Genomic DNA, 115343 nt, shown 5'->3' with positions numbered 1-115343 from the left:
AAATTAATTTGTCCATCTGCAACCGCTGTAAACGCACGTGGTTCAAATATTACTCCTGATGCTGTATTTGGAAATGTTGGACTATTGATTCGGTTAATAACAACTGCAGCAACAGCAACTTGACCAACATATGGTTCACCACGCGCTTCACCATATACCGCTTGTGCCATTATTTGAATATCATTATCAGAATAACCAGCTGGGACATTAGTCGCCTTATGAATATCTGCTTCATTATCTTGCTCGTCTGGTTCCTCAGCATAAGGTACAGGTTCTTCTGCAGGTTGCGGTTGTTCTGCTGGTGCTGCTCCCTCACCCGCTCCTGGTTGCGGTTGTTCTGGTGCTGCTCCCTCACCCGCTCCTGGTTGTGGTTGTTCTGGTGCTGCTCCCTCACCCGCTCCTGGTTGTGGTTGTTCTGGTGCTGCTCCCTCACCCGTTCCTGGTTGTGGTTGTTCTGGTGCTGCTCCCTCACCCGCTCCTGGTTGTGGCTGCTGTGGCGCTTGTCCTTGTCCAGCTTGTGGTTGCCCTTCCCCTTTTGGCGCCCCGTCCCGGCTACCTTTTTCCCCTTTTTGTATTTCTTTTGGTGTTCCACCATAATGTGTAAATTCACGCCCTTCATTAAGTGCCTTTTTCACAAATTCTTCATTATAATTCGTGGAACGGTTCAACATATCTTTCATTTGCGGTCCGACAAGACCATCAACGTCTAAACCAAATTCATCTTGATAATTCCGAACTGCCCAATACGTTCCCCACCCATATACTCCATCAATGGTTCCATTATAAAAACCGATATACTGGAGTCGTGCTTGTAATTCTACAACATCATCACCAGTTGCACCTTTTTGAATCACTTGATCGGAAAATGCGTAAGTTGGTGATGTATTCATCAACAACCCAATACAAACTAACGTCATGATAAGTGGAATTTTTAACTTAAACAGATTACGTTTCATGTTGCCAGTGACCTCCTTGTGTTCATGTTATCTGTTTCATGACACATCAGTCATGATTGATATGGATAGTGTTTGTTGCCGAGCTATTTTTATACAATTTCTAACCAAATACTTACCATAAATCTTCCTAAACCTCCCTATAGAAAAACGCAATGAGGTCTTTTCTATCAAAAAAAGGTTGCCGAGAAATAATCTTCTCAACAACCTCATTTATTATCCAACCATTACCCTAATACGTTAAAGTATCGTCCTTCTGGATGGGCAAATACCATCGCTGTAACAGATGCTTCCGGTTCCATCATATAACCTTCTGTCAATTGAATCCCTATTTTTTCAGGCTTCAACAACTTAAATAATTTTTCTTGGTCCTCTAAATTCGGACAAGCAGGATATCCAAAAGAAACACGTACCCCTTGATATTTAGCTGAGAACCTTTCATCCATCGTCATATCAGCAGAATCAGGGAATCCCATTCGGTCCCGCATTTGCTGGTGAACACGCTCTGCAAACCCTTCAGCGATTTCTAATGCTGCAGCTTGAATTAAATGACTGTATAAATAATCGCCATCACGCTTTGCTTGATCAGCAAGCTCTCGCACCCCATGACCTGCCGTTACTGCAAGGAACCCAACATAATCCATTTCTCCACTCGACACTGGACGCAAGTAATCGGCTAAGCATAAAAAGGGCTTATGACTTTGTCTTGGGAATGAGAACCGTTCAAGTATCGTTGTTTGATCGGTTGGGTCGTAAATCAAAATATCATTCCCGTCCGCTTGCGCTGGAAAAAACTGATACATCCCATGTGCTTGGATCACTTGATTCTGCTTGGCTTTCACTAAAAATTCGTCTACTTTTTCTTTTAGATCTAATGCTCGTTCATCTTTTTCTTCAAGGAGTCTCGAAACCTTGCCTTGAATCCCAAGGTGACGCCCCAGAAGCATTTGCATGTTAATATACGGCTCTAAGTGAGAAAGCTTATAATCACGCAAAACATGTACATCCAAATCTGTTGGGGTAAATATTGGACCATCACGTTTCACATCAGATTGGGCAAACTCATCTACTGGTCTCTCATTAATTGGCTTACGCTCTGCTGGCCGAACGGCCTCTTTTTTTGCACGAGCCTCAGCGAGTTCCAAAGCGAGACGTTCACGCTCGTCCGGCTTGGCCAGTCGATTTGCAATCTCTAAGCCATTCATTGCATCTTTTGCGTACAAGACAAGTCCATCATATTCAGCAGCAATTTTTGTATCTGTGAATTTTCTCGTAAGTGCTGCTCCGCCTACCAGAATTGGAATTGATATATCTTGTTGACGTAAATCTTGTGCCGTTAACACCATTTGTTGAGCAGATTTCACAAGTAAACCTGATAATCCGATGGCATCAGGTTTTTCTCTTTTTACAGCTTCAATTAACTCATTTGATGTCACTTTTATACCAAGATTGACAATTTTAAAACCATTGTTGCCTAAAATAATCTCAACTAAGTTCTTGCCAATATCATGTACATCACCTTTAACTGTTGCAAGCAAAATCTTCCCTTTTCCATTATCATCTTCTTTTTGCTCCATATGTGGTTCAAGGTGGGCAACAGATGCTTTCATTACCTCTGCACTTTGCAACACTTCTGCAACAATTAGTTCATTATTATTAAATAATCTACCAACCTCGTCCATCCCTACCATTAAAGGTCCATTGATAATGTCTAATGGATCAGAATACGTAGAGAGTGCTTTATCTAAATCTTTTAAAAGCCCTTCTTTTGTCCCCTCAACAATATAGGAAGCAAGGCGCTCTTCAAGTGTCAAGTTTGAATTATCAACTTTTTTCTCCGCTTTTTTCCCTCGATAAAAGGCGGTAAACTTAGCAAGTGTTTCATCTGTTGTGTCAAATAATAGCTTGCTAGCCATTGCTTTCTCTTCATCTGAAATAGATGCATATCTTTCTAATTTCTCCGTATTAACAATTGCATAATCAAGACCTGCTTGCGTACAGTGGTAGAGGTACACGGCATTTAACACTTCACGACCAACTGGTGGTAACCCAAACGACACATTACTTACTCCTAAAATGGTTAAACATTTCGGAAGAGCTTCTTTAATAAGTTTAATTCCCTCAACTGTTGCATTGGCTGATCCAATATATTGTTCATCTCCTGTTCCAACTGGAAATACAAGTGGATCAAAGATGATATCTTCAGATTTAAGTCCATATTTATTGACAAGTAAGTCATGAGAACGCTTTGCAACTGCCAATTTCTTCTCAGCTGTTACAGCCATTCCTTCCTCATCAATCGTTCCGACAACGACAGCTGCCCCGTATTTTTTTACAATAGGGATAACAGCTTCAAAGCGCTCTTCTCCATCTTCTAAATTAATCGAATTAATAATCGCTTTCCCTTGTGAATAGGTCAAGGCTTTTTCAATCACCACTTCATCCGTTGAATCGATCATTAATGGAACTTTCACTTTATTAACGACAAACTGAAGAAAGTTTTCCATATCTTCAATTTCCTCACGATCAGGGTCTGCTAGACATGCATCAATAACATGGGCACCCTTTTTTACTTGAGCCCTAGCAATCTCTGATGCTTCTTCAAACTTTCCTTCAGCAATTAATCGCTTGAATTTCCTAGAACCAATGACATTTGTCCGTTCACCGACAAATAACGGACGCATACTGTCATCATAAATAAGTGGTTCAATACCAGACACAGCATGAGGGTGCGACTCATTAAACGTTCTCGGTTGAAATTCTTTTGTTGCTTCTACCATTGCACGAGTGTGATCAGGTGTTGTCCCACAACATCCTCCTACTACATTTAACCAACCTTTTTCTGCAAAGCCACGCAGTTTAGTCGCTAATGATTCCGGAGATTCATGATAATGCCCCTCTTCATCAGGCAAACCAGCATTCGGATAACAACTCACATACGTCGTTGCTAGTTCTGATAATGAGCGAATATGATCACGCATAAACTCTGGCCCGGTTGCACAATTTAATCCGACTACTGCTGGGTTCATATGCTCTAACGATAAATAGAACGCTTCAATGTTCTGACCAGCGAGCGTTGTACCCATCGGTTCAATGGTACCTGAAATAAATATAGGCAACTTTACATTAAGCTCATTAAATGCACGTTCAATTCCAATGTACCCTGCCTTAACGTTACGCATATCTTGACTCGTTTCAAGCAACATCACATCAGCGCCGCCACGGATGATCCCACGCGCTTGCTCATGATAGGACTCACACAGTTTCTCAAATGTCGTTCCTCCAGTTACAGACAAGGATTTGGTTGTTGGTCCCATTGCTCCAGCAACAAACCTCGGCCACTCAGGAGTTGAGAATTCGTCAGCAACCTTTTTAGCAATTGCCGTAGCGAGACGGCTCAATTCTTCCGCCTTATATCCTAGATCATAATCATCTAAGACGATATCAGTTGACCCGAATGTATTCGTTTCAATGATGTCTGCACCTGCTTCTAGATAAGCTCGGTGAATCTTTTCAATAACATGAGGAGCTGTTTCATTTAAATACTCGTTACAGCCCTCATACTCTTCTCCACCAAAATCTTCAGCTGTTAAATTGGCTTGCTGTAACATTGTTCCCATTGCACCATCTAAAATAAGAATCTTTTTTTCAAGCTGTTGTTCAAACAAAGACTTAACCATATGTCCGTCCTTTCTACTTTCCGCGTGCTTACTACTAATCATGATCTTCCTTGTAGTATAAGCTTTTTTCCTTCAATATATTGTGTTAACTCCACGGTCATTTCATAGCGCAAAAATGGAGTAATCAAATAAATTCCATTAAAGTACGTAAGGGCTGAATCAATTAACGACTTCGCAATGTTAATCCCTTCAGCTGTTGATGCTTCTTTATTCTCTCCACAAGCCGCCATAGCACGGCGGATATCATCGGTCAGCTTAATGCCAGGCACTTCATTGTGAAGAAATTCGGCATTTCGAGTACCTGTTAATGGCATAATCCCAATATAGATAGGCTCTTTTACGTGCTTTGTTTCACTTGCTAATGCCTCAATTTGTTCCACACTATAAATAGGTTGCGTCATAAAATAATCAGCACCACTCTCAACCTTTTTCACCATCCGTTTAACCGCTTTGTCAAGATGTCTAACATTCGGGTTAAACGCGGCACCGACAGAGAAATTTGCTTTTTGTCCAAGTTCTTTCCCTGAAAACGAAATGCCTTCATTCAATTGTTTAATAAATGAAATGAGTTGAAACGAACTGACATCATACACAGAGGTCGCACCAGGAAAGTCACCAATTTTAGTTGGATCCCCTGTAATGGCTAGGACATCGTCAATCCCTAACGCGTTCAGACCCATTAAATGAGATTGCAACCCAATTAAATTACGATCACGACACGTAACATGTACAAGCGGTCTGACTCCTAGTTGCTCTTTTACCATTGCGCCAAGTGCTAGATTATCGACTCTAGGTGAAGCAAGTGAATTGTCGGCCATTGTCACAGCATCAACCCCAGCCATTTTAAGCGCCTTTGCGCCCTCCATAAATCGTTGAGTGCTTAGTTTTTTGGGTGGATCTAACTCGACAATAACAGATGTACGTTCTTTCACAATTTCTGGTAACGGCGTTTGCTTCCGAGGAATGTGAATCGCTTCTCTCACTCCAACAATCGGCCTAATTGTTTTACTTGTGACTGGTTTCGTTACAGATTTCACTTTTGCAAATGCCTCAATATGCTCTGGTGTCGTCCCGCAACAGCCCCCTAACAACCGTACACCTTGATTAATAAATTGTTCACCCATTGCTTGGAAATAATCAGCATTCGATTGATAGAACACACGCCCATCACGGTAATCAGGTAAACTTGCATTTGGGTAAGCTGATAAAAATGCATCCTTTGGCAAAGGGATTGTTTCAAACGATCGAAGCATATGAAATGGACCAGTTCGACAATTCAGTCCAACAACATTTGCTCCAAGTGCTATAAGTTGATTAAAAGCGTCAGAGACAGCTACCCCACCGTTCATTACGCCAACTTCACCAATTGAAAGGTTGACAATAATCGGTAAATTCGTTAGCTTTCGGGCCAAACTTGTTGCCATTTTTGCTTCCTCTAAATCATAGATTGTTTCAAGTAACAACCCATCGACACCCGCAGTTAATAATTCATTCATTTGCTCCGAAAAAGCAACCTCAATTTCGCGTAAGCTCCACTCTTCAAGCTGAAACCTTCTGATTCCCCCAACTGTCCCGACAACATAAGCTTTCATTTTCGCTGCTTGTCTAGCTATGTTTACTGCCGTCTGATTAATTGTCCGAACATGTTGATCAAGACCGTACTTCTCAAGTTTTAGTTGATTAGCTGCATATGTATTAGTTTGTACTACATCCGCACCAGCTTCAACATATTTTCTATGAGCATTCAAAATTTTATCTGGATCAGTTAAATTCACCTCTTCAAAGCACTGATCAACTCCTTGCTCATACAGCAAGGTCCCCATTGCTCCATCCCCAATTAAAACTTGCCGAGCTAATTGATCTAGTAATTTCATTTGCTCCCCCCCTCTTTAACATACCGGAATGCTTGGTCAAGGTCTGCAATTAAATCTTCAGCCCTTTCTATCCCTACAGAAAACCGCAATAGGCGATTACAGACTCCATTTGCAATCCGAATATCTTCAGGAATATCCATATGTGTTTGCGTAGCAGGATACGTCATCAAGCTTTCAACGCCTCCTAAACTTTCTGCAAAAGATACGAGCTTCAATTGCTGCAAAAACGGGTTCACCCATTGTTCATGCAAAATCCGAAATGAAACCATTCCTCCCTTACCTGGATATAGGACATCCGTTACACATTCTTGCTCATTTAAGTATGTAACGATCGCTTTTGCATTTTCTTCATGTTTATCCATACGAATCGCAAGTGTTTTCATTCCACGAGTTAAGAGATATGAATCAAACGCAGATAAAATAGCTCCAATTCCATTATGATAATATCCAATTCGTTCGCATAATTCTTTTCCTTTTGCAACAATTAGTCCAGCGATCACATCGTTATGTCCACCTAAATACTTCGAAGCACTATGAATTACGATATCGGCTCCATCAACAAGTGGTTGTTGTAACAAAGGTGTGTAAAATGTATTATCGACGATTAATAGCAGTCCGTGTTTCTTTGCAATTTCAACCAAGTCTGGAATGGAAGCTTCTTGCATTAGCGGATTCGTTGGTGTTTCAATAAACAAAGCTTTCGTTTTTTCGGTGATACAATTTTCAAATTGATCAAGTTTCCTCGGATCAGCAAAGGAAAATGTTAACCCCCAGCGATTCCACCCTTGCTCAAATAGTCGGTACGTCCCTCCATATAAATCTTGAGATGCCAATATCTCATCACCTTGTTCAAAAAGAGATAGCACTGTTTGAATGGCAGCCATTCCTGAGCTACAGGCAAATCCTCTATCACCCTCTTCTAATTGAGCTATCGCATTTTCAACTACTTCCCTTGTTGGATTTCCAGTACGAGCATAGTCGTAACCAGTTGACTCACCAATCCCAGTATGTCTATATGCAGTAGAAAAATAAACAGGCGTATTGATTGTCCCAGTCGGATCCTCGGACCTGTTTCCTATTTGAACTAAAATCGTTTCTAGTTTTTCTCGGTTCATCTTTCTTACCTCCAATATTTCAATCAATTCTAGATTTTCTCGCACTCGTAGTCGCTGATTGAGCTATTAATCATCTGATTTGTATTACAAAAAAAACACCTTCACAAAAAATAAGAAGAAGGTGTTTTTTACAAAATCATTCACTTCTTCTTATCTCTCAAGCGAATAAGCTTGATGGAATTAGCACCTGACCTTAAAAAGGCTGGTTGCTGAGACATCCTAGGGCCAGTCCCTCCGTCTCTCTTGATAAGAAATTCAAATTAATTTTTTTTGCGTTGAATCAAAATTACAACAATTCATACAATTTTGCAAGTGAAAATTTCTAGATTTGAAAAGCTGCAACGTTATTCTAATGTTGCATCAACATTTAAATTTTCTTCGTTCCCGCAAACGCAACGTTTAAACCCTGTCTCATACTCTCCATTTTCATTTCGTCTCCCACGTAAAATATATTTCTCTTTACAAACCGGACAACGAATAACAATTCGATAACGTCCTTCTGCCATGATTATCACCCTTTACTCAAATAAAAATATCCATTACTCATCTAGTTGGTGAGCTCTTTTGACCTTATTTAAGGCTACCCACCATAGTATCAACATAAATGGAATTAACCCAATTAAGAAATACATATCAAATACAATCAAAATAGAGTCATATACTCCATGTAATATGATAGGAAAACAAAGGGATAACGTCAAATGTTTCACTCGATGTTGTTCTTCTATCTTAGCTCTCCCTAAATAATACCCCATTATGACACCATACAGAGCATGGCTAGAAACTGGAAGTAATGCTCGACCAAACGCTGTCTCAAGTCCATTAGCAATTAAGTAAAATACATTTTCTAACGTAGCAAACCCTAAAGAAAGCGAAGCACCAAATACTATTCCGTCATAGCGTCTCGCAAAAGTTGCATGTTGATACGCAAAAATCCACAGGAGAAACCACTTAAAAAACTCTTCAACAAATCCATACAAAATAAATGCCCTTGAGAACGGATTAATAAAATATCCTTCCGTCGTAAATGCATATTGCAAAACCATTACTGGAAAAACGAGCAGAACCCCTATTAAAAAAGTTCGAAATACTAGGGTTATTGTACTCGTGTTATAATGGTTACGTAAGTAAAAATAAGATAATAATGCCATTCCTGGAGCGATTGCTGCTGTCACAATTGCAAACAACTTGCTCTTCCTTTCCCAGTGCTTTACTCTTTAAAATTGATAACTAAGCTGGTATTGTATGATATTATGCCATAAATAAAAATCGAGGTGTATATATTGAAAAGAATTCTTGTGTTACATACAGGCGGCACAATTGCCATGCAAGAAAATGAGCAAGGAGCCGTTCAACCAAACTTAATAAACCCATTATATTCCACTATCGAATCGCTATCAAGCATCGCCTCTGTTATCGTTGACGATTATTTGAATATTCCGTCACCGCATATGACCCCTAGTTTAATGATTGATTTGGCAGAACGTTTGAAAGAAAGAGTAAAAGAAGATCAATTAGATGGGATTGTTGTCACACATGGAACAGATACACTTGAGGAAACAGCTTATTTACTTGACCTTTTGCTTGATTGGAATATTCCCGTTATTCTTACTGGAGCTATGCGTTCAAGTAACGAACTCGGCGCTGACGGTCCTCATAATTTAATCGCTTCTGTCAGAGTTGCAGCAAACGAAGATGCACAAGGGAAAGGTGTGCTCGTTGTTTTGAATGATGAGATTCACACAGCAAAAAATGTAACAAAAACACATTCAAGTAATATTGCTACTTTCCAAAGTCCACAATATGGACCAATTGGAATCGTCACAAAACGTGGCGTTTTCTTTCATCACACTCTTTCAAAACGAGAGTGCTACCCTGTAAAGAAGATTACAAAAAAAGTTGCATTATTAAAAACCTACACAGGAATGGATCATTCTATTATCGATGCCATAGCCCAAACACATATAGATGGACTTATTATCGAAGCCTTCGGTCAAGGAAATGTCCCTCCATCGATTGTGCCTGCATTGAATAATTTGATTAACAAAGGCACCCCTGTCGTATTAGTCTCTCGCTGCTTCAATGGTGTCGTTCAAGATATCTATGCATATGAAGGCGGCGGGCGTACATTAAAAGACCTCGGTGTCATTTTTACAAATGGCTTAAATGGGCAAAAAGCAAGATTAAAACTTATGGTGGTATTAGAACAAACAACAGATCGATCGACCATACAGGAATTGTTTTACAAATAGAAAAATCGTAAAGTGATTATTTCAAAAAAGCAATGAGGGAACCGCTGCATCGTAGCAGTCGTTCGACATACAGTGGAGCCATTGCCCTCTTTGAATTCACGTTCATACTTCATTAAATTTTGTTGTTTGTCAATTTTTATTACCTTATAAAAAAGGGATCAAACAGGTAGTTTTTTACCCTTTTGATCCCGGTACATATACTCTGTTATAACAGATTTAAAGCTTTTTATTCGTTTTAATCGCTTTTGCAATGTGTTCTCCGTGGAATCTTCCATTTTCAATAAAGATTTCATTTGCATTATTCCCTGCAGCAATAACACCGGCAATATAAAGTCCTTCTATATTTGTTTCCATCGTTTCAGGATGATATGACGGACGCCCTGTATGTCCATCTACGAAAACGCCCATTTTTCGTAGAAAGGAATGATCTGGGTGGTACCCCGTCATTGCAAATACGAATTGCGCTTTTGCACGACACATCTTTTCTTCTTTTTGATAGATAACTTCATTTTCTCTTATTTCCACTACGTCTGCGTTAAATTCCATCTTTATTTTTTCATGGCGAACGAGTGCTTCAAATTCAGGTAGTATCCATGGTTTAACACTGCTGGAATAGTCACTACCTCGATATAAATTCGTAACACGGGCTCCCGCCTTTTCTAATTCAAGAGCTGCATCGACAGCTGAATTTTTTCCACCTATTATGACAACATCCATATCAAAATATGGATGCGCCTCTTTAAAATAATGGAGAACGTGACTTTGCTTTTCCCCAGGTACATTCATCATATTTGGTGAATCGTAATAACCTGTTGCGATAATAACATTCTCTGCTTCATATTCCGCTAATGTGGTAGCTACGTGGAATTTTCCAGTTTCATGTTTCTTAACTTGTTTGACTTGTTCGTATGCTTGAACACGAATTTCTTTTCTCTTTACAACCTCACGATAATAAACGAGCGCCTGATTACGTTTTGGTTTTCGTTCCTCAATTACAAATGGAACACCACCTATTTCGAGCTTTTCACTTGTGCTAAAAAACGTTTGATGTGTTGGATAACGATGAATAGCACTTACAATATTATCCTTTTCAATCACAAGTGGCTCAAGTCCTTGCTCCATACAAGCGATGGCCGCCGCAAGTCCACAAGGACCCCCACCGACAATAATAACTTCTTCTTTAATCATACATCTACCCTCTTTACACAAAAGAGGGTGACTCAAATTAGATTTCCCGACGTTTATCAGTGTAGAAACGAATAATCATCACCGATGAGTTTCTAATCTGGGTAAAATCCATGTTTAAGTCTCCCTCTTACCTAATTTAATTCAATTTACACCCAGCCTCGAAATCTTGAAGCTTCAGCCATTTTCCGCACACCAATCATGTACGCAGCTAAACGCATATCAACTTTTCTGGTTCTTGCTAAGTTGTATATATTATCAAAAGAACCAACCATAACGTGCTCCAATTTCCCTTCTACCTCTTCTTCTGTCCAGTAGTATCCTTGGTTATTTTGAACCCACTCAAAATAAGACACAGTTACTCCACCAGCGCTAGCTAATACATCTGGCACTAAAAGAATGTCACGATCGGTCAATATTTTCGTAGCTTCCATTGTAGTCGGCCCGTTTGCGGCTTCCACAACAATAGATGCTTTTATATTATGGGCATTATTTTCTGTAATCTGATTTTCAATCGCAGCAGGTACTAAAATATCACAGTCTAATTCAAGAAGTTCCTCATTAGATATTGTTTCTCTAAATAGTTTTGTTACCGTTCCAAAACTATCACGACGATCAAGTAAATAATCAATATCTAACCCATCAGGATCACAAAGACCACCATATGCATCAGAAATTCCAATCACAATTGCACCAGCATCATGCATAAACTTCGCTAAAAAGCTCCCTGCATTTCCAAACCCTTGAATGACCACACGAGCACCTTCAATGTCAATGCCTTTCTTTTTTGCCGCTTCACGAATACAAATCGTGACACCTTTTGCTGTTGCAGATTCACGCCCGTGCGAACCACCAAGTACTAAAGGCTTCCCTGTAATAAATCCTGGGGAATCAAATTCACGAATGCGACTATACTCATCAAGCATCCAAGCCATAATTTGAGAATTCGTAAATACATCAGGCGCAGGAATATCTTTTGTCGGACCAACGATTTGACTAATCGCCCTAACATACCCTCGACTAACACGTTCAAGCTCACGGAACGACATTTCACGAGGGTCACAAATGATTCCACCTTTTCCACCACCATAAGGTAGGTCAACAATTCCAGCCTTTAGACTCATCCAAATCGAGAGGGCTTTTACCTCTTTTTCTGTTACATTCGGATGAAACCGCACCCCGCCTTTTGTCGGTCCAACTGAATCATTGTGTTGAGCGCGGAAACCAGTAAATATCCTAGTAGACCCATCATCCATACGAACTGGAATTCGTACAGTTAGCATCCGAATCGGTTCTTTCATTAATTCATACATTTCATCTGGGTAACCAAGCTTGTCCAACGCTTTCTTTATGACACTTTGTGTCGAGGCAAGCACATCTAATTGTTCAGCTTGCTGTTTATTTTCTGCCATTCCCTTTTCACCTCAATAATGGTATTAAAGCTATAATCACTTCTTACTATAATGAAACAACTTCAACTTTTCCAGCATTAATGTAAAGTTTTCTACAAAGTTTTTGTTTGAAGTGTACTCATGCTATTCCTGTATCCGAATGAAATCAATCCATTCAAAAAAACATCAAATGAACATACATTTTTTAATTACTGTTCACTAATTTTTCAATTTGTATTTGATAAAAGAAAAAGAACTGACAACGTGTCATCAGTCCTATTTTTTAATAAATGTATTGTATAGTTCAAGGATAGCATCATATTTCATAAGACACTTTCCATATTCTTCAACTAAAAATGAAGAAACAGTTGAGGGACTTCCGAATTCCGACAAGAGCGCAACAAACGAATCTTCGTCAACTACATCAACATCAAATTCTTCAAATTTAACATAATACTTACCCTTATAAGAATATAACGCTCCACCTTGAATACCAAATGGAAATAATCTTGAAGAGGCTGCAATGACATCTTCTATATCTTCAAATTCGTAGAAAATATCTTCCGTTTCATCAAGTGTTACTTGCATTTCGATATATCCTTCTTCAAAGCCTTCTTCATCAAATTCCTCGTCGCCTATACTCTTGGATACAATAATTACCATCCCTTGTGCAGGCATTGCATATACTTCAACAGCAATTGGACCATCAACTTTAAATCCTAATTCATCATCAGCTTCAAGGATCATATCACGAAATAAATCGTGCACTTTCGGTAAATCCTGCCAAAGGTCTTCTTTTGTCAATCCTCTTTCACGCATATCGTCAAAAGTTAAGAAAGCTTTAAATTTATTTGTATTTAATCGTTCAAGACGCATGTAAAACCCTCCTTATTACGAACGACCCATTCTGAGTTAATCAGTCCGTCAAAAATCGTCTTACTACACAATATGAGAGGACAGAAAAGAAGGTTCAATACACAAGTCTAGAAATTACGAATTCAGCTTGAATTTTATCCAATTCTCCCAGTCCTGTTTTGTTTTTCCAACGAGATATTCTCTATATGTAGACCTTTGTTCCTCTCCAAGGTAGTCAAATGCACATCCTCCAACACCAATTACAAGTTGATCAAAGGTTCTCTGTAGCTGGTTTACTAGGTTTAGTGTAGATTCTAGGTTTACATCCATCGTACAAGAAGTAAAGAAAAAATGAGAGTCTACCTCTCGAATAACAAGTTCTAGATCGGTTGCTGGAATTCCCGACCCAAGATAGACAACCTCAAACCCTTTTCCCCTTAGAAAAAGCGTAAAAATCAATAGACCTAACTCATGCGTTTCGTTTGGACCACACACAGCAACTACTTTAGGCTTAAATCCATCAATCGGAATTCCATGAAAGATCATTCCTATTTTTGTACGAAGGAAAGATGTGACAAAATGCTCATGAGCAACAGTAATCTCATTCTCTTCCCACATATGACCAGTTTTCACGAGCAAGGAGCCAAGAATATCGATCGTAACTTTGTCAATACTGAACATGCTAAATGCTTGATTAAGAAGCTGATTGGCTTTATTCTCTTGAAAAGATAGTAGCGCCGCTAAAATTTCGTTAGATAATTTCACAGAATAATCTTCATAATAAGTTGGTTCATTTGATTTAAGAACAACTTGATCACTCTCGAACAAATCAACAGCTTGTCCAATTGTAAACCCCTTATTAACCTTATCGATCAACCATTTCAAAATAGCAACATGTTCTTCAGAATAAAGCCTGTGTCCTGCTGAATTTCGAACGGGCTCTATGATATGGTAGCGACGTTCCCAAGCACGTAGTGTACCTGCTTGGATCTTAAGCATTGTTGAGATCGCCTTTATGTTATATTTCCCCTCTTTTGAAGCCATATTCTTTCCTCCTAAAGACAAAGCAATCAAGTTCTAACTAAAAATCATCTTATCCATTCATATTTTCTTGCACCTAGTATAGCCAACCAACAAATTAATTGTAAACTTTTGATCTAAACTACTTACGCTTTATATGAATGATATGAGTTTCTGATGGAGCCCCAAGTCTCATTGGAATTCCCGTGGTTCCGTAACCATTACTAATCAACTGTATGTAACTAGGTCTATGAATGAACTGCCCTTTTTTTGCGATTCCTAATCCAAACAATCTTATTTGTCCCCCATGAGTATGTCCACTTAATATGATGGAAAATGGATGGCAATCTGGTAGGTGGTCAACTACTTCTGGGAAGTGACAAACTAATATAGTAAATATATTATGCGGAGGGCTTGAAGCTATATAGTCGCTTTCTAGATCATCCACTCCTACAACTGCTACTTGATCTTGTTCAGATTTTATGTAAGTTGTTGAATTCGAAAGTTCTCTAACTCCATACTTTTTTAAAATTTTCTTAATATTTTCTTCGCCAACCTCAGCGTCATTATTTCCCCAAACAAATAAACATGGAGCTAAGCTTGTTAAATGTTCTATATTTTTTTCAATTCGCTCAAGCGGGACGCCTTTTTCACACAGGTCTCCTCCTATGATTACCAAATCAACCTTTTTCCTTACTTTCTTTAACAATCTAGACGGAATCACTCGTCTGTGAATATCACTAATAAAAAAAAGACGATAACCATCAAACGATTTAGGTAACGTCTTAAATGTGAGTTTCGAAATATTAATTCGATTCCTTTTCCCTTCAATTAGCATGAAAAGAATTAGTAAAAATAAGAATCCACCACAAATCAGGTAAAACATCATGCATCCCTCGTTCTTTATTTAAATTAGGAATAAGATCACAAATGTACCCTCAAGTACTTTTTGAATATGAATCGCACCAGTGCTTTTCTACCCCTCATTGATAAGCCTCAAATTTCACATCCATAATACCATACCATGCTGCTAACACTAAAGCGAACAAAGCCACTAGCCAGTTTGTTATTAATAAATGAAGCCACGAAAGGCATGCTATAAACACAAAAAACAAACGTGGAGTTCTTAACGAAACTGTATAATCAGAATGCCACATTCTTACGATATCTCTTACAAAGAGCGAGTATGAAAGAAAGCCCATCACAAACAAAAAGACAGCTAGTAATAATTTAAAAGGCGAGAAAATAACTTCGCCTATAAAAGAAGAGAAGGACCATATAGGATTCCTCGGAAACAAAGTGAGGGATCCAAAGATACCACCATATGCAGCCAAAAGAAGCAATACCCTTTTATAAATCCACATTGCAAGCAAGCTACCACCCCTCAATCATAAATATATGCAACAAGCTTCGATTGAGAAGGTTTCTTTAAATGAATCCAATAAAAAAGGCTCACAAGACAGGAATTGTCTGATGAACCAGATAGTCTATCTATTTAATTCATTGTTAAAGAGAGTTTCTTCTTTCAATAATTTCATAGAATTTAATTACAAAGTCATTGAGATGTCTGTTCTTCTTTCTGAGTTTGAGATTCACTACGATTCAGAAAATCAAGAGCTGCTTTCCCTAAACACTTTGCTGCAATTAGCATAGCCCCTTCATCAAAATCAAACTTGGGATGGTGATGAGGGTAAACAATCCCTTTTTCTACATTTCCAGCTCCAGTAAAGAAAAAGGTACCAGGAACATGCTGCAAGTAGTAGCTAAAATCCTCTCCACCCATTACAGGCTCCATTTCATACACCAAGCTATTGTCTTGTACACTATTAGCTACTTGCACAAAATGCGTGGTCTCAAAAGGATCATTTACTACGGCAGGATATCCTTTTTTGTATTCAAAAGAAAACTCTGCACCCATGGCATCACAAATCCCCTTTGTAATCTGTTCAATTCGCTCCATAATGAAGTCTTGGACAGCTACATCAAATGTACGAACCGTCCCGACAATTGACGCGGAGTCAGCGATAACATTAAATGCTCCACCTGCATGGAATGAACCGATGCTGATAACAGCAGATTTTAATGGATCAATGTTTCTACTTACAATATGTTGAAGTTGGCTTACAACACTAGCTGCAACAGTAATCGAATCTACTGTTTCATGTGGACTAGCTCCATGGCCACCTCGACCTCGAATAACCAATTCAAAGCGGTCAGCTGCAGCCATAATCGGGCCTTGCCTGTATCCAATTTGTCCAAGAGGCATTGTAGACCAAAGGTGAGTTCCGTAAATGGCATCAACCCCATCTAAACATCCGTCTTTAATCATTTCAATAGCTCCACCCGGTGCAAGCTCTTCTGCAAATTGGTGAATTAAGACAACCGTCCCGGCTAATTGACCACGATACTCCATTAACACCTTAGCAATCACAAGCAGCGTTGCTGTATGTCCATCATGTCCACACGCATGCATAACATCTGGTGTTTTAGAAGCAAATGGTAATCCCGTTTCCTCTTGAATAGGTAATGCATCAAAATCTGCTCGTAATGCTACTGTCTTCCCTGGCTTTTCACCTTTTATGTAACCAACAACTCCTCGACCACCAACACCTCGCAGTACTTCAACTCCCAAACTCTCAAGGTAATCAGCAATCATTATAGGGGTTTTTTCCTCCTGAAAAGATAGTTCAGGTTCAGCGTGCAGTATTCGTCTTAATTCAACCATCTCAGGGTACAACTCTTCTAATCTATGCAAAAATGATTCTAGCAATGAACATCCCTCCTTATTTCTTACTATTGTACTCTTCGTGTACCGAAAAAAAAACCATCAGCCAGAATGTTCGGAAAATATTTTATATAGTTTATTCAACATGACGAAGTTTAACGTTTTGTACAAGCAAGACTCACTCGAGAAGCTTATGCAATAATTTAACTGAATCTCATCCAATATTATTTTTCATTAACGTAAAAGAAGCTGACTCAAATCTTGGGTTATCCCTTTGAGACAGCTACTCCAATCCTATATTTACTCAGAATGCTCAGAAACTTTTAGCATATAGATAGCCATACAAACAGCTATTGCTATTGCTGAAAAACCAATACTTAAAATTGCCACTAACTGTACTGCTGTCATACTTCATCCACTCCCTTTTGCAACTAACTCCTTGGATCATATCATAGATTAATTCACATTTACACTATTTAAATAGTAGCATAATTAATAACTCACATTAAAATACATTGTGACAATATCACGAATTTTGTTTTTCTTCCCTCCTTAAAAAAGTGTTAGAAAAACAAACAAATTAATTGAATATTTAGGAAATTGAAGCTATACTAAAGATAATAGCAAAAAAGGAAACGCTTTCAATGGTGTGAAAAATTTTACCCAACTAGGAGTGATGTGCTTGATTTTAACTAAATTAATTGACAAATCGCTCGTGACAAACCAAGACCTTGATTTAAATCACCGTTTAGGGCTTCCTGTTGAAGTCTTCTGCTTTAAACAAGGCAAAACTATAGCTTTTGGACCAATCAGTGCATTTGATGAAGAAAAAATCCATATACGCGGGGATAACTTTTGTCGATCAACATATTTATTTTTCGGGCAACCATCCTTACCTCAAATAAGCTAGCTTGTATTGTTCAGTTCAGGTGGTATGCAAACGTCCCTTTTTTCAATCATAAAAAGAGGGTGACTCAAAAAGAAAGGGCCTGACCACAAGAGTACAGTAAATGAAGTGTGCAATTGCTCAACTTCTTAATACCGTGCTAACTAGTTGGGCCAGACTTTTTGAGACACCCTTTTTGTCATTTCTTTATTTATGATAAAGGTTAATATCATGTTCTTTTTTCACATATGAATAAAGTGCTTCACGTGATTCCCAGTCCGTGTCATTTGGCCAAAGTTCAGAGCTTCTATCTATAAATTCTTCTCGTAATTCTTCAAATTCTTTTTCGGCTTTTTTAGCTTTTTTTACAAAGAAACGTAATTGAATAAAGCCGATTGATAAAAGCAGCATTAGTGCTAGAATAAGGGGGTGTCCAATGATAGTATCTAAAATATTGGTATTAAATGAAAGTTGTTGACTACTTAACACTTTTGATCCAAATAACAGAAAGACGGCAGCGCAAAACATCGCATACAACGACCAGCGTAGTTTAGCCCTTTCCATTTTCTCTAGTTTGTTTTTTCTTGTAACTAGTTCATCAAGCATAACTTTAACGATTTCTGGACCATAATGAGCTTCTACATTCCATTCTTTAAATAGCTTCATTCATTCACCTCCCCCTTCACTATATGTAAGGCGGGCATCCTTTAGAAGGAAGTCGATGAATAAAAAGTTACTTTCATTTCCCTTTCATTTATTAAGAAAAGCATCACGATAACCAATAAGGAGATGTGAGGGCCGCGATTATTAATAAAAAAAATAAGAACAAAAGCAAACGGATGATAGGAAACGAGAAAGTAAATTTCTTTTTCTTATCAGATCTTCTTCTCTGAACTCTGCTTCTCGGTGGTAAGGATGGTTCTTTCTCTAATTCGTGTTCATATATGTCCGTTTGATCCAGTTGTTCAGAATCAAATTGATCCTTCCAATCCTCATTCATCAAGATCACTCTCCCAATTTAATTGTGCCTACTGCTTTTTTGAAACTTCAATCGGATTAGAATTCCTAATGATAAATCAATGACAAAATGAGCAAAAATCGTAACCAATACATTCCCAGTCCAATAAAACAATGCGCCTAGTAGAAAGCTTACAAATGTAACATTTATAAACAAAACTGGCTTATGTAAATAACGTATATGAATAACAGCAAAAAGTAAACTAGCAATTACAAGTCCAAAAGCAGTTTGTAATACAGCTCGAAACAGCAGCTCCTCAGCCACAGCTACAACCAAACAAAGAAGAATAATATTGGGGATGGACATTTTTTCAAAAACTCGCTCGTTAATCCCTCCATCATCCATCCAAGCTTTCGGTAAGATACGCTCAAGGATGACATCAACCAAAACAATTACAAATGCAACAGTGCCACCTACTAATATAATAAAGGTAATTTCTGGCTTGAACAAGTCTTGAAATTCGTGCCAGTGATCAAAAACAAAGAATCCTGAAATAAGTGCCAATATGATCATAATTCCCTGTGTTAAATAGACATTCAGAATAAGCTCTTTATCTGAGAGTTCTGCAACAACCTCACTTTGCTTTTTCATTTTTTTACTTTATCAGCCTGACCAAATAGGTCAATTAATGTTTCTTTCCACGGAATCAAAATGATTGACTCTTTCGTACTATTAGTTTTATAAAAATCTTCTAATATCGCACCGCAATTATCACAACAAACCATTGGCTGATTTTTCAACTCCTCTGAAAAATATAGTAATAACCTTTCTCTACGACAAGCATTTGTTCGAATCCAACGTAGAAATAATTCAAGATTTTTCTGCTTTTGCTGATACCGTTCTTGTTCTTCTTCTCGAATTCTTAAAAAAACAGCATCAACTGAAAATGAATTTACTTGTTCTTTTTGCAAGACTCCAGTTGCTTCTAAATGATAGCGAATTGTACGCCATGAGATATCATTACATTCAGTCTGATTTACGATCATTTGCTCATCTCTCAACGTAAGCGTACGTTGCTTCTTTACTGTTTGTAATAGAAGTCTTAATTGTTCATCAGATAATTTCTCTCGTTCCAGCAACATATTTACTAAGCCGCGATCTTCATCACAATAAAGTAAGATTGCTACACTCGAACGACCATCCCTAGCTGCTCGTCCTACCTCCTGGACGTAAGACTCCAATTCTACAGGATAATGGAAATGAAGCACATAACGAATATCTTTTTTGTTTATGCCCATACCAAATGCACTCGTACAACATATCACATCAATCTGACCATTCATAAATTGTTGTTGGATTAACAGTCTATCTTCTGTAGCTAGACCGCCATGATAATACGCAACACGTTGAACTCCCTTACGTTTAAGGAGAGAAGCTATTTTCTCAGACCACATTCGACTAGAAAAATAAATCATTCCTGGTCCATTAAGCGATTCGACTAATTGTTGAATTCGTTCAATTTTAGATTGAACCGTTTCACAATGTTCAACTCGATATATAATTTCCGGTCGATCAACCGAATAAATCACATAGGTAGGGTCATCAAGTACCATCATAGAACGAATATCTTCTTGTACTTGTTTCGTTGCCGTTGCGGTAATGGCAAGGCAAGGTGGATTTCCAACTAACTTCTTTATTTGACCTAACTTAAGATAGTCAGGTCTGAAATCAGGTCCCCACTGTGAAATACAATGAGCTTCATCTATGACTAAAAAAGAAATGCTAAGCTTTTCTAATTGCTTTTGGATAAAAGCAACTTGCAACATTTCTGGCGAGAGATAAATAATTTTATACTTATGTAATTCACGTATTGCTGTTTCTCTTTCGCCTTTACTCATAAAACTATTAATCGCAATAACTGACTTGATCCCTTCACTGCGGAGTTGTTGCACCTGATCTTCCATTAATGACAAAAGAGGAGAAACAACAAGTGTTGTGCCCTTAGAAAGAAGAGCTGGAAGCTGATAGCATATTGATTTCCCCGTTCCTGTTGGGAGCATCGCAATCACATCTTTTCCCGTCAATAAAGTTTGTATGACTTCTTTTTGTCCAGGACGGAAGCTTTCATAACCAAAATGTTGCTGTAACTGTCGTTCAAGATCCATGATGCACCTTCTTTCGTGCCAATACTAATCGAATGACAAAAAAACTAACTTCTGAACCTAATTGTTCCTTTAATTCACGTAACCTGCTCGTTTGAAGTTTGTCAGCTAATTTAAAAATATGGTCTTCCAACTCCTTATTTACAAATGGCCTTATTGAAAATTGAGGATGCAAAATCGCAATTTCAACGATATGGTCTTCAATTGTATTTTGTTTTAACAAACGGATTCGCGATATTTCTTCAATAGAGTGGCCTTTTTGGAACAATTGAAACGTTTGCCTTGCTGATTCTGTCAACACAATCGGTTTCTTTAAACCTATATCAAACAGTGACAGATGTTCATACGTGTCTTTTTTGTTATTCAGTTCGTATAACAATCGATGGACCGTAGACAAATGATACAGATTAATTGTAATTTCATCCATTCGTAACTGTTCTGCTAGTTGAAGTTTCGTTAAGCCAACCCGATTTTCCCCACTCAATTGCTGAACGAAGATCGTTGCTTGTAAATCGGAGCACCTTGAAAGGAAGACGTATAATTCGTGAAATATGTGATTTCTTTTTTCTTCACGTTCGTCATTTGACTTTGGTAAATGTTTTTTCACCCACTGTTGAACACTGGATTGATGAGTAATCGGATAAAATTGATGGTTTCCTGAAACAATATGTGTAATGACTTGAACATACAAACAAATACGTAACCAGAACTCTTCTGAATATGAATGGTACTGCCATCCACTTAGGTCAGATAAATATTGATTTTCCATTTGAAATTGCGTTAATTTTTCTTTTCCGTCATTTGTTAATACCGCTTTGTCTTGTTCAACCCAATAAGCCTGTCCATTTAATATTAGGTGATTTATATCCTTTTCTAATTCATGACGCTTTAAGCTTGGAAACAAACCAAAATAAGAGAGAACTCCAAAAAAGGCTCCATCTTGAATTGTCTGTGCTGACTTTTTCCCTTTTAGTAAATGAAATATTCCATAAATAGACCTACTTTCCTTAAAATAGTCTAATATGGTTGCAACAATAGCTTGTCTTGTTGTTTCCAATACAATCACCATCTTTTGTATTTATCATATTGTTATTGTATCAAATTATTATGTAAAGTGCGTGAAATTACATGATCCACGCATTTACAACTATGAGTTTGTTAAAAATTATACATGCCTTGAAATGATTTGGTTGAAAAGTTTTGCATTCCGTTTTACAATAGTTCAGTAGAAAACCACATTTTTCTGTCAAATATCTATTCGGTTACACAGACGAATAGCAAATAAATTGGAGGGTTTAAAAAATGGCAAAATATACGATTGTCGATAAAGACACATGTATAGCATGCGGGGCTTGTGGCGCCGCTGCTCCAGATATTTATGATTACGATGATGAAGGAATTGCATTTGTTATTCTTGATGACAACAAAGGAACAGCTAAAATTCCTGAAGAGTTAGAAGAGGATATGATCGATGCACAAGAAGGATGTCCAACAGATTCAATTAAAGTTGCAGATGAATCATTTGATGGAGATGCACTTAAATTCGAATAGGTAATGCTAAAGGTACCTCTAAAAAGAGGTACCTTTTTACATTCACTAAAAAGTAGCTTTAAACGTCGACTTCTTCAGCTACTTATATCATCAATCTATTTTTTCACCTAAAGAATAAGACCTTCTAGTGCCAACAAACAATTATTTGACCAAATTTCAGCAAATGCTTCTGCTGGTAACGGATTGATACCGACCCCGACTTCGATCGTAAACCCTGGCCTTCCTGTTTCTTGAATAAACCAATCTTTATAACCTCCGTCACTATCTGCTGTGTGTACCGGTGTATAGGAGCTCACTAACGAAAGCCGTTCAACCATCTCTTTGCTCTTTGTAGGCTCTAACCCTCTATACCCCCAATAAATCACCTGACCTTGTGAATGAAAAGCAAGGACGTAAGCAAATTCTTGTTTTTTAGTGAGGTCATAGATTGCTTTTGCTTCTGGCTCTGTTAATGGTTTTATTCCGCTATAATGACGCGACCATGGAACTTGTGGACTCTCCTTTGCTTCTATCTCCCAGCCCGCTGGCCATTGATGATTTAAATCAACGCCTCGTATATTACTTGACCAATGTTCGAACCTACGCATTCCTTTGTTAATCGCTACTACTTCTTTATAGTAAGGGTGATCTTCATAAATTCCTTGCAGGACAAGATCAACTCCATCTGGGTTTACAAGCGGAACAATAACTAAAGTAATTTCTTCTACTATCTTTGAAAGATCATAACCATGCCAACTTTCGCCTTTTTTGTAAAAGGTTGCAAGTTTGTCTATGTAGTACGTAAGAAATTTACTTGTATGCCATTCATTAGCATGCCAGCCACCTGAATAAAAAATTTCCTTTTTTCCATTACCAAAAAACAACGCATAAATTGGTTTATTCATGACGGAATAACCTATTACTTTGACTCTTACTCCTTTTTCTTTTAAGCGAGGGATTATTTCTTCTAATTCACAATGTCCAAATTCTGTTTGACACGCCCATTCTTGTTCTGATTTTAATTGAATTGAAGGGATATAAATTTCCATTCCTGGATAAACATAACTTTTTTCAGAAAAAATTTGTGGATTAAACAACAATAAATCAAATGGCCTAATTTTGTACATATAGGCTATCTTTGAAATGGTCTCTCCTGACTTTACAATATGTTTCATATCACCCCTCCTCTCTTTATACATATGACTTAGGTAGAAGGTACATACAACAAATTCACTTCTTTTTTGAAATTTCATAAATTGACTGTTTTTTGCTTACACCTAGATTGACATCATTACAACAATATGATAAATTATCAAACAATTAGTACTATTTTTTTAACATTAATAATTTAAAATGATAAATACAATGATGAAAAATGATGGATTGAGATCCAATTCAGAGAATTAGTGGGTGCTGCGAACTAGCTTAATCCATTCTTGGTAGCCCTTCTAAGTACATGTACTTAAAATTGAGTAGGTGCATTCGGATAATCCGTTCTTTTGGAGACATATCTCCTTAAGATGCGCAACATGTTCGCGCATGAATGAGGGTGGCACCGCGGTTTGAACCTTCCGCCCCTCACGACACCCGTCGTGTGGGCAGAAGGTTTTTTGTTGTACCGTTTTCATACCTTATAAATAAAAATTTGAGGAGTGTAGAGAATGAATAAACAAGTAATTGCAGACCATCCTACAGAAAGCCAAACAAAGGCTAAATATCAAATATTAGTATCTGATAGCATGAGCAAAGAAGGCTTACTTCCTTTATTAGAAAGTAACCAGGTAGCTTGCATTGAAAAAAATGTGAATGACGTAGACGATCTTTCTCCATTTGATGCGTTACTTGTTCGTAGTGCAACTACCGTTACAGATGAATTGCTCGCAAAAATGCCAAATTTAAAAATTGTTGCCCGGGCTGGCGTTGGAGTAGACAATATTGATCTCGATGCTGCAACAAAGCGAGGAGTAGTCGTTGTTAATGCCCCTGATGGGAACACGATCTCGACAGCAGAGCATACGTTCGCAATGATAATGTCATTACTTAGAAATATTCCTCAAGCTGTAGCTTCTATTAAAGCTGGCGAATGGAATCGGAAAGCATTTCAAGGTTATGAATTACGAGGTAAAACACTTGGAATTATTGGGTTTGGCCGAATCGGAACACAACTCGCACAGCGTGCAAAAGCATTTGAAATGCCTCTTCTTGTATTTGATCCATTTTTAACAAAATCTCGTGCCGAGAAACTAGGTGTTAAAACTGCATCACTTGATGAAGTACTTGCTGGTGCAGATATTATTACCGTTCATACACCATTAACAAAAGAAACAAAAGGACTTCTCGGTATGAAAACCATCGCTAAAACAAAGCCTGGTACTTTCTTAATTAACTGTGCTCGTGGCGGAATTATTGATGAACAAGCACTAAAGCATTATTTAGCAAACGGACATATTGCCGGTGCTGCTCTTGATGTATTTGAAGAAGAACCAGCAACTGACAAAGAACTGCTTGCTTTTCCTAATGTGATTGGTACCCCACACATTGCTGCTTCTACAAAAGAAGCTCAACTAAATGTAGCCGCACAGGTTTCGGAAGAAGTTTTACAATTCCTTGAAGGAGAACCAGCAAGTAATTCCATTAACTTGCCTACATTATCAAAAGAAGTATATGAGAAAGTTAAGCCTTATTATGAGTTAACAAAAAAAATGGGTAACATTCTTTCACAAGTGATGCGTACACCTGTACAAGAAATTGATGTTAACTATGGTGGAACGGTTACGGGACTCGAAACGTCCATTACAACACGTAGTTTAATGGCAGGTTTTCTTCAACCACGTGTAGACGCAGCAGTTAATGACGTTAATGTTAGCCTGATAGCAAAGGAACGCGGTATTAGTTTCGGGGAGAAACAAATTAATCACACATATGGTTACTCTAACATTGTTCATGCAGTCGTACGTGGAGAAGATCGTACGTTTGAACTAAAAGGAACATATATTAAGGAATATGGTCCAAGAATTGTAAATGTTAATGGATTTAATGTGGACTTTACTCCAAGTGGTCACTTAATATATATTCAACATAATGACCGACCTGGTGTTATCGGAAGAATGGGTCAGTTACTAGCTGAACACAAAGTGAATATCGCAACGATGCAGGTTGGTCGTAAAGAAGAAGGCGGAGAAGCAATCATGATGGTTGCTGTTGACAAACTTGTTGACGATTCTGTCATTAAGGCTCTACTCAATATTGATGATATTCATTTCGCTGACACTATTGAATGTTAATAAGTAAAAACCGCTAGTCTGGTCTTTTTCTTATTTGAGTAAGCTTCTAACTTTACTGAAAGTTGTTTTTTTCTTAATATTCAATAAAAATGATCGATAATTAAAAGGCTACTGAAAAAGGTATTTTCACCTTTCTCAATAGCCTTTAATCAATCACTTTTTTCTAATTTATGTATGTTACCTTTTTACCAAATGTATGTAAATAGAAGATCCAATTGCTCTTCTCGATTTCTCTTTAAGTAACTGGCACCGTTTGATGTCAAACATAACTTCTCACCATCAGCAGTAACTAACCTTTCAGCAAAAGCAACATCAACATAAAATTGATAAAGATGAGCCACTTTCTTTTTTCCTTTTTTAGTCATTAAGCCATATCCAAACGTACGATCATGAGACCTCCAGAAGCGAGGATGTAGTTGTCTTTCATTTATTAATCGTATTGCTTTATGTTGATGTACTTTTTTCAACATGAAAATAAACCCATCGACAAGGTCTACTTGATAACTTGTCAGATCAGTCTGTTCGTTAAGCCATTGAAATAAGTCAGTATTCACATTTACTTGTTTAAGTCCCATCGAATTCTTCATCCTAACATTTATAACTTGACTTCATTTTACCACATTCGACATTTTTTCACAGACTGTATTACTTACAATCACTTGCTCCGATCTATCGCTTTTTGTGAACAACTCGTTCTGTTCCATTAAATAAAGTCTCAGTCATTACACCATCAGAACTTGCTACCTCGGCCAAAAATTCACCATCTTAGATCATATGAATATGATTAGTCTTAATACACTACTAGAGTCTCGTCCACTTTTATTACATCATCCGCAAGTTTATTCCAATTTTTTATTTGCTCCACTGACACATCATAAGTAGTCGCTATCCCCCAAAGAGTGTCTCCTCGTTTCACTGTAACCGTGATTTTCTCCTCTTCCACCGACTCACCAGGCATTGAACCTTCTAACAGTTTGGGACCCATAACAGATACAATTTCTCTTTGCTTCCAATCTTGACCGTAAGGAGAATCTTCTCCTAAGGCTGCGTAAAAATATTCTGGTTCTTGTGATAGTACATACAATGGATCAATCGAATCCGATTTATCGACGTTCCAACTACCGTCATGAACTTCAAAGTGTAGATGGTTACCTGAAGACCTTCCTGTATTCCCAACCGTTCCAATCTTCTCTCCTTCTATTACAGCTTGTCCTTCTTCTGCTTTTCTTACATGAAGGTGAGCATAAACCGTTTCAAGTCCATTGTCGTGTTCAACAAAAATGACATTACCATATGAATCTGAATAATACGACCGACTTACAGTCCCATCTGCAATGGTTACAACAGGGGTACCCTCAGGGGCAGCAACATCAATACCAAAATGCTTGCCCCCCCTTGTCCCGTACGTGTCGGTAATTTCTCCAACAGTGGGCCAGATAAGCGCTTCAAAGAGCTCCTCTGGCACCTCTTCTTTCATTTGTGCAAATGTTGTTGTTGTGCTTATAAATAGCAAACCAATAAATGTAGCTAGAGCTAGTGCAATACAAATTCGTTTTATGAAGTCAACCATTCTTTCCTCCTCATAATGTAAAACTCATTTAATTGTTCGTTTATTCACACTGTTATCCTATGGAAGCATTCGTTATAATATTCCTTTTACTTTTTATTCAACAGCACCTGATTGAATAATTCTTAAATCAACATTCACTTCAAATTCAGCACTAGGATATAGTTCATTTTTCCATTTTTCTGCATTCCAATTTCTTGTAGTGCTTCGATATTTCTCTCCAATTCCAACAGGATCTATACCTTCATTACGAAATTGTATTAGTAATTCCTGAGCACGGTTAGAAATTTGCTTTTCGATGGTTTGCTGAATTTTATTTAAAGTATCTGTTTCGTCTAAGTTCATCTGTCCATCATAATCTTCTATTGCTCCATCGATCATTACATCGAAGATAAAAAGTGGGACATCACCTGACTTATCGACCCTTCTCTTAAAATCACTATTTAATTTTTCAATCACTACATAACTTGTTTGCTCTTGATCTTGTATTGCAAATTCGTGAATCCCTTGTCTCGTTGTATCTAATAGCAATTTCATGAAAAAAGAATCTTCAAAATTCAGTTTAGAATGAAACTTATCACCTGAAAATAAAGCAGTCCCTGCTACAAACACTTTATTATCAGATTGAACGATTAAAGGCAAATAAGAATCCCGTCCATCGTTATACAAACTAAATAGAAATTCATGCATATTTGTAGGTGGTAATGTACTTGTATCTTGATTTTGTTCGATTAATTCTGGTAAAAACACACCAGCTGAATCACCAATTCCAAGGTCTACATCTAATAATGCTCCTGCATCGTTACCTTCAACAATGCCAAGTGATATTCGATTTCCAACAGCAGGGTTGCGGTACATGGCATCAATGTATTTCTCCAGCCCTTGTTCAGCAAGCGCTTGGCTAAATAATAATACGCGAACTTGTCCAAATAAAATAGGCTTTTGAGCATTTTTATTTAACCAAATTTTGGTCCCTTTTGTTGTTTCACCTGTCGCTTCAATTATCCTTTGTTCTAGCGTTTGTTCTTGACCTTTGTCTGGAAAAGTAGGAAAAATTACCGTTAATTTCAATTTCCCATCTTCTTCGAGGTCAAATGATGCAGCCCGAACCATTGATACTTCATCCACAATTGATGTCTCTAGGCAACCTGTTAATAGTAAGGTATAAATAAGAACAACACAGCTATAAATTAGTTGTTTGTTCATGCTTTCCTCTCCTTATCTTTAGTACAATCGCTTGAAGGATAACTAGCAAGGGAATATAAACAAAAACGAAATAGAAGCCTGTTTGCGCGATCCAATCACTGAATTGGTTTACTTCTTGTCTCGTCGGTAATAAAATTGTAACGGTAGCCATTATCACTATAGCTATAACTAATGCACTTCGTTGACTCACCCTAGAAATTCTCTTGGCACAACGGCTAGCTCCCCATAGTGCAAGCGCTATGTTTGGTGTAATTAAAAACATCCACATAGAAACTCCAACATACTCAAACCTTTCTAAAAAAGGCAGTTGCACAACTTTATATAAAGTTAACGTTGCCCAAATTGTTTTATTTAACTGCTCTTCACTAAAGAAAGCTAAACTAACAATCATAATGATGGTATATGCAATAGTAGTTATAGCTGCCCCAAATTGTGCCCACTTTTGCGTTAATTCCCTATTTTTTAAAAAAGGGTAATATAAAAGTAGATATTCAAACCCAATAAAACTAAGAGTTGTATCTTTTGCTCCTAGTAAAAGCTCTACAATGGAATGTTTGAAAATTGGTAACATATTAATAAAATTAGCAAATTCAAGCGGCAATAAAAGCATAGGAGTAAATGCCACAGGAATAATTACACCTAGAAAAGTAAGCCCGACAACTGACCTAAATCCACCCGAGACTACATAATAAAAGAAAAAAGACGCAACAATCGCAACAGACCACGTCGGTAAATCAGGAAACATCCACACCTGTACAACTTCAATATAGGTTCTAAGAACATTAACAGCTTTTGCCACGAAATAAATACTAACAAAAAAACAAATCACATTCCCAACCCATTTTCCGAAGATATGATGATGAATCGATATCAAATCTCCGTCTACACGTTTTAATAGAGTATACATACAGGCAATGACAACGTGGACAACCATTCCTGCTATGAGAACAGAGATCCACGCATCGTAGCCTGTTGACTTAACTACTATACGCTGGAAACCTAAAACACCAACCCCAACTTGCATCCCGTGTATGAGAAACAACGTTAAGAAACCAGATACTAAATATTGTTCTTTTATTGGCTTGTCCACTCAATTCCCTCCTCACTCGTCAATATCGTGTTTTTGTGAAGCTCTTGAAAAGTTAAACCGCCCTTTATCACGAGGGCGTAAATAAACAGGGCGGGAAGACATCCAGTTAAAAGGAAGCCGAACAAACGCATCACGCCAATCCGAAAAACGTGGCGGAAAGATCGGTTCCATATACGGTCTCCCTAGTGATGTTAAATGCAACAAATGCACGATTGTTACTAACGAACAAAAGGCAACCCCAACACCTCCAAGAAAAGCTGCCATTAAAATAAATGGAAATCGAATCAGTCTGATTGTGTTACCCATTTGATAGACTGGCGTTGTAAACGAAGCTAATGCAGCGAGCGCAACAATAATAAGCAAGATATTACTTGTTAACCCCGCCTCAACTGATGCCTGTCCAATAACGATCCCTCCTACAATCCCGATCGTTTGACCTACCTTTGTCGGTAACCTCGCCCCCGCTTCTCGTAATAGTTCAATCGTTAACTCAAGAAATATCGCTTCAAGAATGGGTGGAAACGGAATGTTACTTCGTGAAGCAATGATTGTTGACAGCAAGTCTCTCGGAATCAGTTCGTAATGAAACGTCAATACCGCCACATACAACGGAGTTGATAAAACAGAGAATGCTACCGCAAAAAAACGAAGCATTCGGACCGATGTAGCAATTTGCCATGGAAGGTAATAATCTTCTAACGATGAAAAGAACTCGACTAAAGTTGTAGGTCCAAAGACCGCTTCCGGAGAGCCATCTGCTAAAAAAGCTACCTTTCCTTCTGCTAAAACAGCTGATACACGTTCCGGTCTTTCTGTATTCACAAGTTGCGGAAAAATGGATAATGTATTATCGGTAACCATTTGAGCTAGACTACTTGAATCAATTACTTGGTCAAATTCAATATCATCTAACCTCTGCTCCAATGTATGTAAATTGTCTTTATCTACGAGGCCCTCTATGTATAATATCGCTACACGCGTCTGAGTAATTTTACCTATTTTTATTTCTTTAATTTGCAATTGAGCTAATGGTAACCGTTTTCGAATAAGATTGATGTTTGTATCAATTGACTCAATAAATGCTTCTTGAGGTCCTGCCACACTAAATTCATTTTCTGGTGGAGATACGTCCCTACCAGAATCCATACTTGATTCTATAACTGCACATTTTGCTGGGTCATTTCCTTCGTAAACAGCTACAAATCCTTGCAATACTTTTTCACGTAAATCTTTCGGAGATTTAATGATCTCCTTATCTTGAATTGGAACTTCAGTAAGTATTGATTCCAAGGTTTTACAATCAGACTTTGTTAAGAATGGAAGGATGTCACGATTTAGGCGATCACTATCGATAAGTGTTTGGAAATAAGCGATCTTATACATTCGTCCTTCTGTTTTAAAGTTATAGATAACGAAATCAGTGGATTGTTGAAACTGTTGGAAAACGTCTCTTATTGTTTCTTTTCGATTATCAATCATTTTTTTCATTAACCATCTACCAATCAATACGATCACCTCCAATCCAATCTTTGTCTTTTTTTAGTATGAAATGGTTTCTATGTAATTATGCGAAAGATATTTAACAAAGGTTGGTGGGAAGGCTACGAAAATGATCATTTTAATTTCTAATAAAAAAAGAATGTAAGGATCTCCCTACATTCTTGTTCTTTGTTATTGGTGTGTATGAACTGATACAATGATCTCACCACGTTGCACGTCTACTTGTGATTGAAGTAAGACAGGATACGGGTGAGGGTTACTAAAGCGAAAGTCAGGACCTCCCCACGACACGGTTGCATCTCTTCCTGCGGGAACATATCCAATCTCTCTAGAATGTGTGTAGCGTTCAATCATCTCTAATCCCGCTTGATCGACTGCATTAAAGAGGGTTGAAGATGTTTGACATATCCCCCCGCCGATGCCCATTACAAATTCTTTATTTATAATTTCCTTCGCTTCTTGATAACCACGTTCTACTGTCCGTTCTCCTACTGTTTGATTAAAGGAAAATGAATCTCCAGGACCTAGAACAATTCCCGATATTTCCTGAGCTGACAATTTCACATTTTCTGCTCTCCCCATAACTGCAGGATTAAAATACGTTTTATATTCTCCTATTATCTTCTTTTCAATTCCGACTAGATCTTCTTCTGCTACTGATGGTTTGGTAACATAGACTGGAAGAACAAATTCCTTCGTACCCGCTTCTAGAGCTAGCAATTCTTCAACAAGCTCAGTTTCAGATAATATCACTCGTGCTCTTCCAGGAATCACGTCCCCTTCCGAAGTAATCCGTGGATTTTTCATCGGAGTATCTATTTGACTTGCTAAATCATGCGCCAGCTGCTTCAGTTTTTCTTCATCTAGAGATGAATCTAACAAATATCCATAATCATTTAGCAGAATGTCGTGAACTATACCATTATATTCATCTTTCAAATCAACCTTCCAATAAACAGGTGTTTTCTCAACCATCTCCGATTGAAAATAAGAAGAATGAATTGCAACTGGTTTCTTCTCCTCTACAGATGCATCTAAACTACATGCAGCTAATAAAAAAAGAATACAAAATAACAAAGCTTTTTTCATATATTGTTTCCCCCTCTTAACATTGCACACATTTATCAATATATGAAAAGGCATTTGAATCATTCCATGGATTTTATTAATTCAAACCCAAAATCGGCATAATTTGCTTGGTGAATTATTTTGAATTCAAAAAACCACACAACTTATTTGTGTGTGGATTCTTGATCACCCTTATTTCGTTCTTTACTCTCTCTAAATACGATTGCACTTCTTTCATATTCCACATCTTTTACGTTAAGTCGATAGTTAACAACTCTTGCAATAGCAAAGAAATAGTCAGATAAACGATTAAGATACTTTAATACAACTGGGTTTACCTCATCAACTTCACGCTGCAGCCTAGTCACATAACGTTCCGCTCGTCTTGTAATTGTTCGACACACATGTAAAGTTGACGCTACTAAGGACCCTCCTGGTAAGATGAAGCGCTCTAATTTTGGTGCTTCTTGAATGTAAGCATCAATTCGCTCTTCTAAAAAATCTATCATATCTTGTTTTGTCTTATATGGATGTTTTTCTGATGCCTTCATCATCGCTAAATCTCCACCACAATCGAACAATTCATGTTGTATCTTCACAAGTTCTCCCTTAATATCAGGAAAAATTTCATTATCTAATTGAGCTACCGCTTGTCCTACAAAGGAATTAAGTTCATCAGTTGTTCCATAAGCAATCACTCTTGTATGATCTTTATCCAGCCTCCCTCCTATTACACTTGTTTTCCCTTCATCTCCTGTACGTGTATATAACTTCATGACACTCCCCCTAGTAATCTCTGAATTTATTTCATTTCCCTATCAAAAATAAGAACAATCATACCATATATTTCATTCTTCTTATTATGTATTATACAACTTCTACGTTTATGTAATCCATTCCTTGAATTTCTTTAATCGTCTGAATTTCATTTTTTGTATTTTTCAGTATACATCAAAAACAAAGAAGTGACAGTATTTTTTTAAGAGCATCTCAAAAAAGAAATGTTCAATGATAATAGAGAGCACCTCTTCATTACTTGGAACGCGTGGACTATGTATGTCATAGACGGTTGTTTCAAACGCGCACTCTCTGTCTTACCAGCTAACCTTTTCTGGGTTTAACCCAGATTGCGGACTAAAAACGCGCGGTGAATAAGAAACCATCGCTGTCTTAAAGAAAATGTTCACATCTGCAAAGGTTGCTCGAACACAAGTGGTCGAAAAAACAACTCAGTAACTAAAAAGGGAGCTAGTTTAAAATTGAGGTATGAACTTGTCTGCTTCCTGCAAAATACGTATGATGAAAAAGTAATAATTACTTTTATCAAGAATATGGATGCAAAAAGTTTAGAGACATTGTTTCGTTATTTATCCTTAACAGACTTCAAAACGAAAGAGCGCTGGATCCAGATCTATCATTACACAATTACTAGTGGATAATCGTAATCGACAATAAATAAACGAAGGTCTACCCTAGCCACAGCAATCTACAAGATGTTCATTTTCTTATAACATCAAGATTTATATGGCATTATTAGGAAGACCATTTGTTTTTTAGTTTCTTTTTTCAACTATTGAATATAATAGGGATAAAAAAGGAAAAAGTAGTTCCCTCGTTCATTTTACTGTGCACGGAAATTTGACCATGATGCGCATCGATAATATTTTTCGCAATTGCTAGACCTAAACCTGTGCCCCCACGTCCCCTAGTACGTGCTTTATCAGCTTTATAAAATCGTTCAAATACATATGGCAGATCACCTTCAGGTATGCCTGACCCCGTATCAATAACGTCAAATTTATATCCTTCGTCATACTGCCTGACTGACAATACTACCTTTCCATTTTCTTTCGTGTGGCGGATTGCATTATGTAATAAGTTGGTAAGTACTTGTTCAATTCGATCAGGGTCGCATTCGATCGTACCTGAATGATCTATATCAAGGGATAGTTGGATTACTTGCTCACGAGCTAAACCTTGGAATTTGCGGACAATGCGTTCAGCGAATGGTTGCACCTCGAGCTCTTCTACGTTCAACTCAACATGCCCTGCCTCCATCCGTGCAAGATCCAATAATTCGTTTACTAGCCTTCCCATTCGTAATGATTCATCATAGATAATTTTTGCAATTTCCTTTTTATCTTCATCAGATCCAGCTATATCATCAATAATTGCTTCACTATATCCTTGAAGCATCGATATTGGTGTTCTAAGTTCATGTGACACATTAGCAATAAAATCTTTTCTAAGTTTGTCATGCCGGCGCTCTTCTGTCATATCACGAAAAACCGCTACAGCACCTCGTATCTCATGACGATCGTATAATGGTGTCATAAGGATCGTCCAACTTCTTCCTTGCATTTCTACCTCTGTCACTTGTTCTTTTTCTAACAGAACAACCTTTTCAAACAATGTTTGCAACGCAACAGGCAAATCCCGCTCAATATCCTGATTCATACCTTGTTCATAATACCAAGATTGAATAAACCGTTCTGCAGGAGGGTTTGTTAACACAACTCGTCCCTTTTTATTTAATGTAATCACACCATCTGCCATACTTACAAGAATTCGAGAAAGCTGTTCCTTCTCTTGGTTTAAGGCGTGTATATTATTAGTTAACTCTCGTCCCATTCGATTAAAGGCGATCGCTAATTGACCAATTTCATCATGGGTTAAAATGGGAACTTTAGACTTAAAATTACCTTCTGCAACCTCTAATGCAACTTGACGCATTTTACGCAAGGGTGCTGTGATTCTTGTAGAAAGGAAAAAAGCAAAGATCGTTGTTAAAATGATCGCAATCCCCGCAGAGAAATAAATAATTTGTTTTGTTTCATTTGATGCATCTTCAATTGCAGAAAGAGATTGATATATAAAAATAGCATTATCATTTAACTCATTTGGTTGAAGAGGTACGCCTACAATCATAATTTCTGAATGAAACTCTTCACCATTTCCAACAAATGGGAAGTCTCCCTCAGTCATGACAACCTGCTCTCCCGAAAACACTTCTGATAACGTTTCATCCGTAAAAAAAGTATCAAGTGCTACTTGATGCGCTTCCTCTTCATCTGTACTCCATACTTTTTCTCCATCAACAAGAAATATCACATGCATGTCAAAAGCATTTCCATATTGTGTGATTGTCTGTAAAGCGTCACTTTCGACTTCATATCCTTCATAAATTGAAGCAATCATATGCGCATGATTAACAAGCTGTGACTCAGCTTCATTAACATGAAAGCGTTCAAAAGATTGAAGCAACAGAACCATTAAAAACGTTAGAACAACAGAGACAAGAAGTAAAATGGTAAACCAAAGTTTTCCTACGACACTTCGCCACAGCATTTCTACTTCACAGCCTCAAATTTATAACCAATCCCCCATACAGTGGAAATCATTGCTGCTGCTTCGGGTGAGATTTTATTTAACTTTTCACGTAAACGCTTAATATGTGTATCAACTGTCCGCAAGTCACCGAAGAAATCATAGTTCCACACATCTTTTAATAACTGTTCTCTTGAAAAAACTTTATCTGGAGATTGCGCAAGGTAGTGTAACAATTCATATTCTTTAGGCGTTAAGCTAATTTCTTGATCTGATACAGTCACTCTATGAGCATCATTATCAATCATTAGATGTTGAAACACCAAAACATCTTTAGCCTGTGTATCGGTTTGCAAAAACTTTGTAGATGATGAACGTCGCAGCAATGCCTTTACTCGCAAAACGACTTCACGTGGACTAAATGGCTTCACAATATAATCATCAGTCCCAACTTCAAATCCTTGGACACGGTTTGCCTCTTCCCCTTTTGCCGTTAGCATCATAATAGGAGTGGCTTTCGTTTTTCTAAGCTCCTGACAAACTTCAATTCCATCCATTCCAGGCATCATAATATCAAGTAAAATAAGGTCATACTCTTCTGCAAGCCCCATCTCTAATGCTTGTTCACCATTTTCTGCTTCCTCAACTTCATAACCTTCACGTTCTAAATACATTTTTAACAATCTACGAATTCGATCTTCGTCATCAACAACTAACACACGAGCTTCCTTTTCCATCATAATTCCTCCTTTGATTAACCTATTATATGTAGTGTAACATGAATACTAAAATGAAAGAAAACCCTCGCAACATGCGAGGGTTTATCTCATAATGCATATGAGTGTAAACCTGCGATTACAAGGTTAACAAACACTAAGTTAAACATAATGATTCCAAAACCTATTACACAAAGCCAAGCTGATTTCTCTCCTTGCCACCCCTTTGATAAACGCAAATGCAAGTAAGCAGCATAGAAAAGAAACGTAATCAGAGCCCATACTTCTTTTGGATCCCAGCCCCAGAATCGAGTCCAGGCAATTTGTGCCCAGATCATTGCAAAGACTAATCCACCAAGAGCAAAGACAGGAAACCCGATAGCAATTGCACGGTAGCTCACTTCATCAACTGCTTGAGGACTTACTCCTTTTAAAATTGGTTGAACGGCTCCTCCAATTCGTTTCCGTAAGATAAGACGTAATCCCCAATATAAAGCGAGGCCAGTAAACATTGACCAAATAACAGTATTTAAATCATTAGCAACAATGAGTGCTGGGGCATCAAAAAATGGTGCTATGACTCCCTCAGTTAATAACTGTCCTTCATTTGGTCCAACAAGTGGGGGAAGTGTGTAATTCATCTCAGCTTCTAATCCATTTTCATTGATAAATGTAAATTTCGCCTCATAGTCCATAGCACCAAAAGCTGAGCCGATAACAATAAATCCGACTAACGATAAAAGACAATACATTACAAATTCAAGCGCACGCGTTTGCTTATTTGCTTTCGTAAAATCTAATGTACGAATTAAATAGATTAATCCAGCAGCCATACCAATAGATAAGATTCCTTGTCCTAATGCTACTGTAATAACGTGAATCGTTAACCAGTGACTTTGAAGTGCTGGTATTAATGGTGCTACCTCTCCTGGAAACATCGAAGCATACGCAATAACTAACATAACAATTGGCATTGTAAATAAACCAAGATAATCTAAACGATAAATAGCATAGATAATGACAAAAGCAAAACCAATTGCTATTCCGAGAAAAGTCATATATTCAAACATATTACTAACGGGAGCATGACCTGAGTGCATCCAACGTGTTACAAAGTAACCAATCGAAAATAAAGAACCGAGAATAGACAAAAGGAAACCAAAAGTGCCCCATCTATTTCCACTTACTTCCCCTTGTTTGTTGCGCCATTTCTTTCCTGTTATCGATACAGTAAAAGCAATTGTTGCACCAAGATAGAGGAAAAAGGCAATATATAGTAAATTCCCACTAATCGTTGCCATGGTGAACCCTCCTCACAAAAAGGACGGGGAATTTTACCAACTCCCTAATCCTTTCTTCCTTTGAACTAATTATTTTTGTCTTTAGTTATTTCTTTTTCTTCTTCTTCTACTTGATCAATGGGCGTCGAAATTCCTGTATCAGCAATTGCAAATTCAATATCTTTTCTTAATGCTAAATAATTTTTATTTGTATGCCCTGCAACCCATACCTTCCCATCAATTCGCTGTAACCAAATACGACGGTGAGCCCAGTACGAACTTTGAACAAGACCAATCATAAAGATAATCCCTCCTATAATCAGGAAAGGCAGTGTATGATCCTTTCTTACTATCAGTGCTGAAACGTGCTTCGTTTCAACATCAACGAACGTCATTTTGTAATTGTTTTCCCCCACCGGTTCGAGGTTTGTCCGAATTCCGACAAAGCTCACTTCTCCTTCTGGTGTTTCAGGTGTATACATCTCAAAAATAAATACTGGATTATCTGGAATTTGCGAACGAGTCGTTGGTATGTTAGAGCTGTTCATGAAATAGTCTGGAAAGTACTCCCTAATTTCAATTCTGTATCCATTTCCTAAATCATAAACCGACTGAGGGTTAAATAAATCAATATCGACTCTACCAAATGTTTCACTTGTCTCTTTGTTTTCAAGTGTGAAACTCATCGTATTTAATTCATGAAGCTTATAATCAACTTGATAAAGTGCAAAACTATCAAACTTCATCGGATCATTGACACGAATTTTCTTTCGGTCAACTTCAATTAATTCTCCTTCGGATCCTACTGCTCCAGTATCCTCACGCTCATACAATACAGCATCTGTTTGATATGTTTTGACAACTGGTCCACCTGCACGTTGCATTGCTTCTTTAAAGACTTCATCATCCTCATCGTAAAGCTCGATAAGAAATTCTTCATTACCGACATGATATTTTCCACCTGTACTCGGAACGACAGTCGTTTCACCTTCGCGGATCCACATATGCTCGTCCACATACATTCCAGGAAAATACCGTAACATACAGCCAATCAAAAAAATGATAAGTCCTATGTGATTAATATAGGGCCCCCAACGTGCAAACCGCCCTTTTTCAGCAACAATATTACCGTTTTCTTTTGAGATATTATAATTTTTCTCTTTTAATTTCTCTATAGCAAGATCAAACGACCGATCAATATCGTCAACTTCAGATGTTCCATACACACGTTGTCTTTTCAAAAAATTTGCATGCCTCGATACCCTTTGTGTTTTTAATGCTCTATACAATGGAAAAAAACGGTCAACACTCGCAATAAATATTGATATTCCTAAAGCAGCAATTAGAAGCATATACCACCAAGAACTATACAGGTTATGAAAACCTAGCTGGTAATACATCTGACCCATAACCCCGTACTCATCTGCGTAATGATTAGCGGGGTTAACCGTCGGTGGTATGTACATTTCTTGTGGATAAATCGTCCCAATTGCTGAAGCTAAAAGTGTTACTACAATAATCCATATTCCCACTTTTACAGACGAAAAGGACATCCATACTTTATCAATAAACGTTGTTGTGTACGTTTGTGACCGACGGGCAACCCCTTCGTATTTCATATCTAGGAGTTTCTCTTTTTGTTCATTTTCTTCTACTGGCTTACCACACGATTCACAAACGAATGTTCCTCGTGGATTTTCATACCCACACTCACATGTAAATTTACTCATTTCCCCACACCTCAATTACGTTCCGGGTTTTATCTCTTCCATGAAATCACGTACCATTTGCTCCGTCATGCCACCCGAAAACACTCGAACAATCACTCCATGCTCATCAATCAAGATCGTTGTCGGCAATGGTTTAATTCCATATGCATCAATCACATTTCGTCCCTTATCAATAGCGATTGGAAAAGTTAACCCTAAACGATTGGCAAAATTCTCGACTTGAAGTTCTGTTTCATTTGCATTAACCGCGACAATTTCTACACCTTGATCTTTGTATTCAGCATATAATTCTTCCATTATTGGCATCTCTTTGACACACGGAGGACAATAAGTTCCCCAAAAATTCAAGAAAACGCCTTTTCCTTTCATTCCTTCAAGCTCTATCCGTTCTCCTTCTAAATCATGTAAGACAAAATTTATCGAATAGTCGCCTGCTTTTGCCACACTACGATCTGCAATAAAGTTTGCATAGAACGTATAGGCAAGGGCAATTCCAATCACAGCTAATATGCTTGAACGCATGATTAGACGTTTTTGCTTCAACAGACTCCCCTCCTTTTCCCCGCGAAATCATTCACCTAATTTCCTCTATTATAACGTTAGAAATGAGTGTAGTTAGAAAGGGTTTATGACGGTTTCGTGACAGCTAATTCACGTAAATGTTTTACTTCGATCGGTTTAAGTGGACGCACCTCACCAGGGTTCATTCCATGCAAGGTAAGGAAGCTATACTCTTCACGTTTTAATTTCATCACAGGATGGTCAATTGCATCAAACATTCGACGTACTTGTCGATTTCGCCCTTCATGTATGGTTAAACGAATAATCGACGTTTGCTTTTTCTTATCCATTGACATCATTTTCACTTTCGCCGGCGCTGTCTTCCCATCTTCAAGCTTTACCCCATTCTGAAGCTCTTTCAATTTTTCTCTTGAAGGAATTCCTTTTACTTTTGCTACATACACTTTTTCAATTTTAAATTTAGGATGCATGAGTGTATTGGCAAATTCACCATCATTGGTTAATAACAACAAACCAGATGTATCGTAATCAAGCCTTCCTACTGGGAATACACGTTGTTGGATCTCAAGAAAATCAGTAACAACTTTACGACCTTTTTCATCTTTTACACTTGAAATGACGCCACTTGGTTTATACAAGAGAAAGTATACCGGTTCCTCTTTGTCGATCGGCACGCCTTCAACCTCAATCGCATCTTTATTCGGTGTTACTTTCACCCCAAGCTTACGTACTACTTTTCCATTTACTTTTACTTTTCCATCAACTATGAGTTGTTCTGCCTTACGCCGTGATGTTATTCCAGCTTGGGCAATTACTTTCTGTAACCGTTCCATCTCGTTCACCTCATGTACCATCATACTCTTCCAATAATGAATTCTCAAGTAAATAGATACAAGCCCTATTAATAGCACACCAAAAAAAGCAAATGACCTATGGCCATCTGCTTTTACTTTAATTCTAGATTCCCATGGAGATATATTTTGTTTCGAGGAATTCTTCTATTCCGTGATGGCCGCCTTCTCGCCCTAACCCGCTTTCTTTAAAGCCGCCAAACGGCGCTTGAGCAACTGCTGGAAGGGCGTCGTTTACTCCAACAATTCCATATTCAAGAGCTTCACTCATCCGAATCGCATTTGATAGCTTTTCTGTGTAAACATAAGCAGCTAAGCCAAACCGTGAATTATTTGCGCGTTTAATGACTTCATCCACTGATTGAAATGTAGATATAGGTGCAACAGGACCAAATGTTTCTTCTGTCATACATACCATTTCATCTGTAGCGCCTGCTACCACTGTAGGTTGAAAAAATAATCCAGAAACCAAATCTCCTCCTGTTAAAATTGATGCACCTTTCTCTTTTGCGTCATGAATTTGCGCTTTTACCTTTGCTACAGCATCCTCATCAATCAAGGGCCCAATATCATTGCCCTCTTTAAAGCCATCGCCTACAGTTAAGTCCCTTACTTTTTCAATAAATTTCACTAAAAAAGAATCGATGACGTTTTCATGGACATAAATTCGATTGGCACAGACACATGTTTGACCTGCGTTTCGGAATTTTGAAGCAATTGCTCCCTCTGCAGCAAGCTCAATATCAGCATCATCCATAACAATAAATGGTGCATGTCCTCCTAATTCCAACGAAAGTTTTTTTACTGTGTCAGCAGCTTGTCTCATCAGCAATTTTCCCACTTCTGTTGAACCGGTAAACGTAACTTTCCGTACACGATCATCACCCATCCACGTCTTTCCTATTGCATTAGCATCGCCAGTAATAACATTTATAACGCCCGCTGGAATACCTGCTTTCTCGGCCAGTCTTGCTAAATAAATTGCAGTAAGAGGTGTTTGTTCAGCAGGTTTGATAACTGCTGTACAACCAGCCGCTAGGGCAGGTGCAATTTTTCTCGTAATCATCGCTGCTGGAAAATTCCACGGTGTAATGGCAGCGATGACTCCTACAGGCTGCTTTTGGACAAGAATTCGCTTGTTAGGAAAAGACGCGGGAATTGTTTCCCCGTAAATTCGCTTTCCTTCTTCTGCATACCAAGAAATAAAACTATTCGCATAGCCCACTTCACCTATTGCTTCTTTAAATGGTTTTCCTTGTTCAAGAGTCATAATTTTAGCGATCTCTTCTGCTTCTTCTTTTATTAACTGATGCCATTTTATTAAGAGCTCACTGCGTTCATTGGCCGTTTTACTTGCCCACTCTGGATATGCATGATAAGCTGCATCTACAGCAAGTCTCGCCTCGTTTTCTCCTCCATTTGTAACTTGTCCAATTACCTCACCTGTAGACGGATTCGTAACTTCAAGTTGCTCACTTAACGTTACCCACTCTCCACCAATGAAAAGATCGCTTTTTTGCATCACTTTCTCCTCCTTTTTATTTCTAATTACTCGTCTTCTATTCTTTTGTATGCGCTCTTATAGAGTTTTTTACCATAGATTAATAGGGAAAGCAAGAATCCTGTTCCTACTACTCACTGATAACCTTTAGCAAACAATTTTAAACTTCATGTACAACCAATTAAAAAGAGAAACCTCTAGATCTTTGAGGCTTCTTTTCAAAATTCAAATCTATTGAATTCTTATTCTTACATACCAAATACATAAGTTACAATCACAATGGAAGCGATAATCCCTACAACATCAGCAAGCAAACCGACCTTAAGAGCATCGCCCATTTTCTTGATACCGACTGCTCCAAAGTAAACAGTTAAAACATAAAACGTTGTATCTGTGCTCCCTTGCATCGTGGAAGCCAATCTACCGATAAATGAGTCCGGTCCATAGGTAGCAATTAAATCTGATGTCATTCCAAGAGCTCCTGTTCCAGAGATCGGGCGAATCATCGCGAGCGGAACAATTTCTGAAGGGACTCCCAATGCTTGCAATACAGGTTTCATAAACTCAATAATAAAATCCATCGCTCCAGAAGCACGAAAAACTGAGATTGCAACAAGCATCCCGACGAGATATGGAATAATTGATATAGCCATCCCAAAGCCTTCTTTAGCCCCTTCAACAAAAGTTTCATACGTTGGTACTTGTTTGTATGTTCCATACATGAGGACAAACGCGATCAAGACTGGAATGAACCAAATAGAAATAACTGTAATCCAGCCCATCTATGCTCTCCCCTTCCTCACACGTCTATAATAAAAATAACGATCAATTAACAACGCTCCAATTGTTGAACAGGTTGTTGCCACAAGCGTTGTTCCCACAATTTCCGTAGGTGAAACAGACCCATAGCTCATTCGAATCGAAATTACTGTCGTTGGGATGAGCGTAATACTTGCTGTATTGATTGCAAGCAAAGTGATCATCGAACGACTTGCTGAATCTGCCCCACCGTTTAAATCTTTTAATTGTTGCATCGCCTTAATTCCCATTGGTGTAGCTGCATTGCCTAAACCAAATAGATTAGCCGTCATATTCGATAAGATATAACCCATTGCCGGATGATTAGCAGGAACTTCTGGAAAAATCCTCGTTGCAATTGGTCGCATCAGCTTTGCAAGTGTATTTAATAGTCCACCTTCTTGCGCAATTCTCATTAACCCTAACCAGAAAACAAGAATACTAATTAACCCTATACAGATGGTTACAGCATCCTTGGCACCTGCAAAAATCGCTTCATTTACTTCTTCCATTCGACCATTAACAGCACCAAATCCAATCCCGATTACGAGCATCGCTACCCAAATTTTATTAATCAATACTTCTCACCCCAATGGTAAAAGAGAAAATGTCCAGAAAACGAGACCAAAAACCTTGTTTCTCCTCTATTTCCGGGGGATCATATAGCAGTGGCACTTGCCCTATCATTTTCTTATCAACTGTCAACTCTACCTTGCCAACAGGCTGTGGTGGGTTATAGCTTTCCTTTCTTTCATCAGTAGGAGGCCGGTATAGAGTAATTTCTTTTTGAAGTGCTTCTTGTTCTAATTCAGACAATGGATACTCAAATGAATAAGGAGCATATACTCGACCTTTATAAAACTCATCTTCAATTTCTTGAATGGTGCCTTCTTCAACTAGAACCTCTGTTGAATACGTATCAAATGCCCAGTTGAAAAGGTTCATATGATCATGCCAATCACTTGGTGCGTTTAATGTAACAGCAATTAAATTTTCATCATCTTTTGAGGCTGTTGAAACTAAGGTCCGTTTCGCACGTTTTGTATAACCGGTTTTTCCACCTGTTGAATATTGGTAAAGTTCTGTTAATAAACGATTTTTATTACGCCATACTCGTACTTGCTCTCCTTCTGCACGATAATTCTTCGCAGAAGAAATTTCACGATACACCTCGTTACCCATTGCATATTGTGCTAGTAATGCCATGTCGTAAGCACTTGAGTAATGATCTTCATGATCATCTAATCCGTGGGGATTTTGAAACAGAGAATTGACCATTCCTAGCTGCTCAGCTTTTTCGTTCATCATGTAAACAAAGCCTTCTAGACTCCCACCAACATGCTCAGCTATCGCTACAGCTGAGTCATTACCGCTTCGTAACATCAACCCATAAACAAGATCTTCTAGTTTGATTTTTTCACCAGCTCGCAAATAAATAGAGGACCCTTCTGTCCCTTCAGCTTTTGTAGAAACTTGAACCTTTTCATCCATCTTTCCAGATTCAATGGCTAGAATTGCGGTCATGATTTTCGTAATGCTTGCAATTCGAAGGGGAGTGTTTTCATTTTTCCCATACAACACTCTCCCTGATTCCTGCTCGATTAATACTGCCGCTTGAGCAGAAACGGAGAAATTTCGTTGCTCTGCATTAGCTTGCATCGGTAGCAGTGGACTAATTAATAAAGTAACTATAATAATAAGTGCTATTTTTTTTCCCATTTTAGATCCCCGTCCTGTCTATGACAGCAACTATGTGCCTGTCTTTTTTCTCTTACTAGCAATCTATGCAGGACAACCAATGATATGACTCCAACCTACAAGCCAATTCAATAATATTCGTTTATCTTTGATTAAATAGGAAATAATGAAACAGATAAGTACACAGAGAGGAAGGTTTCTATGTCATTGTTGTTAGAACTTGCTAATATTTCAGGTCGCATTATAACAATATTTCCCCTATTACTTGCCATGACTTTATTTATGGGAAAAAGATCGATTGGACAAGTTCCTATTTTTGATTTCTTGATCTTCGTCACTCTTGCTAGTGTTACTGGTGCTGATTTAGCCGATCCTTCTGTTAGCCATATTCATACAGCCTACGCAATTGTGGCAATTGGTTTCTTTCAAAAAGCTGTTGCAAAGATCGCAATGAAAAAACGAAAATTTGGAAAGTATATTACGTTTGAGCCAACGGTTGTCATAAAAGATGGGCAATTATTAATTGATAATTTAGGAACAATCCAGTATACAATTGATAATATATTTCAGTTACTTCGTCAGAAAGATGTCTTCGATATAAATGAAGTACAGATTGGAGTAATTGAAGCAAATGGGGACCTTAGTATTCAAAAGAAACCTGCTAACTCAGCTCCTAGTATTGAAGATTTGGGGATTACAAAGAAAAGTAGTGGCATGTCCTACCCAGTGATCATCGAAGGAGTTATGCAAGCTGAAATCTTAAAAGAACTTAATGTTACAAAAGAAACCCTTCGCACAAGGTTGCAAAACGAAGGGATCGTTCGGTTAGACAGTATTTTTCTTTGTACAATGAACGACGAAGGTAAACTTCATTTAGCTTATACACGTAAAGATGAAACATATCAACGAATCCAACATTAAAATTATACTTTGTAAAAAGTTTTTCACTACTTACCTATAAAAAAGCCCTAATTACAATCTGTTAGGGCTTTTTTATCTACGAGATCTATGTATACTACTCTTTTAAATAACCGCTCATATCATCTAACAATTTATCCATTTGTTTGGCATAGCCATTGTACATTTCTTTTGCATTTTTATTTTCAGTTTGCAAAGAGAAATTCACTAAATTTGCTTGAAGTTGTTTAATATTAGCAGCTACTAATAGCTTTTGCTTAATTTGTGGCATTTTCAATGTGTCATTGTATAAGTCAACATAAACGTTCCCCATCGAATCAATTTGTGCAGCAAATACATCAGAAAAATTCTTTGCTCCCTGCTTCGTTATTTCACCCAACAACCATTCTTTCGTATAACCATATTCATGCAAACTTCTTTCCATGATATTGCCATCAATAATCACTAAACGTGGTTCGCGTTCTTGTTCAACTACTTCGCCTATGTCTTTTGGAGTTAACGGCTGCAATTCACTTTTTTTCATTACACTTACTTGTCCACTCTTTTCCATAATGGCTGTTTCAACATCAGAAAGTTTAAAGACATCTTTTTGCCTTAGATTTATCATAAGTTCATCTACAGTTAAATTTTCTTTTTTTAAATTTTTTTCAAGGATTTTTCCGTTCTTGATTAAAATGGTAGGATGTCCTTCCGTTAGTACGCGAAAGCGAAATGATTTTAATTCAATCTTTGAAATGATTACCGGTATGATAGCCCAAATAAGCATACCAAGAAGAAAATTAGACATTCTCACCTCCGTACCGAATGTTAATTCCGCCGATATACTTCCGATTGAGATCCCTACAATATATTCATAAAATGTCATATTTTGTATATGTTTCTTGCCCATAAGACGGGCTAACAGGAGCATGAAAAGAATTCCAACCACACCTCTAATCATAACTGTTCCTAATTCAGTCATCGAATCCCACCTCTATATATTAACGTACTATCTTGTTTATTATTGGGCAAAGTAAAACTAAGCATACTATGAAAAGATATTTAGGGAGTGTTACTGTGGACAGAAAAATAACTATTAATTTGGGTTTGTTAATGATTATCATTTTGATTTCAGGCTGTAATGTCGGAAATATCGTAAAAACTGAAAAAGATGAATTATTATTAAATTCAATTTCGCACCTGCACCATCAGATAGAACAAGAAGAATGGGACGTTGCAGTCTCAAACATCACTGTATTTGAAAAGGAATATGCGAAAAGAAAGTGGAAGTTACAACTATTAGCAGCACTAAGTGATTATAAAGACATTGAATTAGAGGTTGAATTGCTTAAAGAAAACATGAAAGATGAGGATAAGGTAGAATGCCTGTTAAGGTTAAGACAAATCCATTATAGACTGACTAGCATCTATAATATGTAAAAACAAAAAGGACTAACTCAAAAGTCTGAGAAAGCCCATGTTCAGAAGGTTTTAAACATCGCAATCCATTTTGAAACTTGGTTCTTCCTGCTCGATTTGTTCCATCCGCAGTTCTAAACCTTCAATTACATCTTGAATCTGTGCCACCGCTTTGTCATATTTTGCTTTAGCTACCTCATCTTGAGTTTGAAGTGCAAACGTTTCAAAATTTGCTTGTACACTTTTTGCATTTGCTAAAGCTTGCCTAACTTGAGTTCCAACCGTCACTTTTTGCGCCTCCTTTGACAAGTATTACTCCTATTTTTTCCCCGCTGGTTATTTTTATTTATCATAGAATTTACCCTTTTCTCCTCCTATGCGCACCTTATTTTTGCGTATACGATTGGAAAATAAGCATATTATTAAAGTTCTAATCATATAGGTAAGTAAATTAGGACAGGTCTTAAATTTAACAGGGGAGGAAAAAATTGTCTTTCTTATATGAGAATGGGTGGGTTTTATTTATTCTTTCAGAAGGATTAACTTGGCTATTTGGACTGTTGTTTTTAATTAGCCGTTACCGATTTAGGTTAGATCATCTTAGTCAATGGTGTTTACTAGTCATTATCTTATGCACTATTTTCCAGGCTTTATTAGCCGGGATAAACTATTACTTCACTGGCAGAGTATCCGTTTTTCAAGTCGTGATTATTCTTTTTATAATTTATGCTGCCACTTTAGGAAGTTCAGATTTTAAACGTTTGGATTCATATATACAACAAAAAACGAAAAAATATCGACAGCTCAAAGACGCACCCTTGCATAATGATGACATTTTTTCCTATGCGAAATATCGACAGCAGCTATTTTTTTTACATACAATTGCTTTGATTGTCATTCATCTCGTCTGGTTTGCGCTCGATTTTAACACATCAGGCAGTCTCACCGATTATAGGTTGTTTTTTTTAAGTGATTGGCTTCAACATCCACACCAAGGTTTTTTCAATAATCCGACTTTCAATATCATTAGTTATCTATGGAGTATCTTCTATATTATTGATTTATATATTTTTCTTACGTATACGTTTCTTTTGTATTTTAGCCATATCAAAAATACAACATAAAGGCTACTTGAATAGTGAAAACAGCAGCCTAAACTTCATTGCTACTGTTTTCTAGTGTTATTATTATGAGACTAGGTATAATCAAAGTTCGTATGTAAAGCCGTTTTTGCCATTAAATGAGAAAATGGTTTATTTGATAAAATGTATTCATCCACACAATCTAAATTTGTATTTTTTATGTGATCTTCATCTAATATTTCAACAATGATATAAATATTACCCTTCTCTTTCTCCGCCAATTGTTTAATCGTAGAAGCAATTAATAAGGTTTTACCATCTCCCGCCATCTCATCGACTGTAAATTCAGGAGCAAAAATACAAATTGATTGGGCATCCAGAACATTGGCTCTTTTAAGGGCTTCAGTCTTTGTGGCATTCCCTTGAACATAATGAAAATGATTATTTTTCATTGGAGGATTATGTAATTGATCAAGTAAAACGATATCAACATTTTCATTGCGCTCTAAAATTTCTTCAATAGTAATTTTAGCTTTTTGAGACCAATTAATCATTACTAAATGATTTTTCCCTGTATATCCCAGTATTTCCTCCTCCTTTAATTCTTCATAGTTATTTAGTAAGTCGACCCATTTTGTAACGATGATGGCAAAAAAACCGACACCTACAAGATATAATATTACTGTATAAAGTCTACCTATGGTTGTTTTAGGTATATAATCACCGAAACCCACTTGTGAAATAGTTGTCATAACAAACCAAAAGCCATTCAGCGGATTTTTATATTCATTGGGTTCTAATAAATAAATAATAAATGAGCTTATAATAATAAAAAGAACGCCCATTATCATTAATTTCCAATGCGATATACTAATGGACTTTTGAAGGACTTTTTTAATGAGACTTAATACCATTATGATTGCTCCTTGATTATTTTATTTCAAGCACTCAAATGCAAATATACGATATAAAGCCTAAGCACTTAACCTAATTAAAAATTATAGGTATTAAGTGATTTTACTCAGTTCGATTGAATTGTATTTATTCAGTTAACAGCCATCATAAGTTACATGTTTCGTTGGATTATAATACATAAATTGTTATATATTGTCTTTAGGTGCACGGTCTTGTTTTGATTTCTCGAACACACTTAACTTGCCACTGGGTTCTAAGATTACCTGCTGTAGTTCGGAAGGGGACTGAAAACCTTTCACTCGCAATTCCTCACTCAATTCATTTTTACTGAGCCTTGCTTTGCGTAATCCACTCATTATGATCGAACCATTATCAACTACCTTTATAGGTTTACCTGCAATAATTCTTTCAAAGGCTATACTTTTAAGAGACAGCCAACTAATGATGATTTGCGCGATTACCAATGCAAAAATAGCAACTACTGAAATCCATGGATTTAATTCAGGGTCTGACAACGGTTTAGCAATTAACGCACCAATAGCAATTGCTATAACTAGATCAAAATCGGTCAACCTGCCAACAGCTTGACTCCCCATCAATCTAAAGGCAGTAAGCCCTACGATAAACATCCCTAGTGCTTTGGCAAACGATATTACATATTCCAACACTTATTCCTCCTTTGTTTACATCAATGGATTGCTCTAGGAATGATCATGTTTAAAGTATAACCATTTAGAATGTAAAAAATTAAAAGCTGTCAGTTTGGAAGCAATTTCAAACATTTCTCAATTCAAAGACCCTTCTTACCTATTCTCAAAACGAAGGGATATATGCTACAAAGTATTACGATTTCGTAAATGGAGAAACCATCTCATGAACGAGTTTCATTTGTTCAGCACACCATTTATATGTTTGTTTAGCCTGTACATCTTCTGTATCAAGTGCAAACAACTCCATATCCGCTTGCACCTTTTTCATACTAGCTTCAAGTAAAGGAAGTTCTGTCGGTTGTGACACTTGAAGGATATCATCAAACAAATCAATCGTAAGCTGTCCATATTCATCAATTTGCGCCATGAATACATTTTCCACTATGGCATCCATTTTCTTAAGTTCTGTTTTTAGCCATTCTTGGTTCAATCCTCGAGTAGCTAATGGTTCATTAAGCACTTTCCCGTCCATAATGACTGTTTCTGGTTCTTTTATTGATGGTACTTGATGATGCAGCATTTTAGCTGTAATTGGTTGTTGTTCTTTTTTAACTAAAACATTCAATTCTCCGTTTCCTTCTAATACAGCAAATTCAACATCAGCCACTTGAAATACTTGTTTTCCTCTTAATTTACGGAGCAACTCGTCTGAATTTAAGTGTTGTTTTTTCATATTATCTTCTAATATTTTCCCATCTTTCATTATAGGGATTCCTTTTCCGTAAATCATGGAACGAAACGATGCATTTTTCATACTCAATAATGCAATGCTAATTGCTCCACCCGCCCAAATAAGTAAGGCAATTAATAAATATGTGATTGGGATCGTTAATTGGATTGATCCTATTGCTAAAATCACTGCGACTGAAGCGATAAGTCCAAATTCTAATTGTGAGGTTTCACCAAGTGGTTTCCTAACTAATAACCTTGCAATAAGCAATAACAAAACAAACCCGACGAAACTCCGAAGCGCAACCTCAATCCATCCTTGCATGTAAACACCTCCTTACGTTTGTTGATATTGTGGTTCTTCAGACTCAATTTGCCCTTTACGTTTTTGTATTTCTTGTATAACTGTACGTGTCTTTAATGCACCTTGATGAAACGCTTCTCTTGCTTTTTGCTCATTCGATTTTAACGCAAGTGTCGTTAATGTCGCTTCAATCGATTGAAGCGATACTAACAAACCTTGCACTTGACTTCCTACTGTCATATTCCATACTCCTTTAGCCTTTTGGTTTAAATACAAGTGAAGCAATAAACCCAAAAATAATTGCTGCTGAAATGCCGGCACTTGTCACCTCAAATATCCCTGTAATAACACCTACTAACCCATTCACTTCGGCTTCTGCCATTGCCCCATGTACAAGTGAATTCCCAAAGCTTGTAATCGGTACTGTTGCACCAGCACCAGCAAAATCTATAAGTGGCTCATATAACCCTAATCCATCTAAAATAGCACCAGATACAACAAGTGCACTCATCGTATGAGCTGGCGTTAGTTTCAACACATCCATTAAGATTTGTCCAATTACACAAATCAAGCCCCCGACAACAAATGCCGATAGAAAGATCATGCCAGACCACCTCCTAGCTCAATAGACACAGCATGAGCAATACAAGGGATCGTCTCTTGTTGTTGAAACGATAAAGGTGATAATAATGCTCCTGTTGCAACGATCAATATCCTTTTTAGCTCTCCTCGTTTCATACGATTGAGCAAATGACCATATGTAACAGAAGCTGAACAACCAGGTCCACTAGCACCAGCTAGGACAGGTTGCCCTTCGCGATAAATCATTAATCCACAGTCTTGGAAGGAACCTTCAGGTAAGTATAAACCTTTCTGTTCAAGTAATTCCTTAGCTATCGGTAGCCCGATTTCACCTAAATCTCCACTAGCAACTAAATCATAATAATCTGGAGGAAGATCCAAGTCCCTAAAATGAGACACAATTGTATCTGCAGCCGCTGGTGCCATAGCTCCACCCATGTTAAATGGGTCCGATAAACCCATATCAATAACTTTTCCTATCGTTGCAGATGTTACAACCGGACCATTACCTTTATTGGCTACTACCGCTGCACCAGAAGCCGTGACAGTCCATTGGGCTGTTGGTGGTTTTTGCCCACCATATTCCGTTGGATAACGAAACTGTTTTTCAGTAGCTGCATTATGACTTGACGCTGCTGTGACAATCCGTTCGGCACCTTTTGCATTAACGATAAAGGCTGCTAGTGCCAGTCCTTCCATTGATGTGGAACAAGCTCCAAATAAACCTAAATATGGAATTGCTAATGTCCTTCCAGCAAAACTCGATGGTGTCAATTGATTGATTAAATCCCCAGTAAACATGAATTGAATATCTTCATTACGTAATTCAGCTTTTTCAATGGCACGTGTAATCGACTCTTCTAATAATACCTTTTGGGCTTTTTCATAAGACTCTTGACCAATCCATAGATCTTCATGCAACAAATCAAAATCATCAGCTAATTCGCCATTTGCTTCAAATGGTCCGCCTACCGTCCCTGTTGAAAGTATGACGGGATGATTTTCAAATTTCCATGTTTGATGGCCTTGTAACATCTTACAACCCTCCCCATTGAATAAGCATCGTCTTTATAATCGCAATAACAAAAGCTGCAACCGTACCAAAGACGATAACAGACCCGGCCAATTTAAACATATTCCCTCCAACACCTAATACATATCCTTCTGTACGGTGTTCGATAGCTGCTGAGGCGACCGAATTAGCAAAACCTGTTACAGGTACAGCCGTTCCCGCTCCCGCAAATTGCGCAAAGCGATCGTATACTCCAAATCCTGTCAAAAGAACGGATATAAAGATTAATGTAGCAACCGTTGGATCACTTGCCGTGCGTTGTGTAAAATCAAAAAACGTATAATAAAAAACATGAATTCCTTGTCCTAAAAGACAAACGAATCCACCAACTAGAAATGCGCGAATACAATTTTTTACGACCGGACGTTTTTGTTCATGTTTACTCGCTAATTTCTGATACTTTTCTTGCGCAGGAGTTACATTTTTCTTTTTACTCGATGACATCAGCCCTCACCCCTTTACCCTTTCATCATCTCATCAAGCTTTTTCAATTCTTTTTCCAAACGTTTTTCACTTATCGTTCTATCTTTTAATTCTTGTTCTAGCTTCTCAAGTTTCATAAATATTTTTTGGTCAGTCGAAACGTGAACCGTTGCATCTGGATATCGTTTTTTGACTGAATCATACCCATACTTTCGTATTTCTTTTAGCCTAAAACGATCAAAGTGTTTTACTCTAGGCGCTAAGTAAATATCGGCCTTATTTGATACCCCTTTTATTTCAACTACTTCTTCCATTGATAAGACAATTTCCTTTGCTTCGTCAGCATATTCCTGATCAATAACTGCATTTTGAGAAAGTTGCAATGGCCTAATATCTTGTTCCGACCCCAACATTTGACATCCGCTTAAGAAGCAAAGTACAAGAATTCCATTTATTAATCCTTTCATCCTAGTCTCCCCTTTTGTCATTTATGTACAAAGGGTGACCCATAAATTAGGTCAGACTAGTTCTGAGTCACCCTTTTCTAGTATTGTTTACTGCTTATATTGAGGCTCTTCTTCTTCAATTTGCTGTAAACGTGGTTCTAAACCATCAACAACCCCTTGTGTTTGTTGTGCCATCTGTTGGAAAAGCTGTTTCGCTTGTTGGTTTTCAGTTTCAAGTGCAAACGTCTCTAAACTCGCTTGTGCACTTTTTAATCCAGCTAATGTTTGTTTAAATTTTGCTGCTACTGTCATTGTTAAGTCCCCCTCAGTATTATAAAGTGCTTTTTGTAAAATGCCCTTCGTTTATAGGATGGCGTTTTTTAAAGAGAACTATTAGATATAAATTTTGTAAATAAAATACTTTGTTTATGCTACACTGTTTGTAGCATAAAATTGGAGGTATCGAATGTCAATTTACTTATCATTTCGTCACTGCTTATAACAAATCTTTTGCTAGCTGCTCTGTTATTAAAGCAACGATTCATTCAAAAAGAGATCCATATTATAAAAGAAGGACTTAATGAATTAACCACAACATCAACATCTTTTAATGAACATATTCAAACAAAACTACTTGAAGAAAAGAAAGCACATTTACTCCTTCTGACTTTTCAACTCCGGGAAGCTGTATCCATGCAACAATTTGCGATTCATTCAAAAGTAATTGAAGAAACTCAAAATACGCATCATTTGTCAGAAGTTGAATTGTCAAAAATATTTTCGCCTAAACAAGTTGTCATCATCGAACAGTATTGGTCAGCCTATAGAATATATTGAGTCACATTGGCTGAATAAAAAAGGGCGAATTAAGTCCATCATTCGTGGTCATCCAAAAAATCTCAATTCGGAACTCGGCCAACTCCATCACTCTTCCATTCTCCACGTAAAACAATTTGATAAATGGCTCACACAATTAAATTCCTCTCATAAACCCCCCTTTATTCGTTCAAACTAATGAATAATGTGATTACGAACAAAGGGGTAGTAGTGTGAATACGAATTTTCTTTCCTTAACTTTAGAACTCTTTGTTGGCTTCTTTGCTTTACTAGTGATGACAAAAGTTTTGGGTAAAAACCAAATTACCCAACTTACACCCTTTGACTTTATTTCCGCACTTGTCTTAGGAGAACTTGTCGGTAATGCCATTTACGATAAAGATATTGGACTTCACTATGTACTCTATGCTGTTGTCGTTTGGGGACTGTTAATTTACACGATAGAAATGATCACACAAAAAATACGCGAATCTAGACCGTGGTTAGAAGGCACTCCATCACTCATTATTTCAAAAGGTCAAATTCAATATGATGAACTCAAAAAAAATAAACTTGACTTAGATCAACTTCTCCACCTCTTACGTGATAAAGGAGTATTTTCTGTTCGCGAAGTCGAGTACGGCATTCTTGAAACAAACGGTGCAGTCAATGTCATGCGTAAGCAACCGATTGACTACCCGACAAATCGTGATTTGCATATACCCCCACAGCCTGTTTATTTACCTGTTTTGCTCATTCAAGATGGTGAAATTATCGAAGAAGGGTTAAGCAAATTAAACAAAGATAAATCATGGTTAATTGATGAGTTATTTCGTCTTGGAATTCCTGGTCCTTCGGATGTCTTTTTTGCCGAATGGCAAGAAGGTGAAGGGTTTGAAATTCAACCGTATTAAGGTTAATTAAAGCCTTCTTTATTACCTTACAGTAATAAAAATATTCTATCCGTTAGTATAAGAAAGTGCCCTCACTTGCCTGCTATTACTTAGGTTAAACGTGTAGCATGAAACCTTGTATACACATAATGAACACGTACTAGATAGGATGATGATAAATGATAAGAACGTACCTTTTCTTTATGCTAATTTGCTTCCTATTAGTTGGATGTGAAGAAAATCAACCCGAAGGAGCTATGTTGCCTCAATCAGCTGAAACTGGTGCTGTTGGTGACCATAAGGATGTAATAGTTGTATTGATTGACTCTATGACAGAGCTAGTAATTAAAGATGGGCTTAAACGAAGTTCATTACCAGCCATCTCATATTTAATCGAAAATGGATTTGTTCATCATGATTTAATTGCACCTTTTCCATCCATGTCTGTTGCCATTGAAAGTACATTAATAACTGGGACTTCACCTAAAGAACATAAAGTTCCTGGACTTGTTTGGTATGATCCAAATGATGATGTGATCGTGGATTACGGCTCTACACTCTCTAAATATTGGAAATTAGGGGTGAATGATACACTAGTAAACACGCTTGTACATTTAAATACAAATCATTTGTCACCTAATGTTGAAACGGTATATGAAGCACTCCACGACAAGGGGTATTCAACTGGATCGATTAATTTCCTTGTTTATCGTGGGCATAAATCACATGATCTAACTGTTCCAACATACGTAAAAACACTTTTCCGTCTACCAGAAAAACTGCAGACAAAAGGACCAGACTTATTAGCCTTTGGACAAGCAACCAAGCCAAAGGTTAGTCAAAATCAAAAGGTAGATGACGCTTTATACCAGCGATTTGGATTAAATGATTCTTATTCAGCACAAGTTACCGCTAAGCTAATCAAAGAAAATCAGCAACCAGATTTAACTATGATTTTCTTTCCAAATTACGATAAAGATGCCCACAAACATGGACCTGTCAGCCCTGAACATTTCGCAAGAGCAGATGGGTATTTGCAAGATATCTTAAATGCATATGAGAGTTGGGACAAAGCACTTGAAGAAAATGTTTTTATTATTATGGGAGATCATGGTCAAGATCAATTGAAAGACAAAAAGGAAGAGGTTGCAATTGAACTCGAACCTTTACTTGATCCCTATACAGTTGCGCCACTTCTTGATGAGCCAAGCAGTGGAGATGTAGTCATTTCAAACAACCATCGAATGGCTTATCTTTATCCTACATCAAACATCAGCTACTTTGATTTAGCTAGCAAATTGCATCAAGACTACCGAATTGATCATCTTTCATGGTTAGAGGGGGAAGAGTTAGTCATTTACCAAAGTGGTAAGGAGGGTGTCTTACGTATAAAAGAAGGTGGTGATTGGCAAGACCAATATGGACAAACGTGGACCATCAACGGAAATAAATCGATTGTGGACATTCATCTGAATCAAAGTGAAATGAAGCTAGAATATGGTAATTACCCTGATGTATTTCATCAATTATACGGAGCGCTTCTAAGTCATAGTGAAACGATGATTGTAACTGCCAAACCAGGATATACACTAAAATCAGAAGGAGCTCCTGTTCATAACAAAGGTGGTGAACACGGTGGTCTTCACAAAAACGATACACGTACGTCCATTGTTATTGCAGGTACAGATAAAGAATTACACGACAGACGAATGGAATCGCTAAAGGAGTATTTCTTAAGCTTGTTTGATGATGAATCATAGAAGAGGATGGATTCTCTCCATCCTCTTCAAAAAAAGTACATTTTATCACTTATATGTCTTCCATCGCAATTGACGAGCTTTGAGATATCTTTTATCTACTTCAGGCCAATTGACTATATTCCACCAATTAGTAATATAGGGTTTGCGTTCATTTTTATATTGTAAATAATAGGCATGTTCCCACACATCTAGAACGAGTAAGGGGATGACATCCTGTTGACTCAAATTTTGATGCTTCTCTGCCTGAAGAATCTCAAGCCTGTGAGCACGAGGTGACCAAACAAGAATTGCCCAACCAACGCCCTCGACTTCTTCTGCAGCTTTAGAAAAATGTTCTTTCATTTTTCTAAAGCTGCCAAAATCTTTTCTTATTTGGTTTGCTAACTCCCCACTAGGTTCTCCTCCACCTCTTGGACTCATTATATTCCAGAAAATTGTATGCAGGTAATGCCCTGCGCCATGAAAAGCAGCTTCTCTTTCCCAATGTCTGATTAAATCATACTCATTTTTCCTTCTAGCTTTCTCCATTTCTTTTTCTGCTTTGTTTAATCCGTCGACATAACTTTGATGATGCTTCTCATGATGGAGACGCATGATTTCTTCTGCAATATAAGGTTCTAGCGCATTATATGCATAGGGCAGTGGAGGTAATTTATGTCCCCCTATCGGAACAGGATCAATTTCTGTTTGGATCGCTTCAGAGCGTCTCGGTTCTAACTCTAACCACTTTTTGTACACATCTAAAGCAAGATCATCTACTTGCTTAGCCCTCTCTTGCCCCTTTCCTCTTTGCTCCATCCCTGGATTTTCAAATACATTAAGTAACGTAACTAATGACGTAACAAATGGCTTAATCGTATGATAGTCAGTTCGTGCTTCAACCTGAGCCCCACACTGATTCCAAACATTTTTGACCTCTTTTGCCCAAGCATAAATAGCTTCTTCATGTTTGTTCACATCCATTCCTCCTCAAAACTAACATCGCAGTAACGTTTTATTCTATGTTTCATGACGGTAATTAGGTGTTTGTTCCAATAAAAAAAGAGGTTATCTAAAAAGGTCGCTTTTTGACCTTTTTAGATAACCTCTACCTCACTTGTAGGACAGCCCCTAACTTATTCCATTGTTTCTTCAAACTTCTTAAAAAATAGATCAGCCTCATCTTCAAGCGAACTTTCATCAATGTTTTCTGGCAAAGGAGGAAGTTCGTCTAAACTATTTAGACCAAAATGATCTAAAAAGAAAGTCGTCGTTCCATATAGAATTGGTCTACCTGGCCCTTTGGCTCGTCCTACTTCTTTGATTAGCAATTTCGATGAAAGAGTATGAATCGCACGATCAGATTTCACCCCTCGAATATCATCAATCTCCATTCGTGTGATTGGTTGACGATACGCAACAATAGCTAACGTCTCAAGTGCAGCTTGAGATAAGCTTGAATGAAGTGGGGATGACGCTAGTTTCTTAAAATACGGGGCGTGTTCTGGTCTTGTCGTTAACCTGTAAGCCCCGGCCATTTCTACAATTTGCAAACCTCGTTTTTGATCGTTGTATAACATACGAAGTGAATGCAACGCTTCTTGGACCGTCTCTTCCTCCATTTCTATCACCGTCGAAATATCAGCGACTGTCATCCCTTCATCTCCAACAACAAACAACAATCCCTCAATTGTTGCTTGAAGCTCTTGGATTGTCATTGCGGACTCCCTCCTCTATACTGTAAATCATGATGTCTGAAAAATTGTTTGTTTGTTCGCAACGAATCGTCTTTGTCTTCATTAATTCTAAAATAGCTAGAAAGCTTACAACAACATGTCCTCGTTCTGGTACAGGGAATAAGTCTGTGAATGTACAAGAGCCTTGAAATCTTTTCTCTAAATCTTTTACAATCTCTTGCATTCTATCTTCAATCGAATATTCTTGACTTTTTACTGTCGTCATTCTTGGAGCTTTTAATTCCTTGCGTTTCATCAGTTTTTGATAAGCACTTAACATATCAAATAGGGAAACACCAGAAATCGCAATGTCCCGTCGCTCTTCCTCAGAAATATATGGATCCAAATCTTCAGGTGGGCGTGTATGTACTAGACTTCGTTTTTGTTCTTTTTCTTTTAACTCGGTTGCGGCTTCTTTATATTTTTTGTATTCAATTAATCGAAACATTAATTCTTCACGAGGATCCTCTTCATCTTCCATTTGCCACTCATCATCAAAAAGCTCCTCCTCTTGTTTAGGGAGCAGCATCTTGCTTTTTATCGCAAGCAATGTAGCAGCCATAACAAGATACTCACTTGCAATATCCAGTTCTAGATCTTGCATCGTACGAATGTAGGCCAAGTACTGATCAGTAATGACAGAGACTGGGATATCATAAATATCGACTTCTGCTTGATTAATAAGATGCAAAAGAAGATCAAGAGGTCCCTCAAACGTATCGAGCTTCACACTATATTGATTCATTCAACCACCACTAGCTTATTTAATTAATGCTAGATGCGATTATACCATAATTTAATCACGTGGGGAACATGTCTTCGTTCTCATTCAAAAGAGGTCGAATTCCTTATTATATGATAGACTGAAAAAGGACTTTTGTTTAAAAAGGAGTATGATAATGTATTCAGAAGCTTATTTAGATTTTCTTATTTATTTCCATAGTGACCGTGATTATTTTGAGTGTCATGAAGTATTAGAAGAACATTGGAAAGAACAGTCAACAAAAAGTCGTCATTCGCACTGGGTTGGTCTCATTCAGATAGCCGTAGGGTTGTATCATCATCGTAGGGGGAATGTAAGTGGTGCATGGCGCATGTATGATAAAGCAATTTCTGTTATCTCAAAAGAACATCAATCCATTAGTGCATTAGGTCTAGATGTTCCTAAGCTATTAGATCAGTTAAAGGCACAACAAGTGCTTCTAGAAACTTCCCCACTTACTTTTGTTGACATGGATCTTCCTATAACTGACGAAGCATTACTTCAGGCGTGTCAAAAGCATTGCCAGCAGCTCAGAAAACAATGGATGACCAAAAAGGAAGTTCCCGAACACATCATTCACAAACATTTCCTGAGAGATCGAAGTGACATTGTTAAAGAAAGAGCACGGCAATTAACACTTAGAAAACAAAACAAGGAAGAGGAGAACGATTAAAGGCTCTCTTCTTCCTTCACACATATTTCTAAAAAGCCTTTAGTTTCTTTTGTTGGTTTCAGATCACATGGCAAAATTTTAATTAATTCTTGAAGCATCTTTTTCCCGATTCCTTCCCTTCTATGAGATGGATTCACACAGACATGATGTAACAATGCTCCCCCACTTTCCATCGATATACCTAACACACCAACAAAATCTTCTTCCTTCCATAGATACAATTTCCAATCAGGATCATTTTCATAACGTTCAATTGTTTTTTGTAATTTCTTGATATCTTTTTCTTTGGGCATAAAAGAAAGAAGCCCCATCGCAATTTTTTGATTCATAGATTTATAAGGTACAAGCATGATAAACCTCTCACGTTTCTAACCCTTACTAGGTTGTTTTCGTATGCGCTTTCACCATTTTACATTTTACCATATTCCAATAGATTTCGATCACTTTTTTTATATCTTTCTTACGTTTACCCATTTTACCATATGCTAAGCTCTGAAAAAGGGTTCTTTTTATAATTCGTACATTTTATAAAGAACTTATACACAACTTTATTTAAAGTATACGACGCTTAGGAAAAAAGTTACGTTTTAATTGGAGAAAATATGAAGATCGCTTTATACTTGCGATGGTGTATAGTACTTTCTTGGAATTCCTATAAAAGAAAAGCTGGAACAGCATCTTCAGTGTGTTCCAACTCTTCTCTATTTTATTACTCTTATTTATTTTGCTAATACAGAATCTAGACCAGGAACAATTTGCTTTTTACGAGATACTACACCTTTTAAAATAGCAGTGTTATCTTCTAATGATACGTTGTATGCTTTCTCAACTGCATCTGTAAGTTTCCCCATCGCTAGTACTTTCGAGTCATTTTCTAAGATATCTGTTACAACTAATAGGAAAAGGTCTAATCCTTTTTCATCAATTACTTTAGCTAACGCTTCTTCTACCTCTGTTTTCCTTTGGAATACATCATTTGTATCAACAACGTTTACTTGAGCGATTTCTAATTTATTGGCACCCATCGTAAATTCTTTAGCATCTAAAGAAATAAGCTCAGCAACTGTCTTACTGCTTACGTCAGCCCCTGCTTTTAACATGTCCAGCCCATAACTTTCTAGATCAACTTCAGCAATTTCAGCTAGCTCACGAGCGGCTTTAATATCTTCGTCTGTGCATGTTGGTGATTTAAACAACAAAGAATCAGAAATAATTGCTGAAACCATTAGACCAGCAATATTTTTCTCAATAGCAACACCATGTTCTTTGTACAGTTTATTTAAAATGGTTGCAGTACAACCAACAGGCTCAGCACGATAATACAAAGGATCACTCGTCTCAAAATTTGCAATACGGTGATGGTCAATAACTTCTAACACACGAACCTGAGCAATATCCGCTGCACTTTGTTGGAATTCATTATGATCAACTAAAATAACATTTTCTACTTCATTTGCAACTGTTTCTACTAACCGAGGCACTTCTACTCCGAAATGTTCTAATGCAAATTGAGTTTCACCGTTAATTTCACCTAGACGAACAGGCTCTGCGTTGACACCTATTTTATTTTTCAAATCAGCATAAACAATTGCAGACGTAATCGTATCTGTATCCGGACTTTTGTGGCCAAAAATAAGAACTTTTTCCATTTTAAAAACTCCTTTTTACAATTTTCTATAAATCTTGTCATAAATTATGTATAACCAACATTTATTTTACCAAAAGATACGTTTGATTAAAATCATTTTTCTTGTCTTAAGTCAGATACTTTCCTTAAATTATAAAGTATGTTGCCTAAAAAAAATTGTAGAAGATAAAGTTATGCTTCACCTTCTACTAACTTTGCTATAACTGCAAGACTCAAATTCCCCTTTTATTATTCGAAACTTTTACCTAAATTGGCCATTTCAATGGCAGCAGTTGCAGCATCCCAGCCTTTGTTTCCAGCTTTCGTACCAGCACGTTCAACAGCTTGCTCAATCGTATCTGTTGTTAGAACCCCAAAAATAACCGGTTTTCCTGATGATAATGTTAAAGATGAGACCCCTTTCGCTACTTCACTACAAACATAATCAAAGTGTGGTGTTGCTCCGCGGATTACCGTTCCTAATGTAATAACTGCATCATATTTACCAGTATCAAGCATTTTTTTTGCTGCAAATGGAATTTCAAACGCACCTGGTACCCATGCTACATCAACATCTGCTTCTGCAACACCATGACGCTTTAAGGCATCTTGTGCCCCACCTAGCAATTTACTCGTAATAAATTCGTTAAAACGCCCTACTACAATCCCTACTTTTAATCCTGTTGCTACTAAATGACCTTCATAAACATGTCCCATACTATTTTCCTCCTCAAGAATGTTTGCTTTTTATTTGTAAAAAACCAAATCGTGCATAACTTAGTAAGTAAAACTGACTACAGTTGTCCTTAAAAATGTAGCATATGCCCTAGTTTTTCAGATTTGGTCTTTAAATACTTTTCATTATCTTTGTTATGTGGCAATTGAAGAGCTACACGTTCAACAACCTCAAGTTCATACCCTTTTAACCCAGTAATTTTACGAGGGTTATTTGTAAGTAAGCGCATCTGTCTAACACCTAAATCGCGCAATATTTGTGCGCCAATCCCATAATCACGTAAATCCGCCGGAAAACCAAGCTTTTCGTTTGCCTCTACCGTATCATAACCCTCTTCTTGCAACTGATAAGCTTTTAGTTTGTTCATTAAACCAATGCCACGTCCCTCTTGTCGCATATAAAGAAGAATTCCTCGACCTTCTTGTTCAATTTGTGCAAGAGCAGCATGGAGTTGCGGACCGCAATCACAACGATGTGACCCGAATACATCACCTGTTAAACATTCAGAATGTACACGAACAAGAGTTGGCTCCCCTTCAATGATTTCTCCCTTTACAAGAGCAACACTTTCTTTCCCCTCATAAATATCAGTGAATCCTATAGCACGAAAATCACCAAAGTCAGTAGGTAACTTTATTTCCACTTCACGTTTGACCAACTTATCTTTACGGTGGCGATACTTAATTAAATCTTTTATCGTAATCATTTTCAAATCATGTTGATCAGCAATTTCACGTAATTCAGGTACCCTAGCCATTGTGCCATCCTCATTCATAATTTCACAAATGACACCAGCAGGCTTTGCACCTGATAATCGAGCTAAATCAACAGCTGCTTCTGTATGCCCTGCACGTCGAAGGACTCCGCCTTTTTTCGCAACAAGCGGAAACGTATGACCTGGACGTTTAAAATGATGTTTCTTGGCGCTATCTTCAACTAGTGCACGAACTGTATCCGCACGCTCAGCAGCTGAAATCCCCGTCGTGTTTGTGTAATGATCAACGCTCACTGTAAAGGCTGTACCATGAGGATCTGTATTGTGATCAACCATCGATACGAGATCTAGCTCTTTAGCACGCTCTTCTGTAATCGGTACACAAACTAGGCCTCGTCCATGTGTGACCATGAAATTAATCACTTCTGGAGTTGTTTTCTCCGCTATTGCAAGAAAGTCACCTTCATTTTCGCGATCTTCATCATCACAAACGATGACACAACGCCCTTGCATAAGCTCATATATCGCCTCTTCAATTGGATCGAACATTTTTTTCTCATTTTTTTCAGCCATCTCACTCACCGTCCTTATCTTCTTATTTGTATCCATATTCTGAAAGAAAACTCTCTGTTAACGAAGATGTAGGCTTTTTTGTTGATTCAAATCTTCTTGAGATGAATTGCTCAATGTACTTTCCAACCATATCACATTCAATATTGACGATGTCTCCCACACCTTTTGTGCCGATAATTGTTTCCTCAATCGTATGTGGAATGATCGAAATCGTAAAACTTTCCTCGTCGACAGCAAAAATCGTTAAACTTGTGCCATCAACAGCAACAGAACCCTTTTCAATCATATAATGACGCAACTCTGAATTTACACCAATACGGTAATAGACGGCATTTTGTTCGGGAGTTTTTGCTAAAATCGTTCCAGTTCCGTCCACATGACCAGAAACAAAATGACCACCAAATCGTCCTTTCGCACTCATTGCACGTTCAAGATTTACACTAGAACCTCTACCAAGACTTTGTAAGCTCGTTGCGCGAACCGTTTCAGGCATAACGTCAACTGTAAAGTGAGCAGAAGAAAACGATGTGACCGTTAAACAAACACCATTTACGGAAATACTGTCTCCAAGGTTAACGTCACTTAAAATGCGAGTTGCGCCAATTTTCATGACCATTGATTCACTGCTAGAACGCATTTCCTGAATCTGACCGATTTCTTCAATAATACCTGTAAACATTTACTCACTCCCTTTAACATGTGAAACGATTTTAATGTCTTTTCCTATCGTTGTCACTTCTTTAATTTCTAATTCAATAGCGTCTTCCACTTCTTGAAACCCTCCACCACCAATCGCAGTTGGAGCTAATTTGCCCCCAAACAACTTAGGAGCTAAATAGGTAATCACTTGATCAACTGCACGAGCTTTCAAGAAGCTTCCGTTTACCTCAGCGCCACCTTCAACAAATAAAGATGTTATTCCTTTTGTACCGAGCAGGGCTAAGACTGTTTCAATGGAGTCATCCGGTAGTCGCAATACATCAATCCCATACTCCTCAAGGTCTTTTTGCTTTTCCATTGATGCTTCTTCTGTTGTTAGTATCCAAGTCGAGGCCTCTTGGTCTTGAACAAGCTTAGCATCAATAGGGATTCGCAACGAGCGATCAAGAACTACCCGAATCGGATTTTTCCCTCCCCTAGCAAGACGAGTTGTTAAAGAAGGGTTATCTGCTAACACCGTGCCAATTCCAACGAGAATTGCATCATGTATATGCCGGTAGCGATGGACATCTTCTCTAGCCTCTTCACCCGTGATCCATTTGCTTTTCCCTGTCACAGTAGCTGTTTTCCCATCGAGTGTCGTTGCTGATTTTAACGTTACGTATGGCTTTTGATGCTTCATAAAATGAAAAAAAACTTCATTTAGTTCATTTGCTTCTTTTTGACAAACACCAAATTCGACTTCAATCCCAGCTTCTTTTAATCTCGTTAGACCGCGTCCTGCTACTGCGGGATTGGAATCTAACGTTGCAACAACAACTCTCCTTAGCCCTTTTTCAATAATTAAATCCGCACAAGGTGGTGTTTTTCCGTAATGACTGCATGGTTCGAGTGTGACATAAATCGTCGCATCTCTTGCTTTTTCTCCAGCCATCGTGAGCGCTTGAACTTCTGCATGGCCTTCGCCAGCCTTCAAATGAGCACCCATACCTACAATCGCACCATCTTTCACAACAACTGATCCAACCATTGGATTTGGCGACGTTTGACCTTGTGTACTTTTCGCTAGTTCGAGCGCAAGCTTCATATAATCAGTATCATTCATGGCGATCCCTCTCATTCAAACATACAGAAAAAGCCCTAAGAACGAAGTCTCAGGGCTTTAATATAAAAAAGTGTTCACGAAAGAAACGTACAATCTTTCAATTGCCGTCCAATTCAGTGCTATAAAAGGACATACTTATCCTGTCAAAGCAAGGTAGTTTTTTAAAAAATAAATCATATCTAATAACCTTACTGCACCGATTCGTTCCTTCTCCCATCCAGACTTTCACTGTCGGTCCCGGAGTTTCACCAGGTCCACCGCCTCTCATATTTGAGAGGCGGGTCACGGACTAAGAAGCTATGCTTCATCACCGCCGGTCGGGAGTTCCACCCAGCCCCGAAGGAAACAACCAATAAATTGGTTTAATATTAAATTGTGATTAAATTGTATCCTTATGCAGACGTATTCGTCAACTAAAAGATATTAGAGGACGTTCAAGGTCGTTTTTCACCTGTTTAAACTTACTCTAAACAACTAACTCATAACATCCGTTTATTTCAATTGGTACATGAAATTATTTTTGATTTTTCAATATCCTTCAATTAGCTCTACCATGTTATGATATGTACATCGTTAAAGAGGAGGCACTTATTTCTATGACTTATCCGTGGCTCACTGCTACCTATATATTATCGATAGCAACAAATCAATCAACCTTTAATAGAGGAATCAACTATTATCGCTTAGATCGTGTAGCAGACCTTGATTTTGAACCGGTTACCGACACATATTTTGCCTTTATCGACGGCTCCTTGCTTTATGAATGTGAAATTCGTATTAACGGACCAGAATCAATTGATTATTCATGCGATTGTGAAGCAGCAGCTACCTACCCAGGTGCTTGCAAACATATTGTTGCGATGTTATTCGCTATTAAAGATGCGCAAGAAGAAAAAGGATCGATCATTCCCTTTCCTTCTGCAAAGCCGAAACAATTGCGTAGTAAGATGTTAGAAAAATTTCAAAGCACACTCGTTGTTACGCCTAAAAAAGCAGCTGCTAAGAAAGAACCATTACAAGTGGAATACGAACTAATCGCTTCAAAAACGTCCTTTAGCCCACTTATTGATAAAGTTGAAATTAGGCTTAAAGTTGGAACAAAGCGTTTGTATGTAGTTAAAAATATAGAAGAGTTTCTACAGGCCTTTATTAGTAAAGAGACATATACATTCACGGCCAATTTTTCGTATGATCCGATGCATTATTCCATCCAACAAGAGGATGCCGTTTTATTTAAACAACTACACACCCATATAGAAATTCAAGCATCGAATAACGATCATTATTATAGGTCAGGTCCAAGACGGTCTTATGAAATTCCAGCTATTAGTTTGTCTTCTATTCTAGAACTTTTAAAAGACAAAGCTGTTATTTTAACAATCGATGGAGTATTACAAACAGAAAATGCGAAAATCAAACCTCTTGATAAAAAGCAGTTGCTCTCGTTTAGATTAGAATCAAAAGAGAAAGACGCACCAGTTGATCTAGTTAGTGAAAATGCGAATGAGTTTGACTTTGCTAGTAAAGAATACCGCATCCTAATTCATGGAAACTCCATTTACCAGCTAAGTGATAAACAAGCCCGACACCTTCACATTATCGGTGAGCAATCAGCTTATTCCAATACAATTGATGTAATTCCAAACGAACAACTAGAGGAATTTTGTTCATATGTTCTTCCATCTCTCCAATCAATTGGTATTGTTCATTTGTCAGAGCATTTACGTAATGCCATTGAAACAAAACCTTTAAAGGCTAGATTTTACCTTGACTTAATAGACAGTACCCTGACAGGGAAAGTATCATTCGAATATGGAGAACATGCTAGAAATCCGTATGCTGATAGCAATCAAATTTATGAACGAATCATCACACGTGATATCCAAAAAGAAGAACTGATTTTAGCTCAATTTGCACAAACTGACTTTCACATAGCAGATGGTCAACTAACATTGACTAGTTGGGAATCTATCATCCCGTTTTTATTTGAACAACTTCCCATTTTGCAAAAAGAGATCGAAGTATTTACAACATCAGCCGTACGAAATGTGATGGCAACACCAACGTCTACTCCCTCTGTACAACTTGATGTGAACAATGAAACCAGTTGGCTTGATGTAACGTTTTCAATGGATGGCATTCCCGATGAGGAGATTTTGGATGTGCTTGGTGCACTACAAAGTCATGCAAAATATTATAAATTATCATCTGGTGCGTATATTCAACTAAATCACAGTCGCTTTGACACTGTGAAGCAAGTAATCAACACCATCGCATCGCCAAAACAATCATTGCAAAAAGAAATGGCGATTCCATTGCATAAAGCATTTGAACTGGATAGGCAAAATGGACAAACACGGGTATCTAAGCAACTTCATCAACTGTTATCAGACATTCAGTCACCTGAGTTTAGCGACTGGACATTACCCACTGATTTCCGTGCCGAACTGCGAGATTACCAAATGAGTGGGTACCGCTGGTTACGAACACTTGCCCAAATAGGTCTAGGAGGCATCTTAGCCGATGATATGGGACTAGGAAAAACTGTTCAGACGATTGCCTTCTTGCAAGCAGAGAAAGAAGACCGTTCGTCGTTTCAAGCACTAATTGTTGCTCCAGCCAGTTTAATTTATAACTGGGAGAAGGAATTAGCCAAGTTTGCTCCACATATGCAAGTTGTTGTCGTGACCGGAACAAAACAAGGACGAAAAGAATTGGTCTCAAACTTCCGAGAAGCTGATGTGTTTATTACCTCTTATCCGTTACTTCAACGTGATAGCGATATTTATGAACCGTACTTATTTTCAACGGTCATTCTAGATGAAGCTCAAGCTATCAAAAATGAAGCGACAAAGACAACAAAAGCAGTACGTACGTTACAATCGACTAGTTGTTTTGCGTTAAGTGGAACACCGATTGAAAACCATCAAGATGAATTGTATTCGATTTTCCATAGCATCCTGCCAGGGATTCTCGGTACAAAAAAACAATTTAAAGAGCTATCAAATGAAGTCGTCGCTAAAAAAGTTCGACCATTCATTATGCGCAGACTGAAAAAAGACGTATTATCAGAGTTGCCTGATAAAATTGAATCTGTTCAATATACCGATTTAAGTACAGATCAAAAGAAAATGTACGTCGCCCAAGTGAAGCAATTAACGAGTGATGTAAATGAGGCGATTACAAGTAATCAGTTCCAACAAAAACGAATTGAGATTCTCGCTGGTCTTACACGCTTACGACAAATCTGTTGCCATCCTAATCTTATTCAGCCAGAAGCTAATTATCAATCAGGGAAATTGGAACGACTCCTAGAATATGTCGAAGAAGGTTTACAATCCGGTCAAAGAATGGTCATCTTTTCTCAGTTTACATCGATGCTCCGATTAATAAAACGCTCATTTGATGAAAATGGATGGTCTTATCACTCTTTAGATGGTCAGACCCCTCCGAAAGAACGGGTGGAAATGGCTGAAAGGTTTAACAATGGCGAGAAAGCACTGTTTTTAATTTCATTAAAAGCTGGTGGGACTGGTCTTAATTTAATAGGTGGAGACACTGTTATTCTTTATGACACGTGGTGGAACCCCGCAATTGAGGAGCAAGCTGCCGATCGGGTCTACCGTTATGGTCAAACGAAAAATGTTCAAGTCGTGAAACTAATTGCGAACGGGACAATTGAAGAGAAAATTCTTGACTTGCACGAAAAAAAGAAAGCTCTCGTTGATGCGATCATTCAACCAGGAGAAGAAACATTACAATCATTAAGTGCAGAAGACATAAAGCAATTGTTAACATTTTCATAATAAATACAACTCAAGTTTGTCTTTTAGTAAATAAATATCCTACTACAAAAGATCTGTCTCAACTTTTGAGGCAGATCCTTTTTCTCCATCTAAACTATGTAATCCCATTAGGACTTCTTCTCAAGCTTTGAAAGAAATTCCTCCACTTCATCGCTTGTTGGCATTCCGCTTTGAGCACCTAGTCTCGTCACAGCTAACGCTCCAACAGCTGTTGCAAACAAACAGGCATCTCTTACGCTTTTCCCTTCAGAAATAGCTACTGCAAGAGCCCCATTAAAAGCATCTCCTGCTCCTGTTGTATCCACTACGTCCACTGCATGACTTTTTATGTTGATTTCCTGCGTATTCTCCCAAAATGAAACTCCATGTTTACCTTTTGTAACTATAAGATTGTCAGTTAAATCAACACCTTCCATAGAGCTTAACACGTCTGCTTCATGTTCATTCGGTGTGACATATGCTACTTTCTCTAACATTTGTGCTGATAATAACTGAATAGGAGCTGGATTTAAGATAACTGGCACTCCATGAGTTGCTGCTAAACTGATAGCATATTCGACCGTTTCAATCGGTATTTCTAGTTGCAATAAGAGGATATCACTTTCTGCAATAACGTTTTCAAAATGATCTAACACACTTGGAGTCAAATCTTCATTCGCGCCCGGAACAACAATAATGCTATTATCATTGTCACTTAGAGTTATCTGAGCAATACCTGTCTGTTTCGTTGTGTTTCTTTTTACTTCTAAAAGCGTAACCTTTTCTTTTTTTAAGTGAGTCCTCAACTCATGACCAAATGCGTCATTGCCGACACATCCAATTAAATTTACATTTGAACCTAATCTTGCCGCAGCAACAGCTTGATTAGCCCCTTTCCCTCCAGGCACGTTAGAAAAAGACTGTCCAAGAACGGTTTCCCCAACTTTTGGACGGACGCTTGTAGTTGTAACTAGATCCATATTTACACTGCCAATAACGGTTATTTTTGGCTTTTGCATTATCCCACCCCAATTTCTTGAATTTAAGCTTATGTATGCTACTCATTATCCTCCACTCACTACAAAATGCAAAGAGCTTTCACGAAAAGGTTCATATTATATTGTGATCTTTATTGAGATGAAAGCGATCTTCCTATACACTATGAATGATTAAACACAGTAAGAAGTGAATGCTTTAGCAATTTCAAAAGCTAGCCCGCCAAGGGAAAAGAAATGTTGAGTTAAACAGAAGTCTATTTGCCTTTACTGATATGCGCTCACGAAAGACAAAAACAAAAAGAGACGGCCTATATCGAACGAAACACAAGAATCATCCTTTCAAAAATAGAAAAGATGATTCTTGTGATTCTATTACAAGCTAGAATCTTCCTTTTGAAATAGACGTTTAGTAAATTCTTCAAATGAATGAGCAAGAAAATGCTCTTGCCAAGTTCCATTTCCTGACTCATGCTCCGTAATATAAACGACTGCCGGTTCTTTTACGTTATAACGATAATCAAGTGCAAGCCATGTATGCAAATCTCCAGTTAATAAAACTAGATTATCTGGTAACCCACACTCCTCAACAAAAACAGTGGATAAGCCTACACCACTCTGTACGTCAAGTTCATGAAAATAAGGAATAATCGCGGCATCACCATCAGCAAATAACACGTAACGATACGTAAGCTCTCCACCATTTTGCTCTTTCATTAATGCTACATAATCTTTAGGCAATTGGAAGCCAAGATGCGTTTCAACGTCTAACAGTGTCTCATCTGTCACTTTTTCACCAGGCTTATATTCAGATGGTGATTTCCAAAAATGGCCTTGTTTATAAAATCGTAAACTCATAAATGTTCCCCCATGTTTTCAATATGGTTTCAATTGTATACAATTCATTATTACATGCAGCAAACACATAAGTCGACCACAAACCGCTACAAAAAAGGATCAATTCCCACTTTCATCATTCACCTTTTTGTTCAAAATGTGATTGATTCCAACTGTTCGGTCAACATCTAAGACAAATGCAATTCCATTACCTGGTTTATTCAATTTTGCTTCTTCCAAAATAGCTTGTAATACTGTGTTCGTCTGTTTGCGGTCAATTAATGTAAGAACAATTTCTTTCTCTGGTTCAATCTGAATGTTTAGAAACTTCGCCTGCTCGTGGATTCCTGTTCCTCGCCCACTAATGATGGTCCCACCTTCTGCTCCAGCCCTTTTAGACGCATCAACTACTTTGCTTGAATCCCCTTTATTAACAATCGAAACGATTAAATCATACTCCATTTCTTGTTTTGGCATAGAGATTATATCCTCCTTTTGTGCAACACTTGGTTCTTCCGTTGGCAAATGACAAATTCCTAAAACCATTTTAAGGTCAATTACGAGTCCTAGACCTTTTCCTGGCTCTTCAATTCGCACCTCATTTTGAATGGCTTCTACAACTTGAGTTATCAAATGGTTTTGAACAAGTGATAAGACAATTTCTTTTTCATATTCAACGGGTATGCCTAGAAATCGTTTATTTTCATGAATACCTACACCCTTGCCTAATAAAACGGTACCTCCTTCTGCTCCAGCTTTCTTTGTCGCTTTTACGACGTTTTTTGCTCTCCCTTTTTTAACAATCGTCATGACTAATTTATGATTCGGATTTACTAACATTTTCTTTTTTCCCACCTTTTTTCTCATACATTACCCCTAAGATCAATACAGATAAAATAGGAGTTAACGCAACAAGAGCAATCATGCCAAACCCATCCATAAGTGGGTCTCTTCCCTCCGTAACAGAGGCAACTCCGACTGCAATCGCTAAAATGAATGTTACGGTCATAGGTCCCGTTGCTACGCCCCCTGAATCAAACGCAATCGAGGTAAATCGATTGGATGATAGAAACGTCATGAAAATAACGATCATATACCCCGGAATAATGAAGTACCATAAAGGAAAACCAATAAGAATTCGAAGCATTGATAAAGCAATCGAAATGCCAACACCGATCGACAATGTATAAAGCATGACTTTTTCTGAAATGTATCCGCCAGACACTTTTTCTACTTGTTCATTTAAAATCCGTACAGCTGGTTCTGCAAATGTGGCAACAAACCCTAACACAAACCCGATTGGTATCAGGAGCCAGTTTGATGACATTTTGCCTAAATTCTCACCCATTATTTCTCCTGCTGGAAAAAAACCAACATGAACCCCTTGTAAAAATAAGGTTAATCCACAAAATGACAAGATCATCCCTTTAGCAATGTTCAACAATTTTTCTTTTTCTAATTTCAAGAACATAAATTGAAAGACGAGAAAGAAGATGAGGAGAGGCAAGAGCGCCATGGCAACTTCTAACAGAACCTCTCCAAACCCTTGAAATATAATAATGTTCATCCATATATCACTCCAAGCATTAATACAGCTAAAATCGGTCCAATGGAGGCAAGAGCCACAAGACCAAAACTATCACTTGAAGATGACTTTCCTCGTAGTACCGCGGCAACCCCGACCCCTAGAGCTAAAATAAAAGGAACGGTCATCGGACCTGTAGTCACTCCACCAGCATCAAATGATATTGGAATATATGAATTAGGCGTAAAAGCAGCAAGTAAGAATACGAATCCATAGCCTCCTACTAATAACCATTTCATTTGAATATTAAAAATGATACGAGCCATGGCAAGAGCGACAAAAATCGCAACTCCTAAAGCAACCGAATAAATAAGCACCATTTGTGATATTTCCCCATCCGATACATCCTCTATTTGACTAGACAACACTCTTACATCAGGCTCAGCTACAGTCACAACAAACCCAAGCAGGAAACCAACAAGGATAATTAGCGATACTTTTTTTGTCTTTGGTAATGCTGATCCTATCATTTCTCCAACTGGCAGCAAACCAAGATGCACTCCTAATAAAAATAAAATTAACCCAGAAGAAACCATTACAACCCCAACTAAAAATTGAAGAAATACTTCCATCGGTAACCAGAGCAACGTAAACTGCAAAATGATAATAACAATGGTAATGGGCAGTACCGCAAGGATAACTTCTTTTACAGTATCTTTTATATCTTGCATGTTTACCTCCTCCGAATCTATAAAAACCCCTTTCTTTTAAATTACTATTCCTTTTTGAAAATAGAAGTAAACATTTCCTTTTAGTAATTCCAAGACACAAAAAAAGACACCTAGAGAAAAACTCCAAGCGTTTAATCTTAGGAAGCTTTATGAATTTGATGTCTAGAGACTCTCTCTAACTCTTCAAGTACATCATGAATAGATAGAATGACAAATAGGAGCACGGTTTCTGATGTAAAATGATGATGATATTTCTTTTCTAAAGGTTGCTGACCATTATGTGTTTCCCAAAACCTTTTATCTAGCTCGTTAATGTTCTGTAAGTGCTTATTTGAAATCTTACTCCCAGCTGCTTTTAACCCCTCTTCGGTTGAGTCAATCGATTCCAATAATAATTCTAAATTATGATAACTTTCATTGTTACTATGGACAGAAATAATATGCCCTAAATAATAATGAATCTGCTGGAGTTGTTCCAATCTCTTTTTTTCAAACATAAATGCTCTTAGTTCAGCAGTCGAATGACGATGATATTTCCACTCTTCACGTTGATAATGACACAATTGAAATGTTTTCGCCAATTCACCAGTAATCCTTTGATATTCTTTTTGACATTGCTTCGAAATCGATTTCCTCTCCAAAATAATCTCATTTGATCGTTTCTTGAAAAGAGTGCCTGTATCCAAAAACAATTGAAAATTTCTCTTTTTAATCGTTTCTGAAAATCTAGCTGGTAATAGAAAAAGATTAACAAGAGTGGAAATGACAAGTCCAATTGTTGTCGTTCCAACCCTTTCGACAAAAGTTAAAAAATAATGATCATAAGTAACTGAAATCATTGCCACTGCCGTAATAGTAGCAATAAGAGCTCCAGCTTCTAATTTACATCTAATACAGATGAAAATCGTCAGTAACGTAGCAAGAGTATATGTTAGTGGAACCTGACCAAACCAATAAGTAAAAGCCATCGCCAGACCTGCACCTATTAACGCAGCCGGAAAACGTACCATCCCTTTTCGGATAGAATCTGATGCCGTTGGTTCAATTGTTACGATGGCAATAATAACAGCAAACACAACTGGTAGTCCCAATACAGAACAGGTCGTAGCAGTTAGAAAAACAGCGACACCTGTCTTCATTAATCTCGCTCCAAAAATTTTTCCTTTTCTTCTGTTGTTCCTCATCCCAATCCCTTCCCTAAAGAGTATTTCCCTATACTTAGAATTAACTAATTAGGTAAGTGATTCTAACCCCCTTGAGTCAGAAGCTTAGTTTCCTTCACTCGTTAAATATGCGAGTAATTGTTCTTGTTGCGATTCGGTACCAAATGCATGAGTAACATCCCAAATTTTATCTACTTCTTGTCCATTCATGTTCGCATCTAAATCATGAAAAATACGATGTAAATAGCGAAGTGACATAGAATCTCCTGTCGTTGCCACAGTTAAAAATTCAAGGGCATTCTCCATATCTATCAAAACGTCAGATTCAGCAAATCCACTTTTCTGCAACCAATCGATATCGTCCTTTAACTGCTGCCATTCTTGGTCTTTCTCTAATGCAAGCAGATCCAACTCCTCTGCATTTCCCCATCCGGCTAACTCGTTTAAATATTCATGCTGCTCTGCAATAATTGATTTCACCTGAGTTTCAGCTCCTACTTGGTAAGCAACTTGTTTATTCATCCCTTCCACACTCATTACCGATGAACCGTTTTCTTTTTCTATTAATTCAGTAGTATAATTATCTTTTGGTTTTTCAAGGTTGTTTGTTGCATTAATTTCTTCCGTCTCCAACACTTCTGTTGATAGAGTTGCCTCTTCAATCGTATCCTCGTGAAAAGGTACAAAGTAAACACTTATTGCTAAAACGATAACTCCTACGATTGCTATTCCTACCTTATTCATAGCTGATCATCTCCCCTTAACATATCAGTCTATGAAAAGCCTACTATAATATGAACCAAGCTTTCAAGCACATGACAAAACAAGAAGAAAATCGCTTTTCTTTGCCAAATTCCTTGTTGCCATTTCGATCTATTTTGATAATATTTCAACTTATATACAAATAAAGGCGACTTATCTAAGTCACCTTTATTGGATAACTATTCAATTGAAATAGACAAATTCAACTTCAATAGCAGCTTCTACAGTAAGTTGCCCTTCTTGTATCGGCGTGCTCCCTACTTGAGCTGAAAGAACTTTTGGATATGGTTGTTGAGCGTTTGTAAAATTTAGTTCTTTTACTTGTATAGGGGTCGGATTGAGGGTAACACCAAGATTATTGCTAATGACCTGTGCTTTTTCTCGTGCATTTTCTAGTGCATTTGTTAAGGCAGAAAGATACATACTTGATGGGTCTCTCATCGTAAAGGTAATAGACGCAATCGAATTAGCCCCATTTTCAACAGCTGAGTCAATAATCGTACCTGTCAATTCAACTTGGTCAACCGTAACTTGCAGTAAATGAGCAACTCTATAACCACGAAATACTTGCTCTCCTTCAATAAAGTCATACTGAGGGTCAATCCGATAAACAGTCGTTTGAATATTATTTTCTTGAATGCCCAACTCGACAATTCCTTGAATAATAGCAGTAATCGCTGCTGCATTTTCCTGCTGCGCGGTAACAACACTTTTGTCTTCTGTAATAACCCCTAACGTAATAAGTACACGATCAGGCGTTGTTGTTATAGAACCTTCTCCTACTACTTTCAAATTCTGTTTTTGATTTCTCATTAATGTTTGCCCTTGACGGCTCTGGTTGTATTTAGGCTCTTGCCAATACATAAGTGGGCCCACCTCTCTAAAAGAAACATTTTCTATATGTTTATTTAGATATCCTTTCTTCCATTCATATAAATGTTTAACTTTCGATTGCACCGGGAACATCCATTTTGAAAGGAGCGATATTAATGTATCTAAAGTCAAGTAATCTTCAAACATTTTCTTTGCTCTTGAATGACGGTAAACTGGGATCCATTGACGACTTTTATTTTGAAGCAAGTAATTTAACGATCCTATATTTTTCAATAGACACAAGTAAATCGCTCTTTAGCAAAAACGTATTACTTAGTTCCAAAGCATTTACTCAGGTTAATATTCCTGAACAAACAATTGAAGTTAATACAACAAAAGAACAACTCAAAAACAGCCCAAAATCAAACACTTATTCTCCAATTTCTATTGCAAACGAAGAAAAACAAAATAATTACTCTAGTCGGAATACAAATTTGACCGATCAAATGTCTCCTCCTATGATAGGAGGAGACATTAGCGGAAGTCCAATGAATGGTATTAGTAGACCAACAGATGTAACCCAGCACTATGTGCATCCTGATCTGCCAAAACACGTATTACGAACGAGTAATGAGCTAAAAGGGTGTACTGTGTATGCTAAAAACAATGAGGTAGGTAAGATAATCGATTTAGTTATTGACCATAAGTCTTGGGAGATTCGTTTTTTTGAAATTGAGATTGGAGGGTTTCTCTCCAAACAAGTCGTTCCTCTCTCCACTAATTGGATATCTGAGATTAATTGGACCGATGGAATCGTTACAATGAATAGAGATAAACAAGAGGTTGAAGGTGCACATCTATTTGAAGGCGATTTTCGTTCTCATGTAGAAGCAGGCCAACCACAACATAAGGATGAAGCTATTGAAAAAGACAAAAAGAACAACTAAGCTATTGAGGACATCTCAACAGCTTAGTTGTTTAATCGAATTATTTCTTTCAAAGTCCTATGTATAAACCACTCAGAGCAAGGATTCTGCACCATCAATAAAAATCTGAGTTCCAGTAATATGACTTGATGAATCTGATGATAAAAAACAAACTAAATCAGCAACTTGCTCTGGTTTGCCTGCTTTATGTTCCAATGGTTGTGAACCATCAGGGTATTTGATGGGGATTTGTATCTTTTTTAACTCTTCTTTATCCGGAAAGGTATTCTCACCAATATTTGTATCTATTGCTCCTGGGCAAATGATATTGACCCGAATACGGTATCTTGCTAATTCTAATGCTGCCATTTTCCCAAAGGCAACTTGTCCAGCTTTCGAAGTACTATACGCTGCCATCCCAAAATTTTTGAACGTTCTCGTTCCGTTGATAGAGCTTGTAATAATTATACTCCCGCCCTTATCTTTCATATGCGGGATAGCGTGCTTAACCGATAGAAAGGTGCTCCGTAAATTTGTCCCAAGTGTTTGATCCCAGTCATCTGTAGTTAAATCTTCAATCGGTTCAACTTTACCGTTGATTCCTGCATTAGCAAAAACGATATCAATCCTTCCCCATTGCTTGATCACTTGCAGATAACTTTCTTCCATTCTATTCGTGTCTGAAACATCTGTATCTGTTACGATTGCTTCACCTCCAAACTCACTAATCTCTTTTTTTACTTTATCAGCGTTTTCTTCTTTCAAATCAACAAGTGCTATTTTGGCTCCTTTTTTGGCAAGAGCGATCGCACTTGCTTTGCCTATCCCTGACGAACCTCCTGTCACAATTGCTACTTTCCCATATAAAGGTTGTTTTTCTACCATTGTCTTATTCTCCTTAGTAATATAATCACTATCATTCTGCCCGCCAAATAAAGGGATATTCCCACTTATAGCATCACATCTAAAAAAGAACCAAGATGTAGATATATCTTGATTCTTAGAAGAGCGATATTGATTTTTACCTTATTGAAAAAGTTCATCGTCACAAACTGTGGATTCACCACTGACTAGTGGCTTCATTAAATCGCCGACTAATGCTGAAGGTCTACCTACTGCTAAACCGTTCGCTTCCTTTTGTTATTTATTCCAAAATCCTGTACCGGTCTAATGCAATTTCCTCGGCAATTTTAAATCTCCCCAATTGATTAGGGCCATTCGTTTGTTCTTTTGAATTGTTCCGCACTCTACCAACCACATCAACATTATTTACATACACTAATTGCAGGTGAATGAAATACGAAGTCACCCTTGGTGCCTGCCTATATTTCATTTCACTAGACGAGCATCACAATTATTTTTCCCCCTTTCCCCTTTCTAGAGAGAGCGTCAGTATTTATAGGCGCTCTTTTTATCTATTGGGTTCAACAAACGAATGGTTGTTGTTACTTTTATGTTTCTCAAATATTTTCACGAGTGAGTTCGCTATAATTTGAATCCCATCCTGTAGTGCTACCAAATCAAAACTCATTCTCGGATGGTGTAAGCCTGGTGTTAAATTAGCCCCTAACCCAATCATTGTTGCTTTTAGATTTGGTCGGTATTCAGTGTAATAATGAAAATCCTCGCCTCCAGGTGTTTGCATTGGTGGCAACGTCCCTTCACTTCCTAACACTTCTTCAATCGCTTCATGAACTACTGCCTCCATCCACTTGTCAGGTTTTGCTGCAACCATTGACACTGGTTTTTCAAATTCAACTGATGCACCATTAAAGCCTATGGCTGACAAAACAGCTTGGCGTACTTTTTCTGCAAGCAATTCCATAGAATCATTTGTTTGCGCACGTAAATCAATTCCAAACACCGCTTCATCGGGTATAATATTCATACTTTTCCCACCCGTTTGAACCATAGTTACTTTCGCCGAACTTGAAATTGTAGGATCCATTTTCACAGCATTAACAGCTTGAATCATAGCAGCAATCGAATCTAACACATTTATCCCAAGATGTGGTCTAGCTGCATGAGCTTGAACTCCTTTTACTTTACCTTGTAATATCATAGTCGCTCCGTGATAAATTGCAGGTGACGCTTGCTTTAATGTAAGCTCTTGAACCGGCCTAACATGTATACCTAGCAAATAATTCACATCGTCAATTACACCTTTTTCAATAAAAGCCCTTGCTCCTTTGCCTGTTTCCTCCGCTGGTTGAAAAATAATCTTTAATGTTCCATTTGGTATATATCCTAATTCTTTTAACATGAAAATTGCATAGAGTACCATCGTTGCATGGGCATCATGCCCACATGAATGGTTTGCTTTCCATGTTCCATTAACATTTTGCCATAAGGCGTCTAAGTCTGCTCTGATACCCACAACGGGACCAACTTCATTTCCTCGCCACGTAGCTACAACACCAGTATGATCAGGAAATATCGTATATGGGATGTCCATTTTATTTAACTCGTCACATATGAACTTCGTCGTTTTTATTTCTTGAAAGCTTACTTCAGCGATAGAGTGAAGGTAATGAAATGTCTCTTCTATTTGTATTTGATGTTTTTTTATCCATTCAAAATAATTCATGGTTCTCACCCCTTTTGCTCTTTTTTTTATCCTTGTGATAACTATCCTACTCTCTATACTAACAAACGAGGTTTCTTGTCCATTTCTACTTTAACAAGACTCATTCTTTTTCCACCAATTTCACATCTCAGCTTTATTTATATTTCCCTACGTCAATCACACAGACTCGCTTTTATTAAGACTGTCTATCCCTAATATAGTATATTCTTAGTGCCCTTCAAATTCTATTACTGAGCAAGATGTATTCAAATTTCTTCATAAAAAGGGCTTTTTTCTCTACTTCACAATAAAACATTCCCATTGCGTCAATTCTACTTTTATTTTGTACTTAGTACTCGCTAATACAATCACTTATTCTTCACCGATAAGAACATAGTAACTATAAAATAGATAGCTAGTTAACTTCCTGTAATTACGTTTAAATCATTTCACTACTGTAAAAAACGTAATGAATTCTATACACTAGTAGTAGTAAGTTTACTAATGTACTAAAGGAGGATACATTCATGATAAAAGGACTAGGACATATAGCTTTAACAGTGCAAGATATGGAGAAATCATTACATTTCTACTGTACTGTTTTAGGTTTTGAAAGGGCTTTCGACATTAGGGATGACGAAGATAAACCTTGGATTGAATATATTAAAGTCGCACCTGGGCAATTTATCGAGCTATTTTACGGTGGCCTAAATAGTCCTCAGAAAGTAGAACATCCTATTGGCTTTAACCATTTATGTCTTGAAGTTCACAATATTCATGAGATAGCCAACCATCTAAACGCACAAGGACTTACGTTAGATATCGAACCAAAGAGAGGAAAAGATCATAATTATCAATGTTGGATAAGAGATCCTGATGGAAATAGAATTGAGTTTATGCAACTTGAACCTTCTTCCCCACATTTAAATTGCTGATAGAAAAAGGAGTTTTCACTTATGACGTACTTAGCAAGCCAAGAACGCTACAACAATATGAAATTTAATCGATGCGGAAATTCAGGCCTCCTACTCCCAGCTCTTTCACTCGGCTTATGGCATAATTTCGGAGGAGTGGATCCATTTGAAAACGGGCGTGCCATGCTTCGCAGAGCATTCGATTTAGGAATCACCCACTTTGACCTTGCAAACAATTATGGACCACCACCAGGTTCAGCTGAAGAAATGTTCGGCTCTCTGTTAAAGACAGACTTTTCCCCTTACCGTGATGAACTAGTTATCTCGACCAAAGCTGGCTACCACATGTGGGACGGTCCATATGGTGAATGGGGTTCAAAAAAATACTTAGTTTCTAGTCTTGACCAAAGTTTGAAAAGAATGGGTTTAGAGTATGTTGATATTTTCTATTCTCATCGTCCTGATCCCAATACACCTCTAGAAGAAACAATGGGAGCTCTTGACCAAATTGTGCGTCAAGGGAAAGCGTTATACGTAGGTATTTCAAGCTATAGTGCTGAACAAACAGCAGAAGCGATTAAGATTTTAGACGATTTAGGAACCCCATTGCTCATCCATCAACCAAGCTACTCAATGCTAAATCGCTGGATCGAAGAAGACGGGTTACAAAATGTATTGCAGGAAAATAGAGTTGGTTCAATTGCTTTCTGTCCACTTCAGCAAGGTTTGCTAACGAACAAATATGTTAACGGTGTCCCAACAGATTCGCGTGCAGCAAAATCAAATAGTTTCCTATCTAAAGACCAAGTAACAGAAGATGTGATTACAAAAGTTCAACAGTTAGGAAGCATTGCAAGAGAGCGTGGCCAAAGTCTTGCTCAACTGGCTTTAGCATGGGTACTGCGCGAAGGTAGAATTACATCTGCCTTAATTGGAGCAAGTAGAGTTAGTCAGATAGAGGAAAATGTGAAAGCTTTAGATAATCTTGATTTCACTACTCAAGAACTAGACAAAATTGAAGAAATTCTCAAGGGGTAATTATAAATTATAAAATTAGATTAGGAGTGTTAGATGATGAAGAAGATTGTTGTAACAGGAGGAAGCGGTTTACTTGGTCGTTGGGTGGTAAAAGAGTTTGTTGATCAAGGATACGAAGTTATTAATTGTGATATCAAGAAACCAGAAGAACCATTTTGTAGAACCGTCATTACTGATTTGAAAAATTTAGGTGAAGTTTACGGAGCGTTAGAAGGCGCATATGCAGTAGTTCACTTAGCTGCTATTCCACAGGCTTACACACATTCAAATGAAGTTACATTTGAAAACAATGTGATGAGTACATATAATATTTTAGAAGCTTCTGCTGGTCTTGGTATTAAAAAGGTCGTACTTGCTTCAAGTGAATCGTCTTACGGTATTTGTTTTGCGAAACATCCACTTGAGCCACAATACGTGCCTATGGATGAAGAACACCCACAATTGCCGCAGGATAGCTACGGATTATCAAAAATTGTTAATGAGCAAACAGCTGAAATGATGAACCGAAGAACTGGAATGCAAGTAGTATCATTCAGATTAGGCAATGTGATTTCACCAGAAATGTATGAACGGTTCCCATCTTTTATCAATGACCCTACCCAAAGAGATCGCATACTTTGGAGTTATATTGATACTAGAGATGCTGCAACAGCATGTGTAAAAGCAATTGAAGTAGAAGGATTAGGTGCCGTTGCCCTTAATCTTGCTGCAAATGAAACGAGTATGAATGTTAAAAGTCGTGATTTGATGGCAAAACGTTATCCAAATGTAGAAATTAGAGGCTCTCTTGAAGGATATGAAACGCTGTTAAATAGTGAAAAAGCAAAACAATTACTCGCATGGAATCCCGTTCATGTCTGGCGTGAATATGTAAACTTGTAAAATAATAAATAAGGATAGGTAAAACAAGAGAGCACGCCCCTGTTTTACCTATCCTTTTTCTACTTAAACTTCTTTACTATAATTTACAAGTAATGCAAATTCTACCGCCTGTATTTGTCGAAGAGTTTCAGCTTCTCTTGTTGACTCTAATCCATTCGTAACTACCTCTTCGACAAGATCAATATAACGACTAGGATCCCATTTTCCCCATGACTTCACTTCTTCTGACATAACACTTGCTTTTTCATACAAAGAAGGATAAATTGCGTGATTGCCCACGTTTCTAAACCAATACTTCGCATTACTAAAATCTCCTTCACGTCGATGCATAATCCCATGCCAGTAACTTCCTAGCTCATTAGAAATACCTTGTGAGATCGTATGAGATAAATCTAACTCATCATTCCATAACAAGAGTCCTGATTTAACAGCTTCCATTGCAATCTGTGATGGATTTTCTTTCCCAGTTAATTGTTGAGCATTCAATTCTTCAATTTCTTTCGTGATCTCTTCGTCCCAAGCTTCCTTTGGACAAAGTGGTGGCAAAGGATTTCTTTCTTCAAGAGTCCGAGTGAGCAAAGATATGGTTGACATGATATCTACTCCTTTTTCATTCAGTATTGTAACTTTATTCTTCCTGTTAAACTAGTAATAGAAATGTAAGCCCATACATGTAAAACTATAACATAGATTCGAACATTCATACCATTTGTATCGATTTCTATTCATAAAATGACCAACAAAGTTATTAAAACCGAGATTTACTTCACATATTGAAAGGCTACTAATCAAACAGGCTAACCTAAATCTGGTTAACCTGTTACGACCGTTTATTTTTAAGCTAAAATGGAATTGATTTTCTCTTTTATTTCATCTGATAGAACTACATCAATTGCCTTTACATTTTCCTCTACTTGGCTTGGTTTACTCGCTCCAATCAATGCACTTGCAACATTAGGTTGCCTCAAAATCCACGCTAAAGCAAGCTCTGGTAAGGTAATGTCCATCTCTTTGGCGACACTTTCTAACTTTTCAACTTTTAGTAAAACGTCCTCATTTAACATTCCTTTGATATGGGTATTAATTGAATCATTTGCAGCCCGACTCTTGTCTGGCACTTGACCTAGTTTATATTTACCCGTTAACACTCCTTGAGCTAACGGAGAAAATACGACTTGTCCAATCCCGTATTTTTCACTTACTGGGATTACTTCTTTTTCAATATAACGATTAAACATATTATAGATCGGTTGATTCACGACGATTCGATCTAATAAGTATTTATCAGCAACACCGACCGCTTCTTCTATTTGAGCAGCAGTCCACTCACTCACACCTGCATATAATATTTTCCCTTGGCGGATTAAATCATCAATCACTCGTAACGTTTCAAAAACAGGAGTTTCTGGATCATAGCGATGACAGTAAAAAATATCAACGTAATCTAAATTCATTCTGTTCAAGCTTGCGTGTACCTGCTCTATGACATGTTTTCTTGATAAACCGCGATCATTGGGTCCTTCCCCCATTGGCCAAAATGCTTTTGTTGTTATCACATATGACTCGCGAGGATATTCCTTAAGCGCTTGGGCCATCACTCGTTCGCCTTGCCCCTGTTCATAAACATTTGCCGAGTCGAAGAAGTTAATTCCTAACTCATATGCCTTATGTATCGTCTTCTCTGCAACATTATCTTCAACAGACTTCCCGTAAGTTAACCAACTACCTAAACTTATTTCACTCACTTTCAATCCTGTTCTACCAAGGTTCCGATATTTCATTATCCATCCTCCTAACATAATTTAGGTGTTTCCTAGTTAAATTGTACTTTATACCATTTATAAGTAAAAGTAGTAAATTTATTTAAACATTATAACTATTTATATATTTACTATAAATATTATAGTATAATAAAAGGTATAAAAGATTAACTGAATTGGTGGTGAATTAAATGGAAGAAACAATGCTAGATAAAGAACTAGATCCTGAGATTGTCGTTGAATGCTCGATTGAAAAAGCCTTAAATATTATTGGTTCCAAGTGGTCTTTTCTAATTCTAAGAGAATTATTTTGTGGAACGAAACGATTTGGTGAATTGCAAAAAGCGGTAAATGGAATTAGTCCGAAAGCTTTGACCGATTCTTTGCGTCATATGGAGAAAAATGAAATTCTTATAAGGACTGTTTATCCAACAGTTCCTGTTAAAGTGGAATATTCATTAACTGAAAAAGGAGAAGACCTCCACACTATTATTAAGCAAATGAAAGTATGGGGTTCAAAATGGACATAAGCAATAGGTAGTAAGGAACACTTTTTATGAGTGTCCCTTTTTGATTCCTTACAACTGAGCATTTACTTTTTCTAGACTCTTACTTGCTAAACGATACTGGTAATAAAGGGTTAACGCACATAGTATTGCACCTATAATTGTTATTATTGTTCCCAATTGATAAGTAGCAGGAGCTCCATATCTCCCCATATACCAACCTCCTCCGCCACTCCCAATCAATCCACCGATCCCGACAATTACTGCAATAAAAATCGTTTGTCCAGTTGCAGCAATTTCACTAGGGACAATTCTAGTTACAAAAAACAATGCTGCAACAATAAATAGTGGAAACGTAATACCATTCATTAATTGTAAGTAAATTAATACTATGGAATGATCAAAGAAACCATACAAGAACCAGCGAATGCAATAAAAAATAGCAGCTACCAATACTAATGTCAATTCTTTATATTTTTTTAAAAGCTTCCCCATTACGATAAACATTGGAGCAGATGCAAACGTAGCAATCATCCATGCTAACCCTACGTGAGATTCACTGGCACCTAAGTCTGATAAATAAACAGTCAATAAACTATCATTCATTCGGTGCGTCGTAAAAAGGATTAAACTTAGTAATAAAAACCACAAGTATTCTTTATTTTTCAAAAGCTTCAATACCGAATATAGTGAAATAGGAGTTGCTGACTTTTGTCTGCCATCACGCAAAAAGAAACTTACTATAATAGCAGCAACAAGAATGAGCGCATACATAACCCCTAAATACTCTATTCCAAATACGCCAATCAACACACCTAATATGACAGCAGCAGAACCTACTCCTACGTCCCCCCATAAGCGTATCGAACCATAATTTTTATTGTTTTTTTGAGAAAACGTTATTGTTATATTTTCCATTAATGGACCAGTTGAGCTTTTAAAAAAATTTAAAACAATAAATAAAATGAGTAGAGACACGAAAGATTTAGCAGTAAAATAAAAAAAACTGATGAATAAAGAGATAATCATAACACTTATTAACACTTTTTTTGTTGATTGCAATTTATCACTAACATAACCAAAAAACGGCTGACCAATAACAGCAATTACTGCTCCCATCGCTAATTGAAAACCGACTTGCTCTGTACTTAACCCTAGCTCTTTTAAATAGAGTGGCATTAACGCTCCCATTACGGAAAAAGTTGCAAACAAAAGAAAGAAAACTAAAGATAGTCGTACCATAACATTTCTCCTCTTATTGATTCTAAATGAATCTATCAAAATAAAAACCTATTAGAAGAACTAATAGGTAAATGGAAAACTTGATTTTCTTTTGTTTTAATTAAAATACTGATTAGAATGCTTTTTTGTTTAAAAGCAACTTGTTTAAACGCTTTCATTATTGTTCTATTTTACGTTTTTAAAGTCGGCAAGTCAATAAGTTAAAATACTTATACTGGAAGATAGGCTTTTGTATTTTCCAGCATTTTGTTGAATAGTTCTTTCGCTTGATGAGGCGGAAGGTTTACCAATGGGTCATTGGCAAAAGCCCTGAATGCCATTTCATTATCCTGCTGTAGTGCCGCCTGAAGTGTCGTTTCTTGATTTAATACATGGCGCATTACCAGGTTGTTAATTTCTGGAGGCAATTCCCCAGCTAGAACTGGTTTAATACTGTCCCGGCCAAAGATAGCATTCGTTTCCACAACTGAATTAGTTGGTATATTCCCCATTTGACCATGGTTTGGCATATTAACATTTGTAACCAATTCCTCCAAACCAAGTAATGCTTTAATCATATCAATTCCTTCTTCACCAGTTGGGTTGATTTCAAATGACTCCTTGCCATTAACCAACCGGTCGCTTTGTGCAGCTAATTTTTGTTGGTTCTGAATACGCCAAGAAACGTCGGTTAAACTAAATTTCCAGTTCTGAATCGTTTGTAAGTCTTTCAAATACCAGTTATTCGGCATAAATTCCGCCAAATGGCGATCCCCAGCAGCTGCAATTAGCCCAAATTTACGAAACAAATCAAATTTGACTCGTTGCGCTGATGCAAAATGATTGTTCATCCAATGATTTTTTTCAGACCCTTCGAATCCTTCCTCATAGTTTCTATCAACAAATTCTCTGTATAGTGGGAATAGATCAATCCCTTGATAAGATGCTTGGTCTATCCAAGTAAAATGATTGATACCAAGAACATTTACTTTAATGTCGCGGCGATTTACATTTGAAATCCATTTCACTTCTTCTAACATTGAAGCAAGTAATTTTTGTGTTCCAAACACCTCATGACAACAGCCAATAGCCTTGATTTCCGGAAACACTTCATAAAGCGTTCGTGTACATAAAGTCATGGGATTCGTATAGTTAATAACCCAAGCATCAGGAGCAAAGTCTCGGATTTTTTCGGCAAAACCCGCGTAAATAGGAATGGTTCTAAGTGCTCGGATCATCCCACCAGGCCCAACTGTATCTCCTACTGGTTGAAAAATGCCATATTCTTCTGGCAAATGAACATCGGACTCCATTTCTGTAAACGTACCAGGAAGGATCGAAATAATAACAAAGTCTGAACCAATAAGAGCATCTTCAATCGTCTCAACTGCCTCGTAGTTCCACTTACCAGAAACATCTTCTCGCTTTGATAAGCGATTACCTATTTCAGCATTTTTTGATGCTGCTCGATAATCAATATCATATAATTTAACTGTACCAGATAGTTTGTTTTCTAATGCAAGGTCACTCATTAGTCCCCAAGCCCAACCACGTGACCCTCCACCAATATATGCAATTTGAATGTTATTTATTTCAGTTTTCGAATGATTCATTTTTTCCCCTCCATTATTGTAATTATTTTTCCAACTGTAAAATCATCTAACACAGTTTACTGCATTAACTCCATACGACGACTATTCTACGTTTGGAAAAGATTTAACTATTGATTACACTTTTTATTAATTAATTCAGTCGGAGTATACCCAGTATACTTTTTAAATGCTGTCGTAAAATAAGCTCGGTTTACATATCCAACTTTCTCTGATACTTCATAAATTAAAAAATGACCTTCCTGTATCATTTTTTTTGCTTTTTCCATACGAATTCTAGTTAAGTAGTTTTTAAAAGACTCTCCTACTACTTTCTTAAATATTTGTCCTAAGTAATTACGTGATATATACAACTCGTTTGCTATGTCTTGCAAGGTGATATTTTCATGCAATCGTTCTTGAACATAATCAATCATTTGCTCCACAAGTTGGTTATGTTTCAAGTTTTCATCCCATTGTTGGTGCTGACAAATTTGTTTTACTTTTTCTTTCAAAAAGTCCACAAGTTCTTCCCAAGAATGTTTATCGGATAGTTCCTTGTATAGGTCAAACTGCCGCGGAAACATGTCATGAATTCGAATACCAATATCGTATAAAGAATACGTCATAATCGTCCACATCTCGATCCCAATTCGAAGAGAAGTAGATTGATTAAAGGGGACATTTACATGACTCAAAAAATCATCAAGCACCTTACAAGCAGCCTGTTCATCAGCATACCTAATAGCTTCCGATAATTGTTGAATAGCCTCCATCGATTCTGACCAGAGTGCTTGTTGTTCCGGCGATACTAAACCAAATTCAGGATTATGCTCAATTGTCGTAGAATCCTTATTTGATGGGCTAGTAGACAGTTCATAAATTGCTTCACGCAGGGAGTTGCCTAGTTCATTCCACTGTTTTTTTATTCCGCCTACGTTTACCGAAACTTCAACGTCTAAACAAGTTCGTATGCTCTTTTCAATTGTTTGGCAAAGCTCCGTTAATTCTTTCATGATTTCTTGATAATGTTTTGATGTAAAATGAATACTTATAACTGCCTGGTGACTATGAAGCTCAATATAATGAAAATCTTTAAAATAGGCAGTTGCCGCCTCTTGGATTATATTTTTCGTGGCAAACCGAAATAGATACCAATCCGATTGATACAATTTTGAGCTCTCTAGATTTTCATTATAAGTAATAGACAAGATAACATGATTTTTATCTTCCCAATCATTTGTGACAGATTTTATCGTATCAGGTATACTAGATAAGCTGGCTGTTCCAGTTACAACTGATTTAATCCACTCCTTTTCAATTAGCGGTTCATACACTTTCACTTTTTCTCTAAGCTCTGCAAATCGCACCCTTTCCATTCGATCTTGTTCCAAATCACATATTAACTTTTCTAATACGACTTTGATAGTTTGAATGGACGCTGGTTTTGATAAATAATCGCTAATATTTAGTCTCATAGCTTTACGGGCATTCTCAAAATCACTATATCCACTTAAAATAATAACTCTTCCTTTATAACCTTCGTCCCTAAGCGCTTCAATCATTTCAAGTCCATTCATAACTGGCATATAAATATCAGTAATAATAATATCTGGATTTCTCTCTTTTACTACATCTAATCCAATCTGACCATTTTTCGCTTCTCCTACCCACGCACAGCCTAGCTCTTCCCAAGGAATAATTTTCTTCATCCCGCGAAGAACTCTTTCTTCATCATCAATAATGACAACACTCCACAACACTCTCACCTCATTAGTTTTATAGATTAATAAATCTAGTCAGGCACTTACCAGCTTAGAAATTATCTAACTTTCGGTTACGAATGTTCTCATTTACATTAAATGATTTCCTCTTTTTTTGACCTTGAAATTTCATGATATTTTTTTCCAAATCTTTTGGAAGACGAATACTCACAACGACTCCTCCTTCTTGCCTGTTCGAGACTTTGACGCTCGCCTGTTTCCCATAATAGACGTCCAGCCTCTCCTTAACATTAAATATCCCATAACCTCCTGTTTCTATTTTTTCTTTATCTGGATTGCTAAGTGACTGTTGAATGCCTTGGCCATTATCGCTAATCATAAAAATAAAAGATTCTTCATATTCTTTACCAGTAAGATGAATATGGCCATGTCTACTCTCATGAAACCCATGTATGATAGCGTTCTCAACAAATGGTTGAAACGTTAACTTTGGTATGTAACATTCACGTATATGGGGTGGGACATCAATTGTGAAGGTAAGCCGGTCTTCCATCTGAATTCTCTGGATTTGTAGGTAATACTCTAAATACTTTAACTCATCATCAATCGTTAAAATACTCTCCCCTTTTGATAATCCAATTCGAAGCATCTTTCCTAACAACTCTAACATACGGCTCATCTCTTCATCTCCACGTTCAATCGCACTCCAATTTAGCTGGTCAAGTGTATTGTATAGGAAGTGGGGATTAATATTTGCCTGCAATGCTTTCATCTCGGCTTCACGCTGACGTTGGTGCTGCTCTATTAATGACTCATAGAGCCTCTCACTACGATTCATTAACTCTCGATATCCATTAAAAAGCAGTCCAAATTCGTTTTTATAATCAAAAGGCAATTCATTTGATACATTTTTTTGTGGGAATTTAGACAATACTCTAGTCAAATAATTGATTGGTTCCGTAAATTTCTTTGTAAGGAACCAAGTAACAACTAATGCAACACCAATCGAAGCTACCCCAATCATCGCTAGAATACTAGCCATTAATTTACTTGCTTTGGTCAGTTCCTCGTAAGATGTAATTTCAACTAATGTCCAGTTAGACCTAGGGATAGATGAAGCTACAACAATATGTTCTCCTTCACGTAGATCTTGCTGCCTAATGCCGCCTCTTTGCCCCTGCAAATCAAAGACAGTTTCTTTCACATGGTAGAAAAGCTCTTCAGTTAATGGCAAAGAACTAGAACTAGCAATAATGGACGCATTGACATCAAGAAGCAATAAATTCGATTTGTTTACCTCTCTATTTAGCCACTCTTCTATGACAGAAGAGTGAAGATTAAGCAACAACACAGCCTCTATGTCTCCTCTTGGAGAGTAGATATTCCTCCCCAAACTAATAACACTTTCATTTTGATTGGTCATTGCAACCTTTCGTTCACCGAGCCAAGCCGTTGTTGTATTCTCTAAATGGTTCACCCACTTCTTTGAATTAATATTTTCCATGGAGTAATAGAAAATAGGGTAATGATAAAAATTAGTAGGAGGATTATTCATATAAACCTCAAAGGAGTGAAAGTCGGGAAAACTAAAAACCATGTTTGAAAAGTCCCTCGATAATGAAGAAAAAAGATTTCTTCGAATAAATGGGTCGTCACTTCCAGTTATAGCCTTTCTAAATACTTCTTGACGAGAGATACCAACTGAAATCTCATTATAATTACTTAATTTATTGCTAAGCTCCTCGCTTACTAACATGAGATTCTCTTTTTGATATTCCGTTGTAGTTGATAAAATCTCTCTAACTGAAAAATGGTAAGAGGTCAAAATAACCACTAAGAAAACAAGAATCATAAAGACAAAAAAGCTACAAAAAAATATGTTTCTAATTCTATATCGTTTGAAAACACTCATGACTGCTTCCCCAATTCCCTTTCAGGTAGAGTTCCAAATAAAAGAATAAGAACCTCTTCTAAAAGATTTATGGCGTCGAAATATTGGTTTGAAACTCATGCCTATAATTTGTTTCACTATCTTTAACTTTTGCAATTTTATTAAACATTTTTAAACTTATATACATGATGATAAAAGCAGGAAAGCTCATACAATAAAAAACCATTACAACTGGAAGTGAACTATAAACAAAAGAAATAATAAAAAGACTGAACATAGCCAATACAAAATAATGCAAATTGGCTACCCCGATCGTTAAAGAGTAACGAATATAGTTTCTAATTGACAACTGATAATGACAAAATACCGGAAAAATAAAAACCAAAATAACACAAGTTAGAAAAGCGACACCTATTAGAATAATTTTAGGGAATATGGAGCTACCCATTAACATCATTGAAGCCCCGCTTAGATAAAGAATAATAATACTAAATAAAATAAGGAGTCCTAAAGTATTTGCATGCATAAATTCTTTTCGGTACGTCTGAATAAACGTCCTGACTATCGGCACATCTTCTCCTCTAGACAAAAGCATCTTGCGGATCACTGTAAATGTAGCTGCGGTTGCTGGAGCCCATCCGAAAATCCCTAATCCTACTAATGTGAAAACAACCCATAGCATATTTATAAATACCAGACGCATTATCCACTCAAACACACTGAATAATCCATCTACAGTGCTACGAATAAACATAATTCCACCACCTTCCTCATTGTAACTCTACTAAAGTTCATTTGTGAAAGCCCCTCACTAAAAAAAGTGAACTAAACTTCAGCAGAGAGGCCCAAAAACAACCTCTCTACTTTTTCCCTTATTTATTATTTCAACCCAGTCGTCGCAATTCCTTGTACTAAATATTTTTGGAAGAATAAAAATAAAATAAATTGAGGTAACAATGATAAGGATGACATAGCTAGTAATGGTCCCCATGCAGTTGCATCACTTGAATCTAGAAAGTTCGCTAATGCTAGTGCGACTGTATAGAGCTCAGGCCTATTCAAATAGATTAATGCAGAGAAAAAGTCATCCCAACTCCACATAAATGAGAAAATCGCTACAGTAACAAGCGCTGGCTTGGTCAAAGGTAAAATAATTCTCCAAAAGATTCCATACGTACTGCACCCGTCGATGACAGCTGCTTCATCTAATTCTTTTGGTATCCCACGTATAAATTGAATCATTAAGAAAATAAAAAATGGTACCCCCCCGATAAACGCTGGAACAATTAAAGGATAAAACGTATTAACCCATCCTAAATAATGAAACATTATATATTGTGGAATAAGGGTCACCTGCATAGGTAACATAACGGTTGCCAACAAACAAGCAAATAATATCTTCTTGAATTTGAAATCTAGTCTGGCAAACCCAAAAGCTACTAGTGAAGCTGAGAATAATGAACCAATGACAACCAATCCTGATACGATCACGGAATTAGTAAAGAAAACACTAAAATCAACTCTCCCGAAACCTTCCCATCCTCGAATATAGTTTTCCCATTGTAGAATAGAAGGAATTAAAGATGCTGCGTTTTGAAAAATTTCCGATTCAGGCTTAAGTGAACTAGCAATCATCCATAAAATCGGATAAATCATTACAAATCCAAATAATAAAACAAATGTATGATATAGTATGCTATTTACTTTCGTATGTTTATTCATCATTACTTGTCACCCCCAGACTCATAATAGACCCAGGATTTAGAAGTTTTAAAGATGATCGCTGTAAAAATAGCGATTACGATGAGCAACACCCAAGCCATAGCCGAAGCATAGCCCATTTGAAAATTTTGAAATGCTCTTTCATAAAGATAAAGAGCAAAAAACAGAGTTCGATCAAGTGGACCACCACTCGTAATTAAAAATGCTTGCGTAAACGTTAAAAATCCACCGATTGTTTGCATTACTAAATTAAAGAAGATAACTGGCGTCAGCATAGGGAGTGTAATTTTAAAGAATTTCGACAACATACTGGCTCCATCAACTGAAGCAGCCTCATATAAATCGTTTGGAATTTGTCTTAATCCAGCTAAAAAGATAATCATTGGTGAGCCAAATTGCCAGACGACCAATAGAATAATAACCCATAAAGCATGGTCTGGACTTGCAATCCAGTTTTTTGTAGATACACCTAGGAATGCTAACACATCATTTACTGCACCTTGTGAACCGAAAAATTGGCGCCACATAACTGCAACAGCGACACTGCCACCAATGATGGAAGGTATGTAATAGATCGTTGTATAGATACCTGAGCCACGGTGCCCAGTGTTAAATAACATCGCCACAAACAGCGCAAAAATCAATTTTAATGGTACAGAAACGAAAACAAATATTAACGTTACCTTCATAGATGTCCAAAAACGAGAATCATTTGTAAACATATGGATGTAATTTTGAAGACCTATCCAGTCTGGACTTGATAACATATCATAATTCGTAAAAGACAAATACAATGAAGCCAGCATAGGACCAAGCACAAAGCCTATAAAGCCAAGTAGCCACGGGGAAATAAAAGAATAAGCGACTAGATTACGTCTTAAGTTCTTTTTCTTTTGAAAGTCTGATTGAATGGGAGTAGAAGTTTTTACCTCAGTCCTAATTGACATTCTTATCTTACACCTCCTACTAAAATTAGGGTGACTCTAATCAAATTTGCTTACCCGATCACAATTTTTAGGCGCTTTTACACTCGCTCAATTCCTTGTGTTCTAAACAATGGGTTAAGATTTACCAGAAATCTAGTTGCATTTGAATGAGTCACCCACTACAATACATCTCGATCTTTGTTTAGTTACCTAAAATTTGTTCTACCCCTTCTCTAAACTCTTGTGCAAATTCTTCAACAGTAATGACACCATATTCTAACTCTTCCAACTTTCGATCAAAGAGTCCATTTATTTCACTCAATCCTGCTGGTTCTGGTGCATGAATCTCAGAAGAATTTTCTTGTACTAATTCAATATAGTCAAACTGCATTTGTTCATACTCACTCAATTGAGGGTACAAGTGTTCACGTACTGCTTCTGAAATTGGCACACCACGTTCAGCTGCTAAAATATCATTCGCTTCTAAACTATTTGTTATAAAGTCAATAAATTCCGCTGCAGCTTCTTGTTGTTGTGACTGTGACGTAATAGAGAAAAACTGACTCGGTTTTAAGAAATGGGCATCCGTTTTTCCAGGCATTGATGGGAAAAGAGCCATTTCAAGTGGACGATCAGCAGCTCTTTGCAACCCAACAATTTGATTGCTATGGAACATTAACACTGGAGAACGTCCGTGAACGATTAATTCATCTTCGAGCCCTTGAATTTCGCTTGTAATATCAGGACCCGCAGATACTTCTTCTCTTAAAAGGTCATTCCACATTGAAAAGTAATCGATAAAATATTGATCATCATCATAACCTAAACCTGTATTATCTTCGTTATAAAGCCATAAATCATGCTGTCTTAAATAGTGCTTGAATCCATGTAAATCAGAAAGTGACTGGACATAGACATCATCTCCTAATTTCTCCTTAAGCGCGCGAGAAGTACTTAAATAATCATCCCAAGAATAACCAGGTTCAAGGACAGGAACTCCTGCTTCTTCAAACATCGCTGGATCATAAGCGATTGCTAGTGAATTAGCCCCCAAATTAATAGCATATAAATCATCGTCAATTCTTCCACCAGTTAGATAAAGTTCATCAACGTCGTCAAGATTTAAATGACCAGACTCAACAAGTGGTCCTAAGTCTTCTAATAATCCACGTGACACATACTCATTTAAATATTGTAAGTCCATTTGAAACACATCAGGAAGATTTTGGCCAGCAGCTTGAGTGGCTAGTCTTTCCCAGTAACCATCCCACCCTGTAAATTCAGGAGTAACGACTATATTAGGATTTTGTTCTTCAAATAACTCAATTGCCTCTAATGTACGATCATGCCGTGTTTGTGATCCCCACCATGCAACCCGAAGTTCAATTTGTCCTTCTTCAAGTTCAACTTCTGTATTGCTGTCAGGATCTGGATCATTTACTGCGTTAGGTCCTCCGCTAGTACCAGACGAACAAGCGGTTAATGCAAGTAAAACAAACATTACCAAGAACAAAAAAACTCTTTTTCCACTTTTAATCATTTACCTCATCCCCCTATTATTCCTATCTAGCAATCACTACTTTGTAATCGCTTACATACAGTTTACTAGCTTACTTTCTTATTGAATAGTAGAAAAATGTTAAATAACTTTAGAAAAACAACAATTTATTTTATATTCATACTTTTTTGCCAAAGGAAAGCGTTTTAATCGACTTATAACGACAATAACCACCAATTTCCTATATCTTTATTCTGTGTTTTTTTGACAAAAGGGATGTTTTATTGTGTATCTGAAAATTATATGTTTCTTATCGTTTTTATTAAATAAATAGAGAAAGTATATTTAAATACTATAGTTTCAAAAAAAAAAAACAAAAACACCGCAAATGCGATGTTTTTGTTTTTCACCTTAGCTTAGGAGACTCTTCCGAACACAACATTTGATATAAAGAATTCTTTGTCATGTTGATTTCCTCGCCACACTTTGCCCAGTTTATACCTAATTCATGAGGCAATTTCCAATCCTCATAGCATTGCTTTAACACTTCACTTATGTTATGTACCCAGAAAAGTCGTTCCGCTCGGTCGTATCTTATTTCCGCTTTAGGAATCGTTACAATGGAAGATGATTGTTGGACCCCACTAATACATAACGTTTGGGCACTTGCTACTTCTAAGTTGCATGGAATATTGTTCATTCTATCCTGTATTGTTTCTAGTATGCTATCTATTTTATCAAATTCATGATCAAATGGTGATCCATAATCGATCATGCTTCCATCTCGGTGAATAGCCTGAATCGTCGCTTTCTCTCCTTCTTTTTTGAACCAATTTTGATGACCAGAAAACCTTACGACTGCGTCTTCAAATTCATATTCAAAAACGGGACCATACGCTTCAGATAAAGGAATGGTGTGTGATGCAAGAAAAAGAATTTCCACGCCATGATCAGTAAAAGCTCGAATTGCTGACGTATCATAATTTTCAATTTCATTTGCTCGGTACGTTTCGGCAATAACGGTCTTTGGGAGGGAGCTTACGTTCATCGATTCCCCAACTATATAAAACATATTTTGTAAAAAATGTGTTGTTGCATTGGCTGCGACGCTGTCAAGTACCCATCTCCCAGATTGATCCTTTACTTTCCCAGCCCAACTCCTGGCATAATAATCTTTATTTCGTGGCCATAACACAAGCGACTTTAGACGAATTGGCTTTCCAAACTTGCCGTCTACTATATCTTTTTTGAGATTTTGGATAGCGTGAGAATAGGCCCACTGGTATCCTATGGCTACTTCAAGATTGTATTTATTCCTATATTCAATCATTTTTTCTACTTCATCTGTTGTGGCTGCAATAGGCTTTTCACACAGAACATGACTTCCATTGCTGAGGGCCAAACATGTTTGCTCACAATGAAACTGAATTGGTGAAGCAATATTAACTAAATCTGCCTTGCCGACACGATAAAATGACTCCAAAGTTGTAAAATATGGGACATCGAAGCGTTGCAACGCCCTCAAAGTTTCCCCCTCAGGAGGAAAAGGATTTACCACACCAACAATACGCACTTTTCCTTGTTCAGCTCTTTCTAGAAATGCATCTAAATGTCTTGCAGCATACCCTTGAATCCCTACTAGTACAACATCAACCATCGATTCACCCCTCACTACCTAAAGCTCAAGTTAAACATGCTCCAAATAACGTTCTTTCATCAATGCTAAAACTTCATCACCTGGTGTATCCCAAATCTCTTGATTAAATATTTCCACTTCGATTGGTCCTTTATAGCCTGTTTTTTCAACCGCTTCTCTAATTCTCCTTAACTCGATTACTCCATCCCCCATCATTCCTCTTCCCATTAGCATATCAGGAGTTGGAACAATCCAATCTGAAACATGAAATCCTAAAATGCGCCCTTTTGCTCGCTCAATTTGATTATACAAGTCGTGATCCCACCATACATGAAACACATCTACAACGACACCTACTTGGTTTGGCTGAAACTTTTGTGCTAACGTTACCGCTTCACCCAAAGAAACAATAACTGAACGTTCAGCCGCATACATAGGATGGAGTGGTTCGATTCCCAGCTTCACACCTCTTTCCTCTGCATATGGAACAAGATGCTGGATTCCTTCTTCTACCATTTTTCGGCCTTCTGCAATATCTTTCCCAGCAGCAGGACCACACACAAGAACTAGAACTTCTGCCCCGAGTTCTGCAGCTTCATCAACAGCACGTTTATTATCATCAAGCGCTTCTTGACGCAACTTTGGTGTTGATTGTGGAAACATACCTCCACGACAAATACTTGAGATTTGAATCCCAGAATTTTGAATGATTCGCTTGCTTTCTTTAAGGCCAATTTCAGCAATTTTGTGCCGCCAAAGAGCGATCCATGGAAGTTCCGCTCTTACACATCCCTCTACTGCTTCTTGCAAGCTCCACTGGTTTGTTGTAATTTGATTTAGGCTAAGGCGTTCAATGGAAGTTAACTGCGACATTCGACAATCCTCCTACTCTACTTTCACTCTTATTTTCTACTAATTAGTGTTTCTAGATTACGAACTTATCCCCGCTAATTCCAACGTTAATTTCATCCGCTTAACAGCCAAATCAGGATTTACGAGCAATCCTGCCTCGTTTGCCATCACAAAAAGATCTGATAAATGAACAATCGACCTTGCCCCTTCAGCGCCAGCAATCATTCGAAAATGATTTTGATGCCCATTTAAGTATGCCATAAAGACAATTCCTGTTTTGTAGGCATACGTTGGCCTTTGAAAAATATGTCTTGATAGCGGAACCGTTTTTTCTAAAAGTACGTCATATTGGTTCATGTTTCCTGAATCTAGCGCATGAAGTGCAGCTGCTGCTGCTGGAGCAATTGCATCAAAAATTCCAAGCAATGCATTACTATAACCATGTTCATCTCCACGAATTAACGTAGGGTAGTTAAAATCATCTCCAGTGTACATCCGTACCCTTTTTGGAAGCAAACGACGCATTTTCACTTCCTTATCGGCATCTAATAGAGAGATTTTAATTCCATCTACTTTATCAGCATATTCGTTAATAATTCCAAGACATACATCCATTGCAGCATCTACATCTTTATGTCCCCAATAACCTTCTAAAGCAGGGTCAAACATATCACCTAGCCAATGTAAAATTACTGGCTGTGACACTTGGCTTAGAATTTTCCCATACACCCTTTGGTAATCTTCTGGACCTTTTGCGCATGCAGCCAAAGCTCTGCTTGCCATCAAAATAATTTGCCCGCCTTGGGCTTCAACAAATTCACATTGTTCCGCGTAAGCTGCCTCAACATCAGCTAATGTTACATCTGGACTAGGTATTTGATGATCTGTTCCTGCACCACATGCTATGCCACCACCGACAGCTTTGGCCTCACTTACCGACCGCTTTATTAACTCCTTAGCTTGACGAAAGCTAAGGCCCATCCCTCTTTGTGCTGTGTCCATTGCTTCTGCTACTGAAAAACCAAGTGACCATAAATGCCGTCTATAGGCAAGTGTACTTTCCCAATCGATTGTAGCATTTTGAAGAGGATCGACAGTGGTCAATGGATCGCAAACGACATGAGCTGCTGCAAAAGCGATTCGATTCTGAAACGGACCAGTCGGAACTTCAATTGGATTTACATCTTGGAATTTATATTTATATAGTGAACCATCTTCACGTGGTAACTTTACGATGCGATCCATCATGCTTACCTCCTACCATATTTAGTTCTGGAACATCAATCCACCTACGTTCTCTCCAAGATTGCATACCCAAATCAGATAGTTGAGTTCCTTTAGCTCCTTCTAGTAAGTCCCATGGAAATGGATCATCATTTACCACATGCTTTAGAAAATCTTCCCACTGAACTTTGAAAGCGTTATCGAAAACTTGATTAGCAGGCACTTCCTCCCACTGTTCTTTAAAGTTAAACGGATTTTCAATATCAGGATTCCATGTTGGTTTAGGCGTGTTAATACGATGTTGTGTCTTACAATCTCGTAACCCAGCAACCGCACTACCGTTTGTGCCATCTACTTGAATCGTAAGCAAGTCTTCTCTATTCACTCGTACAGCCCATGAAGAATTACATTGGACAACGATACCATTTTCTAATTCGAATGTTGCGTATGCTGCATCATCTGCCGTGCATGTATACGTGTTCCCCTCTTCATCTACACGCTCTGGAATATGGGTCGTTCCTAAGCAAGAAACAGACTTCACATTTCCAAAAAGGTTATCCAAGACATAACGCCAATGGGCAAACATATCAACAATCATTCCACCACTATCTTCTTTTCGATAATTCCAAGATGGACGCTGGCCTGGCTGCCAATCTCCTTCAAATACCCAATAACCAAATTCCATTCGTACAGACAGGATTTCTCCAAAGAAACCTGAATCGATCACGCGTTTTAATTTAAGCAAACCTGGAAGAAATAACTTATCTTGGACAACCCCGTTTTTCACTCCCGCTTGACGAGCCAAGTGAGCTAACTCTAGCGATCCCTCTAAATCAGTAGCTGTCGGTTTTTCGCAATAAATATGTTTGCCCGCAGAAATAGCCTTTTTAATACTCTCTGCTCTTCGATCTGTTGTTTGTGAATCAAAGTAGATTTGATAATGAGAGTCTTCCAAACACGTGTCAAGGTCGGTACTCCATTTAGTAAGACCATGTTGCTCAGCAAGTTTTTGTAGTTTATTTTCATTACGTCCAATTAATATCGGATCAGGCATAATCACATCTTCATTCGGAAGAGTAACGCCCCCTTGTTCCCTGATTGCGATAATCGAACGAATAAGATGTTGATTCGTTCCCATTCGACCTGTAACTCCATTCATAATAATCCCTACTTGATGTACTGTCATTTTTTATTGCCCCTCTCCTAAGTGAATTCTATTCATACCCACATTTTAATGAATACTGCTTCGACTGTCTTATGAATCTAGGAAATGTATTCTCAATTTCGGAACTATATATTGAAATGATGCATTAGAAACGATATGATTTATATGAAAACGATACTCACTCAAAATTTTGAGAGAAGGGTTGGCCAGGATCGTGACATTTCGTCCAATTCAATTACCTAGTTACGGTATTTTCCTTTTTGAAAATAAACATAAAGAAAACGATGTGATTCACGAACATCATCACCCTGTTCACCAAATTCTCTATGTCCTTGAGGGACAAGGTCAGATAATCGTTGATGGAAAGTCTCACGACGTTTTACAAGATCATACAGTTGTTCTTGCTCCTTATTCAAAGCATTCGATCATTTCTGACTCAAGTTTAACGATGCTCGTCCTTGCTTTTGATGAAAATGTTCATGACTCAGCTATTCAGAATGAATTAATACATGGATTTTTCAAAAAGTCTTTTTTTCTTATTCCAAATCCAATTGTCAGTAGTGAGTTAAGGCAATTGCTACGGAAAATGCTTTTTGAACAATCGAATCACTCGACGATACAAGGCTCAGCTATGAAAATATATTTGTTGCAGCTTCTCCTAATGATCGGACGATCTCAAGAAACTCCACAGCACACAGATACAAATAGCATACGTGCCGAACGAGTCAAGCAATTTATCGAAACGTTGTATTTTGAGCCTCTTACAGTTGAGAGTATTTCTTCTCGAATGGGAATTAGTACCCGTTATCTTAATTCAATCTTTAAGGACCAATATCAACTTACACCTATGCAGTATTTAACTGAAGTTAGAATAAAGCATGCGAAAAAACTACTCGAAGAATCAGATAAAGAAATTGTCACAATTTGCTTTGAAGTTGGTTATGAAACACTGTCAACCTTTTACCGTACGTTTAAAAAAATCGTGAATGTGTCTCCCAATCAATATCGACAATTACATATTTCTACAAACTAAAACAGACTGCACGGTATATCCTAAACAGTCTGTTTTACTCTTTTATAAAAGTTACCTGATCACTAATTGCTTAATATATTCAATGTTCTGCTTCAAAGATTCTATTGCACCAAATGTGCCACTAAAATCTTCCATGCCAATATAGCCTTCATAGCCAACAGCTTGTAAATCCTTAACTACTTGCTTCCAATCTACTACTCCCTTTTCAACGGCTACCCAAGAAGCATCCCATATTACGCTGCTGTCTTCTCGTTGCCCATTCGTTTCCCATTTAGCATTCTTCATATGAACATGAGCCAAATATGGTCCTAATAACTCTAATCCCATTCTATGGTTCTCATAACCTTCAAAAACCATATTTCCCGGATCATATAACACCCCAATATATTCAGGGTTTAATTGATCTACTAGCCGATGTGCAAGTGATGCACTTGGAGTAATCGTCTTATGGTGAGTTTCTACCAAACCTTTTATTTGATATTGCTGGCACATTTCCTCTACTTCATGTAAGTAACGCCTTGCTCGCTTAAATAAATGATTATAATTTTCACTTCGATCATACGTTGGTACTCCTACGCGCATCATTGTTGCCCCAAGCTCTTGTGCAACCTTCAAGACTTTTTCTGTTTCTGCTAGATCCTCGCATGATAAATATGGATTTACACTTATTGTTTCAAGTTGAAGCTCCTTTGTTTTGGACCGAACTTGTTCCAATTGCGATTTTCGGCTAGATGGTGAGATCGTACACAAATTATTCCCCCAAAAGCTTGGTTCTTGTTGTTTTAATTGTTCTGGAGTCTCTTTACATCTCCACTCAACACCGTCATACCCGAACTCCTTTAATGAAACAAGTAATTCCTCAGGAGTTAGCTCTGGTACCATTACCGTAAAAACTGAAAATTTCATTTTATCACTTCTTTCCTTTTAACTTAACTAGTAATAATTCTCTTTCATCCTTAAAGCTTATTCAATTATCACAGCCTGTTGCTGAGCTACCAAACAGAGTTCCGCTGCTTTAAAAGCATGCTCCTGAGTCATCGCGTTTTCCGTTCGGTTTATACAATCAAGAATTAAATCCCCAAAGAATGGATAGCCGACTTTGCCACTAAGAGAAAAGTGTTGTTCTCCATCTTCATTCACAAGATAAAGTTGGTCTCCTTGTTTTTCTCTTGCAACATCAACATATTTTCTAATTTCAATATATCCATCTGTGCCTAGAATAAAGGTTCTGCCATCTCCCCATGTACTCAATCCGTCGGGAGTATGCCAATCAACTCGAAAATAATTCGTTGCTCCATTATCACCGACTAATGTTGCATCGCCGTAATCCTCAAGTTCTGGATAATCTTTCGCATTATAATTTGCTACCTTACTATGCAGTACTTTACCATCCTTACACCCGGCATAATACAAAAACTGCTCAATTTGATGGCTTCCAATATCACAAAGAATCCCTCCATAGAACTCTTTCTCAAAAAACCACTTTGGACGATTTTGCGCCGATAAACGGTGCGGACCAAAACCAGTTACCTGAATGACCCGCCCAATGGCTCCGGCTTCTATTAACTGTCCAGCAAATACAGCACTTTCCACATGAAGACGTTCGCTATAATAAACCATGTATTTTTTGCCAGTTTCTTTCGTCTTTTTACGTGCCTTTTCAAGCTGTTCTAACGTAGTAAATGGTGTTTTATCCGTAAAGTAGTCTTTTCCGTGATCCATTGCCCTAAGTCCTAACTCGCAACGTTTTGATGGGATTGCAGCCCCAGCGATTAGACGAACTTCATCATCTGTCAGTACTTGCTCTTCTGACGTGGCGACTAAAACATTTGGAAATTGCTTCACAAAGGCATCGACTTTGCTCGGATCCGGGTCATATACCCATTTTAATTTCGCTCCAGCTTCAACTAACCCATTACACATACCATAAATATGTCCATGATCCAAAGCTATAGCTGCAAATGAAAATTCATCTTCTGTTACAACTTTATTCGGCTTTCCTTTAGGTGCGTAATTCATACCATCTTGACGGCTCATAAAAATCGTCCTTTCTTCCATTACTTCGAATTTGTTCTAAAAGAGGAAATCATTCTTTTTATTCGATTATATTTTGTCGTTTTCTCTTGGATGTGCGATGGCTCAACTGCTCTCCCACTATGAGAAAACTGCTCATAGTGAGATTAAATGCTTGCAGCAGCTTCGCTCATTGCTTCCGGGTATGTACAAAAAGGACAAAATGCCCTGTTTGCACATACTCTTTAATGAGATCCATGAACATTTAATGTGATGCTCTTTGTTTCTTTTTTAGCTGTTGATGTATTGATCTTTTCTTGTAATTGCTCATAATACTCGTCTTCAGCAAGAGGGAATGACACCCAGTCATCTTTCCATGTCGATAATTGCATAGCGTTCGAAAGGAGTAGTCCGTTAATTCCTTCTGTACCTGGTGCTAATAATGGACTTCCTGTTAAGATCGCGTCGACAAAGTTTTGTGTGATTCCTTTGTGTCCTGTCTCCACACCATCAATTGGAATATCACATTTCCAGCATTCAGGACTTCCAAATCCCCCCTTGTACTCTTTGTTAAATTCAGGCTCTGGCATCCGTAGTCTCCAAAACGTTAACTTCCCATCTTCCACAACTATTTTCCCACGATCCCCTGCAATTTCAAGACGATTCGTTCCTGGAGCCTCTCCTGTTGTTGTGATAAATACACCTGTTGCACCATTGTCATATTCCGCAAAAGCAGTTACATCATCTTCTACTTCAATGTTACGGTGTTTTCCAAAGTAACAAAATGCACGTATGCGACTTGGCATCATTCCAGTCAACCATTGCCATAAATCAAGTTGATGTGGACATTGATTTATCAATACTCCCCCCCCTTCTCCTTCCCAAGTTGCTCTCCAACCACCTGAATCATAATAGCTTTGTGAGCGGTACCAATTCGTTATAATCCAGTTGATACGTTTGATTTCACCTAATTCACCTGATTGAATGAGATCGCGTAATTTCTGATAAAGTGGATTCGTTCGTTGGTTGTACATCATCGAAAATACTAAGTCGTTTGACTCAGCAGCTTCATTCATTTCACGCACTTGTTTCGAATAAACACCCGCTGGCTTTTCGCATAATACATGTTTTCCGTATTCAAACGCTTTTACTGCCAATCTTGGGTGGTCATAATGAGGGGTTGCAATCAGTACAGCATCAATTTGATCAGACTTAAAAAAGGAATTTTCATCCGTAAAGATTTCAACCTCTTGCAAATTCTCTTTAACCCAGTTGATCTTTTCTTCTTGCACCTCTAATACAGCCGTTAACTCAGCCCCTTTAACTTCACTCTCGTATAAATACTTTGCATGAGCCGACCCCATTGTGCCAATACCAATAATTCCAATCCTTACGTTATTCATTATGAATGTTCCTCCTTGATTAAAGTTTTCTAACCTCTTAGAATAAATTCTCATACTTTTCAACTGAAAAACTACCTAATACTGAAACAACTCTCGAGATATTCTCTTGCACGAGCTGCTTCATCTTCAAAATCATGCCAACCACATTCGATTGAGACACGTCCATTGTAGTTTGCTCGCATTAAACAATCTGTAAAATCTTGATAAGGATATTGACCTGATCCTGGTGCCAAACGCCCTGTATCAGCTACATGTATGTGTTTCACATACTCTTTCATTGTAACAATATTAGTTAACGGTTCCTTTTCTTCATCCATATGATAGAAATCAGCCAGCACCTGAATTGACTTTCGATTAATTTTTCTAGCAAACTCTACCGCTTCTGGAACACTATTAAGAATATTACTCTCTTTTGTGTTTAACGGTTCAATGACAATTGTCAGGCCCAGTGGTTCGGCATAGTCAGCTGCGAGATCTAAAAAAGTAAAGATTTGTTCTTCTGCCTTCTCTCTTGAAAAACCTTCTGGGATCGTCCTTGCTCCTCCGCTGCCAAAAACAATCGTATCTGCTCCAATTTGTTTCACTCGTGCTAAGGATGTTTTTAAGTATCGATTGATTCTTCCTAGGTCAACACTTTCACCGACCACTTTAAGATCACCTGGGAGAAATACATTACATACTTCAACGGGAATAGGACTTTCTTGATACTTCTTTAAAACCTCTGCAAAATCCTCTTCACTTCTTTCTGGAATAAGTGATACGACCGTACATTCAATAAAATCAAAACCTGCAGCATGAACGACATTTGCTTGATCAATACTTGCACAACAACCTAATCTCATATACTCACTTCCTCATTTTGTTATTTCAATACCTTATACCAGTTGCGTGGCGAGTTTATTTAAATTGTTTAAGCTGATCTGCAAACTATCCATCGGATTTCCGGAACACTGATCTTGTTCGACAGCATACCACTCAACACCAGACTGCTCTCCCCATCTAAGAATAGGCTCAAAATCGATAAGACCAGTACCTACTTCCGCAAAGGTTTGGTGTTCATCTGCTGTCATATCTTTCAAATGGATGATTGGCATACGTCCTCTATACGGCTGAATAAATTGTAATGGGTCTTGCCCCCCTTTTTTCACCCAATAAACATCAACTTCTGCTAAAACCATATTTTCATGGGTTGGCTCAAGTAAATATCGCAGCGCAGACTGTCCGTTGATATCAGTCTCAAATTCAAATGCATGATTATGATAACTAATACGAAATCCTTTCGCTTTATCAGCAATATTGTTGAGGGTTTCACGTACATGCTGATACCCTTCTACTGATTGATATTCCTTAGGTAGATTTGGACAAATAATATCCCGTGTATTATAGAGATGAACTTCTTCTAGCACACTGTCTAGCTCTCGTTCTAAACGCTCTAAACTAATGTGAATGCCCGCTGTCCCAAGGCTCGTTTCTTTTAGTAAAGCTGCAATTTCATGAGGATCATAGCCTTCAGGTAGAGCTGATAGTTGCACCCCTGCCCAGCCCATTTCCTTTAACTCCCGAAAAACAGCTGGATAGTCCTTTTTTAACTCATTCCTAACTGTGTATAATTGTGCAGCAAATTTACTTTTCATATTATACTCCCCTTCACCTAGTATAAAAGCGCTTCCAATTATAAGTTTAGATGATTGGAAGCGCTTGTTCTTATGAGGGGTTGCTTTATTTCTCGTTAGATTTGACTGACATTGCGCAATTATTTCGTTTGCGATATTCCGTTGGAGTCATCTTAACTTGTTGCCTGAAAAAACGACTAAAGTGAGATGGACTCTCAAAACCTGATTCAATTGCCACGTCTAATACGGTTTTATTCGGGTACATTTCAAGTAAATATTTGGCTCGATTCATCCGACAACTCATTAAGTATTGCATAATCGTAAAACCAGTTACTTCCTTAAATATCCTCGACATATAATATTTACTAATATTTAAGTTATCTGCCAAGTTACTCAATGAAATATCGGTAGTAAAATATTCATCAATCCAATTGATTACACGTTCGACATGGAATTCTTTTTCAGATTCATATAGCGGGACTTGAGAAAGTTTGGATTGGCTTAATTCATAAATCTTAAATAATAGTTGTACAAACAATGTTGAAACTTTGCCATTTACCATTCGGGAATTAATAGAGTTCATATTCGTTTCCAATTTAGATTGTTGTGAAACTTGTAAAGAAATTTGTTTAATTAATTCTTGAATTTCTATAAGAATATTCTTATCAACATTCCGTAACAAAGAATTGCTTAGCTTATAAAAAGGGATTAATAAATCCGGGACTTGTAGGCTGTTTACAATAGGCCTTATCCATTCTTGAGAAAATTCAATAATACTTCGCTCATAAGGCTCTGTTTTTTCTGGATTTGCACGGTGTAAAGTCAGACCATTCATAATGATAATATCATCCGGCTGTAACTGATAGATTCTATCCCCAATTAAGTATTTGCAATCCCCCCCATGAAAATAATAAATTTCAAACTTGTCGTGTGAATGGTAATCAAAGTCGCTTTCTGACCATTGCTTATCCGCTTTCCGATAAACCACATTGATTCTCTCTTTCATCTCTATCTCACCCCGATAAGTAATTTATTGTCCCCCTAACAATTCAACTCACTATCCTAATAACATTAAACCTTCATAGTAATTTTCCTGCATTTTCATTAATCTTTTTTGAAATAGGTATTGAAAAAGTTGCCCTCACAAATGAAAGAAGAAGGAGGAACCTCCTTCTTCCCATTTGTTTTTATCTACTTTCTACCCAATCCGTACTTTCCTTCTGAGCACGGTCTAGAGCTTCTTCAGCTGTTCTTTGTCCAGTTAAAGCAGCCTCCACTTCTGAAGTTAAGATAAATCTAGGCTGTGATGACCCCCACGGATAACGTGGAGTCATTGGTGTACTCAATGCTTCAAAAATTGGTCCCATCAACTGTTCTGTTTCTTTTACACTATCAAATTCTAATGCAGATTTAACAGAAGGTATTAAACCTCTTTCTTCGAAGAGATATTCTTGAACATAATCACTTGTTGCAAATTTAATCCATTCCCATGCCAAATCTTTCACTTTACTATTTTTTGCAATCGTAATCGGACTACCTGCAAACAAACCACCTTGACCTTCTGCATTTTTAAATTCTTGCGCAATTCCAATTCGATCTTCTAATCCTTGTGCATAGGCTTGCTTTACTAAATCACCAGGTCCTTGATTCAACATAATCGCATTATTATTCTGTTCTGTTAACCACGCTTCATTTCCTTGGTTACTAACAATACCATTAGGTGCATAATCTTTCATTTCAAGCAACCACTCTAGACCTTTTAACATTTCTGGAGAGTCAAAACTAAATTTCACTTCATCCCAAGCAAATCCTTCTCCCCAACTTCCATTCTGCCCTTCAGCAAGGTTCACTAACGTAAAGGCTGAAGACCAGTCACCACGGAACCAAATTCCATAGTTTTGTTCACCTGATACAGGGTTTGTACCTGTCATTTGCTTCGCTTTTTCCATAACTTCTTCCATCGTTGGGTAATCTGATAAATATTCTACCCCCCATTCATCAAATAGCTGCTTATCATACGTGATAAAACGAGCATCCCCTAAAAATGGAAGTCCATATATTTGTAATTCTTCATCATCTGGACCTAAAGCTTTCCAACCCTCTACTTGGTTGTCAATAAAAACATCAAGACTGAAATCATCATCCCCATCGATATAGGTCTGTAATGGTTCCAATACCCCTTGAGGAGCAAAATCTGCAACCCCTGGCATTTGATACACATCTGCTTCTCCTGAAGTCAACATTGCTTGTGTTTTTTCTACATAGCCTTCCCAAGGCATAATAATGAACTCCACTTTCGCACCTGGGTGCAACCTTTCAAACTCTTCCTTTACTACTTTTAGTCCTTTATTAGTAGCACCTGTAATCGGATCTGTTGCATCATCCATATTGAAATCTCCGATTAATTGGACTTTAACTGTTTGACCGTCAAATGTTGAATCTCCGTCTGAAGTGTCTCCACTATTTTCTGTTGAACTACCTGATGAACTACAACCGACAAGAGCAATCATGACAAGGAACAAACATACAAATGCTGCATAACTCCATTTTTTTCTGCTAACCATTTTGCACTCCCCTTTTTTTAGTAGAAATCGTGATTTACCTAAACTTACAACACTCAACTTATTCCCCCTTTACACCACTAAGTGCGATACTTTGAATAATGTATCGTTGTAAAAACAGATACACGACTACTATTGGTAAAATACTAACCGTCGCTAGCGCCATCGTTAATCCACCTAAACTAGTACCGTTCTCTAAGGAGAAACTTGCTAGATAAAGAGGGATCGTGTGTAATTCTTGATTGCTTAAAACGACCAATGGCCACATAAGGTCATTCCAGCTCCAGATAAATGATAAAATCACCATCGTTGCTGCAATAGGACCCGCTAACGGAAAGTAAATTTTAAAGAAAATTTTAAATTCACCAGCACCATCAATTTGCGCTGCTTCGCGCAATGTATCAGGCAACTGATCAAAGAACTGCTTACAAAGAAAGATTAAAAAACCACTTACGATTGAAGGTAGAATTAATGGCCAAAACGTATTTAGCAAGCCGACACTGTTAAAGAGTTTATATAATGGAATTAAACGTGGTTCTATTGGGATCATTAATGTGCATAAAACCATAATAAACAAAATCTTTTTCCCTTTAAAATTCCCTTTGGAAAATGCGTATCCGCCTAAAAGGGCTGCACAAACACTTAATGTTACTGAGCTTGTTGTGACAATGCCTGAGTTTAGGTAGGCTTTAAACACTCTCCCATTTTCAAATATAATTCCATAGTTAAAGTTTGATATATTTTCTGGAATTAACCTTGGAGGAAATGGCATTGCTATATTAGCAGTTCTATCAAACCCAACACTGATCATCCAAATAAATGGACTCATAAGTAGAATCCCAAAAATAAGTAAGACAATAAATTTAATTACATCTATTAAACGCTCTGACTGTTTATTTGTCATCTTCTCCCTCCTTCCTAGTTATAATTTGATTTTGGACAATTTCAAATTAATAAAAGTAAACAGTAGAATAATCATGAACATAATATATGTCGCCGCTGAAGCTATACCGAATTCAAAGCCTGTAAATCCTCGCTCGTAGATAAAAGCTCCCATCGTTTGAATCGAGCGCGCTGGACTACCGTTAGGTCCACCCAAGACATAAATTTCATTGAATCGTTGCAAAGCACCAATCCATCCAGTAACAAGTAAGAAAGCAAATGTGCCTTTCATGCACGGGATTGTAATGTAGAGCCACTGTTGAAATCCTGATGCTCCGTCAATTTTTGCTGCCTCATACATTTCTGTTGAAATGGATTGTAAATTCGCAATGAAGATAATAATAACAAAGCCAATCCAATGCCAGACAGCTAGTAATATTACCGCCCACTTAGAAGTTGATGGATCAGACAACCACATTGGAGTGGGTAGGCCTACCTGAGCAAGAAAGTAATTCACAACCCCCATATCAGGATGAAGAACAAAGGCAAAGATCATTGCCGCTGCCACTATAGATGTTACGTTAGGTAAAAAGTAAATAACTTTGAAAAAGTTCTTCCCTCTAGATACCGTATTTATTAAGGAGGCAAAGATAAAGCCAAGTGGAATCGTTATAATTATTTGGAAAATACCAATATAAAAAGTATTCCATACTGAATTCCAAAAAGGTCCGGAAGTTAGCACTCTTCGAAAGTTATCAAGCCCTGTAAATGTTTCAATCATTCCATTTGACTTATAAAAGCTTAATCTGAGAGACTCAAAAATAGGATAGGCCATAAATAATAGAATCCCTAAAAATGTAGGAAGTAAAAAGATGTACCAAACATTATTGTTTTTTGACTTTTTATTCAGTTGCAAAGCTACATTAGGGTTAGTTTCCGTACGAATGTCGCTCATGTTAATCTCCTTTCTTTTCAGTGTTTGTCATTTTAGAACCGTCTACCGTTAACTAAAGTAGAACAACAACTAGAGTTAAGAGAACTTTGAAACGCATCATAGCAGTTCACAAAATGCAATCGCTTTCATTTTTTTGATCGTTTCTTGCCTTTCTTAAATAAGTCCCAGACCCGCTTTAACGAGGTACTGTTAACTTATCGTAGCTTTCTTACCCCTCCTAATTAAGATACTCTTATTATATCTAAAGTAAAAAATAGACGTTTGTTCGTCATTGCGTTCTTTAGGAGAAAAATTAACTCTCGTTGCTCTTTTCACACGTCTATGGCTGAGTCAATTGCAACTTTTTTACCAGACCATACTTTTTTCATCGTCCACTCTTGTTCGCCCTGCCAAAATGAATCACTCGCTGGTAGACCAAGTGGAAGAAATACTGTTGCACACAAATATAAACTACCTGTAGAAATATAACTTTCTCCTAATTCAGGTTGATAACCATACAGACCAATACGTAACCAGCCTTTTTCATCAAATGTCTCGTGTGGTTCCATAATTCGGCGAATCACAGCTGTTAATGCACAACGAACTTGTGCAGGGTGCAGACTTTTATCAAGCCTGTGTTGTAGTGCCATTTGCGCTAAATGTTGAAAAGCTCCAAATCGATAAGCGATTGACCTTCCGACGACAGGAAATGTCCCTTCAGGTGAGATACTCCTCTCTTGAATAACAGCATACCTTCTAGCTCGAGTATGAATTTTTTCTTTCATCTGCTTCCAATCTGGTGATTGGTCAGCTAGATGATCAATAATGTCTACAAGCATTGGCTGAATTACATAGCTATTATAATAATCCATATGAAAAGATGGGCCATCTCCATAAATTCCATCACCGACGTACCATTGTTCATGCTGTCTTAACGCATAATCTACCCTCATCAGGTCCCATTCTTCTCCTATTAAAAATAAAGCCGTTTCAATCATCGCTGAAAATAAAAGCCAATTATTGAAAGGAGGCTTTCTTGTTCGTGTTGATTTTAATGCTGTGATTACATTACGTTGTCCATCAGGAGCTAAGTCGTTAAACAGTTCATTTGGGGCACGTACAATGGCGTGAGCTAAAAAAGCAGTATCTACAATTGGTTGGGCTCCTGCTGTAAAATTCATATAATCAGGTGATGCTGGATTTGTTCCTACTTCCATTCCCCTTCGAACTAAATTAGCATATTCCTTTCTTAATAACCCCTCCCAACCAGTCGTTGGTCCATGCTCAATCCAAGGTGCCATTCCACAGCTTAATCTTGCAAACGCCTCTAAATGGCTATACCTATTTCTATCTTCCATCCCTCCTTCGACTGGCATTACTTGTTTTAAGTGTTCTTTTGAAAGGGCATCGAGTACCGGATCAGCAATCTTTAGCATTGTTTCAATCCAATAGCGACGATCCTCAAATGCTTCTATAACAACGTTATTATTCATAGAGATAAGTCCTTTCCATTTGTATTAAGTGAAGATAGCACGTTCCATTTTACCCCATTATTATGGATTGTTCTTTGGTTATTTCCCACTGCAGTGGCTTTTTGTCCATATACAGCTTTAACTCTTCAAGCATAAATTCACCCATTCGATAACACTCTCTTGATAACGAGCCAGCTATATGAGGGGTGAGAATCACATTGTCTAACGTATAAAGCACAGACCCTTCAATAGGTGGCTCCGGATGTGTAACATCTAAAACTGCATAAATATCCGGACGCATTTGTAATACATTTATTAGATCATGTTCATTCATTACTGCTCCTCTTGAAGTATTAATTAATGTGGCATTAGCCCTCATGCTAGCAATAAGTGGACCGTTAATAAGTCCTTCCGTTTCTTTAAGCCAAGGAGCATGCAATGAGATGACATCAGAATTTCGAAATACGTCTTGTAACGAGCAAAGTTCAACACCTAATGCTTTTGCTTCTCCTTTTGAAACGTATGGATCATAAGCAATAACGTGTACATCAAACTGTTTTAAAATTTGACAAACTTTCTTTCCAATCATACCAAGGGACACAATTCCAATAGTAGAACCATAGGTACCTGGAACCTCTTCTTTTTCTGGAAATTCACAATCAAGCTTTGTTTTCATCACATAATACCAACCTCTTTTTAATGAGAACAAAATTTGTGCCAATGTAAACTCAACAACAGGTACAGCATTAGCTGCGTATGCACTTGTAATTTGAATTCCACGTTCCCAAAAAGCATCTGTCACAATATGTTTAATTGAGCCTGCCCCATAAAAAACAGCTTTCAAATTTTTTGCTTCTGCTAGGAATCGTTTGTCCAACATAGGACATCCCCATCCTGAAAACATAACATCTGCTTCCTCTAACAACGTTGGATTTTTTTCTATTGACTCTTTCGTTTGCGGTTCGGCATAAATGTCAACATACTGCCTTATTTGTTGATGGACATTCCTATATATCAACTGAAAATCATCTAAAATAAACAATCCCTTGAGCATTTTTATCCCCTTTCAAAAATAATTTCAGGCATGTTTTTGAATTGTTACCTGATCATTTAATACTATTAAAAACTCCATAAAACAAACTTAACTCTTCAACATTTATAAATTTATTATTCAATTTGAAATACAAGCACCTGAAGGCAGAAGAATTTTTATCTCCTCTGCCTGTTTCATCATGTCAAAAGTATGTTGGTTTTACGTTGAATCTCAAAAAAAATTATTAACAATACAATTCTGATTTTTTGTTATTAAAGACTGATTGATTCAGTTCTAGTAGATTGAAGATTGATAATCAAGAATTAACATCTGCCCAAGGCTGCCGAACAGTCTTTACTGTTTTTCCAGTTCGAATTGCTTGTTCAATCATTAATCCCAAATATTGATCCTGTGATGCTTCGGCTAAATTATAAAAGCTAGCCCCTCCGGATATATACTCTATCATTTTTTCTAAACAGGATGCGATTGCTATTTCATCATCATAAAGTCTAGCAGGAGTAAAACGATTACGATAAACCCAACTCTCACCAGCCATAATTCCTTCAAGATAATGTCCTTCTTGATTCTCCTCTTCCCCTTTGTTTATTCGTTTGAATTCCAGATGAAGTGGAGTTTTAAAGTCTAGCAGGACATCAAGCCGATGGTCGAATATTTCCCCTCTTTCTCCTCTTACTGATAAATGATTGGAGCGAATCCATGATCGATGCTGATCTTTTGTAAAATTATATATTCCTAATTTCCCATCAAATTCAAGCCAAGCAATGTCACGTTCGGTTCTAATGACTTCTTCTTTATTAGGGAGACCATTACGATTAGGACCTGCAACTACGGGCGATTCAAATCTCATCGCTTTTATTATAGTTTCTTCAAATCCAACATCGAGTAACTTCCTTATTAAACTTACACCATGGTACATATGAGAAATTGAAACTGTAGCTTGTGTAATAGTACCTAACCTGCCTGATTTTATAACCGCTAATCGCGCAGCATGCAATGGATGATATTGATATTGCTCAGCAACCTGTACCTTGGATTCTAGCTGACTAATTTTATTGTAAAGGTCCAAAAGGTCTTCTACTGTCTGAGCCGGTGGAGTCTCGACCAAAGCTGGAATTCCTAACTCCGCCAATTGAATTAAATACTCGGGAATGGCCGAACCACTAGTAGCGACAACAACAAAATCAGGTCTTTCACTTTTCAATAGTTGAATTATATCTCTATATGTAGCTATATTCCATTTCTGTTCAATAGCATTTGCCTTACTCTCATCTCTTACAACCATGCCACTAATATTGAACTCCTCAGGTAATGCTTGAGCTATTCTCAAGTAATATTGGGCTCGGAACCCCGCTCCTCCAATAATACTGAATGATGCAGGTCTTGACATGGTTCTTTCCTCCTTTTTAAAATATGACTACTTGTTTGTGGCAAAAGGAAACTACCTTTCTTGTAATGCCTTTATCCAAGTTCGAGCCATTAGCATATCCCCAATTAAATTCATATGAACCCCATCAGTTGTTAAATTGTTACTAGGATTATTCTGTAAGTATTCCTTAAACTCTTGATGTGTTGGCACTAAGATAGCATTATATTTATCCGCTAAACGATTAACAATATCTACATATGGCGCAAGCATTTTATTTCCAGCAGATTCAATACTTTCTTCAATAATTGTTGGTTCCATTAAAATCACTTGTGCACTTGTTTCTTCTTTTAGACTTGAGAGCAATTTTGTATACGCTTCCAAAAATGTTTCTGGATACACCTGATCAATTTCAGGACGATCGAGTTGTCTCCACACATCATTGATCCCAATCGATATAGAGACCCAGTCAGGTTTATGATTTAATACATCTTCTTTCCACCTTTTTTCTAAATCTATTACCCTATCTCCCCCAATACCCTGATTGATTATTTGAAATTGCATTTTCGGTTCTGTTATTAAATAATAATCTCTAATAAGCCTTACATACCCGTTACCAATTCTTTCTGGGTCATCTCTTCTTCCTGAATCAGTAATACTATCACCAATTAAAATAATTTTCTCGCCCTCATTAAACCTCAATAGAATCCTCTCCTTTAGGTAAAAATTGTTTCCTTTCCTAGTCTAATAGGCTTACTCATCTCAAATTGGACTCAATAAATGAACTTGTTAAACTTTTTATTAGGAGAATTGAATAAACCTGCTCTCTTAATGATTATTATTGTAAGTTATTAAGTATAGAAATTACAAATGAAATTTAACGATACAATAATATTAATAGAACATTTGAGCATAGATTCATATTTAATTTCTAAATGGATTTATACAAAAAAACATTGTAACAAGGCACTTCACGTAGAAAGCGCCTTGTTACAATGTTTAAATGAATGCGGGTGAAGGGAGTCGAACCCCCACGTCATAAGACACTAGATCCTAAGTCTAGCGCGTCTGCCAATTCCGCCACA

The 115343-nt window shown here is 37.5% G+C and carries 112 protein-coding genes, 1 pseudogene and 2 riboswitches (1 of these 115 running past the window's edge); of the genes and pseudogenes, 20 read left to right on the top strand and 93 right to left on the bottom strand.

The window, feature by feature from the left end; all coding sequences use genetic code 11:
* From SLH51_RS10900 to prsW, 6 genes are all read right to left on the bottom strand, one after another.
* Positions 1-956, bottom strand: partial view of a cell wall hydrolase gene (locus tag SLH51_RS10900; protein ID WP_335961292.1) — the 5' portion only. 163 nt of this gene lie to the left of the window's left edge; 956 of the gene's 1119 nt are visible here — the first part of the coding sequence; its start codon is at positions 954-956; the stop codon falls past the left edge of the window.
* Between the two features lie 224 nt (positions 957-1180).
* Positions 1181-4633, bottom strand: coding sequence for a methionine synthase (metH, locus tag SLH51_RS10895; protein ID WP_335961291.1), 3453 nt, complete (start codon positions 4631-4633; stop codon positions 1181-1183).
* 38 nt (positions 4634-4671) lie between these two features.
* On the bottom strand, positions 4672-6507 hold the full coding sequence (locus SLH51_RS10890) for a bifunctional homocysteine S-methyltransferase/methylenetetrahydrofolate reductase (protein WP_335961290.1): 1836 nt from the start codon (positions 6505-6507) through the stop codon (positions 4672-4674).
* Positions 6504-7622 (bottom strand): methionine biosynthesis PLP-dependent protein, encoded by a 1119-nt coding sequence (locus tag SLH51_RS10885; protein WP_335961289.1) that lies wholly within the window; start codon positions 7620-7622, stop codon positions 6504-6506. Before SLH51_RS10885 ends, SLH51_RS10890 begins: the two co-directional genes overlap by 4 nt.
* 147 nt (positions 7623-7769) lie before the next feature.
* Positions 7770-7875, bottom strand: a riboswitch (SAM riboswitch).
* A 91-nt stretch (positions 7876-7966) separates the two neighbouring features.
* Positions 7967-8128 carry a hypothetical protein gene (locus SLH51_RS10880; protein ID WP_335961288.1) on the bottom strand — a complete coding sequence of 54 codons (162 nt, stop codon included), beginning with the start codon at positions 8126-8128 and terminating at the stop codon, positions 7967-7969.
* A gap of 33 nt (positions 8129-8161) precedes the next feature.
* Complete coding sequence (gene prsW, locus SLH51_RS10875) at positions 8162-8809, bottom strand: glutamic-type intramembrane protease PrsW (RefSeq protein WP_335961287.1); 648 nt, start codon at positions 8807-8809, stop codon at positions 8162-8164.
* Positions 8810-8905: 96 nt separating this feature from the next.
* Here prsW and SLH51_RS10870 point away from each other — a divergent pair, with 96 nt between their 5' ends.
* Entirely contained in the window at positions 8906-9874 is a 969-nt protein-coding gene (locus SLH51_RS10870) for an asparaginase (RefSeq protein ID WP_335961286.1), read from the top strand.
* Positions 9875-10090: 216 nt separating this feature from the next.
* Here SLH51_RS10870 and SLH51_RS10865 read toward each other — a convergent pair whose 3' ends face one another.
* The 7 genes from SLH51_RS10865 to SLH51_RS10835 all read right to left on the bottom strand — a co-directional run bounded on the left by SLH51_RS10865 (position 10091) and on the right by SLH51_RS10835 (position 17095).
* Complete coding sequence (locus SLH51_RS10865; protein WP_335961285.1) at positions 10091-11062, bottom strand: YpdA family putative bacillithiol disulfide reductase; 972 nt, start codon at positions 11060-11062, stop codon at positions 10091-10093.
* Positions 11063-11208: 146 nt separating this feature from the next.
* Complete coding sequence (locus tag SLH51_RS10860) at positions 11209-12471, bottom strand: Glu/Leu/Phe/Val family dehydrogenase (protein WP_335961284.1); 1263 nt, start codon at positions 12469-12471, stop codon at positions 11209-11211.
* A 255-nt stretch (positions 12472-12726) separates the two neighbouring features.
* Positions 12727-13326, bottom strand: coding sequence for a genetic competence negative regulator (locus tag SLH51_RS10855; RefSeq protein WP_335961283.1), 600 nt, complete (start codon positions 13324-13326; stop codon positions 12727-12729).
* Positions 13327-13440: 114 nt separating this feature from the next.
* A complete protein-coding gene (locus tag SLH51_RS10850; protein WP_335961282.1) occupies positions 13441-14349 on the bottom strand; it encodes a MerR family transcriptional regulator in 909 nt (302 codons plus the stop codon).
* A gap of 118 nt (positions 14350-14467) precedes the next feature.
* Positions 14468-15214: a metallophosphoesterase gene (locus SLH51_RS10845; RefSeq protein WP_335961281.1), complete on the bottom strand. Its 747-nt coding sequence runs from the start codon at positions 15212-15214 to the stop codon at positions 14468-14470.
* 94 nt (positions 15215-15308) lie between these two features.
* On the bottom strand, positions 15309-15698 hold the full coding sequence (locus SLH51_RS10840; RefSeq protein ID WP_335961280.1) for a hypothetical protein: 390 nt from the start codon (positions 15696-15698) through the stop codon (positions 15309-15311).
* Between the two features lie 182 nt (positions 15699-15880).
* On the bottom strand, positions 15881-17095 hold the full coding sequence (locus SLH51_RS10835) for a M20 family metallopeptidase (protein WP_390184043.1): 1215 nt from the start codon (positions 17093-17095) through the stop codon (positions 15881-15883).
* Between the two features lie 637 nt (positions 17096-17732).
* Between SLH51_RS10835 and SLH51_RS10830 the strand changes: the two genes are divergently transcribed.
* Positions 17733-17960 (top strand): hypothetical protein, encoded by a 228-nt coding sequence (locus SLH51_RS10830; protein ID WP_335961279.1) that lies wholly within the window; start codon positions 17733-17735, stop codon positions 17958-17960.
* A 183-nt stretch (positions 17961-18143) separates the two neighbouring features.
* Here SLH51_RS10830 and SLH51_RS10825 read toward each other — a convergent pair whose 3' ends face one another.
* The 5 genes from SLH51_RS10825 to SLH51_RS10805 form a co-directional block, all read right to left on the bottom strand.
* Positions 18144-18602, bottom strand: coding sequence for a DUF2663 family protein (locus SLH51_RS10825; protein ID WP_335961278.1), 459 nt, complete (start codon positions 18600-18602; stop codon positions 18144-18146).
* Between the two features lie 103 nt (positions 18603-18705).
* Complete coding sequence (locus SLH51_RS10820; protein WP_335961277.1) at positions 18706-18936, bottom strand: hypothetical protein; 231 nt, start codon at positions 18934-18936, stop codon at positions 18706-18708.
* An 18-nt stretch (positions 18937-18954) separates the two neighbouring features.
* Positions 18955-19545 (bottom strand): CPBP family intramembrane glutamic endopeptidase, encoded by a 591-nt coding sequence (locus SLH51_RS10815; protein WP_335961276.1) that lies wholly within the window; start codon positions 19543-19545, stop codon positions 18955-18957.
* Positions 19542-21059, bottom strand: coding sequence for a RecQ family ATP-dependent DNA helicase (locus SLH51_RS10810; protein WP_335961275.1), 1518 nt, complete (start codon positions 21057-21059; stop codon positions 19542-19544). The genes SLH51_RS10815 and SLH51_RS10810 overlap by 4 nt, the downstream gene beginning before the upstream one ends.
* Entirely contained in the window at positions 21049-22113 is a 1065-nt protein-coding gene (locus tag SLH51_RS10805) for a YpbB family protein (protein ID WP_335961274.1), read from the bottom strand. Before SLH51_RS10805 ends, SLH51_RS10810 begins: the two co-directional genes overlap by 11 nt.
* A 245-nt stretch (positions 22114-22358) precedes the next feature.
* Here SLH51_RS10805 and SLH51_RS10800 point away from each other — a divergent pair, with 245 nt between their 5' ends.
* Positions 22359-22607: a ferredoxin gene (locus SLH51_RS10800; RefSeq protein WP_332693463.1), complete on the top strand. Its 249-nt coding sequence runs from the start codon at positions 22359-22361 to the stop codon at positions 22605-22607.
* Between the two features lie 107 nt (positions 22608-22714).
* On the opposite strand, the gene SLH51_RS10795 is transcribed toward SLH51_RS10800, so the two are convergent.
* Positions 22715-23761, bottom strand: coding sequence for a M14 family metallopeptidase (locus tag SLH51_RS10795; RefSeq protein ID WP_335961273.1), 1047 nt, complete (start codon positions 23759-23761; stop codon positions 22715-22717).
* A gap of 486 nt (positions 23762-24247) precedes the next feature.
* Between SLH51_RS10795 and serA the strand changes: the two genes are divergently transcribed.
* Positions 24248-25870 carry a phosphoglycerate dehydrogenase gene (gene serA / locus SLH51_RS10790; protein ID WP_335961272.1) on the top strand — a complete coding sequence of 541 codons (1623 nt, stop codon included), beginning with the start codon at positions 24248-24250 and terminating at the stop codon, positions 25868-25870.
* 185 nt (positions 25871-26055) lie between these two features.
* Here the strand turns inward: serA and SLH51_RS10785 are convergent, their stop codons facing one another.
* The 7 genes from SLH51_RS10785 to SLH51_RS10755 form a co-directional block, all read right to left on the bottom strand.
* Positions 26056-26445, bottom strand: a complete 390-nt coding sequence (locus tag SLH51_RS10785) for a hypothetical protein (RefSeq protein ID WP_335961271.1) — start codon at positions 26443-26445, stop codon at positions 26056-26058.
* Between the two features lie 215 nt (positions 26446-26660).
* Positions 26661-27440 carry a peptidoglycan DD-metalloendopeptidase family protein gene (locus tag SLH51_RS10780; protein WP_335961270.1) on the bottom strand — a complete coding sequence of 260 codons (780 nt, stop codon included), beginning with the start codon at positions 27438-27440 and terminating at the stop codon, positions 26661-26663.
* Between the two features lie 93 nt (positions 27441-27533).
* The gene (locus SLH51_RS10775) at positions 27534-28643 is read right to left on the bottom strand and encodes a Ger(x)C family spore germination protein (protein WP_335961269.1); all 1110 of its coding nucleotides are present in this window, start codon (positions 28641-28643) and stop codon (positions 27534-27536) included.
* A complete protein-coding gene (locus tag SLH51_RS10770) occupies positions 28621-29733 on the bottom strand; it encodes a GerAB/ArcD/ProY family transporter (RefSeq protein WP_335961268.1) in 1113 nt (370 codons plus the stop codon). The genes SLH51_RS10775 and SLH51_RS10770 overlap by 23 nt, the downstream gene beginning before the upstream one ends.
* Positions 29734-29745: 12 nt before the next feature.
* Entirely contained in the window at positions 29746-31239 is a 1494-nt protein-coding gene (locus tag SLH51_RS10765; protein WP_390184044.1) for a spore germination protein, read from the bottom strand.
* A gap of 165 nt (positions 31240-31404) precedes the next feature.
* The gene (locus SLH51_RS10760) at positions 31405-32322 is read right to left on the bottom strand and encodes a VanW family protein (protein WP_335961266.1); all 918 of its coding nucleotides are present in this window, start codon (positions 32320-32322) and stop codon (positions 31405-31407) included.
* 143 nt (positions 32323-32465) lie between these two features.
* The gene (locus SLH51_RS10755; RefSeq protein ID WP_335961265.1) at positions 32466-33077 is read right to left on the bottom strand and encodes a cob(I)yrinic acid a,c-diamide adenosyltransferase; all 612 of its coding nucleotides are present in this window, start codon (positions 33075-33077) and stop codon (positions 32466-32468) included.
* Positions 33078-33560: 483 nt separating this feature from the next.
* On the opposite strand from SLH51_RS10755, the gene SLH51_RS10750 reads away from it, so the two are divergent.
* Positions 33561-33740 (top strand): hypothetical protein, encoded by a 180-nt coding sequence (locus SLH51_RS10750; RefSeq protein WP_335961264.1) that lies wholly within the window; start codon positions 33561-33563, stop codon positions 33738-33740.
* Positions 33741-33867: 127 nt separating this feature from the next.
* Here the strand turns inward: SLH51_RS10750 and SLH51_RS10745 are convergent, their stop codons facing one another.
* The 10 genes from SLH51_RS10745 to SLH51_RS10700 form a co-directional block, all read right to left on the bottom strand.
* Positions 33868-35649 (bottom strand): ATP-binding protein, encoded by a 1782-nt coding sequence (locus SLH51_RS10745; RefSeq protein ID WP_335961263.1) that lies wholly within the window; start codon positions 35647-35649, stop codon positions 33868-33870.
* Between the two features lie 2 nt (positions 35650-35651).
* The gene (locus SLH51_RS10740) at positions 35652-36365 is read right to left on the bottom strand and encodes a response regulator transcription factor (RefSeq protein ID WP_335961296.1); all 714 of its coding nucleotides are present in this window, start codon (positions 36363-36365) and stop codon (positions 35652-35654) included.
* Positions 36366-36454: 89 nt separating this feature from the next.
* On the bottom strand, positions 36455-37645 hold the full coding sequence (gene ccsB, locus SLH51_RS10735; RefSeq protein WP_335961262.1) for a c-type cytochrome biogenesis protein CcsB: 1191 nt from the start codon (positions 37643-37645) through the stop codon (positions 36455-36457).
* A 65-nt stretch (positions 37646-37710) separates the two neighbouring features.
* On the bottom strand, positions 37711-39354 hold the full coding sequence (gene resB, locus SLH51_RS10730) for a cytochrome c biogenesis protein ResB (RefSeq protein ID WP_335961261.1): 1644 nt from the start codon (positions 39352-39354) through the stop codon (positions 37711-37713).
* 15 nt (positions 39355-39369) lie between these two features.
* The gene (gene resA / locus SLH51_RS10725; RefSeq protein ID WP_335961260.1) at positions 39370-39897 is read right to left on the bottom strand and encodes a thiol-disulfide oxidoreductase ResA; all 528 of its coding nucleotides are present in this window, start codon (positions 39895-39897) and stop codon (positions 39370-39372) included.
* Positions 39898-39980: 83 nt separating this feature from the next.
* Entirely contained in the window at positions 39981-40709 is a 729-nt protein-coding gene (locus SLH51_RS10720; RefSeq protein ID WP_335961259.1) for a pseudouridine synthase, read from the bottom strand.
* Positions 40710-40833: 124 nt separating this feature from the next.
* A complete protein-coding gene (locus tag SLH51_RS10715) occupies positions 40834-42249 on the bottom strand; it encodes an NAD-dependent succinate-semialdehyde dehydrogenase (RefSeq protein ID WP_335961258.1) in 1416 nt (471 codons plus the stop codon).
* A gap of 227 nt (positions 42250-42476) precedes the next feature.
* A complete protein-coding gene (locus SLH51_RS10710; RefSeq protein WP_335961257.1) occupies positions 42477-43010 on the bottom strand; it encodes a spore maturation protein in 534 nt (177 codons plus the stop codon).
* A complete protein-coding gene (locus SLH51_RS10705; RefSeq protein ID WP_335961256.1) occupies positions 43011-43604 on the bottom strand; it encodes a nucleoside recognition domain-containing protein in 594 nt (197 codons plus the stop codon).
* Positions 43597-44745 (bottom strand): D-alanyl-D-alanine carboxypeptidase family protein, encoded by a 1149-nt coding sequence (locus SLH51_RS10700; RefSeq protein WP_335961255.1) that lies wholly within the window; start codon positions 44743-44745, stop codon positions 43597-43599. The genes SLH51_RS10705 and SLH51_RS10700 overlap by 8 nt, the downstream gene beginning before the upstream one ends.
* Before the next feature lie 180 nt (positions 44746-44925).
* Between SLH51_RS10700 and SLH51_RS10695 the strand changes: the two genes are divergently transcribed.
* A complete protein-coding gene (locus SLH51_RS10695; protein WP_335961254.1) occupies positions 44926-45645 on the top strand; it encodes a DUF421 domain-containing protein in 720 nt (239 codons plus the stop codon).
* A gap of 94 nt (positions 45646-45739) precedes the next feature.
* Here SLH51_RS10695 and SLH51_RS10690 read toward each other — a convergent pair whose 3' ends face one another.
* The gene (locus SLH51_RS10690; protein ID WP_335961253.1) at positions 45740-46603 is read right to left on the bottom strand and encodes a DUF421 domain-containing protein; all 864 of its coding nucleotides are present in this window, start codon (positions 46601-46603) and stop codon (positions 45740-45742) included.
* A gap of 95 nt (positions 46604-46698) precedes the next feature.
* Here SLH51_RS10690 and SLH51_RS10685 point away from each other — a divergent pair, with 95 nt between their 5' ends.
* The gene (locus tag SLH51_RS10685; RefSeq protein WP_335961252.1) at positions 46699-47061 is read left to right on the top strand and encodes a DUF4363 family protein; all 363 of its coding nucleotides are present in this window, start codon (positions 46699-46701) and stop codon (positions 47059-47061) included.
* 51 nt (positions 47062-47112) lie between these two features.
* Here the strand turns inward: SLH51_RS10685 and SLH51_RS10680 are convergent, their stop codons facing one another.
* Positions 47113-47328 (bottom strand): DUF1657 domain-containing protein, encoded by a 216-nt coding sequence (locus SLH51_RS10680; RefSeq protein ID WP_335961251.1) that lies wholly within the window; start codon positions 47326-47328, stop codon positions 47113-47115.
* A 200-nt stretch (positions 47329-47528) separates the two neighbouring features.
* Here SLH51_RS10680 and SLH51_RS10675 point away from each other — a divergent pair, with 200 nt between their 5' ends.
* A complete protein-coding gene (locus tag SLH51_RS10675; RefSeq protein WP_335961250.1) occupies positions 47529-48164 on the top strand; it encodes a hypothetical protein in 636 nt (211 codons plus the stop codon).
* Positions 48165-48235: 71 nt separating this feature from the next.
* Here the strand turns inward: SLH51_RS10675 and SLH51_RS10670 are convergent, their stop codons facing one another.
* The 9 genes from SLH51_RS10670 to SLH51_RS10630 form a co-directional block, all read right to left on the bottom strand.
* Positions 48236-49036 carry a potassium channel family protein gene (locus SLH51_RS10670; protein ID WP_335961249.1) on the bottom strand — a complete coding sequence of 267 codons (801 nt, stop codon included), beginning with the start codon at positions 49034-49036 and terminating at the stop codon, positions 48236-48238.
* A 186-nt stretch (positions 49037-49222) separates the two neighbouring features.
* The gene (locus SLH51_RS10665) at positions 49223-49702 is read right to left on the bottom strand and encodes a DUF421 domain-containing protein (RefSeq protein WP_335961248.1); all 480 of its coding nucleotides are present in this window, start codon (positions 49700-49702) and stop codon (positions 49223-49225) included.
* Positions 49703-49880: 178 nt separating this feature from the next.
* Positions 49881-50741: a DUF421 domain-containing protein gene (locus tag SLH51_RS10660; protein WP_335961247.1), complete on the bottom strand. Its 861-nt coding sequence runs from the start codon at positions 50739-50741 to the stop codon at positions 49881-49883.
* Between the two features lie 12 nt (positions 50742-50753).
* Positions 50754-50960, bottom strand: coding sequence for a DUF1657 domain-containing protein (locus SLH51_RS10655; RefSeq protein ID WP_335961246.1), 207 nt, complete (start codon positions 50958-50960; stop codon positions 50754-50756).
* Between the two features lie 13 nt (positions 50961-50973).
* On the bottom strand, positions 50974-51324 hold the full coding sequence (gene spoVAE / locus SLH51_RS10650) for a stage V sporulation protein AE (protein ID WP_335961245.1): 351 nt from the start codon (positions 51322-51324) through the stop codon (positions 50974-50976).
* Positions 51321-52337, bottom strand: a complete 1017-nt coding sequence (spoVAD, locus tag SLH51_RS10645; protein WP_335961244.1) for a stage V sporulation protein AD — start codon at positions 52335-52337, stop codon at positions 51321-51323. The genes spoVAE and spoVAD overlap by 4 nt, the downstream gene beginning before the upstream one ends.
* A 1-nt stretch (position 52338) precedes the next feature.
* Positions 52339-52818, bottom strand: a complete 480-nt coding sequence (gene spoVAC, locus SLH51_RS10640) for a stage V sporulation protein AC (protein ID WP_335961243.1) — start codon at positions 52816-52818, stop codon at positions 52339-52341.
* A gap of 14 nt (positions 52819-52832) precedes the next feature.
* Positions 52833-53264 (bottom strand): hypothetical protein, encoded by a 432-nt coding sequence (locus SLH51_RS10635; RefSeq protein ID WP_335961242.1) that lies wholly within the window; start codon positions 53262-53264, stop codon positions 52833-52835.
* 87 nt (positions 53265-53351) lie between these two features.
* Positions 53352-53555 (bottom strand): DUF1657 domain-containing protein, encoded by a 204-nt coding sequence (locus SLH51_RS10630; protein ID WP_332697373.1) that lies wholly within the window; start codon positions 53553-53555, stop codon positions 53352-53354.
* 141 nt (positions 53556-53696) lie between these two features.
* Between SLH51_RS10630 and SLH51_RS10625 the strand changes: the two genes are divergently transcribed.
* The 3 genes from SLH51_RS10625 to SLH51_RS10615 all read left to right on the top strand — a co-directional run bounded on the left by SLH51_RS10625 (position 53697) and on the right by SLH51_RS10615 (position 56712).
* Positions 53697-54080: a hypothetical protein gene (locus SLH51_RS10625; RefSeq protein WP_335961241.1), complete on the top strand. Its 384-nt coding sequence runs from the start codon at positions 53697-53699 to the stop codon at positions 54078-54080.
* 212 nt (positions 54081-54292) lie between these two features.
* Positions 54293-54973 carry a DUF421 domain-containing protein gene (locus tag SLH51_RS10620; protein WP_335961240.1) on the top strand — a complete coding sequence of 227 codons (681 nt, stop codon included), beginning with the start codon at positions 54293-54295 and terminating at the stop codon, positions 54971-54973.
* Between the two features lie 158 nt (positions 54974-55131).
* On the top strand, positions 55132-56712 hold the full coding sequence (locus SLH51_RS10615; protein ID WP_335961239.1) for an alkaline phosphatase family protein: 1581 nt from the start codon (positions 55132-55134) through the stop codon (positions 56710-56712).
* 45 nt (positions 56713-56757) lie between these two features.
* Here SLH51_RS10615 and SLH51_RS10610 read toward each other — a convergent pair whose 3' ends face one another.
* From SLH51_RS10610 to SLH51_RS10600, 3 genes are all read right to left on the bottom strand, one after another.
* The gene (locus SLH51_RS10610) at positions 56758-57669 is read right to left on the bottom strand and encodes a superoxide dismutase (protein WP_335961238.1); all 912 of its coding nucleotides are present in this window, start codon (positions 57667-57669) and stop codon (positions 56758-56760) included.
* Between the two features lie 158 nt (positions 57670-57827).
* Positions 57828-58409: an SMC-Scp complex subunit ScpB gene (scpB, locus tag SLH51_RS10605; protein ID WP_335961237.1), complete on the bottom strand. Its 582-nt coding sequence runs from the start codon at positions 58407-58409 to the stop codon at positions 57828-57830.
* Entirely contained in the window at positions 58378-59172 is a 795-nt protein-coding gene (locus SLH51_RS10600; RefSeq protein ID WP_335961236.1) for a segregation/condensation protein A, read from the bottom strand. The genes scpB and SLH51_RS10600 overlap by 32 nt, the downstream gene beginning before the upstream one ends.
* A gap of 154 nt (positions 59173-59326) precedes the next feature.
* On the opposite strand from SLH51_RS10600, the gene SLH51_RS10595 reads away from it, so the two are divergent.
* Positions 59327-59863 carry a DUF309 domain-containing protein gene (locus tag SLH51_RS10595; protein WP_335961235.1) on the top strand — a complete coding sequence of 179 codons (537 nt, stop codon included), beginning with the start codon at positions 59327-59329 and terminating at the stop codon, positions 59861-59863.
* Here the strand turns inward: SLH51_RS10595 and SLH51_RS10590 are convergent.
* From SLH51_RS10590 to ribD, 6 genes are all read right to left on the bottom strand, one after another.
* The gene (locus tag SLH51_RS10590; RefSeq protein WP_335961234.1) at positions 59860-60213 is read right to left on the bottom strand and encodes a GNAT family N-acetyltransferase; all 354 of its coding nucleotides are present in this window, start codon (positions 60211-60213) and stop codon (positions 59860-59862) included. The two genes, SLH51_RS10595 and SLH51_RS10590, sit on opposite strands and share 4 nt — an antisense overlap.
* A 369-nt stretch (positions 60214-60582) precedes the next feature.
* Positions 60583-61512, bottom strand: coding sequence for a manganese-dependent inorganic pyrophosphatase (locus SLH51_RS10585; RefSeq protein ID WP_335961233.1), 930 nt, complete (start codon positions 61510-61512; stop codon positions 60583-60585).
* 227 nt (positions 61513-61739) lie between these two features.
* Entirely contained in the window at positions 61740-62207 is a 468-nt protein-coding gene (ribH, locus tag SLH51_RS10580; protein ID WP_335961232.1) for a 6,7-dimethyl-8-ribityllumazine synthase, read from the bottom strand.
* Between the two features lie 89 nt (positions 62208-62296).
* On the bottom strand, positions 62297-63514 hold the full coding sequence (locus SLH51_RS10575) for a bifunctional 3,4-dihydroxy-2-butanone-4-phosphate synthase/GTP cyclohydrolase II (protein ID WP_335961231.1): 1218 nt from the start codon (positions 63512-63514) through the stop codon (positions 62297-62299).
* Positions 63515-63536: 22 nt separating this feature from the next.
* Positions 63537-64193: a riboflavin synthase gene (ribE, locus tag SLH51_RS10570; RefSeq protein WP_335961230.1), complete on the bottom strand. Its 657-nt coding sequence runs from the start codon at positions 64191-64193 to the stop codon at positions 63537-63539.
* A complete protein-coding gene (gene ribD, locus SLH51_RS10565) occupies positions 64194-65279 on the bottom strand; it encodes a bifunctional diaminohydroxyphosphoribosylaminopyrimidine deaminase/5-amino-6-(5-phosphoribosylamino)uracil reductase RibD (protein WP_335961229.1) in 1086 nt (361 codons plus the stop codon).
* A 201-nt stretch (positions 65280-65480) separates the two neighbouring features.
* Positions 65481-65627, bottom strand: a riboswitch (FMN riboswitch).
* Between the two features lie 248 nt (positions 65628-65875).
* On the opposite strand from ribD, the gene SLH51_RS10560 reads away from it, so the two are divergent.
* Positions 65876-69085, top strand: coding sequence for a DEAD/DEAH box helicase (locus SLH51_RS10560; RefSeq protein WP_335961228.1), 3210 nt, complete (start codon positions 65876-65878; stop codon positions 69083-69085).
* A gap of 107 nt (positions 69086-69192) precedes the next feature.
* On the opposite strand, the gene rbsK is transcribed toward SLH51_RS10560, so the two are convergent.
* Complete coding sequence (rbsK, locus tag SLH51_RS10555; RefSeq protein WP_335961227.1) at positions 69193-70083, bottom strand: ribokinase; 891 nt, start codon at positions 70081-70083, stop codon at positions 69193-69195.
* Positions 70084-70262: 179 nt separating this feature from the next.
* Here rbsK and SLH51_RS10550 point away from each other — a divergent pair.
* Positions 70263-70445 (top strand): annotated as a pseudogene (locus tag SLH51_RS10550) (hypothetical protein); the annotation flags it as partial.
* On the opposite strand, the gene SLH51_RS10545 reads toward SLH51_RS10550, so the two are convergent.
* The 7 genes from SLH51_RS10545 to SLH51_RS10515 all read right to left on the bottom strand — a co-directional run bounded on the left by SLH51_RS10545 (position 70435) and on the right by SLH51_RS10515 (position 75941).
* On the bottom strand, positions 70435-70917 hold the full coding sequence (locus SLH51_RS10545; RefSeq protein ID WP_335961226.1) for an SMI1/KNR4 family protein: 483 nt from the start codon (positions 70915-70917) through the stop codon (positions 70435-70437). The pseudogene SLH51_RS10550 and the gene SLH51_RS10545 sit on opposite strands and share 11 nt — an antisense overlap.
* Before the next feature lie 99 nt (positions 70918-71016).
* The gene (locus tag SLH51_RS10540; protein WP_335961225.1) at positions 71017-71763 is read right to left on the bottom strand and encodes a P-II family nitrogen regulator; all 747 of its coding nucleotides are present in this window, start codon (positions 71761-71763) and stop codon (positions 71017-71019) included.
* On the bottom strand, positions 71714-72463 hold the full coding sequence (locus SLH51_RS10535) for a DUF1538 domain-containing protein (protein WP_335961224.1): 750 nt from the start codon (positions 72461-72463) through the stop codon (positions 71714-71716). The genes SLH51_RS10540 and SLH51_RS10535 overlap by 50 nt, the downstream gene beginning before the upstream one ends.
* Positions 72460-73152 carry a DUF1538 domain-containing protein gene (locus SLH51_RS10530; protein ID WP_335961223.1) on the bottom strand — a complete coding sequence of 231 codons (693 nt, stop codon included), beginning with the start codon at positions 73150-73152 and terminating at the stop codon, positions 72460-72462. Before SLH51_RS10530 ends, SLH51_RS10535 begins: the two co-directional genes overlap by 4 nt.
* A 137-nt stretch (positions 73153-73289) precedes the next feature.
* Complete coding sequence (locus tag SLH51_RS10525) at positions 73290-74336, bottom strand: FUSC family protein (protein WP_335961222.1); 1047 nt, start codon at positions 74334-74336, stop codon at positions 73290-73292.
* A gap of 84 nt (positions 74337-74420) precedes the next feature.
* Positions 74421-75059 carry a hypothetical protein gene (locus SLH51_RS10520; RefSeq protein ID WP_335961221.1) on the bottom strand — a complete coding sequence of 213 codons (639 nt, stop codon included), beginning with the start codon at positions 75057-75059 and terminating at the stop codon, positions 74421-74423.
* A gap of 201 nt (positions 75060-75260) precedes the next feature.
* Positions 75261-75941 carry an SIMPL domain-containing protein gene (locus SLH51_RS10515; protein ID WP_335961220.1) on the bottom strand — a complete coding sequence of 227 codons (681 nt, stop codon included), beginning with the start codon at positions 75939-75941 and terminating at the stop codon, positions 75261-75263.
* Between the two features lie 125 nt (positions 75942-76066).
* Between SLH51_RS10515 and SLH51_RS10510 the strand changes: the two genes are divergently transcribed.
* Positions 76067-76837, top strand: coding sequence for a PRC-barrel domain-containing protein (locus tag SLH51_RS10510; protein ID WP_335961219.1), 771 nt, complete (start codon positions 76067-76069; stop codon positions 76835-76837).
* Between the two features lie 72 nt (positions 76838-76909).
* On the opposite strand, the gene SLH51_RS10505 is transcribed toward SLH51_RS10510, so the two are convergent.
* A complete protein-coding gene (locus SLH51_RS10505) occupies positions 76910-77701 on the bottom strand; it encodes an SDR family oxidoreductase (RefSeq protein ID WP_335961218.1) in 792 nt (263 codons plus the stop codon).
* Between the two features lie 526 nt (positions 77702-78227).
* A complete protein-coding gene (locus SLH51_RS10500) occupies positions 78228-79403 on the bottom strand; it encodes a M20 peptidase aminoacylase family protein (protein ID WP_335961217.1) in 1176 nt (391 codons plus the stop codon).
* A 506-nt stretch (positions 79404-79909) separates the two neighbouring features.
* On the opposite strand from SLH51_RS10500, the gene SLH51_RS10495 reads away from it, so the two are divergent.
* Genes SLH51_RS10495 through SLH51_RS10485 form a run of 3 tightly spaced genes read left to right on the top strand, consistent with a single transcriptional unit; the run spans position 79910 to position 82216 of the window.
* On the top strand, positions 79910-80317 hold the full coding sequence (locus SLH51_RS10495) for a VOC family protein (protein WP_335961216.1): 408 nt from the start codon (positions 79910-79912) through the stop codon (positions 80315-80317).
* Between the two features lie 21 nt (positions 80318-80338).
* Positions 80339-81334 carry an L-glyceraldehyde 3-phosphate reductase gene (mgrA, locus tag SLH51_RS10490; protein WP_335961215.1) on the top strand — a complete coding sequence of 332 codons (996 nt, stop codon included), beginning with the start codon at positions 80339-80341 and terminating at the stop codon, positions 81332-81334.
* A 36-nt stretch (positions 81335-81370) separates the two neighbouring features.
* Positions 81371-82216, top strand: a complete 846-nt coding sequence (locus SLH51_RS10485) for an NAD-dependent epimerase/dehydratase family protein (protein ID WP_335961295.1) — start codon at positions 81371-81373, stop codon at positions 82214-82216.
* A gap of 63 nt (positions 82217-82279) precedes the next feature.
* On the opposite strand, the gene SLH51_RS10480 is transcribed toward SLH51_RS10485, so the two are convergent.
* Together SLH51_RS10480 and SLH51_RS10475 are read right to left on the bottom strand one after the other, a co-directional pair.
* Positions 82280-82810, bottom strand: coding sequence for a hypothetical protein (locus SLH51_RS10480; RefSeq protein WP_335961214.1), 531 nt, complete (start codon positions 82808-82810; stop codon positions 82280-82282).
* Positions 82811-83052: 242 nt separating this feature from the next.
* The gene (locus SLH51_RS10475) at positions 83053-83997 is read right to left on the bottom strand and encodes an aldo/keto reductase family protein (RefSeq protein WP_335961213.1); all 945 of its coding nucleotides are present in this window, start codon (positions 83995-83997) and stop codon (positions 83053-83055) included.
* 170 nt (positions 83998-84167) lie between these two features.
* Between SLH51_RS10475 and SLH51_RS10470 the strand changes: the two genes are divergently transcribed.
* Entirely contained in the window at positions 84168-84506 is a 339-nt protein-coding gene (locus SLH51_RS10470; protein WP_335961212.1) for a winged helix-turn-helix transcriptional regulator, read from the top strand.
* Between the two features lie 48 nt (positions 84507-84554).
* Here SLH51_RS10470 and SLH51_RS10465 read toward each other — a convergent pair whose 3' ends face one another.
* The 12 genes from SLH51_RS10465 to SLH51_RS10410 all read right to left on the bottom strand — a co-directional run bounded on the left by SLH51_RS10465 (position 84555) and on the right by SLH51_RS10410 (position 99951).
* Positions 84555-85763 carry an MFS transporter gene (locus tag SLH51_RS10465; protein ID WP_335961211.1) on the bottom strand — a complete coding sequence of 403 codons (1209 nt, stop codon included), beginning with the start codon at positions 85761-85763 and terminating at the stop codon, positions 84555-84557.
* A gap of 170 nt (positions 85764-85933) precedes the next feature.
* Complete coding sequence (locus SLH51_RS10460) at positions 85934-87316, bottom strand: family 4 glycosyl hydrolase (protein ID WP_335961210.1); 1383 nt, start codon at positions 87314-87316, stop codon at positions 85934-85936.
* Positions 87317-87423: 107 nt separating this feature from the next.
* Positions 87424-89052, bottom strand: a complete 1629-nt coding sequence (locus SLH51_RS10455) for a response regulator transcription factor (protein ID WP_335961209.1) — start codon at positions 89050-89052, stop codon at positions 87424-87426.
* A 55-nt stretch (positions 89053-89107) separates the two neighbouring features.
* A complete protein-coding gene (locus tag SLH51_RS10450; protein WP_335961208.1) occupies positions 89108-90928 on the bottom strand; it encodes a sensor histidine kinase in 1821 nt (606 codons plus the stop codon).
* A 67-nt stretch (positions 90929-90995) separates the two neighbouring features.
* On the bottom strand, positions 90996-91661 hold the full coding sequence (locus SLH51_RS10445; RefSeq protein WP_335961207.1) for a YesL family protein: 666 nt from the start codon (positions 91659-91661) through the stop codon (positions 90996-90998).
* Positions 91662-91786: 125 nt separating this feature from the next.
* Positions 91787-92632, bottom strand: coding sequence for a carbohydrate ABC transporter permease (locus SLH51_RS10440; protein ID WP_335961206.1), 846 nt, complete (start codon positions 92630-92632; stop codon positions 91787-91789).
* Positions 92632-93576 (bottom strand): carbohydrate ABC transporter permease, encoded by a 945-nt coding sequence (locus tag SLH51_RS10435; protein ID WP_335961205.1) that lies wholly within the window; start codon positions 93574-93576, stop codon positions 92632-92634. Before SLH51_RS10435 ends, SLH51_RS10440 begins: the two co-directional genes overlap by 1 nt.
* Positions 93577-93757: 181 nt before the next feature.
* On the bottom strand, positions 93758-95095 hold the full coding sequence (locus SLH51_RS10430) for an ABC transporter substrate-binding protein (protein ID WP_335961204.1): 1338 nt from the start codon (positions 95093-95095) through the stop codon (positions 93758-93760).
* A 364-nt stretch (positions 95096-95459) separates the two neighbouring features.
* Entirely contained in the window at positions 95460-96710 is a 1251-nt protein-coding gene (locus SLH51_RS10425; RefSeq protein WP_335961203.1) for a Gfo/Idh/MocA family protein, read from the bottom strand.
* Positions 96711-96740: 30 nt separating this feature from the next.
* Entirely contained in the window at positions 96741-97562 is an 822-nt protein-coding gene (locus tag SLH51_RS10420; RefSeq protein ID WP_335961202.1) for a sugar phosphate isomerase/epimerase family protein, read from the bottom strand.
* A gap of 57 nt (positions 97563-97619) precedes the next feature.
* Entirely contained in the window at positions 97620-98786 is a 1167-nt protein-coding gene (locus SLH51_RS10415; RefSeq protein ID WP_335961294.1) for a dihydrodipicolinate synthase family protein, read from the bottom strand.
* The gene (locus SLH51_RS10410) at positions 98758-99951 is read right to left on the bottom strand and encodes a Gfo/Idh/MocA family protein (protein WP_335961201.1); all 1194 of its coding nucleotides are present in this window, start codon (positions 99949-99951) and stop codon (positions 98758-98760) included. The genes SLH51_RS10415 and SLH51_RS10410 overlap by 29 nt, the downstream gene beginning before the upstream one ends.
* A gap of 193 nt (positions 99952-100144) precedes the next feature.
* Here SLH51_RS10410 and SLH51_RS10405 point away from each other — a divergent pair, with 193 nt between their 5' ends.
* The gene (locus SLH51_RS10405; protein ID WP_335961200.1) at positions 100145-100963 is read left to right on the top strand and encodes a helix-turn-helix transcriptional regulator; all 819 of its coding nucleotides are present in this window, start codon (positions 100145-100147) and stop codon (positions 100961-100963) included.
* Between the two features lie 51 nt (positions 100964-101014).
* Here the strand turns inward: SLH51_RS10405 and SLH51_RS10400 are convergent, their stop codons facing one another.
* From SLH51_RS10400 to SLH51_RS10340, 13 genes are all read right to left on the bottom strand, one after another.
* The gene (locus tag SLH51_RS10400) at positions 101015-101869 is read right to left on the bottom strand and encodes a sugar phosphate isomerase/epimerase family protein (protein ID WP_335961199.1); all 855 of its coding nucleotides are present in this window, start codon (positions 101867-101869) and stop codon (positions 101015-101017) included.
* 57 nt (positions 101870-101926) lie between these two features.
* Positions 101927-103000: a Gfo/Idh/MocA family protein gene (locus tag SLH51_RS10395; RefSeq protein ID WP_335961198.1), complete on the bottom strand. Its 1074-nt coding sequence runs from the start codon at positions 102998-103000 to the stop codon at positions 101927-101929.
* Positions 103001-103221: 221 nt separating this feature from the next.
* A complete protein-coding gene (locus SLH51_RS10390; RefSeq protein WP_335961197.1) occupies positions 103222-104379 on the bottom strand; it encodes a Gfo/Idh/MocA family protein in 1158 nt (385 codons plus the stop codon).
* Positions 104380-104450: 71 nt separating this feature from the next.
* Entirely contained in the window at positions 104451-105221 is a 771-nt protein-coding gene (locus SLH51_RS10385; protein WP_335961196.1) for a sugar phosphate isomerase/epimerase family protein, read from the bottom strand.
* Between the two features lie 33 nt (positions 105222-105254).
* The gene (locus SLH51_RS10380; RefSeq protein WP_335961195.1) at positions 105255-106013 is read right to left on the bottom strand and encodes a sugar phosphate isomerase/epimerase family protein; all 759 of its coding nucleotides are present in this window, start codon (positions 106011-106013) and stop codon (positions 105255-105257) included.
* A gap of 85 nt (positions 106014-106098) precedes the next feature.
* Positions 106099-106998 carry an AraC family transcriptional regulator gene (locus tag SLH51_RS10375; RefSeq protein WP_335961194.1) on the bottom strand — a complete coding sequence of 300 codons (900 nt, stop codon included), beginning with the start codon at positions 106996-106998 and terminating at the stop codon, positions 106099-106101.
* A gap of 181 nt (positions 106999-107179) precedes the next feature.
* On the bottom strand, positions 107180-108556 hold the full coding sequence (locus SLH51_RS10370; RefSeq protein WP_335961193.1) for an ABC transporter substrate-binding protein: 1377 nt from the start codon (positions 108554-108556) through the stop codon (positions 107180-107182).
* A 58-nt stretch (positions 108557-108614) separates the two neighbouring features.
* Positions 108615-109457 carry a carbohydrate ABC transporter permease gene (locus tag SLH51_RS10365; RefSeq protein WP_335961192.1) on the bottom strand — a complete coding sequence of 281 codons (843 nt, stop codon included), beginning with the start codon at positions 109455-109457 and terminating at the stop codon, positions 108615-108617.
* An 18-nt stretch (positions 109458-109475) separates the two neighbouring features.
* Positions 109476-110390 (bottom strand): carbohydrate ABC transporter permease, encoded by a 915-nt coding sequence (locus SLH51_RS10360; RefSeq protein WP_335961191.1) that lies wholly within the window; start codon positions 110388-110390, stop codon positions 109476-109478.
* Positions 110391-110701: 311 nt separating this feature from the next.
* On the bottom strand, positions 110702-111862 hold the full coding sequence (locus SLH51_RS10355) for a DUF2264 domain-containing protein (protein WP_335961190.1): 1161 nt from the start codon (positions 111860-111862) through the stop codon (positions 110702-110704).
* 49 nt (positions 111863-111911) lie between these two features.
* Positions 111912-112895, bottom strand: coding sequence for a hydroxyacid dehydrogenase (locus SLH51_RS10350; RefSeq protein WP_335961189.1), 984 nt, complete (start codon positions 112893-112895; stop codon positions 111912-111914).
* A 295-nt stretch (positions 112896-113190) separates the two neighbouring features.
* Complete coding sequence (locus tag SLH51_RS10345; protein WP_335961188.1) at positions 113191-114282, bottom strand: Gfo/Idh/MocA family protein; 1092 nt, start codon at positions 114280-114282, stop codon at positions 113191-113193.
* 51 nt (positions 114283-114333) lie between these two features.
* Entirely contained in the window at positions 114334-114960 is a 627-nt protein-coding gene (locus SLH51_RS10340) for an SGNH/GDSL hydrolase family protein (RefSeq protein ID WP_335961187.1), read from the bottom strand.
* Positions 114961-115343 lie beyond the last annotated feature (383 nt).

The sequence above is a fragment of the Halalkalibacter kiskunsagensis genome, from assembly GCF_037027555.1.
In the GTDB taxonomy this organism is placed as follows: domain Bacteria; phylum Bacillota; class Bacilli; order Bacillales; family Bacillaceae_D; genus Halalkalibacter; species Halalkalibacter kiskunsagensis.
This window is presented reverse-complemented; position numbering and strand designations above follow the sequence as displayed.

Excerpts from the sequence above, each read along its gene's own strand:
- metH (WP_335961291.1), bottom strand. The coding sequence starts at position 4,633 with ATGGTTAAGTCTTTGTTTGAACAACAGCTTGAAAAAAAGATTCTTATT.
- SLH51_RS10890 (WP_335961290.1), bottom strand. The coding sequence starts at position 6,507 with ATGAAATTACTAGATCAATTAGCTCGGCAAGTTTTAATTGGGGATGGA.
- SLH51_RS10885 (WP_335961289.1), bottom strand. The coding sequence starts at position 7,622 with ATGAACCGAGAAAAACTAGAAACGATTTTAGTTCAAATAGGAAACAGG.
- SLH51_RS10880 (WP_335961288.1), bottom strand. The coding sequence starts at position 8,128 with ATGGCAGAAGGACGTTATCGAATTGTTATTCGTTGTCCGGTTTGTAAA.
- SLH51_RS10865 (WP_335961285.1), bottom strand. The coding sequence starts at position 11,062 with ATGATTAAAGAAGAAGTTATTATTGTCGGTGGGGGTCCTTGTGGACTT.
- SLH51_RS10860 (WP_335961284.1), bottom strand. The coding sequence starts at position 12,471 with ATGGCAGAAAATAAACAGCAAGCTGAACAATTAGATGTGCTTGCCTCG.
- SLH51_RS10855 (WP_335961283.1), bottom strand. The coding sequence starts at position 13,326 with ATGCGTCTTGAACGATTAAATACAAATAAATTTAAAGCTTTCTTAACT.
- SLH51_RS10850 (WP_335961282.1), bottom strand. The coding sequence starts at position 14,349 with ATGGCTTCAAAAGAGGGGAAATATAACATAAAGGCGATCTCAACAATG.
- SLH51_RS10845 (WP_335961281.1), bottom strand. The coding sequence starts at position 15,214 with ATGATGTTTTACCTGATTTGTGGTGGATTCTTATTTTTACTAATTCTT.
- SLH51_RS10825 (WP_335961278.1), bottom strand. The coding sequence starts at position 18,602 with ATGAAGCTATTTAAAGAATGGAATGTAGAAGCTCATTATGGTCCAGAA.
- SLH51_RS10820 (WP_335961277.1), bottom strand. The coding sequence starts at position 18,936 with ATGAATGAGGATTGGAAGGATCAATTTGATTCTGAACAACTGGATCAA.
- SLH51_RS10815 (WP_335961276.1), bottom strand. The coding sequence starts at position 19,545 with ATGAAAAAGCAAAGTGAGGTTGTTGCAGAACTCTCAGATAAAGAGCTT.
- SLH51_RS10810 (WP_335961275.1), bottom strand. The coding sequence starts at position 21,059 with ATGGATCTTGAACGACAGTTACAGCAACATTTTGGTTATGAAAGCTTC.
- SLH51_RS10800 (WP_332693463.1), top strand. The coding sequence starts at position 22,359 with ATGGCAAAATATACGATTGTCGATAAAGACACATGTATAGCATGCGGG.
- SLH51_RS10795 (WP_335961273.1), bottom strand. The coding sequence starts at position 23,761 with ATGAAACATATTGTAAAGTCAGGAGAGACCATTTCAAAGATAGCCTAT.
- serA (WP_335961272.1), top strand. The coding sequence starts at position 24,248 with ATGAATAAACAAGTAATTGCAGACCATCCTACAGAAAGCCAAACAAAG.
- SLH51_RS10785 (WP_335961271.1), bottom strand. The coding sequence starts at position 26,445 with ATGGGACTTAAACAAGTAAATGTGAATACTGACTTATTTCAATGGCTT.
- SLH51_RS10780 (WP_335961270.1), bottom strand. The coding sequence starts at position 27,440 with ATGGTTGACTTCATAAAACGAATTTGTATTGCACTAGCTCTAGCTACA.
- SLH51_RS10775 (WP_335961269.1), bottom strand. The coding sequence starts at position 28,643 with ATGAACAAACAACTAATTTATAGCTGTGTTGTTCTTATTTATACCTTA.
- SLH51_RS10760 (WP_335961266.1), bottom strand. The coding sequence starts at position 32,322 with ATGAAAAAAGCTTTGTTATTTTGTATTCTTTTTTTATTAGCTGCATGT.
- SLH51_RS10755 (WP_335961265.1), bottom strand. The coding sequence starts at position 33,077 with ATGAAGTTATATACACGTACAGGAGATGAAGGGAAAACAAGTGTAATA.
- SLH51_RS10745 (WP_335961263.1), bottom strand. The coding sequence starts at position 35,649 with ATGCTGTGGCGAAGTGTCGTAGGAAAACTTTGGTTTACCATTTTACTT.
- SLH51_RS10740 (WP_335961296.1), bottom strand. The coding sequence starts at position 36,365 with ATGGAAAAGGAAGCTCGTGTGTTAGTTGTTGATGACGAAGATCGAATT.
- ccsB (WP_335961262.1), bottom strand. The coding sequence starts at position 37,645 with ATGGCAACGATTAGTGGGAATTTACTATATATTGCCTTTTTCCTCTAT.
- resB (WP_335961261.1), bottom strand. The coding sequence starts at position 39,354 with ATGAGTAAATTTACATGTGAGTGTGGGTATGAAAATCCACGAGGAACA.
- SLH51_RS10720 (WP_335961259.1), bottom strand. The coding sequence starts at position 40,709 with ATGGAACGGTTACAGAAAGTAATTGCCCAAGCTGGAATAACATCACGG.
- SLH51_RS10715 (WP_335961258.1), bottom strand. The coding sequence starts at position 42,249 with ATGCAAAAAAGCGATCTTTTCATTGGTGGAGAGTGGGTAACGTTAAGT.
- SLH51_RS10710 (WP_335961257.1), bottom strand. The coding sequence starts at position 43,010 with ATGGGCTGGATTACAGTTATTTCTATTTGGTTCATTCCAGTCTTGATC.
- SLH51_RS10700 (WP_335961255.1), bottom strand. The coding sequence starts at position 44,745 with ATGGGAAAAAAAATAGCACTTATTATTATAGTTACTTTATTAATTAGT.
- SLH51_RS10695 (WP_335961254.1), top strand. The coding sequence starts at position 44,926 with ATGTCATTGTTGTTAGAACTTGCTAATATTTCAGGTCGCATTATAACA.
- SLH51_RS10690 (WP_335961253.1), bottom strand. The coding sequence starts at position 46,603 with ATGACTGAATTAGGAACAGTTATGATTAGAGGTGTGGTTGGAATTCTT.
- SLH51_RS10670 (WP_335961249.1), bottom strand. The coding sequence starts at position 49,036 with ATGGTATTAAGTCTCATTAAAAAAGTCCTTCAAAAGTCCATTAGTATA.
- SLH51_RS10660 (WP_335961247.1), bottom strand. The coding sequence starts at position 50,741 with ATGCAAGGATGGATTGAGGTTGCGCTTCGGAGTTTCGTCGGGTTTGTT.
- SLH51_RS10655 (WP_335961246.1), bottom strand. The coding sequence starts at position 50,960 with ATGACAGTAGGAAGTCAAGTGCAAGGTTTGTTAGTATCGCTTCAATCG.
- spoVAE (WP_335961245.1), bottom strand. The coding sequence starts at position 51,324 with ATGATCTTTCTATCGGCATTTGTTGTCGGGGGCTTGATTTGTGTAATT.
- spoVAD (WP_335961244.1), bottom strand. The coding sequence starts at position 52,337 with ATGTTACAAGGCCATCAAACATGGAAATTTGAAAATCATCCCGTCATA.
- spoVAC (WP_335961243.1), bottom strand. The coding sequence starts at position 52,818 with ATGTCATCGAGTAAAAAGAAAAATGTAACTCCTGCGCAAGAAAAGTAT.
- SLH51_RS10635 (WP_335961242.1), bottom strand. The coding sequence starts at position 53,264 with ATGAAAGGATTAATAAATGGAATTCTTGTACTTTGCTTCTTAAGCGGA.
- SLH51_RS10630 (WP_332697373.1), bottom strand. The coding sequence starts at position 53,555 with ATGACAGTAGCAGCAAAATTTAAACAAACATTAGCTGGATTAAAAAGT.
- SLH51_RS10615 (WP_335961239.1), top strand. The coding sequence starts at position 55,132 with ATGATAAGAACGTACCTTTTCTTTATGCTAATTTGCTTCCTATTAGTT.
- scpB (WP_335961237.1), bottom strand. The coding sequence starts at position 58,409 with ATGACAATCCAAGAGCTTCAAGCAACAATTGAGGGATTGTTGTTTGTT.
- SLH51_RS10600 (WP_335961236.1), bottom strand. The coding sequence starts at position 59,172 with ATGAATCAATATAGTGTGAAGCTCGATACGTTTGAGGGACCTCTTGAT.
- SLH51_RS10595 (WP_335961235.1), top strand. The coding sequence starts at position 59,327 with ATGTATTCAGAAGCTTATTTAGATTTTCTTATTTATTTCCATAGTGAC.
- SLH51_RS10590 (WP_335961234.1), bottom strand. The coding sequence starts at position 60,213 with ATGCTTGTACCTTATAAATCTATGAATCAAAAAATTGCGATGGGGCTT.
- SLH51_RS10585 (WP_335961233.1), bottom strand. The coding sequence starts at position 61,512 with ATGGAAAAAGTTCTTATTTTTGGCCACAAAAGTCCGGATACAGATACG.
- ribH (WP_335961232.1), bottom strand. The coding sequence starts at position 62,207 with ATGGGACATGTTTATGAAGGTCATTTAGTAGCAACAGGATTAAAAGTA.
- SLH51_RS10575 (WP_335961231.1), bottom strand. The coding sequence starts at position 63,514 with ATGGCTGAAAAAAATGAGAAAAAAATGTTCGATCCAATTGAAGAGGCG.
- ribE (WP_335961230.1), bottom strand. The coding sequence starts at position 64,193 with ATGTTTACAGGTATTATTGAAGAAATCGGTCAGATTCAGGAAATGCGT.
- ribD (WP_335961229.1), bottom strand. The coding sequence starts at position 65,279 with ATGAATGATACTGATTATATGAAGCTTGCGCTCGAACTAGCGAAAAGT.
- SLH51_RS10560 (WP_335961228.1), top strand. The coding sequence starts at position 65,876 with ATGACTTATCCGTGGCTCACTGCTACCTATATATTATCGATAGCAACA.
- rbsK (WP_335961227.1), bottom strand. The coding sequence starts at position 70,083 with ATGCAAAAGCCAAAAATAACCGTTATTGGCAGTGTAAATATGGATCTA.
- SLH51_RS10545 (WP_335961226.1), bottom strand. The coding sequence starts at position 70,917 with ATGAGTTTACGATTTTATAAACAAGGCCATTTTTGGAAATCACCATCT.
- SLH51_RS10540 (WP_335961225.1), bottom strand. The coding sequence starts at position 71,763 with ATGAGAAAAAAGGTGGGAAAAAAGAAAATGTTAGTAAATCCGAATCAT.
- SLH51_RS10535 (WP_335961224.1), bottom strand. The coding sequence starts at position 72,463 with ATGAACATTATTATATTTCAAGGGTTTGGAGAGGTTCTGTTAGAAGTT.
- SLH51_RS10530 (WP_335961223.1), bottom strand. The coding sequence starts at position 73,152 with ATGCAAGATATAAAAGATACTGTAAAAGAAGTTATCCTTGCGGTACTG.
- SLH51_RS10525 (WP_335961222.1), bottom strand. The coding sequence starts at position 74,336 with ATGAGGAACAACAGAAGAAAAGGAAAAATTTTTGGAGCGAGATTAATG.
- SLH51_RS10520 (WP_335961221.1), bottom strand. The coding sequence starts at position 75,059 with ATGAATAAGGTAGGAATAGCAATCGTAGGAGTTATCGTTTTAGCAATA.
- SLH51_RS10515 (WP_335961220.1), bottom strand. The coding sequence starts at position 75,941 with ATGTATTGGCAAGAGCCTAAATACAACCAGAGCCGTCAAGGGCAAACA.
- SLH51_RS10510 (WP_335961219.1), top strand. The coding sequence starts at position 76,067 with ATGTATCTAAAGTCAAGTAATCTTCAAACATTTTCTTTGCTCTTGAAT.
- SLH51_RS10505 (WP_335961218.1), bottom strand. The coding sequence starts at position 77,701 with ATGGTAGAAAAACAACCTTTATATGGGAAAGTAGCAATTGTGACAGGA.
- SLH51_RS10500 (WP_335961217.1), bottom strand. The coding sequence starts at position 79,403 with ATGAATTATTTTGAATGGATAAAAAAACATCAAATACAAATAGAAGAG.
- SLH51_RS10495 (WP_335961216.1), top strand. The coding sequence starts at position 79,910 with ATGATAAAAGGACTAGGACATATAGCTTTAACAGTGCAAGATATGGAG.
- mgrA (WP_335961215.1), top strand. The coding sequence starts at position 80,339 with ATGACGTACTTAGCAAGCCAAGAACGCTACAACAATATGAAATTTAAT.
- SLH51_RS10485 (WP_335961295.1), top strand. The coding sequence starts at position 81,371 with ATGAAGAAGATTGTTGTAACAGGAGGAAGCGGTTTACTTGGTCGTTGG.
- SLH51_RS10480 (WP_335961214.1), bottom strand. The coding sequence starts at position 82,810 with ATGTCAACCATATCTTTGCTCACTCGGACTCTTGAAGAAAGAAATCCT.
- SLH51_RS10475 (WP_335961213.1), bottom strand. The coding sequence starts at position 83,997 with ATGAAATATCGGAACCTTGGTAGAACAGGATTGAAAGTGAGTGAAATA.
- SLH51_RS10470 (WP_335961212.1), top strand. The coding sequence starts at position 84,168 with ATGGAAGAAACAATGCTAGATAAAGAACTAGATCCTGAGATTGTCGTT.
- SLH51_RS10460 (WP_335961210.1), bottom strand. The coding sequence starts at position 87,316 with ATGAATCATTCGAAAACTGAAATAAATAACATTCAAATTGCATATATT.
- SLH51_RS10450 (WP_335961208.1), bottom strand. The coding sequence starts at position 90,928 with ATGAGTGTTTTCAAACGATATAGAATTAGAAACATATTTTTTTGTAGC.
- SLH51_RS10445 (WP_335961207.1), bottom strand. The coding sequence starts at position 91,661 with ATGTTTATTCGTAGCACTGTAGATGGATTATTCAGTGTGTTTGAGTGG.
- SLH51_RS10440 (WP_335961206.1), bottom strand. The coding sequence starts at position 92,632 with ATGATGAATAAACATACGAAAGTAAATAGCATACTATATCATACATTT.
- SLH51_RS10435 (WP_335961205.1), bottom strand. The coding sequence starts at position 93,576 with ATGTCAATTAGGACTGAGGTAAAAACTTCTACTCCCATTCAATCAGAC.
- SLH51_RS10430 (WP_335961204.1), bottom strand. The coding sequence starts at position 95,095 with ATGATTAAAAGTGGAAAAAGAGTTTTTTTGTTCTTGGTAATGTTTGTT.
- SLH51_RS10425 (WP_335961203.1), bottom strand. The coding sequence starts at position 96,710 with ATGGTTGATGTTGTACTAGTAGGGATTCAAGGGTATGCTGCAAGACAT.
- SLH51_RS10420 (WP_335961202.1), bottom strand. The coding sequence starts at position 97,562 with ATGTCGCAGTTAACTTCCATTGAACGCCTTAGCCTAAATCAAATTACA.
- SLH51_RS10415 (WP_335961294.1), bottom strand. The coding sequence starts at position 98,786 with ATGGATCGCATCGTAAAGTTACCACGTGAAGATGGTTCACTATATAAA.
- SLH51_RS10410 (WP_335961201.1), bottom strand. The coding sequence starts at position 99,951 with ATGACAGTACATCAAGTAGGGATTATTATGAATGGAGTTACAGGTCGA.
- SLH51_RS10400 (WP_335961199.1), bottom strand. The coding sequence starts at position 101,869 with ATGAAATTTTCAGTTTTTACGGTAATGGTACCAGAGCTAACTCCTGAG.
- SLH51_RS10395 (WP_335961198.1), bottom strand. The coding sequence starts at position 103,000 with ATGAGCCGTCAAGATGGTATGAATTACGCACCTAAAGGAAAGCCGAAT.
- SLH51_RS10390 (WP_335961197.1), bottom strand. The coding sequence starts at position 104,379 with ATGAATAACGTAAGGATTGGAATTATTGGTATTGGCACAATGGGGTCG.
- SLH51_RS10385 (WP_335961196.1), bottom strand. The coding sequence starts at position 105,221 with ATGAGATTAGGTTGTTGTGCAAGTATTGATCAAGCAAATGTCGTTCAT.
- SLH51_RS10380 (WP_335961195.1), bottom strand. The coding sequence starts at position 106,013 with ATGAAAAGTAAATTTGCTGCACAATTATACACAGTTAGGAATGAGTTA.
- SLH51_RS10375 (WP_335961194.1), bottom strand. The coding sequence starts at position 106,998 with ATGAAAGAGAGAATCAATGTGGTTTATCGGAAAGCGGATAAGCAATGG.
- SLH51_RS10370 (WP_335961193.1), bottom strand. The coding sequence starts at position 108,556 with ATGGTTAGCAGAAAAAAATGGAGTTATGCAGCATTTGTATGTTTGTTC.
- SLH51_RS10365 (WP_335961192.1), bottom strand. The coding sequence starts at position 109,457 with ATGACAAATAAACAGTCAGAGCGTTTAATAGATGTAATTAAATTTATT.
- SLH51_RS10360 (WP_335961191.1), bottom strand. The coding sequence starts at position 110,390 with ATGAGCGACATTCGTACGGAAACTAACCCTAATGTAGCTTTGCAACTG.
- SLH51_RS10355 (WP_335961190.1), bottom strand. The coding sequence starts at position 111,862 with ATGAATAATAACGTTGTTATAGAAGCATTTGAGGATCGTCGCTATTGG.
- SLH51_RS10350 (WP_335961189.1), bottom strand. The coding sequence starts at position 112,895 with ATGCTCAAGGGATTGTTTATTTTAGATGATTTTCAGTTGATATATAGG.
- SLH51_RS10345 (WP_335961188.1), bottom strand. The coding sequence starts at position 114,282 with ATGTCAAGACCTGCATCATTCAGTATTATTGGAGGAGCGGGGTTCCGA.